Origin of the sequence: Halorubrum sp. F4, from assembly GCF_027257195.1 — an archaeon.
Lineage (GTDB): Archaea > Halobacteriota > Halobacteria > Halobacteriales > Haloferacaceae > Halorubrum.
In genome coordinates this window covers 1-98,529 of sequence record NZ_JAPDFS010000007.1, presented here as the reverse complement: position 1 = coordinate 98,529, position 98,529 = coordinate 1, and the positions used below count along the sequence as shown (strand labels likewise).

Annotated in this window: 102 protein-coding genes and 3 pseudogenes; 74 read left to right on the top strand and 31 right to left on the bottom strand. The window is 59.1% G+C overall.

The features are described from left to right. Positions 1-69: 69 nt before the first annotated feature. From OKW78_RS14225 to OKW78_RS14210, 4 genes and pseudogenes are all read left to right on the top strand, one after another. Positions 70-273: pseudogene (locus OKW78_RS14225) on the top strand (DUF411 domain-containing protein); the annotation flags it as partial. Positions 274-612: 339 nt separating this feature from the next. Next, a complete protein-coding gene (locus OKW78_RS14220) occupies positions 613-1,344 on the top strand; it encodes an ABC transporter ATP-binding protein (RefSeq protein WP_049909257.1) in 732 nt (243 codons plus the stop codon). Further along, positions 1,337-2,074, top strand: a complete 738-nt coding sequence (locus OKW78_RS14215; protein ID WP_094529644.1) for an ABC transporter permease — start codon at positions 1,337-1,339, stop codon at positions 2,072-2,074. The genes OKW78_RS14220 and OKW78_RS14215 overlap by 8 nt, the downstream gene beginning before the upstream one ends. Further along, positions 2,071-2,823, top strand: a complete 753-nt coding sequence (locus OKW78_RS14210; RefSeq protein ID WP_049909288.1) for an ABC transporter permease — start codon at positions 2,071-2,073, stop codon at positions 2,821-2,823. The genes OKW78_RS14215 and OKW78_RS14210 overlap by 4 nt, the downstream gene beginning before the upstream one ends. Before the next feature lie 135 nt (positions 2,824-2,958). Here OKW78_RS14210 and OKW78_RS14205 read toward each other — a convergent pair whose 3' ends face one another. The 8 genes from OKW78_RS14205 to OKW78_RS14170 form a co-directional block, all read right to left on the bottom strand. Then, positions 2,959-3,807, bottom strand: coding sequence for a plastocyanin/azurin family copper-binding protein (locus OKW78_RS14205; RefSeq protein ID WP_227262414.1), 849 nt, complete (start codon positions 3,805-3,807; stop codon positions 2,959-2,961). A gap of 134 nt (positions 3,808-3,941) precedes the next feature. Then, positions 3,942-4,295: an SHOCT domain-containing protein gene (locus OKW78_RS14200; protein ID WP_049983674.1), complete on the bottom strand. Its 354-nt coding sequence runs from the start codon at positions 4,293-4,295 to the stop codon at positions 3,942-3,944. Between the two features lie 6 nt (positions 4,296-4,301). Beyond that, positions 4,302-4,718, bottom strand: a complete 417-nt coding sequence (locus OKW78_RS14195) for a DUF302 domain-containing protein (protein WP_004048654.1) — start codon at positions 4,716-4,718, stop codon at positions 4,302-4,304. Positions 4,719-4,823: 105 nt separating this feature from the next. Continuing rightward, positions 4,824-5,171, bottom strand: a complete 348-nt coding sequence (locus OKW78_RS14190) for an SHOCT domain-containing protein (protein WP_049986201.1) — start codon at positions 5,169-5,171, stop codon at positions 4,824-4,826. Between the two features lie 63 nt (positions 5,172-5,234). After that, positions 5,235-5,552 (bottom strand): hypothetical protein, encoded by a 318-nt coding sequence (locus tag OKW78_RS14185; RefSeq protein WP_004048656.1) that lies wholly within the window; start codon positions 5,550-5,552, stop codon positions 5,235-5,237. Between the two features lie 272 nt (positions 5,553-5,824). Beyond that, on the bottom strand, positions 5,825-6,529 hold the full coding sequence (locus OKW78_RS14180; protein WP_123624180.1) for a hypothetical protein: 705 nt from the start codon (positions 6,527-6,529) through the stop codon (positions 5,825-5,827). Positions 6,530-6,562: 33 nt separating this feature from the next. Further along, positions 6,563-7,144, bottom strand: a complete 582-nt coding sequence (locus OKW78_RS14175) for a MarR family transcriptional regulator (protein WP_004048657.1) — start codon at positions 7,142-7,144, stop codon at positions 6,563-6,565. A 125-nt stretch (positions 7,145-7,269) separates the two neighbouring features. Then, the gene (locus OKW78_RS14170) at positions 7,270-8,658 is read right to left on the bottom strand and encodes a permease (protein WP_049986199.1); all 1,389 of its coding nucleotides are present in this window, start codon (positions 8,656-8,658) and stop codon (positions 7,270-7,272) included. A gap of 328 nt (positions 8,659-8,986) precedes the next feature. Between OKW78_RS14170 and OKW78_RS14165 the strand changes: the two genes are divergently transcribed. Continuing rightward, entirely contained in the window at positions 8,987-10,453 is a 1,467-nt protein-coding gene (locus OKW78_RS14165) for an amidohydrolase family protein (protein WP_050051507.1), read from the top strand. A gap of 29 nt (positions 10,454-10,482) precedes the next feature. Here the strand turns inward: OKW78_RS14165 and OKW78_RS14160 are convergent, their stop codons facing one another. Beyond that, positions 10,483-11,007 carry a helix-turn-helix domain-containing protein gene (locus OKW78_RS14160; RefSeq protein WP_004048660.1) on the bottom strand — a complete coding sequence of 175 codons (525 nt, stop codon included), beginning with the start codon at positions 11,005-11,007 and terminating at the stop codon, positions 10,483-10,485. 201 nt (positions 11,008-11,208) lie between these two features. Here OKW78_RS14160 and OKW78_RS14155 point away from each other — a divergent pair, with 201 nt between their 5' ends. From OKW78_RS14155 to OKW78_RS14145, 3 genes are read left to right on the top strand one after another with little or no spacing between them, the layout of a single operon-like run. Continuing rightward, the gene (locus OKW78_RS14155; RefSeq protein ID WP_004594622.1) at positions 11,209-11,424 is read left to right on the top strand and encodes a heavy-metal-associated domain-containing protein; all 216 of its coding nucleotides are present in this window, start codon (positions 11,209-11,211) and stop codon (positions 11,422-11,424) included. 4 nt (positions 11,425-11,428) lie between these two features. Further along, positions 11,429-13,348, top strand: a complete 1,920-nt coding sequence (locus OKW78_RS14150) for a cation-translocating P-type ATPase (RefSeq protein WP_004594624.1) — start codon at positions 11,429-11,431, stop codon at positions 13,346-13,348. A gap of 28 nt (positions 13,349-13,376) precedes the next feature. Then, on the top strand, positions 13,377-14,030 hold the full coding sequence (locus tag OKW78_RS14145) for a hypothetical protein (protein ID WP_004594625.1): 654 nt from the start codon (positions 13,377-13,379) through the stop codon (positions 14,028-14,030). Between the two features lie 33 nt (positions 14,031-14,063). Here OKW78_RS14145 and OKW78_RS14140 read toward each other — a convergent pair whose 3' ends face one another. The 3 genes from OKW78_RS14140 to OKW78_RS14130 all read right to left on the bottom strand — a co-directional run bounded on the left by OKW78_RS14140 (position 14,064) and on the right by OKW78_RS14130 (position 17,028). Further along, positions 14,064-15,296: a phage integrase SAM-like domain-containing protein gene (locus OKW78_RS14140; protein ID WP_049987695.1), complete on the bottom strand. Its 1,233-nt coding sequence runs from the start codon at positions 15,294-15,296 to the stop codon at positions 14,064-14,066. 381 nt (positions 15,297-15,677) lie between these two features. Continuing rightward, positions 15,678-16,163 carry a hypothetical protein gene (locus OKW78_RS14135; RefSeq protein WP_121513335.1) on the bottom strand — a complete coding sequence of 162 codons (486 nt, stop codon included), beginning with the start codon at positions 16,161-16,163 and terminating at the stop codon, positions 15,678-15,680. After that, complete coding sequence (locus OKW78_RS14130) at positions 16,156-17,028, bottom strand: ParA family protein (protein ID WP_128904668.1); 873 nt, start codon at positions 17,026-17,028, stop codon at positions 16,156-16,158. The genes OKW78_RS14135 and OKW78_RS14130 overlap by 8 nt, the downstream gene beginning before the upstream one ends. Before the next feature lie 493 nt (positions 17,029-17,521). Between OKW78_RS14130 and OKW78_RS14125 the strand changes: the two genes are divergently transcribed. Together OKW78_RS14125 and OKW78_RS14120 are read left to right on the top strand one after the other, a co-directional pair. Further along, the gene (locus OKW78_RS14125; RefSeq protein ID WP_136689351.1) at positions 17,522-18,196 is read left to right on the top strand and encodes a helix-turn-helix domain-containing protein; all 675 of its coding nucleotides are present in this window, start codon (positions 17,522-17,524) and stop codon (positions 18,194-18,196) included. Then, positions 18,193-18,888 carry a nucleotidyltransferase family protein gene (locus OKW78_RS14120; RefSeq protein WP_210113941.1) on the top strand — a complete coding sequence of 232 codons (696 nt, stop codon included), beginning with the start codon at positions 18,193-18,195 and terminating at the stop codon, positions 18,886-18,888. Before OKW78_RS14125 ends, OKW78_RS14120 begins: the two co-directional genes overlap by 4 nt. An 84-nt stretch (positions 18,889-18,972) precedes the next feature. Here OKW78_RS14120 and OKW78_RS14115 read toward each other — a convergent pair whose 3' ends face one another. The 6 genes from OKW78_RS14115 to OKW78_RS14085 all read right to left on the bottom strand — a co-directional run bounded on the left by OKW78_RS14115 (position 18,973) and on the right by OKW78_RS14085 (position 26,391). Then, positions 18,973-19,326, bottom strand: coding sequence for a hypothetical protein (locus OKW78_RS14115; protein WP_210113942.1), 354 nt, complete (start codon positions 19,324-19,326; stop codon positions 18,973-18,975). A gap of 223 nt (positions 19,327-19,549) precedes the next feature. Further along, positions 19,550-19,798 carry a hypothetical protein gene (locus tag OKW78_RS14110; RefSeq protein ID WP_210113943.1) on the bottom strand — a complete coding sequence of 83 codons (249 nt, stop codon included), beginning with the start codon at positions 19,796-19,798 and terminating at the stop codon, positions 19,550-19,552. A gap of 131 nt (positions 19,799-19,929) precedes the next feature. After that, on the bottom strand, positions 19,930-21,204 hold the full coding sequence (locus tag OKW78_RS14105) for an IS4 family transposase (RefSeq protein ID WP_281195724.1): 1,275 nt from the start codon (positions 21,202-21,204) through the stop codon (positions 19,930-19,932). A gap of 655 nt (positions 21,205-21,859) precedes the next feature. Further along, the gene (locus OKW78_RS14095) at positions 21,860-22,861 is read right to left on the bottom strand and encodes a DUF63 family protein (protein ID WP_004048647.1); all 1,002 of its coding nucleotides are present in this window, start codon (positions 22,859-22,861) and stop codon (positions 21,860-21,862) included. A gap of 238 nt (positions 22,862-23,099) precedes the next feature. Continuing rightward, positions 23,100-25,706, bottom strand: coding sequence for a heavy metal translocating P-type ATPase (locus OKW78_RS14090; RefSeq protein ID WP_004048645.1), 2,607 nt, complete (start codon positions 25,704-25,706; stop codon positions 23,100-23,102). Positions 25,707-25,800: 94 nt separating this feature from the next. Next, the gene (locus tag OKW78_RS14085; RefSeq protein WP_080505591.1) at positions 25,801-26,391 is read right to left on the bottom strand and encodes an AsnC family transcriptional regulator; all 591 of its coding nucleotides are present in this window, start codon (positions 26,389-26,391) and stop codon (positions 25,801-25,803) included. Positions 26,392-26,525: 134 nt separating this feature from the next. Between OKW78_RS14085 and OKW78_RS14080 the strand changes: the two genes are divergently transcribed. Further along, complete coding sequence (locus OKW78_RS14080; RefSeq protein ID WP_080505595.1) at positions 26,526-26,723, top strand: heavy-metal-associated domain-containing protein; 198 nt, start codon at positions 26,526-26,528, stop codon at positions 26,721-26,723. Positions 26,724-26,777: 54 nt separating this feature from the next. Here OKW78_RS14080 and OKW78_RS14075 read toward each other — a convergent pair whose 3' ends face one another. Then, positions 26,778-27,293 (bottom strand): S16 family serine protease, encoded by a 516-nt coding sequence (locus tag OKW78_RS14075; protein WP_160163143.1) that lies wholly within the window; start codon positions 27,291-27,293, stop codon positions 26,778-26,780. Positions 27,294-27,692: 399 nt separating this feature from the next. Between OKW78_RS14075 and OKW78_RS14070 the strand changes: the two genes are divergently transcribed. Then, the gene (locus tag OKW78_RS14070) at positions 27,693-28,226 is read left to right on the top strand and encodes a hypothetical protein (protein WP_123624173.1); all 534 of its coding nucleotides are present in this window, start codon (positions 27,693-27,695) and stop codon (positions 28,224-28,226) included. A 56-nt stretch (positions 28,227-28,282) separates the two neighbouring features. On the opposite strand, the gene OKW78_RS14065 is transcribed toward OKW78_RS14070, so the two are convergent. Beyond that, positions 28,283-28,951, bottom strand: a complete 669-nt coding sequence (locus OKW78_RS14065; protein ID WP_080505589.1) for a plastocyanin/azurin family copper-binding protein — start codon at positions 28,949-28,951, stop codon at positions 28,283-28,285. A 131-nt stretch (positions 28,952-29,082) separates the two neighbouring features. On the opposite strand from OKW78_RS14065, the gene OKW78_RS14060 reads away from it, so the two are divergent. From OKW78_RS14060 to OKW78_RS14040, 5 genes are all read left to right on the top strand, one after another. Then, a complete protein-coding gene (locus OKW78_RS14060) occupies positions 29,083-29,433 on the top strand; it encodes a winged helix-turn-helix domain-containing protein (RefSeq protein ID WP_004048640.1) in 351 nt (116 codons plus the stop codon). Positions 29,434-29,435: 2 nt separating this feature from the next. After that, positions 29,436-29,729: a hypothetical protein gene (locus OKW78_RS14055; RefSeq protein ID WP_049909250.1), complete on the top strand. Its 294-nt coding sequence runs from the start codon at positions 29,436-29,438 to the stop codon at positions 29,727-29,729. Positions 29,730-30,104: 375 nt separating this feature from the next. Continuing rightward, positions 30,105-32,885 carry an aconitate hydratase AcnA gene (acnA, locus tag OKW78_RS14050; RefSeq protein WP_004048637.1) on the top strand — a complete coding sequence of 927 codons (2,781 nt, stop codon included), beginning with the start codon at positions 30,105-30,107 and terminating at the stop codon, positions 32,883-32,885. A 119-nt stretch (positions 32,886-33,004) separates the two neighbouring features. Then, positions 33,005-33,400, top strand: a complete 396-nt coding sequence (locus OKW78_RS14045; RefSeq protein ID WP_080505588.1) for a hypothetical protein — start codon at positions 33,005-33,007, stop codon at positions 33,398-33,400. Between the two features lie 218 nt (positions 33,401-33,618). Continuing rightward, a complete protein-coding gene (locus OKW78_RS14040) occupies positions 33,619-35,634 on the top strand; it encodes a copper-translocating P-type ATPase (RefSeq protein ID WP_210113944.1) in 2,016 nt (671 codons plus the stop codon). 321 nt (positions 35,635-35,955) lie between these two features. On the opposite strand, the gene OKW78_RS14035 is transcribed toward OKW78_RS14040, so the two are convergent. Next, entirely contained in the window at positions 35,956-36,843 is an 888-nt protein-coding gene (locus tag OKW78_RS14035) for a hypothetical protein (protein WP_210113940.1), read from the bottom strand. 53 nt (positions 36,844-36,896) lie between these two features. Then, complete coding sequence (locus OKW78_RS14030) at positions 36,897-37,193, bottom strand: PadR family transcriptional regulator (protein WP_210113939.1); 297 nt, start codon at positions 37,191-37,193, stop codon at positions 36,897-36,899. Between the two features lie 136 nt (positions 37,194-37,329). Between OKW78_RS14030 and OKW78_RS14025 the strand changes: the two genes are divergently transcribed. From OKW78_RS14025 to OKW78_RS13845, 38 genes and pseudogenes are all read left to right on the top strand, one after another. Further along, positions 37,330-37,497: a DNA-binding protein gene (locus OKW78_RS14025; RefSeq protein ID WP_004048632.1), complete on the top strand. Its 168-nt coding sequence runs from the start codon at positions 37,330-37,332 to the stop codon at positions 37,495-37,497. 71 nt (positions 37,498-37,568) lie between these two features. Beyond that, positions 37,569-38,129 (top strand): TATA-box-binding protein, encoded by a 561-nt coding sequence (locus OKW78_RS14020; protein ID WP_049987858.1) that lies wholly within the window; start codon positions 37,569-37,571, stop codon positions 38,127-38,129. An 85-nt stretch (positions 38,130-38,214) separates the two neighbouring features. Next, entirely contained in the window at positions 38,215-39,258 is a 1,044-nt protein-coding gene (gene xseA, locus OKW78_RS14015; protein WP_210113938.1) for an exodeoxyribonuclease VII large subunit, read from the top strand. Positions 39,259-39,260: 2 nt separating this feature from the next. After that, positions 39,261-39,443 (top strand): exodeoxyribonuclease VII small subunit, encoded by a 183-nt coding sequence (gene xseB / locus OKW78_RS14010; protein WP_049987856.1) that lies wholly within the window; start codon positions 39,261-39,263, stop codon positions 39,441-39,443. 202 nt (positions 39,444-39,645) lie between these two features. After that, positions 39,646-39,894, top strand: coding sequence for a hypothetical protein (locus tag OKW78_RS14005; RefSeq protein WP_049987855.1), 249 nt, complete (start codon positions 39,646-39,648; stop codon positions 39,892-39,894). A 6-nt stretch (positions 39,895-39,900) separates the two neighbouring features. Further along, positions 39,901-40,323 (top strand): hypothetical protein, encoded by a 423-nt coding sequence (locus tag OKW78_RS14000; RefSeq protein WP_049987854.1) that lies wholly within the window; start codon positions 39,901-39,903, stop codon positions 40,321-40,323. Between the two features lie 28 nt (positions 40,324-40,351). Continuing rightward, positions 40,352-42,088 (top strand): hypothetical protein, encoded by a 1,737-nt coding sequence (locus tag OKW78_RS13995; RefSeq protein ID WP_210113937.1) that lies wholly within the window; start codon positions 40,352-40,354, stop codon positions 42,086-42,088. Between the two features lie 2 nt (positions 42,089-42,090). Beyond that, complete coding sequence (locus OKW78_RS13990) at positions 42,091-42,927, top strand: hypothetical protein (protein WP_049987853.1); 837 nt, start codon at positions 42,091-42,093, stop codon at positions 42,925-42,927. Positions 42,928-42,929: 2 nt separating this feature from the next. Continuing rightward, positions 42,930-44,045 carry a hypothetical protein gene (locus OKW78_RS13985; protein WP_092893807.1) on the top strand — a complete coding sequence of 372 codons (1,116 nt, stop codon included), beginning with the start codon at positions 42,930-42,932 and terminating at the stop codon, positions 44,043-44,045. 2 nt (positions 44,046-44,047) lie between these two features. Then, positions 44,048-45,169, top strand: a complete 1,122-nt coding sequence (locus tag OKW78_RS13980) for a hypothetical protein (RefSeq protein WP_049987851.1) — start codon at positions 44,048-44,050, stop codon at positions 45,167-45,169. Then, on the top strand, positions 45,162-47,369 hold the full coding sequence (locus OKW78_RS13975; RefSeq protein ID WP_049987850.1) for a VirB4 family type IV secretion system protein: 2,208 nt from the start codon (positions 45,162-45,164) through the stop codon (positions 47,367-47,369). Before OKW78_RS13980 ends, OKW78_RS13975 begins: the two co-directional genes overlap by 8 nt. Further along, a complete protein-coding gene (locus tag OKW78_RS13970; protein WP_245203387.1) occupies positions 47,335-51,672 on the top strand; it encodes a primase-like DNA-binding domain-containing protein in 4,338 nt (1,445 codons plus the stop codon). The genes OKW78_RS13975 and OKW78_RS13970 overlap by 35 nt, the downstream gene beginning before the upstream one ends. A gap of 351 nt (positions 51,673-52,023) precedes the next feature. Beyond that, complete coding sequence (locus OKW78_RS13965) at positions 52,024-53,286, top strand: hypothetical protein (RefSeq protein ID WP_210113843.1); 1,263 nt, start codon at positions 52,024-52,026, stop codon at positions 53,284-53,286. Between the two features lie 211 nt (positions 53,287-53,497). Further along, complete coding sequence (locus OKW78_RS13960) at positions 53,498-54,031, top strand: sugar-specific transcriptional regulator TrmB (protein ID WP_210113842.1); 534 nt, start codon at positions 53,498-53,500, stop codon at positions 54,029-54,031. Between the two features lie 8 nt (positions 54,032-54,039). Continuing rightward, the gene (locus OKW78_RS17005; protein WP_343771684.1) at positions 54,040-54,474 is read left to right on the top strand and encodes a hypothetical protein; all 435 of its coding nucleotides are present in this window, start codon (positions 54,040-54,042) and stop codon (positions 54,472-54,474) included. Positions 54,475-54,797: 323 nt separating this feature from the next. Further along, positions 54,798-55,091, top strand: coding sequence for a hypothetical protein (locus tag OKW78_RS13955; RefSeq protein WP_281195721.1), 294 nt, complete (start codon positions 54,798-54,800; stop codon positions 55,089-55,091). A 231-nt stretch (positions 55,092-55,322) separates the two neighbouring features. Beyond that, entirely contained in the window at positions 55,323-55,607 is a 285-nt protein-coding gene (locus OKW78_RS13950) for a hypothetical protein (RefSeq protein ID WP_122106709.1), read from the top strand. Continuing rightward, entirely contained in the window at positions 55,607-55,933 is a 327-nt protein-coding gene (locus OKW78_RS13945; RefSeq protein WP_122106710.1) for a hypothetical protein, read from the top strand. The genes OKW78_RS13950 and OKW78_RS13945 overlap by 1 nt, the downstream gene beginning before the upstream one ends. Before the next feature lie 71 nt (positions 55,934-56,004). Beyond that, positions 56,005-56,307: a hypothetical protein gene (locus tag OKW78_RS13940; RefSeq protein WP_210113840.1), complete on the top strand. Its 303-nt coding sequence runs from the start codon at positions 56,005-56,007 to the stop codon at positions 56,305-56,307. Beyond that, positions 56,308-56,820 (top strand): hypothetical protein, encoded by a 513-nt coding sequence (locus OKW78_RS13935; protein WP_079235407.1) that lies wholly within the window; start codon positions 56,308-56,310, stop codon positions 56,818-56,820. 31 nt (positions 56,821-56,851) lie between these two features. Continuing rightward, positions 56,852-57,181: a hypothetical protein gene (locus tag OKW78_RS13930; protein ID WP_210113839.1), complete on the top strand. Its 330-nt coding sequence runs from the start codon at positions 56,852-56,854 to the stop codon at positions 57,179-57,181. A gap of 674 nt (positions 57,182-57,855) precedes the next feature. Beyond that, on the top strand, positions 57,856-58,722 hold the full coding sequence (locus OKW78_RS13925) for a DNA-binding protein (protein WP_210113838.1): 867 nt from the start codon (positions 57,856-57,858) through the stop codon (positions 58,720-58,722). A gap of 221 nt (positions 58,723-58,943) precedes the next feature. Next, complete coding sequence (locus OKW78_RS13920; RefSeq protein ID WP_280921425.1) at positions 58,944-59,915, top strand: homing endonuclease associated repeat-containing protein; 972 nt, start codon at positions 58,944-58,946, stop codon at positions 59,913-59,915. A 454-nt stretch (positions 59,916-60,369) separates the two neighbouring features. Then, complete coding sequence (locus OKW78_RS13915; protein ID WP_210113836.1) at positions 60,370-60,534, top strand: hypothetical protein; 165 nt, start codon at positions 60,370-60,372, stop codon at positions 60,532-60,534. A 348-nt stretch (positions 60,535-60,882) separates the two neighbouring features. Next, the gene (locus OKW78_RS13910) at positions 60,883-61,809 is read left to right on the top strand and encodes a transcription initiation factor IIB family protein (protein WP_210113835.1); all 927 of its coding nucleotides are present in this window, start codon (positions 60,883-60,885) and stop codon (positions 61,807-61,809) included. Positions 61,810-61,909: 100 nt separating this feature from the next. Further along, positions 61,910-62,797 (top strand): hypothetical protein, encoded by an 888-nt coding sequence (locus tag OKW78_RS13905; RefSeq protein ID WP_210113834.1) that lies wholly within the window; start codon positions 61,910-61,912, stop codon positions 62,795-62,797. Between the two features lie 142 nt (positions 62,798-62,939). Continuing rightward, positions 62,940-63,128: a hypothetical protein gene (locus OKW78_RS13900; RefSeq protein ID WP_233340876.1), complete on the top strand. Its 189-nt coding sequence runs from the start codon at positions 62,940-62,942 to the stop codon at positions 63,126-63,128. Between the two features lie 107 nt (positions 63,129-63,235). Then, entirely contained in the window at positions 63,236-63,616 is a 381-nt protein-coding gene (locus OKW78_RS13895; RefSeq protein ID WP_210113833.1) for a hypothetical protein, read from the top strand. Positions 63,617-63,684: 68 nt separating this feature from the next. After that, positions 63,685-64,347 (top strand): DUF6735 family protein, encoded by a 663-nt coding sequence (locus OKW78_RS13890; RefSeq protein ID WP_210113832.1) that lies wholly within the window; start codon positions 63,685-63,687, stop codon positions 64,345-64,347. A gap of 37 nt (positions 64,348-64,384) precedes the next feature. Continuing rightward, positions 64,385-64,669, top strand: a complete 285-nt coding sequence (locus tag OKW78_RS13885; RefSeq protein ID WP_004594503.1) for a hypothetical protein — start codon at positions 64,385-64,387, stop codon at positions 64,667-64,669. Between the two features lie 61 nt (positions 64,670-64,730). Further along, a complete protein-coding gene (locus OKW78_RS13880) occupies positions 64,731-65,480 on the top strand; it encodes a helix-turn-helix domain-containing protein (protein ID WP_004594502.1) in 750 nt (249 codons plus the stop codon). Between the two features lie 59 nt (positions 65,481-65,539). Continuing rightward, positions 65,540-67,903 carry a cation-translocating P-type ATPase gene (locus tag OKW78_RS13875; protein WP_011222451.1) on the top strand — a complete coding sequence of 788 codons (2,364 nt, stop codon included), beginning with the start codon at positions 65,540-65,542 and terminating at the stop codon, positions 67,901-67,903. Between the two features lie 120 nt (positions 67,904-68,023). Continuing rightward, positions 68,024-68,446 (top strand): hypothetical protein, encoded by a 423-nt coding sequence (locus OKW78_RS13870; RefSeq protein ID WP_011222452.1) that lies wholly within the window; start codon positions 68,024-68,026, stop codon positions 68,444-68,446. A gap of 109 nt (positions 68,447-68,555) precedes the next feature. Then, complete coding sequence (locus OKW78_RS13865) at positions 68,556-69,056, top strand: hypothetical protein (RefSeq protein ID WP_210113831.1); 501 nt, start codon at positions 68,556-68,558, stop codon at positions 69,054-69,056. 6 nt (positions 69,057-69,062) lie between these two features. Beyond that, the gene (locus OKW78_RS13860; RefSeq protein WP_210113830.1) at positions 69,063-69,428 is read left to right on the top strand and encodes a hypothetical protein; all 366 of its coding nucleotides are present in this window, start codon (positions 69,063-69,065) and stop codon (positions 69,426-69,428) included. Positions 69,429-69,500: 72 nt separating this feature from the next. After that, positions 69,501-69,897, top strand: a pseudogene (locus OKW78_RS13855) (hypothetical protein). Between the two features lie 82 nt (positions 69,898-69,979). Continuing rightward, positions 69,980-70,564, top strand: coding sequence for a hypothetical protein (locus OKW78_RS13850; RefSeq protein ID WP_210113829.1), 585 nt, complete (start codon positions 69,980-69,982; stop codon positions 70,562-70,564). Positions 70,565-70,608: 44 nt separating this feature from the next. Then, positions 70,609-71,559, top strand: coding sequence for a helix-turn-helix transcriptional regulator (locus OKW78_RS13845; RefSeq protein WP_210113828.1), 951 nt, complete (start codon positions 70,609-70,611; stop codon positions 71,557-71,559). A 36-nt stretch (positions 71,560-71,595) separates the two neighbouring features. Here the strand turns inward: OKW78_RS13845 and OKW78_RS13840 are convergent, their stop codons facing one another. Further along, positions 71,596-72,960, bottom strand: a complete 1,365-nt coding sequence (locus OKW78_RS13840) for a restriction endonuclease (RefSeq protein WP_210113827.1) — start codon at positions 72,958-72,960, stop codon at positions 71,596-71,598. 122 nt (positions 72,961-73,082) lie between these two features. Between OKW78_RS13840 and OKW78_RS13835 the strand changes: the two genes are divergently transcribed. The 9 genes from OKW78_RS13835 to OKW78_RS13795 all read left to right on the top strand — a co-directional run bounded on the left by OKW78_RS13835 (position 73,083) and on the right by OKW78_RS13795 (position 78,006). Then, positions 73,083-73,487 carry a DUF6166 domain-containing protein gene (locus OKW78_RS13835; RefSeq protein ID WP_210113826.1) on the top strand — a complete coding sequence of 135 codons (405 nt, stop codon included), beginning with the start codon at positions 73,083-73,085 and terminating at the stop codon, positions 73,485-73,487. 19 nt (positions 73,488-73,506) lie between these two features. Beyond that, on the top strand, positions 73,507-73,785 hold the full coding sequence (locus OKW78_RS13830; RefSeq protein ID WP_128904649.1) for a hypothetical protein: 279 nt from the start codon (positions 73,507-73,509) through the stop codon (positions 73,783-73,785). Positions 73,786-73,824: 39 nt separating this feature from the next. Continuing rightward, on the top strand, positions 73,825-74,496 hold the full coding sequence (locus tag OKW78_RS13825) for an RNA polymerase subunit sigma-70 (protein WP_128904650.1): 672 nt from the start codon (positions 73,825-73,827) through the stop codon (positions 74,494-74,496). A gap of 73 nt (positions 74,497-74,569) precedes the next feature. Then, positions 74,570-74,791, top strand: coding sequence for a hypothetical protein (locus OKW78_RS13820; protein ID WP_128904651.1), 222 nt, complete (start codon positions 74,570-74,572; stop codon positions 74,789-74,791). A gap of 53 nt (positions 74,792-74,844) precedes the next feature. After that, positions 74,845-75,144 (top strand): hypothetical protein, encoded by a 300-nt coding sequence (locus tag OKW78_RS13815; RefSeq protein WP_128904652.1) that lies wholly within the window; start codon positions 74,845-74,847, stop codon positions 75,142-75,144. Positions 75,145-75,299: 155 nt separating this feature from the next. Next, on the top strand, positions 75,300-75,986 hold the full coding sequence (locus OKW78_RS13810) for a DUF6166 domain-containing protein (RefSeq protein ID WP_128904728.1): 687 nt from the start codon (positions 75,300-75,302) through the stop codon (positions 75,984-75,986). Then, on the top strand, positions 75,986-76,141 hold the full coding sequence (locus OKW78_RS13805) for a hypothetical protein (protein ID WP_198530094.1): 156 nt from the start codon (positions 75,986-75,988) through the stop codon (positions 76,139-76,141). Before OKW78_RS13810 ends, OKW78_RS13805 begins: the two co-directional genes overlap by 1 nt. Next, on the top strand, positions 76,138-76,674 hold the full coding sequence (locus OKW78_RS13800) for a hypothetical protein (RefSeq protein ID WP_128904653.1): 537 nt from the start codon (positions 76,138-76,140) through the stop codon (positions 76,672-76,674). The genes OKW78_RS13805 and OKW78_RS13800 overlap by 4 nt, the downstream gene beginning before the upstream one ends. 171 nt (positions 76,675-76,845) lie before the next feature. Then, positions 76,846-78,006 (top strand): hypothetical protein, encoded by a 1,161-nt coding sequence (locus tag OKW78_RS13795; protein WP_128904654.1) that lies wholly within the window; start codon positions 76,846-76,848, stop codon positions 78,004-78,006. A gap of 42 nt (positions 78,007-78,048) precedes the next feature. Here OKW78_RS13795 and OKW78_RS13790 read toward each other — a convergent pair whose 3' ends face one another. Together OKW78_RS13790 and OKW78_RS13785 are read right to left on the bottom strand one after the other, a co-directional pair. After that, on the bottom strand, positions 78,049-78,603 hold the full coding sequence (locus OKW78_RS13790) for a peroxiredoxin (protein WP_128904655.1): 555 nt from the start codon (positions 78,601-78,603) through the stop codon (positions 78,049-78,051). A 101-nt stretch (positions 78,604-78,704) separates the two neighbouring features. After that, a complete protein-coding gene (locus tag OKW78_RS13785) occupies positions 78,705-79,049 on the bottom strand; it encodes a helix-turn-helix domain-containing protein (RefSeq protein ID WP_128904656.1) in 345 nt (114 codons plus the stop codon). A 78-nt stretch (positions 79,050-79,127) separates the two neighbouring features. On the opposite strand from OKW78_RS13785, the gene merA reads away from it, so the two are divergent. Next, the gene (gene merA / locus OKW78_RS13780; RefSeq protein ID WP_210113825.1) at positions 79,128-80,582 is read left to right on the top strand and encodes a mercury(II) reductase; all 1,455 of its coding nucleotides are present in this window, start codon (positions 79,128-79,130) and stop codon (positions 80,580-80,582) included. Between the two features lie 2 nt (positions 80,583-80,584). Here the strand turns inward: merA and OKW78_RS13775 are convergent, their stop codons facing one another. Continuing rightward, positions 80,585-81,139, bottom strand: a complete 555-nt coding sequence (locus tag OKW78_RS13775; protein WP_128904658.1) for a winged helix-turn-helix domain-containing protein — start codon at positions 81,137-81,139, stop codon at positions 80,585-80,587. A gap of 131 nt (positions 81,140-81,270) precedes the next feature. Between OKW78_RS13775 and OKW78_RS13770 the strand changes: the two genes are divergently transcribed. After that, positions 81,271-83,547 carry a cation-translocating P-type ATPase gene (locus tag OKW78_RS13770; protein WP_128904659.1) on the top strand — a complete coding sequence of 759 codons (2,277 nt, stop codon included), beginning with the start codon at positions 81,271-81,273 and terminating at the stop codon, positions 83,545-83,547. Here OKW78_RS13770 and OKW78_RS13765 read toward each other — a convergent pair. After that, on the bottom strand, positions 83,544-83,750 hold the full coding sequence (locus OKW78_RS13765; RefSeq protein ID WP_128904660.1) for a heavy-metal-associated domain-containing protein: 207 nt from the start codon (positions 83,748-83,750) through the stop codon (positions 83,544-83,546). The genes OKW78_RS13770 and OKW78_RS13765 overlap by 4 nt on opposite strands. 285 nt (positions 83,751-84,035) lie before the next feature. Between OKW78_RS13765 and OKW78_RS13760 the strand changes: the two genes are divergently transcribed. The 3 genes from OKW78_RS13760 to OKW78_RS13750 all read left to right on the top strand — a co-directional run bounded on the left by OKW78_RS13760 (position 84,036) and on the right by OKW78_RS13750 (position 86,502). After that, positions 84,036-85,037: a DUF6610 family protein gene (locus OKW78_RS13760; protein ID WP_128904729.1), complete on the top strand. Its 1,002-nt coding sequence runs from the start codon at positions 84,036-84,038 to the stop codon at positions 85,035-85,037. A gap of 75 nt (positions 85,038-85,112) precedes the next feature. Next, positions 85,113-85,460, top strand: a complete 348-nt coding sequence (locus OKW78_RS13755; protein WP_210113824.1) for a hypothetical protein — start codon at positions 85,113-85,115, stop codon at positions 85,458-85,460. Positions 85,461-85,572: 112 nt separating this feature from the next. After that, positions 85,573-86,502, top strand: coding sequence for an ArdC-like ssDNA-binding domain-containing protein (locus OKW78_RS13750; RefSeq protein ID WP_128904662.1), 930 nt, complete (start codon positions 85,573-85,575; stop codon positions 86,500-86,502). Between the two features lie 124 nt (positions 86,503-86,626). Here OKW78_RS13750 and OKW78_RS13745 read toward each other — a convergent pair whose 3' ends face one another. Both OKW78_RS13745 and OKW78_RS13740 read right to left on the bottom strand, forming a co-directional pair. Then, a complete protein-coding gene (locus OKW78_RS13745; RefSeq protein WP_092893729.1) occupies positions 86,627-87,322 on the bottom strand; it encodes a hypothetical protein in 696 nt (231 codons plus the stop codon). Then, positions 87,319-87,990 (bottom strand): helix-turn-helix domain-containing protein, encoded by a 672-nt coding sequence (locus OKW78_RS13740; protein WP_210113823.1) that lies wholly within the window; start codon positions 87,988-87,990, stop codon positions 87,319-87,321. Before OKW78_RS13740 ends, OKW78_RS13745 begins: the two co-directional genes overlap by 4 nt. A 228-nt stretch (positions 87,991-88,218) precedes the next feature. Here OKW78_RS13740 and OKW78_RS13735 point away from each other — a divergent pair, with 228 nt between their 5' ends. The 3 genes and pseudogenes from OKW78_RS13735 (at position 88,219) to OKW78_RS13725 (ending at position 90,224) form a co-directional block, all read left to right on the top strand. After that, positions 88,219-89,037 (top strand): hypothetical protein, encoded by an 819-nt coding sequence (locus tag OKW78_RS13735; protein WP_103992931.1) that lies wholly within the window; start codon positions 88,219-88,221, stop codon positions 89,035-89,037. Positions 89,038-89,209: 172 nt separating this feature from the next. Continuing rightward, entirely contained in the window at positions 89,210-89,533 is a 324-nt protein-coding gene (locus tag OKW78_RS13730) for a hypothetical protein (protein WP_004594473.1), read from the top strand. 93 nt (positions 89,534-89,626) lie between these two features. Continuing rightward, positions 89,627-90,224, top strand: a pseudogene (locus OKW78_RS13725) (hypothetical protein). A 454-nt stretch (positions 90,225-90,678) separates the two neighbouring features. Here OKW78_RS13725 and OKW78_RS13720 read toward each other — a convergent pair. Together OKW78_RS13720 and OKW78_RS13715 are read right to left on the bottom strand one after the other, a co-directional pair. Beyond that, complete coding sequence (locus OKW78_RS13720; RefSeq protein ID WP_004594472.1) at positions 90,679-91,935, bottom strand: orc1/cdc6 family replication initiation protein; 1,257 nt, start codon at positions 91,933-91,935, stop codon at positions 90,679-90,681. 638 nt (positions 91,936-92,573) lie between these two features. Continuing rightward, positions 92,574-93,602, bottom strand: coding sequence for a Cdc6/Cdc18 family protein (locus tag OKW78_RS13715; RefSeq protein ID WP_210113822.1), 1,029 nt, complete (start codon positions 93,600-93,602; stop codon positions 92,574-92,576). 447 nt (positions 93,603-94,049) lie between these two features. Here OKW78_RS13715 and OKW78_RS16935 point away from each other — a divergent pair, with 447 nt between their 5' ends. After that, complete coding sequence (locus OKW78_RS16935; protein ID WP_210114060.1) at positions 94,050-97,334, top strand: N-6 DNA methylase; 3,285 nt, start codon at positions 94,050-94,052, stop codon at positions 97,332-97,334. Between the two features lie 320 nt (positions 97,335-97,654). Further along, complete coding sequence (locus OKW78_RS13705) at positions 97,655-98,431, top strand: hypothetical protein (RefSeq protein ID WP_210114059.1); 777 nt, start codon at positions 97,655-97,657, stop codon at positions 98,429-98,431. The last annotated feature ends 98 nt before the right edge of the window (positions 98,432-98,529 follow it).

Here is a 98,529-nt window from a genome sequence, read left to right as displayed (position 1 = left end):
CAAGAGACGCTCGCTACCGCTACACAACCGAGGTGTGAGGCTTAACTAAAGACGGATGGCTGTCACACACTCGTCCTCACAGATTACGTCGTAGAAGGACACGTCCCGGTCGAAGTAATCGCCCGGCTTCTCGATGAAAACCCACCGATAGATGGAGTTGCACTCCCTGGTATGCCATCTGGGACACCGGGGATGGGTGGAGAGAAAGATGGCTCGTTAAGCATATACGCTATTGACGGCGATAAAGCCGGAGCTGAGTACACTGAGGTATAGATTCAGAGATACAGTAGATCTGCAACTGATGTTCAGACGGCTTCTCTATGGGTTCGGATACACCTTCGCGCGTCTCATCTTTTTCAACGCGAAACTTCAACAGCTGTCTTGAAGCGGGTTTGTATCGCGTTCTGGCTTGTTGGTGATCCAATTCAGAAGCTTTCCCGTGTAAACTGTGAAACAGCTTATAGGAGACAGTATTCAGAAAATCAAGAGGTATCTAACACGTTGAGTCCAGCGTCAGCTCTGTATGCAATCTCTGATTATTCACGGGGTTGCTACTGATAGTTTAGATTTGAAACAGTAATCGCAGTAAATGAGGAGCGTGTGTATTCATCTATGGAAGCGCCCACAACCTCCACGACAGAGGCTACCACCAGCGAGGTACTCGTCCGTGCTGATGAGATTGAAAAAACGTACGGGTCAAACCTCCCATTTACACGATCGGTTCCCGTCCTCACCGGTGCCAATCTGGAAATCCGAGCAGGAGAAATCGTCGGAATCGTCGGGGGGAACGGTTCGGGGAAATCCACGCTTATGAACATCCTCGTCGGCGTCCTCAAGCAGGATTCCGGAGCAGTTGAACGAACAGGGACGGTTGGCTGGTGTCCACAAGAACCACTGCTTTACGACCGCCTGACGGTCACAGAGACGTTCCGCCTGTTCGGTTCCGGATACGGAATGACCGCCGAAGAAATCGACGAGGCCAAACGCCGATTCGCATCGAAACTCGATTTCGAGCAGTACCTTGACTATCGAATCGACCAACTCAGCGGTGGAAACCGACAAAAAATCAATCTCAGTATCGCCCTAATGCATGATCCGGACGTCCTCATGCTAGACGAGCCCTACACCGGGTTCGACTGGGAGACATATCTCATCTTCTGGGACCTCGCCGACGAACTTGCTGCCGACGGAACAGCTGTCGTAATGATTTCACACTTGATCGAGGAGCAGAGCCGTCTCGACCGTATCTACGAGGTTCGTGATGGACACGTCTACGACGTGACTGAGCGGGAAAGTGAGACCGAAGCGACGACCGGTGAACGGAGGAGAAAGGCCGATGAATAGAATTCAAACGGGGATCCGGACGAACGTCTCCACCTTCCTCAGGACCCCCCTGAATGTCGTCTTAGCACTCCTCCTTCCGGTTGTCGTTATCGAAGGCTGGGGACAAGCGATGGCGGGGTTGCCAACTATGCCGACAGTTGAGGCGATTCCGATCGATCTGGGTCGCCTCCTCGGAGCGATATTCGGTGTCGCCATCATCGCCGGCCTGATGGGACTCGCCCAGATGATTAGTGCGCGTGCAGCCGATCGACGACTCGTTCAGACAGGCTATCCACCCCGAACACTGCTTGCGACTCGATTAGCGACGCTCGGAGGGGTCACGGTCGTCGTGGCTGCCGTGAACTACGGCGTGCTCTGGCTGACGATTTCACCGGAAGCCCCTGTCCTGACGTTCGTATTCCTCGTCCTCGCCGGCCTCGTCTATGCGTTTCTTGGCGCGCTCGTCGGTGCACTCCTTCCGCGACTGTTCGAAGGCTCGCTCGTCGTGGTGTTCCTCGCGATGATGGACGCGTTCCTCAGTGGCGACAGCCCGCTGGCTGCTGACATTCCTGAGTTCGTGGAATACTTCCCGCTCTATCATCCGAAGGAACTCCTTCAGGAGGCGATGTTCCAAGGTACATATACGACGGGCGACCTCGGCTTCGTTGCCGGATACCTGCTCGTCTTGCTCGTGCTCGTCACCGTAGTGTTCGGAGTGACGATGCGCACCAGTGGTGGGTGGTCCGCATGAACCGTACGACAACGGCGTTCTCGATCGGCATCAAAGAACAGGCGCGTAACTACGTCCTCGTCGCTCTACTGGTCGTCCTACCGGTCTCGTTCATCACGTTGGCGTTCGCAGTCACCCAGGACGTCGAGATGCCGGTTCGGACGCTCGTCGACGGTGAGACGGCGACGGTCATGCGGGGGATGCCTGAGGTCCACGGCGTGATCATGACGCCGATTACGAGTGCTCTCATCGCCGGACTCGCCGGGTTGTTCCTGATGCGAGAAGCCAAAGACACGGACGGTCGTCTGGCAGTCGCTGGCTATCGTGCATGGCAGGTAATCGCTGCCCGGTTTGGGGTTCTCGCAGCAATTACTCTCATCGTCACCGGTGTCTCAGTTGGTGTGATGCTCGTCGATTTCCAGCCCGAGTATCTCTGGTGGTTCGTCGCAGCGATGCTCGTCGTCTCGGTCACGTATGGTCTCATCGGGATGCTCGTCGGGGCCGTCTTCAACCGCCTAGCCGGGATGTGGCTGATGCTGATTCTCCCGATGCTCGATATCGGACTGTTTCAGGATCCGCTGTTTATTCAATCTGAACCTGATTGGTGGATGAAACTCTTTCCGGGCTATTGGCCAGTCCGTGTAATGGTCGATACCGGACTCACAACCGACGTAGATACGGCTCTCTCGTTGGTGTGGGCTACTGGATATCTTCTCCTCGTAGCCGTGCTCGCAATTGGTGTTTACTACCGAGCCACACAGGCGAGTTGATCACAAGAGAAATCAGTCATAAATGGAACAAAACAGGTCACGGGATCGTTCTGAAATCAAAGGTATCGGTGAGGGCGGTATTCTCTAATCCCCGAATCACTTGACCCCGGTGAGTTCACCCTCTCACGGTGGCAATCAGTTGGAGATGTCCTCATCAGTAGCATCTAATCGCTCACGGCGACGTCTATACTCCTCCTCGTCAATTTCGCCCCTGGCATAGCGGTTCTGGAGCGTTTTTCTGGCTGAGTCGTCGGTAGTCGATTGAGGAGATTTTTGGTTTCCAAGCCAGTAGAGCCCGCCACCGAGAACGCCCAGCATTCCGAGTACGCCACCAACAGCTGGTAGCCCTCCAACTCCACCTCCGTTGCGGCCACTCATCATTCCAGAACCACCTCGTCCCATCATTCCACCACCAGTATTCCCGCTTCCATCGCTGCTTGAGCCGTAGGCGACTGTACCCTGGTCAACAATCGCCTCACTCGATGGGACCTCTCCATCCGGGATTGAATCCTCCTCTGCCGGTCCGCCAGGACTGCCAACTACGATCCGTCCGACCATCCCAATCGACTTGTGCGGGATGCAGTAGTAATCATACGTCCCTGGCGTTTCGAACGTATATTCGAAGCTCCCGTCTGAGATCGTCCCACTATCGAAGGCGGAAGCGCCCTCCGGAATACGATCTGCGTACGCCGTAGCGGAATGTGCCCCCGCTGCGAGTTCAAATTGAACGGTTGTCCCGGGATCAACACGTAGGCCGATTGGGTCGAAGTAATTGTTTCCCATCTCCACGATGGGCGTCTCCTGTGCGTTCGCTGACTGAGCAAAGCCGGTGCTGGCGACTGCGCTGGCACCGACAATGCCTAAGAATTGACGTCGGCTGTGATGTGTCATGTTGTCTGGATCATTCTTCGGTGGGTAGCTACGCGCGATACTGGTGCGAAGACTTCGGACGTGACTCACTCCGAACTTGTCGTTTGTTCCCATTACTACTCATAACCATATGCTGAATCGAGCACACCATTTCGATGTAACGGAACGATGCTGCCGAACGGTTGGTTTCGATACCCTCGAGTCGATCCGCAGGTGTTCAAACGGGTGAAACGCGGTTTGGGTAGTGGTCACTCTGATTGTTCGAGCTTTTCTCGTCGGGCTTCGAACTCTTCGTCCGTGAGATCGCCACGAGCGTACGCCAGACGTAACTCTTCCATCGCGGGATTATGAGACGTCTGTGTCTCGCTCATCCGCCGGAAGATGAGATATCCACCGCCCAGAAGCGCAAGGAGGAAGATGACCGGGACGAGCATCCCGATGAGGGGCCACCAACCACCTGTGGTACCGTACTGGCCCATCATTCCTCCGTATCCCATCATCCCACCGAACCCCATACCCATTGTGAGCAAGGGAAGGAGGATGAACGCTCCGAGGACGATGAGCAGTATCGTCGTCGTATCCAGTTGATCCGATGATGCCATCAGAGATCAGGCCTCCGATGCGGATCCGAACTCGTCAGTTACGGCTGCCAGTACGCGGTCGAATCGTTCGCTGACCTCGGTCGCGACGGAGTCAAGCGCGTCGTTATCAGCGATCCCGACTAACTGTTCCGGGTCGACCGCACTCACCACGATGACGCCGTCATCGTTCTCGTAGACGATGACGTTACAGGGCAAGAGCGCACCGAGTTCAGTTTCTACACTCAACCCTTCGTATGCCAGCGGAGGATTGCACGCACCGAGGATGCGATACTGGCGGAACTCCTCACCGAGTTTCTCCTTGAGCGTCGCCTGAATGTCGATGTCACAGAGAACACCGAATCCCTCGTCTTTGAGCGCGGCATTCGTTGCGTCGACGACATCGTCGAACTCTCCATCAATCTTGGTTTGTATTGTGTAACTCATGTAATACTGTATCCTGTTTACGCACTTAAGCGTTCGGTCCCGTCGCCCCAACTGGCAGACGAGAATTTTTTCTCGACGATGCTCCTTCTATTTCGGTCATGGGCACTACTCGAGTTGCTTTCGTCGACGTTCGAACTCTTCATCGGAGAGTTCACCGCGAGCGTAACGCTCACGAAGAACCGAAAGCGGCCGACTATCACTCCTCTCAGAATCTCTGTTGAGGAGTGAGTAGACGAGATAGAGCGGGACGACGATTAGGAGCCCCATCCAAAGGAAGCTCCAGAGGCCCATTCCACCGCTGAAGACCCCCCAACCGCCGCTACCCATCATACCGCCGCCGTAGCCTCCACCACCGTGAGCCGCTGCGGTGCCCGTTGCTACAATCAACAGCGGAACCGCTAGTATTGCGATTCGACGAGTCGTCCGCCCGAGAGTGTTGGTGTAGTGTGTCATTGTGATCGTTGAGTCAGTAAGTCGAATATCTATCGTGTCAGACGAGGATCCGAACAGGGATCGTTAGCAGCCGTACCCCTGTCCGTTCATCCCCGTCGCGGTGTGATTGTCGTCCGCCATATCTTGGGCCATCTCGTCGACGGTCACGCCCATGTGCGCTTCCATCTCGTCAACGGCATTCGGGCCCATGTAGTCGGTCATGTGACCTTCCATCCAGGCCGCCCAGTCTGCTGCACTACCATCGGCTGGCGTCCCTTCAGCTGCCGTCTCGTTCCCCTGGATCGGTTCGTCACCGTGTGCGCTAACTACCGGGGCGGCAAACGCGAGTCCGACAATCGCGAGCACCACGAGCAGCCATCGTCCGAGGTTTCGGTTGGTCATTGTTTTTCGCCTCAAGTAGTCATACGGTGGGTTCGGAGTTATCTTCGTGGGAGTGAACTCAAACAGGAGAGCGTTCAAGAACGTCTATAACGCCATCTAAACGTTTTCTACTGACGGGATCGTTCATACCTGCCGAATTCGAAAGGATCAGAGGAATGGTGAGAGCAAAGGGGATCCGTCGAGACTGTTCACCTCATTGCGGCGATCCAGACAATAACCACGGTTCAGGCGGCGAGGGAGGCTCGGGTATTGCTGACCACGAACGAGATGGATCAGTTCCCTCGGAACTGGTGATACTGCCTCGTGAGTGCCTGACGATGGTAGAGGATTCCAATTGTCATGAGGAACAGAACGGTCGCAATTTCGTAGCCATACGCACCAAGCAATAACATCGTTGAAGAACCACTCAGTCCGCCTGCAAGTAGTACGGCAAACAACGGGCTAACGCAGGCAGGGCACGCCACAATCCCGACTATTCCTCCGACTGCCGACTGCGAGAAATCAAGCAATGCATCATAGACGAGATACGCCAGCGCGAACAGGCCAACCGCTTGGTAAGGAATGAGCGAGACCGTGATCAGGTCACCTGTATAGACGAAGACCGGACTCCATCCCAAAGATCGACCCCACGTTATTCCGAAGCCGCTTGGTCCAGTGAGCTGCCCGAAATGAGAGGTGCTCGGTCCAAGTAATCCTGAAAAATAAAACATCACGATGAGATATAGAGCAACGACAAGTGCGGCACCAATACGATACACTCGACGTTTCGTTACAGGTCGAGTGTGCCAGATCACCCAGACTGAGGCGGTGAACCAAATAAATGGAAGGACGAAATGGGTCCACCGGCTCCCCATATCTCCTGTGAAATATGCGTACACCAACCCGGCGATCAACTGTGCGGCGAGGAGGAGATTGAGCCACGTGCTTGACTTGAGAACCCGGCTAATGCGATCAGTTTCGAGTGTTGCTTGTGACATGATGGGTAGTGTTAGTATGAATTTCTACGTCTGTTAGTTCTGCAGGTCATCACTCGGATACACGCGGTAGGTTCGACCCTGTCGTTCCCGATACAGCAGCCCGCGCTCCTCGAGTGAACTCACGGTCTGGCTCACTTTACTCTTTGAGAACTCAGATCGATCCCGAAGTTCGATCTGCGTGATTCCAGGCGAGTTCAGGACGGGTTCAAGGACGCGTCGTTCATCATCCGGTAAGAGATCGAGAACGCGCGCTTGCGGATCCGATTCAGGATTGATAGGCGTCGCCGGCGAGGCGTCATCGTCTATCGATGTAGGCGTTGCCTCCGATACCTGATCGGGGTCGATGTGATCCGCTGAGTCGGTTGTCGAATCGATGAGATTCCCTCGAACCACGTAATAGATGCCACCGATACTGCCTGCGACCAGAAGGGTTCCAACCACGTACCAGAGAGGATCTGGACCGTGAATCGCCCCCATAGACGAGTCCATCATCGGCCCCATCGACTGCTCGATAGCGCGACGCTGTTGATAGGCCCGCCAACTGAGTAGTCCGCCAGCCAAGAGGACGAACCCAAGGAGCACACCAACGACGGTATCCGCTGGACGTTGGTTCATATGACATCCCCTTGTTTCGATATCTGACTGCTCATACAATCAATTTTGGCGCGACAGGTGTGACAATTGCGGATTGAAGGTGCGATGATGAAGTGCTTCACAGCGGATGAACCACAGTACATCTATCAGTGATCGTGATCGTGGTTTGTTATCTGCGGGCTTTGATCAGCAAATTCCGTGGGCTCTTCCTCGAATGCCCGCTTACAGGTCTTCGAGCAAAAATAGTACGTCATCCCATCATTGGACGCACTCGGCCCCTCATCGTCGGTCCGCATGCCACACACCGGATCACGATACTGACCTGGTGCGCCGATTCCACGTCGGTAGACATACAGGAGGAACCCGGAGAGCGCGAAGGCGATAATATTGAGGTAGAACGTGTAGTTGAGCTCGAAGTACGTCTGTTCGGTCGCCGTCTCGCCACCGGCCAGATCTGGTACGATGCCGAGGGCGTCGAACAGCAACTCCATGAGGAAGCCAGTGAACGCCATCGTCACGAAGAAGACGCCAAGGATGTACAGCATGATCTTCCAGCCGTAGTACTTCCGGTAGACGTTCAGCACGGGCACGGTGATGAGGTCGGCGTAGACGAACGCGATGATCCCGGCGAAGCTGACGCCACCGCCCCACAGCGCGACGGCGAACGGGACGTTGCCCATACTGCCGACGAAACTGAGGACGGCGATGATGACGCCCATGACGGCGTTCTCGGCAGTCACGAGCAGGCCGTCGCCCTGAATGAACAGCGTGTTCCACACCCACTGCGGGACGAAGACGATGACGAACCCAGAAATAAGGAAGCCGGCGACGATGTCTTTCCAGATCATCGACCACTCCTTGCGGTACTGATTCCCGACCTTGTACCAGCCACCCCACGACAGCAACTCGTCACGCCACCCGCCGCTACTCGACGTCTCCTGGCGATAGGTCTCCATACAGCCCTCCGAGCAGAATTTGAGCGTCTCACCGCCGTCGGTCGTGAGCGTGTACTCGTCTTTCCCCTCCATCCCGCAGGTGGGATCTTCCGTGACGCCCGCCTGGCGGTCGCGCTCGTTGAGCTTCTCGCGGACTTCGTTAAACAGGTTTTCGGGAAGCGTAAGGTGGACGATGGCGGCCATGACGGCGATGAGAATCAGGCCGCCGAGCAGTTCCGCGACGAGGAACTCCCAGCCAAGCAGGATGAGAATCATCAGCCCTAGTTCGACGATGAGGTTCGTCGACGCGAACATGAACGCGAGGAAGTTCACCGCGTGCGCCCCCTTCTTGAACAGGCCCTTCCCGATGGCGACGGCGCCGAAGCTACAGCCACTGCTTGCTGCTCCGAACACAGTCGCCTTGGTAAGTCCAGTTAGATCGCCCTCACCCAGCACCTGTGCCATCCGCTCCTTCGAGACGTAGACCTGGACCAGACTCGTAATCGTGAGGCCCATGATGATCGCCCACGCCGCCGTCCAGAGAAATCCGACACCGATACGAAGGGATTCAAGAACTCCGTCGATTATCGTCGCCTGCATAGGTGTATCATTGTAGGGATCATCTATTGCGGTTTTGATTAGAATATACTGCCTATGAGGGTATCAGTACTATGGCATCGTAACCGTCGGCCATAGATGATCTATCGTAAAGAGGGGAAAACATTGCAAACCTCCACAAGCTCCACGGAATCCGACTTCAGATTCAAAAGGGGAATCTGATTAAATCACGCCGACGTATTAGAGGCTAATGGGACCAGTAGAGACCGATGATATCCCAAATGAGGGGAACACCACCTGGAAGAACAGCCTTCGCCGGCCTGCTCGGTTGTCCAGTACGGTAACTGTCACATCCACTTCCTAATTTACGATGGCTGTCGATCTGGCAATCCATGATGCACTCGTTCTCACAGCCGACGAGCGGAACCGCCTGTACGAGCGCGGCACAGTATGCATCACCGATGGCTGTATCGAAGAAGTCCGACCATCACGTGCAGGAGACGGAGAATTAGAAGCGTCCACCGTTATCGACGGGAACGGGAAACTGGTGATGCCGGGGTTGGTGAACGCCCACACGCACTTGGAGATGACACCGCTCATCGGTGCGTTTAGCGAACTCGAGCTGACGGAGATGCTTGGGAGTGGGACGGCCTTGTTTAACAGATTAGGGAACGGCGAATTCGAGTACCTCGTCGAGGCAGGCGTCGAGCTCGCAGCGCTCAATTTCCTCTTGGGCGGTGTCACGACCGTGAACTCGATGGACGCACGGCCTGCCGCAGGTGCAGAGGCGTTCGGGGAAGCAGGGCTCCGCGGATTTTTCGGCCCGGCGATCTCGGACCTCTTCTGGGACCAACCAGTCGATCAGCAGTTCTCCCGTGCTCGCGAGTTCGTCGAAACGTACCACGACACGTACGAGGGCCGAATCAGGGCGACGATCTGCCCGCACGACGACTGGTCGTGTACCAGGCAGCTGTGGGAACGGACCGCGTCCCTCGCCGCAGAGTACCCGGACCTGCTCGTCCACACGCACTTGCTCGAACTCGAGGAGAGTAACACGATGGCACGAGCGAACGGTGGCGAGGACTCGGTGGGATTGCTCGACGACGTTGGACTCCTGGACGACCGACTGGTCGCTGCTCACTTCCGCCTCGCCGACGAAGAGGACATCCAGCGAACCGCCGAGGCGGACGCGGCTGTTGCGCACTGCCCGTCCGTCTTCTGTTACTGGAATCCGGACGGGGAGACGCAGTGGACGCCCGTTCCCGAGCTTCGAGCCGCCGGCGTCGACGTCGGAGTAGGGATTGACGACCACTACTGGCACGACTCGTACAGCATGTTCGGTGAAGCGCGGCAAGCTCGGCTGGCGGCAAATCTCAAGCGTTCAGCCGGGCAGTTCGACTCGATGGAACTGATACGAATGCTCACTATTGAAGGCGCACGCGCGCTGGGGATGGGCGACGAGATCGGCAGTATTGAAGCGGGAAAGCGCGCGGATATTATCCTCCTCGACGTCGACAAACCGAAGTTCACGCCACGGACCAATATTCCTGCACAGGTCGTGAACAACGCGGTGCCGGCCGACGTCGAGACAGTGATCGTTGACGGCGACGTCGTCCTCCGGAATGGTGTGCCCGAGACAATGGACTCGGACGACGTGCGACAGCGAGTAAATCAGGCTGTCGAACGCTTCATGGACGAGACAGGCTGGGAGTTAGACATTGGTGGTAGTGAACCGCCGACCAGCATCGAGACTGTACGGGACCTCCCAAAGCGTGGCCCTGCGCGACTCCTGACTCGCCTCGCGATGCAATCCGCGCGTGATCGGTTCTCCTTCTAAGACCCTGCCAGCGTAGGGGTGGTTCCCCCTCAGGAATTTCTGTGGGCGCGAACGAACGCACGTCGCAGGACGGTCAGAAGAACGTACGTCTCGTACTTCTGGGTCTGGCAGTGCTCGCAGGGCTGCATATCCTCGACGATCTCCTCAATAGCGTCGTCGTACTCGTCGGTGAGCGTAGTGAGCGCGTCCGTGATCTGGGGCTGGGCAGCGTCGATCATCTCCTCGACGGCGGCGTCGGCCGAATCTGGTAGTGAGTACGAGAGGACGATCGTGTTCGCGTGGTAGTACTTCGTCGTCCCACCACGCCCCTCCTCGAAGCGAACGACGTCGACGAGGCCCGCATCCCGGAGCTCGTTGATGTGATGGCGGACCGTGTTCTCCGTCCGGTCGATGCCGCGATCGTCGAGGCGTTCGTGGACCTCGGTCGCAGTTAGGGCTTCCTCGGACAGAATGTCGAGGACCATCGCCCGCATCGGCTCGTCGATGGCGTCCGAAATCCGAGTGTCTCGCACCGCGATGTCGTCGAGACGGTGGTCGGTATCGGAATCACTCATACGAGGACTGAGCGCGAGCACGCGGGAAAAGGTAGCGGGGCAGGAGTCGGGTAGGTGTCTGTCGAGGTATCCAGTACAGGATGGACCCGCGATAGCGAAAGCCCTAGACGACCCGTTTGACTGTTCCAACGACTCGTATCCGAATTCAAACATATCATATAAAAAATACTTATTGAGGTACGGGCACTATCTCAAACTGTAATGAGCGACACAACCCAATTCCGCGTCCTCGACTTCGACTGCCCGACCTGCGCGAGTACCGTCGAACGCGCCCTGTCGAACGTCGACGGCGTCCAGCACGTCGAAGTCCACTACGCGACCGGCCGCGTCGAGATCGAGTACGACGACAGCGTCGCTGACCCCGACGCCTTCGCAGAGACCATCGAAAACCAGGGGTACACTCCCCAGCCCGCCTAACACTATGAACAAACAATCGATCACGCAGTACTACCGGAACCACCGGAAGGCCATCGTCACGGCGACAAGCGGCCTGCTGTACGGCGGTGGCTGGAGTCTCGGCTACCTCACGAGTTTCGAGATGGCAAGCGCCGCCATCCTCGTCCTCGCGACAGTCGTGGGTGGCTACGACATCGCCAAGACCGCTTACCACGAGGTCACCAACCGGACGCTCGGCATCAAGACGCTGGTGACGCTGGCCGCCATCGGTGCTATCGTCATCGGGGAGTACTGGGAAGCCGCCGCCGTCGTCTTCCTGTTCAGCCTTGGCAGCTACCTCGAAGGCCGGACGATGCGGAAGACCCGGACGGCACTTCAGGAGCTACTGGAGATGACGCCCGACACGGCGACCGTCCGTCGCGACGGGACACTCCAAAAGGTCTCCGCCCGCGATGTCGAAGAGGGCGAAGTCGTCGTCGTAAAGCCGGGCGGGAAGATCCCGGTCGACGGAACCGTCGTCGACGGCGAGAGCGCAGTCAACCAGGCGCCGGTCACCGGCGAGAGCGCGCCCGTCCACAAGGCCGACAGCGACGAGGTGTACGCCGGGACGGTCAACCAGGAGGGCGCGCTAGAAATCCGGACGACGGGAGCGGGATCGGATACGACTCTCGAACGGATCATCCGTCGCGTCGAGGAGGCCCAGGAGGCTCAGTCGCCCACGGAGAGTCTCATCGACCGGTTCGCGAAGTACTACACGCCGGCCGTCATTGCCCTGGCTATCGGCGCGTACGCGGTCACGCAGAACGCGATCCTGTCGCTGACGCTGCTGGTCATCGGCTGTCCGGGCGCGCTGGTCATCGGGCCACCGGTCAGCATCGTCTCGGCCATCGGTAACGCCGCCCGGTCGGGCGTGCTGATGAAGGGCGGCGAACACCTCGAACGCGCCGGCAAGATCGATCTCGTCGCCTTCGACAAGACGGGGACGCTCACGAAGGGCGAGACCACCGTCTCCGGTATCGAGGGGTTCGGCGTCGCCGCCGCCGACGTCCTCTCGCTCGCAGCGACCGCCGAGAAGAAGAGCGAACACCACCTCGCGGACGCCATCGTCGACATGGCCCGCGAACGCCAGACGGCTGCGACGGACGGTGGAGCGACGGTCGCCCAAGCGGACGATACGGACGTGGGGCGCAGGTCGGTCCCCGATCCCGACGACTTCGACGTGGTCGCCGGCAAGGGCGTCATCGCCCATGCCGATGGCCAGGAAGTCGTCGTCGGCAACCGCGCGCTGCTGGACGACCGCGACGTCGATGTCCCCGATCGGGTCGCCGACTACGTCCGCGAGCGTGAGGGGCGCGGCGAGACAGTCGTCCACGTCGTTCGGGACGGGGACATCATCGGCGCGATTGCGATGCGGGACGAGCTCCGGGAGGCCGCTCCTGGGGTCGTCGCGGCGCTCCAAGACGCTGGCATCGAGACGGTGATGCTCACCGGCGACAACGAGCGGACGGCCGCTGCCGTTGCCGAGGAGGTCGGTATCGACGAGTACCGTGCCGAACTCCTCCCCGAGGACAAGCAGTCCGTCATCGAGGGCTACCAGGCCGACGGCCACGTCGTCGCGATGGTCGGCGACGGCATCAACGACGCGCCATCGCTGGCCACTGCCGATGTCGGCATCGCGATGGGTGCTGCGGGAACGGACACCGCTATCGAAACGGCTGACATGGCGTTGATGGCCGACGACCTCGAACGCATCCCGTACGCGGTCAAACTCAGCAAGGCGACGCGCTGGAACGTCCTCGAGAACGTCGGGCTCGCGGTGCTGACCGTGACCGTCCTCCTCGCGGGCGTGCTCACCAGCTACGTCACCCTCGCGTCGGGAATGCTGGTCCACGAGGCCAGCGTCCTCCTCGTCATCCTCAACGGGATGCGACTGCTCCGCTACTGACCACGAGACACGATCACAACCACAACTCATGACATCGAATTCGACTGCGACTGACACGACCCAGACGAGAACCAATTGGCAGGTCGACTACGACGCCGACCCGATCGAAATCCGCGACCCCGTCGCGGAGGCCCTCGGCGTCCTCGAACCGGGCGAGCCGTTCGTCGTCACCTACCGGGACGCGGTGAAAGAAGCCGGACACTCCTGTCCGACAGCCTCGGGTGCCTATCGGATCGTCCAGCTCGGGCTCGACGCCCTGTATCCCGACGACTATCCAGTCCGGAGCGAAATCGAGGTCCAGACGGCCGGCCCGCAGGACGATGCCGCGTACGGCGTGATGAGCCGCATCATCTCGTACGTGACTGGCGCGACCGGCGATGACGGATTCAGCGGGCTCGCCGGCGGCTATGGCGGCCGCCGCGACCTCCTGCGCTTCGACGCGTTCGACCCGGACACGGCGGACCCGACGTTCCGGTTCCGGCGAACCGACACGGACGAGACCGTCGAAGTGACCTACCACGTCAGCGACGTTCCTGACGGTGGACCCGCAATCGGGAACCTCCAAGGGATTCTCGACGAATCGGCAACTGACCAGCAACGAGAGGCTTTCGCTGACGCCTGGCACCGCCGGGTACAGGTCGTCCTCAGCGACGACTCGCTGTTCACCGTCGACGCGGTGTGAACGCGACGGTCTACCCCTCTCACTCGAAATAAGTTACTGCGGTACACTATCGATCTCCTCAAGGGCCTCAGTAGCGACATCACCTAACTCACCAGCCTCGATATGCGAGTACCGCTCACGAACCATCTCCTCAGAATTATCGAGATATCGGGCCGCCACAGTATATCCGAATGCCCGGACCAGAACCTCGCCCATGCCACGACGGCCACCGTGCGGAGCAAGATAATCGTGTTTCGGATGGTCGATGTCGATCTCCGCGGCCTCCGAGAGTCGTTGGAGAATCGACCGTGCGCCGTCCGTCGTGATCGACGGCGGCCGAATGTCCACATCGAGCGCCAGCAGCAGGTCGCGAGCGTACTCCGCACGGCGTTCAATGATTGCTTCTGGGCGTTCCCCTCGTTCGGCGAGGTTTTCCCGGACGAGCCCTGCGAGCGTCCGTTGGTCGAACGTCGGAAACACCGGCCAGCGCTCCGTTGGTGGGTCCATCAACTGGCGATAGCTTCGCAACGGCGAGATCACCGGATCGGGAAGGCTCGCGGCATCCCATTGCTGTTTCTTCCGGTAGACGTCCATACTCCCGTCGTCGACGGAGAGGTCCTCCCAGCGGACGCCGCGCCGGCGCGGGTCGTTCGGATCGCGGAGGAGTTCGCCAACGCGGACGGCGGTGTACGCGAGGACAAACACCAGCGCCCGGTCACGAGCCGCCTTCAACGCCGCGTAGCGTGCTCGCTGCTTGTCGAGGGGATCAGTATCCTCCGGGAGTGTCGTGTACGCCTCGACGGCGTCGCGGGCCCGTTCGTCGACGTGACGGGTGAGGGCGTGGCGCTGTTCGGACGTCCAGGCCTGCTGGTCGCCGGGCTTGCGACCGTCGTCCTCCGGCAGCGGCGCCATCGCACTCGCTCGCTGCGCGTAGTGGGCCTCAAGATATCCCTCGTTGACGCACCAGCCACACCACGCAGAGATATAGCGGTAATAGGTTTGTACTGTGTTCTGCTTGAGTCCCCGATCTCCACCGAGATGTCGGGCGTACTCCCGGAACACGCGTTCGTCGAGATCGTCGAAGGTCGGCTCGCGGCCGACGTCGTCGGCGATCCCGGTCCAGTCGTCGGCGCCGCGGTCGCCGGCGGCCCACTCGGCGAACCGTTCGAGCTCGCGTGCAGCGTTACGTCGATAGTTCCCACCGCCGCCGCCCCGGCCTTTCCCCTTGTCTTGGAGGTAGCGCTCGAAGCTGTCGTCGAGCGGCGTCGAAAGCGCTCGGTCAGGCATTCACCGGCCCTCCACCGTCCTGCAGCCCCGGTCTCGGGTCCTCTACCCTGGGGGAAGCGTCGTCGTGAGGCGGTTGCAGCATTCGTGCTTCACCGACGGCGCCGGGGTACTTCAAAGTGGTCGTGATTACCGGCGTAATCAGGACCATCGAGTACAGAAATCTCATAACCATTTTTCCGATGATAGAAGGGTTCTATCCCCTGAAATTCGGATTTGACCAACGGTATAAACCATATACCGATATACTAAAACCGCGACCGCCGTTCGGACCCGGTTCTGAGAATAATCGCAAGACTGCAAGCAGATAGCTTGCTACACAATCTGCATAATGTACAATGCGCACAAAATTTGAATGGTGAGGAAAATCAGCCAAATCCAATGTTAGTCGTTCGTAGCTTGCTCGCTCAGCATCTCAACAACTTCCTGAACACGTTCCTCATCGGCTTCGATACCACGCTCCCGGAGGATCTGGAGGGCAACCTCATCACCGTGGTCCGCAATTACCCGGAGACACGCATCTTGAAACTCTCTTCCCTCAAACTCGGGAACATCAAACATAGAACACGCAGCAGTTACCGATGATCGCATCCGGGTGACGCCATCCCACGTGTCCTCCCGGACATAGAAGCCGTGCATATCGGTCTCATCAAAGGAGAAGGCCGGTCCACCGGTGGATTCGTCCACATCCTCCTCATCCTGCTCAGGAATGGACTCAGTCTCCGACTCTGTGTCCTCAGTAGTTATCTCTTCATCCGGTTGCGGTTCATCCTGGGCGTCAGTACGTTCGTCGTCATCCGATTCGGCTCCTTCCTCCGTTTGTTTGAGCTGTTCAGCGACGTCCCCGAAACGGTCGTCCTCATTAGGCATGGCTGTGTTCCTCCACGAGGTCCGCTAAGTGATCGAAATTCGGGATCTGGTCGCAATCTTCGTCGAACTCCGAGACCGGCATTCCTTGCTTGAACGCGCGAGAAATCGCGGTCCGTTCGCGAATCCCTGGCTTCGGAATACTATCGATGGTGCGTTCCGAATCATCGAGGGCATCGAAGATCTCCGGGTCCACACGAGCGTACTCGGGGACGAATGAACCGAACTCCCGGTTGAGATTTTCAACGAGAGTCCGATGCTCGTTGCGTTGTCCCATTGTTTCGCGAATCATATTCGGAGTGACTGCGAGGATATCCAACCCGATATTCTGCCGGATTGGGGAGATCTGGCGTTCAATCATCTTATTGAGGCCGTTGATCGAGCCAGCACGCGGGATTAGCGGGATTATGACGCGCTGGACGGCGATGAGGGCATTGTCGGAGAGTTTCCCACGGCCGCCTGCGGCATCAATTATCACGTAGTCGTATCCGTTTTGAATGAGCGGATCGACGACGTTCCGTCGAAGCTTCACGTCTGCGAACCGTTCGTCCTTCAGCCTCGTCTCGACGTTCTCGAGCTCGTTACTCGACGGGAGTAGGTGAACGCCGAAGTCCGTCTCGATAAGCAGGTCTTCGGGGTCCTCACCATCGATAAGGGCGTCACCGAGGTTCGCATCTCGGTCGTACGCATCGTCGTATCCCAACTGGGTCGTCATGTGCCCGTCCTTATCCAGATCCAATAGTACCGTCTCATGGCCACGAGCAGCGAGTCGATCAGCGATGTTGAGCGCGATCGTGGATTTCCCTACCCCTCCCTTGAGCAACGAGACAGCTGCTCCGGGGAGCCCTTCAAACTCGTCAGCACTCATAGCTCAGCACCCCGTAAGAAGCGGATTTTGTACATTTTGTAGGTAATGTACATTGGGTAGATGTTGAAGGTTGCGCGAGTTTTGTCGATAATGTACGTTTTGCACTGGTCATACGCGGTCAATGATGCTCGTCCATCTTAATTCTGTGCCAGACAGATTGCGTACGCCATCTACACAATCTACATTTTGTACATTACGTAGATTGTTGGCACAATCTCAATTGGCATAATCACCGTCGACCCTACGCAATCTACATAATTTAGATAATCAGCATTTCATACGCATTCATCACAATCTTTGCCACCCACACGAACCAATTGAAGAAGCCCAATTTACATTATCTACATTATCCACATTATGCAGATTGGCTATGAGATCTACATTCTTCAGTCATTCAATGGGAGAGTCCCGAGTGATAGAACTCAGACAGAGCCGTTCTACCCCGTCTTCTAGTAAGACCTTTAGCTGTTACCGGATTATTGGTAACTACCAGATGTATGAGGTTCTCGACGACACGGCGGCACAGACTATCCTCGCCATCGAGAGTGGTGACTCCATCCGCCGTGTCGCCCAACACCTCCACACGCCCTACGAGACAGTGAGACAGGCCGTCAATCGGCTGGAAGAGGCAGGCTACGTTTCCTATGATGACGGCCTCACTGTAGTCGACGAGCGCGTACGCGACGCAGCGCTCGAGCTCGTCGCTGCCAGCGCTGGCGTCAGTCCACCCTCCATCGAGGAAACATACGTCATCCCACAATTCGGTGACTGGCCGTTCGCGTTCACGCGGATCGACGCCGTCTACGTGTGGACTCAGGGCGGCTACCAAGTCGGTCGCGAGCCCAACGACTATCCACTGTTCCTGGCTGTTCGTGAGCAGGACGTCGACGCCTGGGAGGGGTTCTTCGAGTCCTTCGACCTCCCGACCGCATTCGAACGACAGCCCCGAGACGAGCTTAGCGGACCGCTACAAATGGTCCTCGAGCCACGCGCGTCACTCGATATCGAGCACGTCGAAGGGTACCCGGTGATACCGAGAGCAGAGACGATCGAGTACATGCGCGAGAACTACGCCCAGTTCCAGTCGGCGCTGGCGATGCTCGACCGGATGTACGAGGACCTTGACCTCGGCGTCACGTATCGAGAGACCGAACGGGCGCAGCCATGAGCTTCAACAACCGAAGTGACGCGCTCATCGAACTGCTCGAGGAGCTCACCAAAGAGGGCCACGAGTACGTTCTTGTTGGCGGCTACGCTGTCTCAGCATTCAATGCTCGCTTCTCCACGGACCTCGATATCGTCGTCGCGCCGGATTCCAAAGCTGACTTCGTCGAGTTCCTCGAACAGCGGGGATTCGAGAAAACGGACAGCCACGCCAAAGAATGGTTCTACGACACCGAAGTAATCGAGTACGAGAAGCGGCTCACGCCGCAGCAGCCGATCGGCTTCGATCTCCTGGTGAACGGACTCGCGTGTCGCCAGACGGAGGCACAGTGGTCGTTCGACTACCTGTACGACCACAGCCACCAACAGGAGGTGAGCGGAGGCACAGTGACGACGACAGCCAGAGTGATCGATGGGGCCGTCCTCGTGGCGGCAAAGCTCCACAGCGGCAGAGAAACGGACCTTCGGGACGTCCTGGCGGTCGCAGAAGAGAGCGACCTCAACGCTGTCACACCCCACCTGCGGCGAGGGGACGACGATGAGCTCCGGGAGCAACTTGAGCGTGGTCTGGAGATCTTGGAGAGTGACGAACTCAAACACGGATTTCGGAGTGACTTCGGGGCCTCAGCTGTCTCAGAAGAAACGGTCACCGCTCTCCAAGAGTATCTGTCTGCACAGATTGACTACCTGAGCTGAAGCGGTCGGGACCCCCTTGCTCGGAAGTGAAGATAGGGCCCTTCAGCGGTGCTTGCAGTCAGTCGAAAAATTGGAGGGGCGGTGTCAGTCGACCGTCGCTAACACGCGGACATCCGTAGCTGAGTGTCGTTCCCGTTCAGTACGAGCACCGTGCTCGCGGAGGAACTCATCAATACGGTCGGCAAGGGACTCCGCATCCTCCCTATCGACGTGGACGATCAGCGTCGGACGCTCCTCGTCGCTGTTCTCGATCACGAGCGAGACATCCTTGAATTCGTCCGGCTGTCTATACGCCTCGAACTCATCGGCGACCTGGTCGGCCAGGTCGTCGAGTACCTCAATCGGTTCCTTTGTCATAGATTGTATTTCGGCTTTGGAAGGTTGTGCCATCGTGAACGAACGGAGCGGGCGTAACGTGACTTTCAGAACCACCTCCATCAGACAAACTCGAACGGATCCTTCTCACACCGATGGTTTACCGAGAAGAAGACAGATCCACGAAGGGACAAGGGGTTAGAGTGCTCGCGGATCGCTATCGACGATGCTCGCAACACTGACTTCTGGTGGCCGTACGGAAGATGGTGAGATGCCCGAGAACGCGGGAGTTAGATGTGGAGCAGTAGCTCACAGGGCCTCACGAACGCTTGAGATCCTGGTTAGATTACCAGCCACTGGTTAGCGACGATATGAACCCGACGACGGCCAACACGTCAATCACACCCAACAACGCACCGATAGCAACCCATCCCATCACGAGACTATTCGCTGCACCAGAGAACGGCCCGGAGAAAATGTCTGCCGGGGCAACACCGATTATCATCGATAGAATGAGGGTGAATAACAGGTACGCAAAATTTCCGACGACAAGCCCAATAACCAATCCAACGGGGTCACCTCCACCTCTACTCATTACTTCACGTGATTCTATCCGCTAGTACAAAGCTATCGCTTAGTCGGGCTTTGAAATACGAGCGGCGTCAAAACAACGTTCGCTGCCCCTCTAAACTCGACCGTCATTGTGGATGACTCATCCGTCTTTAGTTAAGCCTCACACCTCGGTTGTGTAGCGGTAGCGAGCGTCTCTTGTAAGATTGGTCGTTGCTGGTGGATCTTTTGAGCGTCTTCGATCAGCCGGTCGAGCAGCGGCGGCGGTGAGTAGCCGAGGAACTCACCGAGTTCGTGGAGAATGAGCTGGGCGTGCGACCGGAAGGTCGCCGCCCAGCGCTCTGTCGGAAACACAAGCTCATCATCCGCCTGCTCAGTGACTAGATCCAACAGATCGCGGCTTACAAGCAGCGACAGCAGCGCTGCGTACAATAAGATCCTCACCACGTGTTCGTCACTCGTGTCGAACTCGTCCAATTCGTACTGCGTCTTCAGCTCCCGGAACAGCAACTCAACTTCCCACCGACAGCGGTAGATCTCCGCTAAATCCGCCGGAAAGAACTCCTCCCTAGCTAAATTCGTCATGTACAGGTGGTAGTCGTCGGCGTCCTCGTTGCGGACGCCGACGACGCGAAATCGCTTCGTATCCAGCGACTGTGTCCCATTGTACGGCCCCCGTTTGAATTCGACTTCGACCTCCACATCGATGTATTTCCGGTCAAGGTCATCGAGAACAGCTCGGAGCTGCTTGCCCTCTAAGGGAATGGCGCGGCCGCGCCATTCCCGTAATTCTGCCGTAATCACCGGGTTTGCGTTCTGCTTCAGCCGACTCACGAAGTAGCCGTCGTTCTCGTCGATCAGCGCAAACCGGCGGTACTTGAAGTAGGCAAGATCGAACAACACGAGGCGATTCTCAAGCCACGGCCCTGTTTTGAACAAGGTGCTGTCGTGCGTTTTCTCGTTAGCAGTATCGAGCCGTTCAATCGTCTGCTCTGTGGCATTGTGGAGCAGGTGGAGCTTCGCTCCAGCCTGCTCCTCGTGGCGGGCTTCGAATTGGTCTGAGAGAAATTCGTGTAACCGCAACACCGTTCCATCAGCGATCATCACGTCTCTAAATCGGTCGATATCAGCGTCAACAGCGTTAGGAACAGCGACCTCGTCGAGACCGCGCTCGACGAGGTCGCGGAGATACTCTGCAAGCGTCGGTGTCAACCGCTGATAGAATCCACCCGGAGAGATCGTCTCATCGGCAGTAGAGTTGTAACAGCGTCTAAACCCGGCGAGTGTTCGGCTTTCGCCTGCGGCGAAGCCGAACACGAATGTCCAGACGAAGGCAGGGATCTGGAGCTTGCGGTCACGTTCGACCACGCCGAGTTCCTCGGCGTGCTCTTCGAGGAACTCAGAGGGAAACAGTGTAGTGAGTCGACGCATAATTCGAGATGAGGAGTCCTTGTCGTGCACAGACTGGACTTCCTCATTCCTTCCGAAAGATGCCTCGATAAGCCGCCGCTATCTCGCGGTTTCTCGCTTAACTAAAGACAGATGGTGTGACAGCTCTGGAGGTCTTCGGGGATCCCATATTCCTGCTTTACTGCTTGGATATCATCCGGTACGGTCTCTGAGAGGTCACCAGTGATATTCTCACGAAGATATGATGCATACTGCTCGCAACAGCTACATCCTGGTGAGTTAAATTGTTGTGCTGATGCCACTGCTACTGGGTCATCAATATCCCATGAGTTCGTGCTTGAGCCACCTAGACAGCCTGTAAGACCTAGTATTCCGATTGTACCACTATGTTGAAGCACCCGACGACGATTCCACGGTTGCGGCATTATTAGACGATACAACAGTAGTTCCCATACGCTTTACCCCTGTTACTAATAACCCGGAATGTGATCACAGTCGCCTTCGGTAGGATTGTCTATTCTAGGACACGCCGGTCCCACACTCCACTCTGTTTTCTTTCGAAACGGGAGTGATCCAGCAAGGCTACGCGCGGTGAACGCCTCAATCCACCATCCCAGATACCGTTCGGCCGGTTTCGATTCTTAACAGAAAGCGCGGTACATCGCCGAGGCCGTTGTTAGGCCCCCAGTAGCATCCGAAGTGACCCGCGAACGCCCATCGGGAGCCCGATCGCTCCGATGAAGAACGTCATAAGCCACCACCATGTGTGGTTCATCTCCTCTTTCGCATCAGCGAGATACCACACGATGCCGACAGTCACGACGAGTTTCAGCACGAACGTCGATCCGGCAAATCCAGTCGCCTGGTATACGAGATTCGTGACGACCAGCTTGGGGGAGTAGCCGAGAAACGTCACACCGATGAGGTTCTGTGCAGCGTCCCACAGCTGGCCAAAGACGGCCAGCAGAATCAGCGGGTGTCGAAGGTGTGTGACATTGACGAAACTCGCTCCCCAGTAGTAGAGCGCGGTCGCCCCGAGAGCAATCCCCGTCGTTGCGACAGGAACCCACAGACGGAGCGGGGTCGACGTCGAGAGGCCGTACCAAAGCACCCACCCGACAGCACCGACAGCCCACACCGACCCGATAAGCCCGACCGTTGACGGAATGGAACCGGTATTCCGATCACGCGCAAGTGCGCCGATGCCGAGCGCGAGGACGGTGACAGCGGTAACGACAAAGTAGATTGACGGCGTGATGAACCACACCGCGTAGTCCCCGAGTAGGCCGATGTCCTCGAGGGCGCGCATCGCTCCGCCGGCGATAATGATCGGGGCGAACCCGTAGGCCAGTCGTGCGTCAAACGTGACGTCGAGTTGATCGAGATACACTCGTAGTCCGGGGAGGCTGTACACGACCGCCGCGAGGTAGGTTACGGTGTTCACCGCGTTGTAGCCCCGAACAGCACGAATCCCCTCATGCATGACTGGCTCACTGGCAGCGTCAGCGACGACTGGTCCCCAGAGGTACTGCCAAATGAACTGGTCGAAGACGAGGCCCGGGAACGCAAGGATTCCCGCACCGATGAGGACGGGCGGAGCAAGTAGGTACAGCGCCCACCACTCGCGTGAGCCTGTTTCCGGAAGGGCGGTTTCGACGCGTCGCGTGACAGTACTCACGACTCGTTCACCTCCAAGCGCCACGTCGTGCTCTTAGAGCGCCCCCACTGTTCGAGTGAGACGAGTGAGAGGTCGTCCTGAAGTTGGCTGAGGTATTGCGCGACAGCCCTCGGAGAGCCGTCAAGATCACCGGCGATCTCGTGAGCCCGGAGGTACGTCGGTTCGCTACTGGCTGTCTCGACGAGGTACCTCCGAACCGTTTGGCGGGAAATATTCGACATTGAGATAGAGGCGACGGTTAGCGAAGGAACCCGAAGAGCTTGTAGTCGTGATCGGGGGTGTACCGCCGGAACAACAGGCTGTTCGTCAGCACCGACACCGACGAGAACGCCATTGCTGCTGCAGCGAGCACCGGCTGGAGCAGCCCGAGCGACGCGAGGGGAATCATCGCGGTATTGTATCCGAGCGCCCACACGAGGTTCTGCTTGATCTTCTGGAGTGTCGCGTCCGAGATTCGGATCGCCTTCACCACGTCGAGCGGGTCGTCGCGCATCAGCGTAAGGTCTGCAGCCTCGATGGCCACGTCCGTGCCGGAGCCGATGGCTGTCCCCACGTGCGCGACCGCGAGCGCGGGGGCGTCGTTGACGCCGTCTCCGACCATCATCGCCTGACGGCCCTCGTCTTGAATACTGTCGACCGCGTTAGACTTGTCTTCGGGAAGGACCCCTGCTCGGACATTCTCCGGGTCGATACCCACCTGTTTGGCGACCGCACGAGCAGTTCGCTCGTTGTCGCCCGTAATCATCATTACGTCGACGCCCCGCTCTTGGAGGGCTGTAACGGCCTGCTTGGAGCTCTCTTTGATTGTGTCGGCGTCAGCCACTACACCAACCAGTTTGCCCTCGGAAGCGACAAGCATCGCCGTCTTCCCCTCGTTTTCGAGGCGTTCCATCGTCTCCTCGGCGGGTGACGGGTCGATGTCGTTGTCTCGCAGCAACTTGCGGTTGCCGACCAGTACCTCGTTGTCACCAACAACCGCTTTGATCCCGTGACCAGGAACGTTCTCGAAGTCGTCGGGCTCAGTCACGTCCAGCCCGCGTTCTTCAGCCCCGTCGACGATTGCCCGCGCGAGCGGGTGTTCGCTTCCGCTTTCTGCTATCGCCGCCAGCCGCAGCACGTTGTCCTCGGAGAGGCGCTCACGAGTGCTGATCTGTCCACCATCTGGCGTCGGCTCGCCACCGTCAGTCACTGCATTTCCATCGCTATCGAAGACGACCACATCGGTCAATTCCATTTCACCCTCCGTGAGGGTGCCCGTCTTGTCGAAGACGACCGTGTCGACGTCTTTTGCGCGTTCGAGGATGTCACCGCCCTTGAACAGGACGCCGTTCTGGGCACCAATCGTCGTCCCGACCATCGTGGCTGCGGGCGTCGCCAGCCCCAGCGCACAGGGACAGGCGATGAGGATCGAGGACGCGAAGACAATAATCGCGAACTCGAAGACGGAAACGGTCCCACCGACCGGGGCCGGGCCGCCAGCGACCTGACCCCACAGCGGGAGCCAGTCGACGAAGCCAGCCAGTACCTCCGGGAACAGGAACCAAACAATGCCCCAGAGGAGAGCGTTCGCGATGACCGCAGGCACGAAGTACGCGGAGATACGGTCCGCGAGGTTCTGGATGTCGGGCTGGCGCGACTGCGCCTCCTTGACAGTCTGAACGATCTGTTGAAGAGCCGTATCTTCTCCGACCTTTGTCGCCTCCACGACAAGGACGCCGTTCTCGTTAATCGTCGAGCCGACGACCTCATCGCCCTCTTCCTTCTCTACAGGGACGGATTCACCAGTGACCATCGACTCGTCGACGGCGGACTGACCGTCGACAACGACGCCGTCTGTGGGAACCTTTTCACCCGGACGGATTTTCATCCGGTCACCCGTTGTGACTTCTTCGAGCGGAACTTCTTCTTCACTGCCGTCCTCGCGGATAATGGTCGCCGTCTCGGCTTCCATTTCGAGGAGCTTCCGGAGGGCCTCGCCCGCTTGCCCCTTCGACCGAGCTTCGAGGTAGTTACCGAGCGTAATGAACACGAGGATGAGCGCTGCCGTGTCGAAGTAGAGCCCACCTGCAATGAGTTCAGACAGGACTGCCACGGAGTAGAGATAGGCGGTTGTTGAACCGATTGCGATTAACACGTCCATATTGGCGCGGCCGTTTTTCACGATCGCCTTGTACGAGTTCTTATAGAACGGCCAGCCGAGGATCGCCTGCACCGGTGTGGCGAGGAGGAACTCGAGCCACCCGATTTCAACGCCGAAGACGGCATCAGGGACGATCGCGCCACCGAGCAGAAATTTGTCGATGAGGAAGAAGAGCAACGGAGCCGACAACACTGCCCCAAAGAGGGTCAGTCTGAGTTGCTTTTGGGTCTCAGCCTGTCGTGCGGCATCTCGTGCGTCTTGGCCCGACTCGTCGTCATCACCATCTTCGCGGACGGGCGAGTAGCCAGCGTCCTCAATAGCATCATACAGCGTATTGAGAGACACCTCTGCCGGATTGTAGGTGACCTGCGCTTCGTCAGTCGCGTAGTTGACTTCGGCGGTGACGACACCCGGTGTATTCTCGAGAGCAGTTTTGTTGGTCTCGGCGCAATTGGCACACGTCATATCGGAGATGGCAATAGACACCGTCTCCGAGACTATGCCGTAGCCCGCCTCATCGATCGCTTCATAGATTTCCTGGAGTGATACCTCATCGGGATCGTAGGTCACGGATCCCTCGTCGGTGGCGAAGTTCGCATCCGCCTTCGATACCCCGTCAAGGGATTCAAGGGTGTCCTGGATCGTTCCTGAACAGTTGGCACAGGACATCCCCGTAATATCGAGATGGGTTGTTCGGCTTGTCATGCTCATCTTACTATACGGGGTCTATGTTTAGGCGGTTTACTGTTTCGAGAAGGTGGTTATTGACACCAAGAAAATTTGGAATCCAAAGAGCGTACTATACACCCTCTTCGAGCCGCTGATAGCGGTCTTCAAACCGTGCGAGACAAGATGGGCAACAGAAGTGATAGATCTCGCCATCGATGCGCGTCGTCTCACCTTCATTGTCGACGGTATTGTTACATTCAGTGCAGGTGAGAGCAAATTCGACGCCGTCGATCGAAGGCGTCCATTCAGCTTCGTCGATCAAGGTGACTGAATATCCAGACATCCCAAGCCCATCAAACAGACTGTCTACCCACTGACGGACGTTCTGTGCCTCAACGCGGGCATAGAACCAGAGATCGCCTTCTGAGGTCGTGAAGACGTGTTCGATGCCGTCCGATTCCCGGACTCGCGTACGGGCCTCCTCGAGTGATTCCGGTTCGATTTCTGTTTGAATGAATACTGGAACACCGGCCCGAAGGTGCGCCCGGTTTACATCGATCGTGAAATTGTTGATAATATCTGCTTCCTGTAATCGTTGGACTCGATCGGAAACAGCTGGCCCGGACAAATCAACTTCTTCGCCGATGGCGCTAAATGGACGACGGGCGTTTTCGGCTAGTAACGAGAGAATCTCCAGATCTGTTTCGTCTAGGTTGCGCATACAATAGCGTCGCACCGCAGGATACATTATTGTTTCTCAAAATAAACCTTTGAGAGTGCGATTTTGAACTCAGAATGACTTTGGATTCTAAGCAGAAAAGCACATAGAATAGGGGGCCCTAATTATGTATGGATATGAGTCAGACCATCTCGGTCGAAGGAATGACCTGTGAACACTGTGAGCAAACTGTAGAGGAAGCACTCAAAGAAGTCGACGGAGTCACATCGGCGACTGCGGATCGGGACTCGGAATCCGCGACAGTCGAAGGAACAGCTGAATCAGATGACCTCGTGACTGTGGTCGAAGACGCCGGGTACGACGCCTCTACGTAAGCTATCACGTCACGACAGAAGGCGAGCGACGCCCCATCGTAGCGTATCTCGCCTTCACTGCTCCGAACGTTGAGTTTGTGCCAAGTGGCTAAGTGCGTCTGAGATCGATTCAACGGGTGTCACGCGTAATCCCTCGATAGTTACATCTGAATCGGTATCGCTGGGAACAATCAATTCGGTCGCTCCGAACGCCCGGGCACTCCGGGCCTTTGCTTTGATTCCGCCAACCGGGAGCAGCTTGCCATCGTCGGCAACGATTCCAGTGATGAGGGTTTCAGACGACAGCGACTGCTGGCGAAGACTGGCAATAAAAGCAACCGTAAGGCCGGCTTCCCAGCTTTTTCCACGGAGTGTAAGAGTGCCCGTCTCAGGTGAGACGAATGATACGTGCGTAGCCGTATCTCCAAGTGAACGACCAGTAAGACGGGTAGCAGTTTGTCTCGCCTCATCCAGTGCACGCTGGAGGTCGTGGCGGATCTCGATACCGTTCAGATTGACAAACAGCTCACCGTTGCCATCAGAAAACTCGAAATTGGTCGCGATAATGAGACCCGAGTTAGCTGCATCCACTGCCGGAAGATGGAACTGTGTGTCCGGGAGAGAGGCCGCCCCGCCTGCCAGTGTCGCTAGTGACTGGAAATCGGTATCTGACCGCGTGAGAGCGACTGCTCCACCGGCACCGCCTATCGATCCGAGACCCAGTCCGGCAAGAAATTCTCTCCGCGAAAGGAGGTCTCGCTCGATGCGAGAGACGATGTCGTCACTTGAGTCAGACGTGGATGCGGACGTTGTCTCTCGTTCGGTAGGTGGCATACTCTGGGAGTGTTTCGTGGGTAGTGATGGTACTATGTTACTTGGTAACGATTGTGAATCTATAAGAATGGTGTCGGTCAGAAATTCGGCGCAAAAACGAGTATTCCCGTGTTAGATTCCACACGACTATCTTGACGCATCCCCAATTAGTCAGCCGTGTCCACCAGGTACCGCTCTCTCTTCGCACTTGTGGCGATCAGTGCTGTAGTGACAGGTGTCGGTGTCTGGATCGCGTATCAGGTTGAGCTTGTACTCCTACCGGCTACGACCTCTCGCACCGGAATACTTCTTGTCGGTTTTATCGAGGAAACGTTCGTCCGACTGCTTCCGTTGATCGTAGTCTTCTATTTCTGGAGCTACTGGCGAAGCCAACTACTCTCGAAAACGGAGGGGATCTTGGCGACCGCCGCATCCGGGATCACTGTTGGGGGGCTGGAACTAATCTTCAAACTCGAATACTTGTCCCGGCTTGAAGCCACCGCCAGATTCGATGCGATGGTTGTCCCGATACTACTCGTGTATCTTCCATTCGCATTGGTAGCCGGTCGGTTCGTGTATGCCCTCGGTGAGCGTATTCACGGATCCGACACGATTGGCCTGCCATCACTGCCTCGAAGAACTCTTCTCTTCCTTTTGGGAGGGTATCTTACCCTCGCAATAGCACACGCTATGTATAACCTACTGGTATGACTCCTTAAACCGCGTCCGGCAGCGATAGAAAAGATGCCGGGAGCGTTCGTCAGCAATTAGTGGTCATCGCCAAGTGCACTCGAAACCATTCCGTTCAGTTCGGTGAGCTTCTCTCGGACAGTATCTGGTTTCTCCTCGGGTGGCTCTTCGAGCGCGATCTGTTCATGTGGATCTGGGTCGCCGACGATGACGCTCCCGAGCATACCGACCGTCTCGTGGGGCGTACAGTAGTAGTGGTAGACGCCCTCGGTCTCGAAAGTGTGCTCGAACGTCGCTCCTTCCTCCGAGCGGAGACCACTATCCCATGCTGCAGCACCATCGGGAACGAGCTGGGGTTGGTCGTTGTCTGGATGGTAGGCCGTCGCGGAGTGACTGCCGCTCTCGTTAGTCCACGTTACCGTCCCACCGACATTGACGCGGACGACGTGCGGTTCGAAGTGATATCCTCCGTCTTCGGTGACCATCGCCACCTCAGCTGTATCGCTCGGTTCCTCGACGGCTTCATCGTGACCTTCCTCGTCGTCATGCCCCGATTCTCCTTCGCTACTGTTCTCTCCTTCGTCATGCCCCGACCCGCCTCCGTCTTCGGTAGATCCCGCAGTGCTTTCGGCCCCACTATCACTGCCGTCTGATTCCGATCCAGTACATCCTGCGAGTCCAATAACCGCTGTACCACCAGTTAACTGGAGCACTCGCCGCCGGGTGAGTCCTGAATTGGTTGTCATAGCGTAGGTCACCTCACAGGTGAGAATACGAGGGGTGGGAAAATAGACGGGTGAGCTGTTTTGCGTGCGACGCAAAACTGGTCGTTACATACGTTTCGGCAGGGCATTAACTTGTATTGCGAGGAACAGCTGTGTCCACGGACCATCGCGCTGACGAGCTATTAGACCTCCTCGGGGAGGAACGGGTTCGTCAGATTCTGGCCGCGACGAGCCGGGACCCCCTCTCAGCGAAGGAACTGAGCGAGGAATGCGACGTTGCCCTCTCAACGATTTACCGCCGGGTCGAAGATATGGTCGCTAATGATCTGCTCGTCGAACAAACACAGATTGAGACTGACGGGAGCCATCATAGCGTGTACGAAGCAAACGTTGACCACGTCGATGTCGACATCGAAGATGGAACGATCGACATCAAGATGGACGTTCGTGAGGACGCCGCGCAGCGGTTCTCGCGTATCTGGGGCGACATCCGAGACACCTAACCATGCACACCGCACTCGTCATTGCAAAGCTCATCGCAGTCGGACTAGGGCTGTCGATAACGTATCAAGCGTATCGTGGATACAGGGTCTACGGTAGCGAACCAATGCTGTACGTCGCTATCGGATTCCTATTCATCAGCGTCGGGTCCGTAATCGAAGGCATTCTCTTCGACGTGGTTGGGTTGTCCATCTTCGTTGCTGGGACCATCCAGACTACACTTGTCGCGGCAGGTATGCTCATTATCCTTTATTCGCTACACGGACAAATGTCCCAGCCAACACAGGGGGGGCGATGAATCGTGACTACTGGATGGGAAGTCACGCTAATTGGAGTCCGTGTCTTTCTCCTCTTCTTGGGTATGGCGACGACAGCGATCAGCTTTCGCGCGTATCGTCAGGAACGGACTCGATACCTACGTGACGCAACGATCGGCTTCGGGTTCATGACGCTCGGTGTCCTCATAGAAGGTTTTCTCTACCAGCTCACAGCATTAACGCTCACGCAGGTGCATGTTGCCGAATCCGCTGCGTTGGCGTGTGGGTTTGCCGTCCTCCTCTGGTCTTTCATTCGGTGAGTTCTGAAACGCCGTCACAGTATTCAGGATCCCGATTCCCATCGGAATGAATTCGGAGGGAGATTAATATCGCTCCCGAGCACATATTCAGATACTATGACTGACACACTCCCGTTCGATGCCGTCCGCGAACTTGACGTCGACGGGACGACGTACAAGATGGCTGACCTTCGAGCACTCGAAGAACATGGACTCTGTGAACTCGACACGCTCCCGGTGAGTATCCGTATCCTCCTCGAATCGGTGCTCCGAAACGTCGACGGCGAAACCATCACCGCGTCAGACGTCAGAAATGCTGCTGGCTGGGAGCCGGACGTTCCGGACGCAGAGGTGCCGTTCTCTCCGTCACGGGTGGTCCTACAGGACCTTACCGGCGTGCCCGCAGTGGTCGACCTAGCAGCCCTCCGCTCCGAAGTCGATCGCAAAGACCGCGACCCCACTCTGGTCCAACCGGAGATCCCTATTGATCTCGTGATCGACCACAGCGTCCAAGTCGACTACTTCGACTCCGAGGACGCCTACGAGAAGAACGTCGAACTGGAGTACGAGCGCAACGCCGAGCGGTATCGCGCGATCAAGTGGGCGCAAAACGCCTTCGAGGACTTCAACGTCGTCCCGCCGGGAACCGGGATCGTTCATCAGGTAAATCTCGAACATCTCGGCCGTGTCGTTCACGCCCGCGAACAAGATGACGAGAACTGGCTTCTGCCGGACACACTCGTCGGCACGGACAGCCACACCCCGATGATCGGCGGTATCGGTGTCGTCGGCTGGGGCGTCGGGGGTATCGAAGCGGAAGCAGCGATGCTCGGCCAACCGATTACGATGAAACTCCCCGAGGTGGTCGGCGTTCGTCTCGAAGGCGAGTTACCCGAAGGCGCGACGGCAACGGATCTCGTGCTTCACATCACCGAACAACTCCGCGAGGTCGGCGTCGTCGACCGGTTCGTCGAATTCTTCGGGCCCGGTGTACAGAACCTTACTGTCCCGGACCGGGCAACGATCGCTAATATGGCACCCGAACAGGGGTCGACGATCAGTATGTTCCCGGTCGACGATCAGACGCTCGAGTATCTCGAACTCACCGGGCGCGACCCTGAACACATCGACCTCGTCCGCGAGTACCTCGAATCCCAAGGCCTGTTCGGGAAACAGGAACCGGAGTACACCGAGGTCGTCGAGTTCGATCTCTCAACTGTCGAACCGAGTCTGGCCGGACACAAGCGACCACAGGACCGAATCCCGATGGGGGACGTAAAACAGAGCTTCCGAGGACTTCTCCACGGGGAGTTCAAGCACGACCTCAACGATGTCGATGAAGAGGCCTTGCAGCGGTGGCTCGGTGAGGGGGGTGTAGCCGACGCAGAGACTGATGGCGGCGCTCAAGTCGAGGCCGAGTCCGAACTGCACCCGTTAACCAAACGCGTTGAGGTCGACCTCGACGGTGAAACGGTCGAAATCGGTCACGGTGATGTCCTGGTTAGTGCCATCACGAGCTGTACGAACACCTCAAACCCGTCGGTGATGATCGCCGCTGGTCTGCTCGCCCAGAACGCCGTCGAAAAAGGCCTGGACGTCCCGCCGTACGTCAAGACGAGCCTCGCACCGGGCAGCCGCGTCGTCACGCAGTATCTCGAAGAATCAGGGCTGCTTCCGTATCTCGAAGAGCTCGGGTATGCCGTCGTTGGCTACGGTTGTACCACCTGTATCGGTAACGCCGGACCACTTCCGGACTCCATCGAGCAGGCGATCGACGACCACGACCTCTGGACGACGAGTGTCCTCTCGGGGAACCGCAATTTCGAGGCGCGTATTCACCCGAAAGTCCGAGCGAACTACCTCGCGAGCCCACCGCTTGTGGTCGCCTACGGGCTCGCAGGGCGGATGGACATCGACCTCGAGAACGAGCCGCTGGGCACTGACGCTGAGGGTGACCCAGTCTATCTGGCGGACATCTGGCCGGACGCAGCCGACGTGCAGGCAGCAATCCACGAGAACGTCTCCCCGGAGATGTTCGAGGAGAAGTATGCCTCCGTGTACGAGGGTGACGAGCGGTGGGCTGCTCTCGACGCGCCAAGTGGTGACGTCTACGAGTGGGACGACGACTCGACGTACATCCGAGAGCCGCCGTTCTTCCAAGACTTTCCCCTCAAGAAACCCGGCGTCGCCGATATCGAGGACGCACGCTGCCTGCTGACGCTCGGCGATACCGTTACGACCGACCACATCAGCCCTGCTGGCCCATTCGGATCTGACCTCCCTGCCGGCCAGTGGCTGCTCAATCACGGCGTCGAGCCCCACGAGTTCAACACGTACGGCGCGCGCCGGGGCAACCACGAGGTGATGATGCGAGGGACGTTCGCCAACGTCCGCATCGAGAATGAGATGCTCGACAATATCGAGGGTGGCTATACGATCCACCACCCAACCGACGAGCAGACGACCGTGTTCGAAGCCAGCCAGCGCTACCGCGAGGAGGGCACCCCACTCATCGTGATGGCGGGCGAGGAGCTCGGAACCGGGTCGAGTCGTGACTGGGCAGCGAAAGGAACGGACCTACTCGGTGTCCGCGCAACCATCGGCGAGAGTTACGAGCGCATCTACCGCGACAACCTCGTCGGGATGGGTGTTCTCCCCTTACAGTTCGATGACGGCGACTCATGGGAATCTCTCGGACTGGACGGGTCGGAGGTCTTCACAATTCACGGTCTCGATGACGGTCTCGACGTGGTAGATGAATTGACAGTTATCGCCGAGCGCGAGGACGGTTCGACTGTCGAGTTCCCGGTCACGGCACAGGTCGGTACGCCGGCCGCCGTGACCTATATCGAACACGGCGGCATCCTCCACTACGTCCTTAGACAGCTACTCACGTAGTAACTCTGCATCTTCGTCTATTCTGTATAATTGGACTTCTGAATACTGCGTTCCGGCTCCGTTCTCGGACGTGTAGATTTGTGGAGAATATTAAATCCGAATAGGTCGTACCGTAGCGTATGATACGGATACTTATCGGCGTCCTCGGAGCTGTTACTACATTGTTCCCGGACAAGATAGTTGCGCTCTTTGAGAAACATGCGATCACTAATCCCAGTGAAGGCACCCTAAGGAAATGGGTAAACCCAGCTATACGATCAGAAGGAATTCTGATAGTCGTGATCTCCCTACTTGGTAGCCGATTGTATGCGTGGATGATGAATCTCACCGGGGCGTTCGGTGCAGCTGTCCTCATGTTTCCCGACCTGTATCGCAAGTTTGCTTCCACGGTCCTCTATGAGCGCCCAGATGCTATCGAATGGAACGAGCAATTCACGACAGGTGTACGAGTTATCGGCGCAGTATACGTTTTTCTGGGGGCAAAAACTTACAGAGACCGCCACAAGGAGACGTAGGATCATCCCCGACCACATCAGTCTCGCGAATGTTCGGTAGATGCCAGCCTGTTCAGAGGGCGTGTCAACTCACAGTAGCCCCCACGTTGAAGCATCCTCGGTTCAATTGCTCGGTAATGGACGATAAATCCCAAAGGGAGGCCGACGAAGCAGACCACGGCCCACACAGTCAGCATGATGGGCACGACGGACACGACGGACACGACGACCACGGTGGGATGCACGAAGGCCACGAGCAAATGTTCCGGCGGCGCTTCTTCGTCTCGACGCTCCTGTCGATTCCGGTCCTCCTGTACAGCGAAATGCTGCAGGAGTGGCTCGGGTTCTCCGTTCCCGCGTTCCCGGGTAGCGAGTGGATTAACCCCGCCTTCGCGGTCATCGTCTTCGCGTACGGTGGGGTGCCGTTCCTCCAGATGGCGGTCCCGGAGCTGAAAGACCGGTCGCCGGGAATGATGACGCTCATCTCGATGGCGATCACGGTCGCATTTGTCTACAGCCTCGCGAGCGTGGTCTTCCCGACACAGTCGGCGTTCTTCTGGGAGCTCGTGACGCTGATCGACATCATGCTGCTGGGCCACTGGATCGAAATGCGGTCCGTACGACGTGCCTCGAGCGCGGTCGACGAGCTGGCGAAGCTGATGCCCGATACCGCCGAGCGGATCAGCGACGACGGTGACACCGAGGAAGTCCCGGTGAGTGAACTCTCCGAGGGCGACCTCGTACTCGTTCGACCGGGCGCGAGTGTTCCTGCTGACGGCATCGTTGAAGAGGGTGATTCGGACGTCGAGGAGTCGATGATCACGGGCGAGTCGAAACCAGTTTCTAAGAAACCCGGGGATGAGGTCATCGGCGGGACGATCAACGGCGACGGCAGTCTCCGCATACGTGTCGGTGCAACGGGCGAGGAGACGACACTCGCAGGTATCATGCGACTCGTCGAGGAAGCCCAACAGAGCAAGTCCAAAACGCAGGTGCTGGCTGACAGAGCGGCTGGCTGGCTGTTCTACGTTGCCCTCGGGGCAGCAGTCGTGACAGCAATCGCGTGGACCATCGCGGTCTCGTTCAACGCGACTGTCATCGAGCGTGTCGTCACGGTACTCGTCATCGCCTGCCCGCACGCGCTCGGGCTTGCCATCCCGCTGGTTGTCGCCATCAATACGTCACTCGCGGCTCGCAACGGAATGCTCGTCCGCGACCGGATTGCGATGGAAGAGGCACGAAATCTGGACGCCATCATTTTCGACAAGACGGGGACGCTCACCGAAGGCGAACACGGCGTCGTCGATATGGCGACCGTCGACGGCGTCGACGAGGACGACGCACTCACGCTGGCGGCGGGTGTCGAGAGCGACTCCGAACACATGATCGCTCGAGCTATCCGCGAGGCCGCCAACGATCAGGACCTCACCGCGCCTGACGCGACCGACTTCGAGGCGATCAAAGGCCGGGGCGTCCGCGCGAACGTCGACGGAAATGAGGTGTACGTCGGTGGACCGAACCTGTTGACCCAGCTCGATAGCGAGATCCCCGACCATCTCCAGCGCTTCGCTGACGAGGCCGGACAGAACGCCCAGACAGTGGTGTATCTCGTTCGTGACGGAGAGCTAATCGCCGCCTTCGCGATGGCCGACGTGATCCGCGAGGAGAGTTTCCGCGTCGTCGACGCGCTCCACGATCTGGGTATCGAGGTGGCGATGCTGACAGGGGACTCCCAGGACGTCGCCAACGCCGTCGCCGACGAACTGGGCATCGACACGGTGTTCGCGGAAGTCCTCCCCGAAGACAAGGACGAGAAAGTCCAGGAACTCCAGGACCAGGGCAAGCTCGTGGGGATGGTCGGCGACGGTGTGAACGACGCGCCGGCGCTGACCCGGGCCGACGTCGGTATCGCGATCGGGAGCGGCACCGACGTCGCCGTCCAGTCGGCCGACGTCATCCTCGTCCAGAACAACCCGATGGACGTCGTTCGGCTCGTGAAACTCAGTAAGGCGAGCTACCGGAAGATGCAGGAGAACATCGTCTGGGCGGCCGGCTACAACGTGTTCGCGATTCCGCTCGCAGCGGGCGTCTTGGCACCGATCGGGATTCTGCTGTCGCCCGCTGTGGGTGCGCTCCTGATGTCGTTGAGTACAGTCATCGTTGCCATCAACGCTCAGCTGCTCCGCCGCGTGGACCTGTCCATCCCCGAGCTTCCAAGCGGGACACCAGCGACTGACGCACAACCTGCAGACTGAAACGCTCCCGATCGCTTCGGAGCTTCTTTCAATTGAGTTCGGTTGATGGACAGCAAATGGCGATACTGCGTGATTTCGGTGGGTATCGCTATGCAGTCACCGATTCCACAGTTTTCCCGAGGGATACGTAGTTTGGTATACACAGACGCTTCCTCTGATGGGCTACATTGTTGCACCAGCACTAGGTTTATACCGCTTGACGGACTTCTTTCTAACATGAGCCTCGAAGAGACGGTTGACTACCTCGCCGAGGAACTCGACCTCGAGCGAAGTGAACACGTTCGCGAGGTCGGACAGTCGGTCGCCGAGCTTCGCGACTGATCAGAACATTTCTCTGAAGTCCCGTTCGACCAGTCCGTTCTCCAGATACGTGAGGAACTCTTGTTTCGTTGGTCCTTGACGGTCAAGTAGATCGTCCCGTCCTGCTCGTTCGAGAACTGCCTGCGCGAAGTCCGTACAGTGAGATTCGTGCTGCCCAGCATACTCTGTGAGGGCTTCTCGCCAGTGCATATCCAGCTCGAACTCGGCTAATCGGATTTGGATCCCGTCTTTCCGTTCGACGACGTCGACGTCCAAGTCTTCGAGTTGCTTGAAACGGAGGTTGTTCCGGCGGACAGTAATGAGCCGTTTGGAATCGACGATATAGGGATCGACCCACTCTCGCCAGGAATCGTCGTCGACGTGCGTTCGTGGCATCTCAAAATCCGGGTCCACACTCTCAATACAGAACTGCAGCATCGCAATGCCAGTTCGATGGTTCGCATTCGGGAGGGAATGTCGGAGGATCAAATTCGACATCACCTCTCCAGCGACGGTCGGAAGCGGTGCTCCCCAGGAGACGTGATCGAGTGCCTGCTGGATCTTTTGCGGTTCGAACTCCTTGTAGAGCCGGAACTCATCCTCATCTCGAACATCGACCGCGGCTTCGAGCAACTCCACTAATCGGAATGCGACAACCTGCCCAGCACGGGGGAGGTCACGAATACGGTCGCTCAGCCATTCCTGATCGAAGTCGACCTCTCGGGCTGATTCGATCTCTGAATCGCCTTCGTAGAGCACATAGACCGGTGTTTCAAAGGGGTACCCGATGAGCTTTGTCGACTCGTCGGATTGCTCTCGCTGAGACAGGATTTCTGCCACCGATGCCGAGCTATATTTGAGTGAGAAATTCTCGGCCTGGGGGTGGTGATAGAAGACGAGCCGAGCCATCTTACTGTGGATTCGTGGGAAGTGGGTAAAGCAGTCCCGTTTTTATAATGACTCTACGACGGAGTGGGTGCGTTCACATCTTCTAAATACTGACTTTCCCACTCACGTCGCGCCTCGATTTCCCGCAATCCGCGTTGCGTGACCGTGTACACGTTCGTCCGCTTGTCGAGTTCACCCTTCTCCAGCAGTCCTTTGTTGACGAGATCGTCGAGATTCGGATAGAGGCGGCCATGATTGATCTCATGCTCGTAATAGTCGTCGAGTTCGTCCTTGATTGCGAGCCCATGTGGTTCCTCGAGCCCGGTGGTTACGTACAAGATATCCCGCTGGAACCCAGTTAGATCGTGCATCTGCCTGTTCTCTATTTTTGAGGGGTGGCATATGTTCTCTCTGGTACTCAGATGCCAATATTCGATACGACGAGGCGAGAACCCTGCGTGAGAACTTCGAACCTTTATATGGTGGACAAGAGAAGTCCGCGATGGAATGTCTGACCTAATCGTCAAAGCAGCCGTGAAGGACGCGCTCTCGGACCACAACGTCTCGGCAGATTTCTACGACGCCCTCAACGAAGAGGTCGCCGAACTGCTCGACGACGCCGCCGAGCGTGCCGAGGCCAACGACCGGAAGACGGTCCAGCCCCGCGACCTCTAATTCGGAAGGTACCACACCGACGCTCGAAGTCACTCCCCGTTTTAAGGGGGTTGTGACTGGAAGGTACTCCTATGAGTGTCACAGCCGAATCAATTCAAGTCGAGAATGTGGTCGCGTCGTCCGATATCGGTCAAGAACTCGATCTGGAAACGCTTTCTGAGGATTTAGGAGCCACCGACTACGATCCCGATAACTTCCCTGGACTCGTATATCGGATGCACGATCCTAAAGCCGCAGCGCTCATTTTCCGCTCGGGGAAAGTCGTCTGTACGGGTGCAAAAAGCGTCGACGATGTGACGACTGCGTTGGAATACGTCTTCGACGAGCTCCGTGAATTGGGTGTCGATGTCGCTACCTCTCCAGATATCGAAATCCAGAATATTGTCTCAAGTGGGGACCTCGACCACACACTCAATTTGAATGCGATTGCGATCGGCCTCGGTCTCGAACACATCGAATACGAACCAGAGCAGTTCCCGGGGCTCGTCTACCGGCTTGACGACCCGGACGTCGTCGCACTCCTCTTCGGGAGTGGAAAGCTCGTCATCACGGGCGGAAAACAGCTTGACGATGCTGAACAAGCGCTTACAGTGATCGAAAACCGGCTCACTGACCTCGGGTTACTGGAGTAATTCAACGACACAGAACAGTTGGCAGGGTACACTGGCACTGGTGAGTACATTTTTGAATCTGCTCTCCCCGTGTTAAGTTAGTGCGATGGCTGATGCCGAACGGGAGGTAGATGATGTCCTGTCCGGGAATGTTCTTTCAGTCCAAGAGCTGAACGACCGAATTGCATCGGTCGTCCAGGACACGCCTGCCCTCAACGGCGTCCGCTGTATTGGCGAGGTCACGGATCTCCATCAGAACAGTACCGCCCTCTATTTCACCCTGACTGACGGCGACGCCGAGCTCCCCTGTATGATCTGGGCGAACCGTTACCGGGAGATGAATGTCGGCCTCGAGGACGGGACCGAGGTCATCCTCGAAGGCGATATCGACTACTGGACAGAGGGCGGGAAAATCGACCTCAAGCCGTGGGAGGTGATCGTCGTCGGCGACGGCGATCAAGCAGCTGCCGTCGAGCGACTACGAAGCGAACTCGAAGAGCGTGGCTGGTTCGACGACGAGCAGAAACAGCGCCCGCCGGCGTTCCCAGAGCGGGTTGGGGTCGTAACCTCCCTCCGTGGCGATGCCCGTTATGACATCCAGAACGCGATCCACGAACAGGACCCTACCGTCGACATCCTGGTGAAGGACGCCACCGTCCAAGGGTCGGAGTCGCCCACATCCATCGCGAACGGCATCCACCATCTGGACCGCTCCGAGGACGTCGACGCGATTATCGTCGGTCGCGGTGGCGGGAGCGATTCGAACCTCCAGGCGTTCAACACCGAGCGGGTCTCGGAAGCTATCTTCACCGCAAACACCCCGATCGTCACGGCGATCGGGCATACTGACGACCGGTTAATCGCCGATCAGGTCGCGGATGTGGCAACGATCACGCCGACGGCCGCCGGTGAGTATATCGTGAATTCCCGCGAGGAGTTCTTGGCGGGCGAAGTCAAGCCGCTGGCACAGCAACTCGACGCCGCGTACGAGACCTTCCAGCAAGAGCACGAACATGAACGGGAGCTTGCCGAAGCAGTCGACGAGGCGGCCGTACCCGAGGGCCTCCCGCCGGTCTATTACAAGGCCGCAATCGCTGTGCTGTTGTTGCTGTTGTTGGCTATCACTGGGCTTTGGTTGGGGGTGATCTGAGCGTGGCAAACGACCAAGAGATTCACGACCGGCTGACCCGTGTCGAAGAAATCATTGAGCAGCTCGATGCGGATGAGTGTGATCTCGATGAAGGGACAAGGCTCCACGAGGAGGGTCAGGAACGCTTGGCCGAGGTGCGAGAAATCCTTGACAACGGGCGTGGAGAGGTCGTGGAACTCGAGTAGAGGCCATCCTAACCTTAACCAACAGACAACGGAATCTAGCCCCATTGTTGGTTAACCGTACCCTTGCGAGGTGAACGAGCTATCCGGTTATAATTTACTTTAGATTTTTGCGCCAGTTGGTGGCCAGAAAGCATATACCGATCTTCTAGCTATCGCACCACCATGGACCGGGGCTCAACCGGTGCATACCCACCCCGCACATATGATCACACGGGCAGTCACCATCGAAGACATCGATGACCTGTACCTGACGTGGAACAGCCATATCAACGGGTCCGCCCTCTACCGCCGCGCCCTCCGAGATGAGATGGAGCTTCGCGACGTTGACCCTGACGAGCTTCGAGATCTCTTCGAACGGGCTCGCGAACAGGGCTACACGAAAGACGAGATCGTCGACGAGACCAACCGCTACGCTGATCTGAAAGCACTCGTCGACGACGCAGAGGAGTAACCCGCTATGTCACAGGACAATACGCCCTCCGAGACGGCTTCGAATCGCCCCGACAGCCAGTCCACGGCATCGAGTAGGCTTCCCAGGCAAGCTATGTTCATCGTCGTCGCCCTGAGCCTGTTCGCTGTGGGACCCGCCGCCGCACAGACGAATGCCGTCTGTAGTGCGGACAACCTTCCCGGCATGATCGAGGGTTTCTTCCAGCTTACCACGGCGCTAGGCATTGTCGGCCTCGCAGTCGTGTGGCAGGCTGACTCCCTTATCGAGATGTTCACGATCACGCCCGAGCAGAAGAAGGGCCTCAAGCGGCACAAACGGTCGGCGATGAAGTCCGCGGTCGTCCTCGTCGCCCTCGGCCCACTCTACACCGTCGCTGGGTCGATGATGAACCTCCCGCTGGCGCAGTGCGTCGACCTCGCCCCCTGGTAGGCGACTACCACCCCCGTCGCGAGCCCCCATGACACAACGAGAGCTCTCCGTGCTAATGGCCGCCCTGTTCGTGACGAGCCTAGTCACAGGTCTCGTCACTGCAAGCCCGCCACGGCCAGGCACGGAGGGGAATGGCCTCACAGAAAATGAATCAGCGACGCTGTGGTCTCGCGACGCGGACAACTACATCACCCAAGAGGAGTACCAGCAGCGCTACGGCGAGAGCCGGACCGCGATGCACCAGCTCGCAAACGGGACGGACATCACGTTCACGCGCCCGCCGGCGACAGCTGCAACGTGGACGCGAAACGACTTCGCTGATCTCGAAGCCGGTGGGTCGGATACGTCCGTGCATCCGCGCCACGCGTCGCTCGAAGATGGCGTGTTTATCGAGGACGCCCACGCCACGGTATTCGCAGTGCAGCCGTCGACGCGAGGTCACTTGGAGTCGGGTGATACGCCGCTCTATATCGCGCCGAACGGCACGATGCGGGGGCTCGTCGACTATCGCGTTCGCGTCCCGAACGGCAGCTCTTCGGGGAACACGACGATCGAGTGGTCGCTCGCGAGCAACGAGGTCGAGGAGGTTCGATTGCAGAAGGACGGCGAAACCATCGTCGAGCGTGACGGCTCGCACACGCCGGCCCTCGACTACCAGATCGAGGATGACTGGAGTGCAAACCTCACGCTTGAAGCCGAGATCAGCGTCCGGCTGAAGAAGACCACGCGAATCGACCGAGGCGACGAGACCGATGTCGAGGTCACGTACCGAACCGAATCGCTCAACGTCTCGGATTCGATCGCCGTCGAGATCTACGACCTCTCAGCGTACCCCTACTACGCCGAGTATCCCAATGGTGACGCCGGTGTGGCCATTTTCCAGTCTCGACCGTGGCAGGGGTACACGCTGACGGAGAATGGAAGCGCACGAGTGCGTGGCGTCTGGCGGTTCTACACCGCTCGGAACTCCAATTGGGATACCCTCGTCAGGTCGAACCGGACCGACAGCGCCACCGTCGAGTCTGACGCAATTCCCGTGTACGTCCATGCATATCCATCGCGGATCGGCCCGAGGGCTGAACCAGTTCGCGATGGCCCAGAGATCATCGACACCTGGGGCATTGACCGACCGTCTCCGGTCGGCACGCTCGGTGAGAACATCAACATCGACATCGTCAACCAGTCGTACACGACGACGTACGGTGTTGCGGTTCGCGCGGAGAACGTCGACCGCAACGCCCTCCAAGTAGCGGGGATCGTACGGGGCGTGAACGCCTCGATTGTGGCACCTGACGCTAGCTCAGAGCGGCAGCTCCGGCGCAGTAATCTGACTGTTGAGGTGCTCCAGCAGAACGAAAGCCAGGCCACACTCCGCATCGAGCTCCGGGATAACGAGACCGGCGCACCAATCGTGCTCAGCGATCCCGACCGACGATATCCAATCGGCGGGAACACTCGCAACGGGTACATCACCATCGCGGAGCAACGTGTTGAGACCAACGCCTCCGGGGTAGCGATTGTGACGATCGACAAGCCGGGTATCTACACGGCTCGGTACCATCCGGGTTCGTGGCTCGGGCACGACCCCGCATACGTGAGTGCGATGGCAACTGCTCGCTGGCACCCGCTTGGCACCATCGACGGTTGGTTCGCGTTCATTTTCGAGGTCGGCTGGCAGCTCATCCCGTTTGTTGTGATGTTCTACGCTGGCAAGCGACTTCTCCGAATGCTCGGTCCAGAAGACATCTTCCAACGGAACCCGTAGTCATGACTAGAAACCACCCACACATCAGTCGGCGAACCGCCCTCCGAACAGTCGCAGGTGCTGCCCTCATGAGCGTCGCTGGCTGTCTGAACGACAATGGCGGTTCTGGGACGCCTGGTGACGGAACGACCTCTCCAGATGGCAAAGGTCCACTCACGCGTATCACTATTGAGGGAACAGCACTCGTCGTCGAACTCTCCGAAGAGGCCGACGTCGACCAGGTCAACCTCATCCAACCGAACGGCGAGTTATTCGGGAAACGTGACGTAGCCGCGGGTGCTCAGCAGGTCTCGTTCGAGATCGGCACCGCGTATGCGCCCGGTGAGTACCGCGTACTCGCGTTGAAAGGCGAGGAGACAGTAGTTGAGACCACGACTGAACTCCGTCCAGAGATCCAGATACAGGATGTCGGACTCTATCGGAATAACCCAGATAAGCCGTGGGACGAAGTCTATGGTGAGAGCGAGACAGACCGGATCAAGAATGGCGAGGCATTCGTTACGGTAGAGAACACAGGAAGCGGTCCGGAAGCGATAACTGAACTAATCTTCTCCGGGGACGTTCCCAATCCAATTGAGAACCCCAGAGGCAGTGGAATGCACGAAACCGACCGGGTAGTAGTTTCCCCCGGCGAGACGGCCGACCTGTTCAGTAGTTCGTTTCCGTTCGGTACAGAAACTGAGGACGGGATGGGATGCTCCCCAGACGGGAATAGTGGCCAGTTTACTGTTATCGTTGAGACACGGGTCGGTGGAAATCAGGTCTCAAGCACCTACAACGTTCAATACACTGGTTCCGACGATATGACTGATTGTGAGGTCACGATCACTGAGGTATAACGATGGTCGATCTCATTGATGTCGTCCTTGAGGGTATCAAGGGCGTCGTTGAGTGGTTCATTGGGCTGTTCATGGACGGTCTCAGATCAGGGTATGAAACTCTGACTGAGGGAATGTTCGGGACACCTACTCCAGAGACGAACGGAGCTTTTGTCTTCGGTGAACCGACCAATGCACCCTGGCCAGCGATTCACGATGCTCTCATCGGCGGCGAAATCATGCTAGTTGCCCTCTTGCTCCTTGTGATGAGCGTTCAGGGCCGTCACACGGTTCGGATCTTCAATATTGGAAGTACCTACGAAGCCCGAAAAACGAAGAAAACGGCCTGGGTCGGTGCTTTTCTAATCATTACGTGGTACTGGATTGGGACTCTCGCGCTCTACCTCGTTGACGGATTCACTATCGCCCTGATGCCGGAGCTTTCCTCGGTTACGGAGGCGATGATTGGATTCTTGGAAGTATCTATCACAAACCCAGGGCTGGGATTATTGTTTGCCGTGATTGGTGGAATCTCGATGTGGGCGTTGGAGGCGCTGTTCTACATCCGGATGATTCTGCTGTATGTCTACCTGTACGGAATGCCGATTGCATTTGCACTGGCCTACGGAAATATTCCGGTCGTATCCGATATCGCGATGGGGTTTTGCAAACGGTTTGTCCCGTTGGCTGTCCTCCCGCTCCCGGCAGCGATGGTCCTCAAGGGGTACGACTTGATCTACGGCGGTGGGACGCTCACGCCAGGAACAGCGTTCCTCAAATATCTCGTCGCTGCGTCCCTCCCGCTGGTCGCCCTCTACATCACGTGGAAGACGTTCAAATACGCGACTCCGCTGACGGCCAAAGTCGTCGGCGGTGCAACGAAAGGCGCAGCACTCGTTGGCGGTGTCGCCGCTGGAGCCTACGTCGGTGGCGCCGGCGTCGCGACGACCGCCGCTCGATGGGGGCCGAAAGCCGCCGCTGGCCACGCCGTCGCCCAAAAAGCGGCTGCCCGCGGTGGGCATGGAGGAGACGATGGCGGGACGCCATCGTACCGTCGAACAGAGAATGACCCTGGTGGAGCGACAGCGGAATCGGCGAGTGACGACCGTGGGATGGAGTTTGATCGAGGAATCCACTAACAATGTCAGCAGATCAAGACGCGGCCGCACGGCGCATCATGGATCAGTTCGGCGAGGAGAGCCGCATCCCGTATCTCAATATCGAGGAAGGGGACGTCGGCATGCTCATCGCCTTCCCCATTATTGGGCTGTTTATCGCGGGCCTCACCGGGATCGAATCACTGGCTCTCCCGTTCGTTGCTGGCGGGCTTGGCTTTGGCGTTGCCGTCATCTACGTCTCACCAACCCACCAGAACGCCTGGACGTGGACCAAAGACGTCTATCGGTACCTCAAACGGCCTCAGGTCACGTTCAGTGCGCCCGCCAACGCCGACACGGGTACCAACGAGTCAGAGCGCAACGAGGGCGGACTCGCGAACTACACGCCGTTCAAGCCGGACGAGCGAACGCAGGATCTCACCAACATCAAGCGAGCGTGGCCGGGCGCTGGTGCTATCCAGCGTGAAGACGGCTCGATGGAGGCATTCATCGAGATCGATCCGGCCAACATGGACTTCGCAATGTCCGACGACTGGGCACAGCTGCAAGACGCCGGAGAAGAGTTCGCCAACAAAGAGCTGGACTCGAAGCTCAAACTCCACGCCACAACCCGTTCCTTCCCGGTCGAGCAGATCACCGAGACCATCGAGGAGCGCCTCACTGACGAAGACGTTACGGAGAACCCGATCTTCCGGGAACTCCTCGAAGAATATCGGGAAACACGGCCGAAGGAGATGCGTGACCGGGGCATTCAGCAGGTCCGGTACTACATCGGCGTTGAAGTCAGCCCGATAGAAGTGTACGACCGCTTCCGCGACGAGGGCACCCCCGCCGAGAAGCTGACCCAGTTCCCCGTCATCGGGTTCCTGTTCAACCCGTTCGTCACTCGCCGCGAGGACCTCACCGACGTCGAACGTCGTGCGCAGATGTTCGAGAAGCTCGACAGTCGCGTGAACGACGTTCGCTCCGAGTTCATCCAGCAGGCGTCGGGGTGGTCCGCACGTCGACTCAGCACGGTCGAGCTGTTCGTTCTGAATATGGACTTTTGGAACGGCCGCGAACATGACTACGACGAGGCGGAACGTGTCGTTCGCGACCAATCGATCATCGGCCACTCGCGCCGGGAGGACCCACACGATGCGTAATGTGATCCTCCAGACTGATGGTGGCGCGCTTGGCTCCGTCACCGGGTGGCTCCAGAACCTGACACCAGCAGAGAGTGCAGTACTAGCCCTTGCAGTAGGTCTCGGCCTTGGCGTCGGCGGTAAGTACCTCTGGGACCGCTTCACTGCGGATGATGAACCAGACGTGGACTTCACCGATATCCTCGACGAGGAGACACTCGAAGAAGGCGAGGCCGAACGCAAGCTCCTCGACGACATCTCCGAGTCGCACAAGACCGTCACCGCGCCCGGAGCTGTCGAGTGGGAAACGCGAGCCGCACGGGTCGGCGAGCAGTGGACGACGACACTGTACATCGCTAACTATGCCGACTATCCCAACGACGGGTATCTGAGCGACCTCTTCGAGATGACCGACGTGCAGTTCGATCTGACGGCCCACATCACGCCGAAGAACCAGGAGCGGGCCCGGAACGAACTGCAGGACATCGCGGACGACCTCCAGGTCGATGCTGACCTCGAACAGAGTATCCGGAGCGCGTATCTCCAAGAGCGCGCCAACGAGGCCGCAGCGACGTACAAGGCTGTCGAGAACGGCGCGAACGTCTTCGACCAAGGGATGTTCATCACGGTCCGGGCCGACGAGAAAGACGAGCTCAGAGATGCCGTCCAGAAGGTCAAGAGCGCGCTCCGCGACGATCCGGCGAACCTCACGCCGAAGACCGCAATCTGTCGGCAGGATCTCGCTCTCCAGTCCGCCGCACCCATCGGCGACAACGAGTTCGGGCGGACATCGATTGCGCTCGGCGGCGCCGTCGGCGCGTTACTCTCCTCGCCGCACAACGCGACGATTCTCGAGGAGGGCGGCGTCGAGTTCGGGATTCACAAAGACAATCAAAGCCCCGTGGTCATCGACCCGTTCGCCCGGGACAACGGGTACGCGATGTTCACCGTGGGCGATACCGGCTCGGGGAAGTCGTTCAGTTCGAAGCAGAACTTCATCCGTTCCATCGAGCAGAGCAAGGACCGCATCGGCATCATCCTCGAGCCGTTGAACAACTGGGCAGGAGTCGCCGAAGCGCTCGATGCCAAACGCATCACGGTCGGCGGGACACTCGGGCTGAATCCCTTGGAGATCCGCGAGACACCCGAGCACGTCCAGCGGGCGATGGGTGAGGACGCGAGCCCGTTCAACGAGAAGCTCGACGACGCGATGAGCTTCCTTACCAACTTCTTCGCGCTCCGCGGGATCTCGCTGGGTGACCGCCGGACGACACTGGAACTGGGTCTCAAGCGAGCGTACAAGCGTAACGACATCACCGACGACATCTCGACGCACGGCAACCCGAGTCCGACCATCCGGGACATGATGGACGTCTTCGAGGACATGGTCAACGATCCCGAGGAGTTCGTTGTCCGATCCGACGAGGAGGCCGGGAAGATCAAGGAGGATGCGACGTGGCTCCTCGACCAGCTCCGCCCCTTCGAGGACGACGGTCGCCACGCCAACCTCGGCCAGGAATCCGACTTCGACATCCGGGACGAGAAGGTCATCTATCTCGACCTCGCCCAGCAGGAGGGGAGCGTCGACAGCAGTACGGCGCTGACCATGCAGCTGCTCATCTCGCTGGTCTACGAGCGAGCGAAGGTCTCGGAGAAGGAGGTCGTGTTCTACATCGACGAGGCCCGCTACATCATGCAGGACGCCGCGAGTCTGGCGTTCCTCGAAACGGTGTTCCGGCACCACCGCCACCACGACCTCTCGATCCGACTGGTCACGCAGACCGTCGACGAGTTCTTCGAGCACGCCGAATCTGAGGCCATCCTGGACCAGTGTGCGGTCAAGCAGTTCCACCGCCTCGACGGGATGGACAAGGAGTGGGCCGACGAGTTCGGGCTGAACTACGCGCAGATGCGGTTCGTTCAGGACGCCGTTCCTGGCAACGAGGACGCCGGTTTCTCCGAGGCCCTCGTGGGCGTCGACGGCGAGTGGCGCGGCATTCAGGTCAAAGCGATGCCCAAGGAGAAGCAGGTCATCGACTTCGAGCCAACCGAGCAACGGCGAGACTCACTCCCGGGGACTGGTGAGAATGCTGTGGACGCGGAGGTGCAGGCGTTCCAAGACGATATTGAAAGCCGAGCGACCGACAACGGACAACGCCCACCTGAGCAGACGCCAGCAGAGACTGATGGTGGCGCAGCGGGAGGTGACGGCGATGCGTGAGTACCTTCGCGTGACGCCAACCTCCGAACGGCTCAATCCGGAGCGTCTGCCGCAGGCACTGGAGAGCCTCCACAAACTGACCTCCACGGACTCGACAGGGCTAGCTGACAAACTCAATCCGCTACATAGCGACACACCGCTACGCTTCGAATTCCTCGCGCTCAGCGAGGGGAAAGATGACCTCGTCGAATTCTACTACGGTGCCGACGACCATCTGGATACCCTTGAGAAGCGGCTCCGGTCGGTCTATCCCGAGACGTTCGACATCGAGCGTACCGAGGTCGACATCGCATCCCGACTCGTACAGCCTGTCGAATTCGACCGCGAGACATTCGTCGAGCACTATGAGGCGGGCGACCTCCAGTACGAATTCGACCCTGACGAGCAATACGAACGTGGCACTGACGACAACAAACAATCGGGGCCAGGGGACGCCGAATCGGTCGCGGATGGAGGAACGGTCGGTGACCAGTCTGCCGACCACATCATCGAGATCGGCGATACTGCCCTCGAACTCGCCCCACCAGATGCGATTCCCGAGGATGAGCCACTCACGACGCTTGCCAAACCAACGGTAACATCGGAGGGGACGATACTCGCGCGGCCAGCGACCGAATCCGTCTCCCCACTCGGCGTGCGGTGGCAAGGGTCGGCAACTCGGAAGCAAGACTGGATGACCTCACTCTCGCCATTTACTGCAGACGACGAAGCGGAACTCCCAGCCGTCGATCAGCCAGGAGGTGCGCTCGCGTCGCTCGTCGACCACCTAATGGAGGCGACAGCACCAGTAGCATTCCAAGTCGTCTTCCAGCGACGCGAGAGCTGGCAGTCCGATGCCGACCTTCGCAAGGAGGACGTCATCGACGGCCGAGACACACTCGCTCAGGAGATTATTGGCTCCCTCTTCGAACTTGACGATCAGCCGGAGAACCGGGACAGAAACCAGCTGAGCGACGCGGTTGCAAAACGTGTCGCAGCAATCGAGGCGAAAAATCCGAAGCGGTCGTTCACCGCGAACATCCGAGCAGTCGGGATTCCATCCGGTGGTAACGGTCGCGATGATCTCGATGAGCGGATACAGTCACTTGTCCCAGTATTCGACCCGCTTGACGGGCCGTACTACCAGGTTGCAGCCGAACGAATACGTGACAGCGGCTTGCGGGCAGCCACAAAAGAACGGAACGCACGAGCGGCGCTGCAGCGGCTCTTGGATCGTGAGATCACGACCGGTCGTGGGACGACCCGACCGGAGTTCGTCCTGAGTGGTCGAGAACTCGCGCACTTCGTACTCGTCCCCTCCTCGGAGCAGCTTACTGTCGAGGGGGCACGTGGGACGCGTGCGGAACAGCAGAGTCGGAATCCGTTGCCCCGTCCGCACCAGGACCTTATGGGTGAGTTCCGAGACGGGATGGCAATCGGGTATGCCCTCGACGACACCGGCGAGGCCGAAGACGTGCCGACACACATTCCACCCGGACTGTTGCCCACTCATTACGGCCGGTTCGGAACAACCGGCTCTGGGAAATCGAAAGCCCTCATCAACGATATGCTGTCGCTGTACGACAACACCGAGGGGCCGACGATCCTCATCATCCCGAAGAACGACGATATGGCCCAGAATTATATGCGAGCTCACGCGCGTCGGTTCGGAATGACCGACCTCGAAGAGAACGTCGTCCACTTCCCAATCCCGGACGTCCTCCCCGGGTTCTCGTTTTTCGATCTCGAACCGTCGATGGAGAGCGGACGGCGCCGCGAAGACGCCGTCCAACGGAAGGCCGACCACTACGAAGAGATTTTGAAGCTCGTGATGGGAACCGACCGCTACGAGCGGGCGACTGTGGCCCCGACTCTCATCAAGACACTCATCAAGGCCCTGTTCGACGAGGAATACGGCCGTGAAAACGGGCTGTACCGAGCGTCGACGGACTATTTCGCCCACCGACAGCTCGAACACGTCGTCGACCAGCTCTGGGAGGCCGGGCCACCGAACGAAAACATCGGCAACGCCCCACGGTCGAGCGACGAGGAGGTCACGCGGACGATTCGACGGCAACTCCAGTTAGATCCGAACACCTTCGCGAACGTGATGGGTGGTGTCGGAAACCGCCTTGCGTACATTTCACAGGATACGCACCTGCGGCAGATCTTCAACAATACCGAGAACCAGTTCGACTTTCGGGATGTCCTCGATGAGGATACGGTCATCCTCTTCGACCTCGGCGACCTGCGCGACGACGCCGCCCGGATTATGACCGGTGTGATCCTGACGAATCTCGATGCGGCCCTCAAAGATCGCAAACAGGCGCTCTCCCAGCACCCGGACGACTACGTCGTGAACTTGCTCGTCGACGAGGCAGCGTCGGTCGTGGTCTCCGACATCATGAACGATCTCCTCGAGAAAGGGCGGGGCTTTCGCCTCTCTGTTGGTCTGTCGATGCAGTTCCCCGAACAGATGGAGGCTGAAGGTGGGCGGAAGATCTACCTGAATGCCCTGAACAACATCGGCAGTTCGCTCATCGGGAAAATCAACGTCGACCGGGAACTGGCACGAGCGATGGCCCACGAAGAAATGGACCCTGCGGATTTCGCCAATCGGATTCGTTCGTTGCCGCGCGGAGAGTGGATCGCCAGCCTGCCAAGCCCGACGTTCGGTGAAACGGGGCCGTATCCGTTCAGTCTCGAACCCCTCCCGATCCCACCGGGCCACCCCGAAAGCGAAACCCCGCTCACTGAGCGTGAAGAGGAGCAGTTCACTGAGACGCTCTCCTCGATGCACGAGCACATCAGTGACGAACACGGCGTGCCGGCCGCAACAGACGCCTCAACAACGAGAACACCGACCAACGAACACGAGGTGCTCGATATCGCGAGCGACGACCTGGACGTCGCGATTGCGACGGTGGTCCGGAGTCTCCAGCTTCGAGAAGGATGCCGTGAGGAGAACGGCTGGGTGGCCGTCGAAGCAGTCGACGACGAACTCAGACGACTCTTCGACGACGTTGACGCCGAGCCGCCGTCGTATGATGCACTCGCGGACATCCGAGAACGATCACGATACCTCGATACGACCGTCGATATCGACGCCGACGAGCTCCGCATCCGGCTCACTGACGCCGGAGAGGATGTCTCGACACCCGATACTGGTAGCGTGCAGGCCGCTGGTGGGAGTGCCCACGACGCAGCACTCCTCCAGATCGAAGAAGAACTCACCGCACTCGGTTTCACCGTCTCGATCCTCGCACAGGATGGCAGCGAGAAACCTGACGCGAGGGCGAGCCACCCCGACGTTGCCGACCGATTCGCCATCGAAGTCGAAACGACGACGCCCGACAATCCCGCGAAGGTACTCACGAATCTCCGGAAGGCCCAAGCAGCAGGGGATATCCCACTGTTTGTCGTTCGACCAGGAAACGACGAAACTGAGTGGGCCAAGCGTGTCGACGGCATTCTCACGCCACCCATCCGCACCCTTCAGAATGACGAGACGCGGTTCTACACAACTGACTCGAATCTCACGTTCAACGGCGGGGCAACCGAAGAAGGTGGAGTGACGGCCGTGCGACCGGCGACCGACGACGAGAACGGGACCCAGAATATCTGGCAGCGTGATGGCGCCGAGATCGTCCTTCGTGATGCCAGCGGGACGGAACACATCCGCCTCCCGTCGCTTGAAAAACTCTCGAAGGACCGTGTTCCAGCCATCTACAGCTACGACCACGCTGCCGACGAGTACGTGGTATACGAGCACGGTGAGCAACACATCTACGAGACGAAATCGAAGTTCGAGGACGACTGGGTGCGTGTCAAGAAGCCATTCGTCCCCGAAGCCGAACTCCCCGTCCCAGATTACACACGTTCGACGTACGGCATCGTTATCCTTCACGATGAAGCGGAATCGGTTGTGTATGAAGACGGTGAGAAGCGGCCACTCTCGACAATCACTGACGAGTCGCTCCGTCCGGTATCGCCCGAATCAGCGGCCGCTGACGAACCACCCAGTCAGACCGACCAGGCCGATGAGAAAGTCGAGGAAGACCAATCGCCACCGTCGTTCGAAGCGTTTGTCGACGAATATCTCGTCGAAGACGCGGATGAAGCCGTGCCGAAAGACGATGTATTCGGTCTCTACAACGACTGGGCAGAGGCACACGGCATCGACGATCCGCTGAATAAGAGTTGGTTCACCCGGAAGCTCAACACCCACATCAAGGTGGACTCCACGAAGAAGCGAATCGACGGAGAACCCGTCCCGCATTACACTGGTGTCCGCATCCGATCTGAAGAGGACTTTCAGCCATGAAACGGACGTACACGCTCCAATTCCCGATATCATCGGGACTTCTTGAGACCTGTTCCACCCAAGCTGAATCATGACCTCATCCAATCAAACTCGAAGGTCGGAAATCACCCGACGGCGGCATGTTCCACCCAAATCCTCAATGGGTGGAACACCAACGAACCGAGCGAAATGGGTGGAACACGCTCACGTCCAGCGATTTTTAACCTGCTATAGCGGGTGTTCCACCCAACAACCAACTAAGATAGAACGGGGGGTCCCCGTTGGGACCAAGGGATTGGATCGCGACGTACAGCAGAGAGCGTTCTGTGCTGGCTCAGAACCAGTGAGAGCCATGCGAGGTGCTACGTGAGGATGAGTGACCCTATCGTCAACGAGCCGGAGGCGATTCCGGAGACGTTACGCGAACGCGACCAGTGGGTGTGCTGGCGCGAGGAGGAGCGAGACGGCAAACCGACGAAGATTCCGGTGACGCCAGGGGCTGGGGGGTTCGCGTCAGCAACAGAGTCGGAGACCTGGGCGAGTTTCGAGGCAGCACTCGACTACAGCGAGACAGAGCACGCCGATGGTATTGGGTTCGTGTTTACTGACGACGATCCCATCGTCGGCGTCGATCTGGACGACTGCCGCGACCCGGAAACCGGCGACGTCGACGACGCAGCGCTGGACATCATTGAGCGACTCGACTCCTACACCGAGGTGTCACCGTCCGGTACCGGCTATCACGTTCTCCTCAGGGGTGAACTCCCGAAGGGCCGGAATCGGCGAGGGAGCATCGAACTATACGACACAGCACGCTTTTTCACCGTCACTGGCGACCACGTCGAGTGGACACCAACGCGCGTTGCACGCCGGCAGGACGCGCTCACAGCGATTCACCGCGAGTACGTCCAGGACACAGAGCGTGACACAGCCTCCGAGTCCGAACAGCGTGATGGCACTGACGCCCGGTCACCGACGACCGACGCAGCCGACGTCGACGTCGACCTCGAAGACGAGGACCTCCTCGAAAAAGCGCGAAACGCATCGAACGGCGAGAAGTTCGAGCGGCTCTGGAACGGGAATACGGTCGGCTACGACAGTCAGTCCGAGGCCGACATGGCTCTGTGCTGTTTGCTTGCATTCTGGACCGGCGGCGACCAGACGCAGATGGATCACCTGTTCCGCCAGTCGGGACTCCACCGCGAGAAATGGGACGAGGTTCACTACGCTGACGGGTCGACCTACGGCGAGAAGACCATCGAGCGAGCGATTGCGACCACATCGGAGTTCTACAACCCGGACGCCGGCGACGACGCCGCAGATCCCCACGGCACACCTGACGAGGTCACAGCTGGCGGGACACCTGACGAGGCAGACCGGAGTCGTGCATACCTGACGGAGAAAAACCGACTGTTGAGCGAGCGCGTCGACGAGCTCGAAGCAACACTCGAACAGAAGACGGAGCGGATCAAGACTCTCGAAGCAGAGGTCGAGCGGCTCACCGGCGAACTCGCAACCCGTGACCGGGAGACTGCGCAGTCTCACGAGGAAGACTCCGGTACTGCGAGAGAGACCGATGACGATTCAGAATCACCCTCTATGTTGAGTCGATTCTTCGGTGGCCAGTCCGAGTAGTAGCGCCGCATCACCTTCATCCGAGAAGCCCTCCCTCGAGAGTTCTGGTTCCGCGAGATAGAAGTATTAACCAACGTTCTCGCTATATTGCGCTGTTTGTTGGTTAACTACGCTCAATCTCGCCGCAAAATGGGAGCTATCGCAGGATACTGTTGTTCGGGAAACTATTCCTTGAAGTAAGAACTATATCCTTAGACCTGCAATTCTGAGTATGTCCGAGACAGACGCCGCCGATGGGCCACCTCCCTTTGAGGATGCGTTCGCCAGCGACGACGTCGAACAACGCATCTACGGCACCATCCTGCAGACCCGCGAGCCGACGACGGCAAGCGCGATCGCCGACAGCGCCGACTGTGACCCCAAGACCGCCCGAAAGTATCTGGGCTGGTTCGACGATCTCGGCATCGTTACCCGGCACGACGGCCACCCAGCCACCTACGAGCGTAATGACGCGTACTTCGAGTGGCGACGCATCAACCAGCTCGCAGCCGACCATTCTGTCGAGGAACTCCAGGACCGCGTTCGTGAGCTGACGACGCGCATCACCGAGTATGAGGAGGCGTACGACGCCGCGTCACCGGCCGTCGTCGACGCCGTCGCCGCCGCGGAAGCCAGCGACGAACGGACCATCGACGACGTGTACAGCGACCTCGCCGACTGGGCGACCGCCCGCGAGGAGCGTGACCGCTACGAACGCGCACGCCAGCAACGCACGGGTGGCGAGCGCGAACAGGCATCCGGGTAACCCGCTCGATGGTGCCACCGACAGGCGATGGCGGGAGCCCCGCCCCCATCGATCGCCCCATCCTCGAGTTCCTTCAGACACGGCTCCAAGCCACCGGACAAGTCTCCCGAGCGGCCATCACGGATGCAAGTGGCCATCTCGAGCTTCAGGTCGTCTTTGCATCATCGTACTACCCAGCGCCCGTTGACGAAGCAACCCTGACTATTCGCTGGTACACGAACGACGACTTCAAGATCCACTATCGAGAGACTCATTCGGAGCACACCTGGGAATGCCGATGGGATCGGCATCCGAACCCCCACAATACGCGCGATCACTTCCATCCCCCGCCCACCGCCCCGACGCCCGGTGACGATGACTCCTGGCCGACCGATCATCGTGATGTCCTGCGACTCGTCCTCGACGAGATTGAAGACCGGATCGCAGTACTGTGGAACGAATAAGCGACTGCCCCCGCAGTGGCGTTTATCGCGCCGACCAAGGGTGACGGCGCTCAGCGCGATGGGCACCACCAGGAGAGTCGTCGTGGTGTCCAGCCTGGAGTCAGCTGAGTGCAGTCACAGGTGAATCCATGTCTACGTTTAGTAACTCCGAGACAGCGAGTGCATCGCCGTCAGAAAACCACACGAGCCCACCCCGAGAGACCGAGGACACAGAGCCACAGAGATCCTGGCCAGACGATACGAGCAGCGAGGATGGAACACCAACGCTCAGGATGGACCAATGTCCGGAGTGTGGGAACCGTCGCTTCGTCTCAAAACTCCTCGTGTACGAGATCACAGGCTACGACGAGGGCGGCGAGCAAGAGTTCCGCCGCCAGCACGTCCGGGCAGAGTTCGAATACACCTGCAGCGAGTGCCAGACGACACTCCGGACGCTTCCCGCAGATCGCCGCGATTACTACGACGAAGTCGCGGTCCTCGAAACGGAACGGCGGGCAGCCCTCCGTGATCAACTCCGCCAGCTGGGGCAGCAGTGCTGGCGGCGTCTCGCAGCGCGAACGACGTGGCTGGCACTCGGACTCGTAATACTCGTGACCGGCCTCGTGATCGCACTCTAACAGTCCGAAAGAAGAGAGCCTCCCCGCTATCGACTCTTGCAATCCGCCGAAATACGCAGTGTGCCATCGACGGTGGAGAGCTAGCCCATCAGCAGCAGGAGAGGAACGGGTTCGGCGTACGTGCCCGGGAAGAGCAGGGCGCAAACGGCCGGGCGAGCTGGCCGCACGTGATCGTCGTTCGCGCCCGCAAAGGGGCGAGGCGCGCTCGAAGCGCGTCCAGTGAGAGCTTCCATGACTGGACCTGATATCCTCGACGATACGACAGACGACTACGAACGACTCGAAACCGAACTCGTTGCCCAGGACCGGGATGGGGCCCGGGTCTCGACGGCGGACGTCGACGAGCGGAGTGCCCGCCGTCTCGTGGGTGATCTCATTGAAGACGATGTGGTGACGCCGGTCCCCGACCAGCGGGTCCTCGTTCACGGGCCGAGTGGCGAGGCCTTCGACTCGATCACCCAGCTCGCCGTGTTCCATCGCGGATGGAGAGCCGCCAGAGACGCGGAGGACAACTGATGCAACAGACGCTTTCCGGGTGTGCGTTCTGCGAGACGCTGCCAGGGTCAGAAATGGGCGAGGCGCATACGTGGGGGCAGGACGAACGGGTCACCCACCCAATCTGTGTCGACTGTGCCGTCCAAGAACGGCCGGATCCCGAGGAGCACGATCACCACGCCTGCGACGGGTGTGGGCTCGTCGTTGACACGCTCGCAGCGCTCACCCGGTTCCGTGTGGAACTGGGGCACCTCGAAGGCCCGTTGCAACTGTGCGAGCACTGTAGTCCAGGGGGGCTCGCAACGTACTGGACGCGTGATCTCGAAGAGCATCTCGTAGCCGAGTGACGCTCGACCGAGTGACGCTCACATCGTACACACGAAAACGGCTAAGTGCGTTGGCTCACAATGTACACATTATGAGCACCGATAAGAAGCGCGTGCAGTTTCGGGCCCCCGATCGGCTCATCGACCGGGCCGACGCACTGGCCGCAGTCCTCGGGGAAGACCGAACAGACGTCCTCGTGACCGCGCTTCGGGAGTACCTCCAAGACGCCGCTCACGACGACGCACTCACCCAGGAGATCGCTGCCGCCTATTACGACGATGAGATCACCTTCGAGCAACTCAAAGCGCTCGTCGGCGCCGAGGAGGCGGCAAACCTCCGAGTGTTGAAACAGCAACTGGACGAGGACTTCGTCGACGAGGTCGCCGACGCTTAGATGTCGCGGCTTATCGCAGACGCCTCCGCCCTCGTGAGTCTCGGGATCGTTACTGACGACGATCCTGATCCACTCGCACTCTGTCTCTCCCGGTACGAGGTCGTCGTCCCAACGGCGGTCATCGATGAACTCCGAGAGATCGCCTCCTACGATGACGTCCATGGCCACGCCGCGTCCGCCGTCCTCGACCAAACGGAGTCATTCACGACACAGTCGGTGGACCTCGATGCCGAGTTTCCGCTCGATGACGGTGAGAACGCGGCGGTCACGCTCGCGAACGATCTCGATGCTGCACTCTTCCTCTGTGACGAGTTCAACCAACTTGGCTTGATTCACGCCTCACTCGCTGATACCCGACTCGTCACGACACCGACGCTACTCTCGGTTCTCGTTCGAACTGAACACCTATCAGCTGCCGATGCCCGGTTGCTCCTCGATGCGATCAGTGACGCCCGTAGCTGGGGCGCGAACAGTTACGTGCAGCGAGCTCGCTCATTGCTCGAAGAGCCCTGACACCATGGAGGATCCTTCGAAGTGATTTGGAATGTCCGATAACGACGCTCTCTACGACGTTTGTGAACGAACGAAGAATCCCGAGCACGCATCAGTTGATGACGTGGTCGAACTCATCCTCGAACGCGCACAGCATCCCCGGACGGAGCACCGGGACGCGCATCTTGACGAGATGATGGCTACTGTCGTCGATAGGTACGGGACCGGCCCCGTCCGAACCGTTATCCATCGCATCCTCGTCGACCACCACCCCTTTCGGACTGCTACGCATGACCTCGAGATGCGTAACGTCGACGGTGTTCGTATCGGGACAGCAGCCGGCCAGTTCCTTACAGAATTGAACGCGCAGCACGACGATTGAAATACAGTTTCTGAAAGCCCTCGGCCGCTCGGCATCCCGCGACCACCGCTGCGCTCCTCGTGCCTGTGGTGCTTGCGGGGTCGGGGGACGACCGAGACGGCCTCGCCCTTTCTGAGTCCGCCAGGACGGTAGCTGGATCGCCGAGTGTCGCGGCCAGCTGGACAGGTGTGTACGTGACGGCCCGCCCCGCTCGCCGCTGCCGCCCTCCGCGTCGCTCGCGACCGACCATTCCGGGCGTGCGGGCGCTCTCCGCACCGCCCGCGCCCGTTCCGGGCTAAAATGCATGTGCCCTCGGCGCCAGCGGGTATCCCCGTCGGTTGCGCCCCTTGCGGGCTTTCGCGTTCCAGCGCTTGGTGCCGCCTGCGCTGTCGCGCGCCACACCGCGGCGCGCGTTCTCGACGACAGTCGCTCTGGACACGAACCCGCACATCGGGCCGGACACGAGCGGGCATATCCCGCTGGCCGCTCGCTCCGGGCGGGTCGGCGCGCGGTGCTGGATGGTCGTCCGCCTCGGGCGCGCTCTCGCTCGCGCCCACAGGGCGCTCGCGAAGGCGCGAGCGAGAGCGCGCAGACGAGTCTGTCGGTCGTTGTCGTCGAGGAAATCCGCGATGTTGTAGCATCGCGGTGTCGGGCGCGTGAGCGCCTTCGTCGGAAATCACCTGTGAGTGATTCCAATGTCAAGTAAGAACGTCACCACGGATGTAGTTTCGGTCGATGAACAGGCTTTCGAGAAACACGATGACGTCGAGGTCGACGAGGACGGTTTCGAGGTCGTCGACGAGACGCCGGAGTTCCGGGCGACGGTCGACATGGAAGTGCAGGCGAAAGTCGATTCCAACCATCCGGACGCGCGGGTCGAGGAAGGTCCGGATCACCTGTTCGGGAAGACCCTCGAACAGGAAGAGCGCATCGAGGCCCGGGAAGCCGAGCTGGAGCACATCAGTGCCCAGGCGGAACTCAGTAAGCAGGAGGGACGCGCGAAGCGGACGCGGGAGGTCGTCGTCGAGCAGTGTGGCCGGGACGAGCCCGAACCGGTGGAGCGCACGGATCCCCGAGAGAAGCTGACGCAGGAGGAACTCGCGGCGGTGAACAAGCAGGCGATGCGGATCAGCGACGAAGTACAGGGCGGCTGGTCGAGAGCGGTCGTCGCGAAGCAACTGGCCGAGAAGGTGCAGCGCGGGCGGGACGTCACGAAGGCGGTGCTGGAGACCCTCGAGGAACTAAAGGCGGCGCCGGGGGCGATCGTGCCCATCGCGGACGTGCCGGACGTCCCGGTCGGTGAGGTGACGGTCGAAGGCGAGATAATCGAACTCTGGTCTCCCAGCAGTAGCGCCATTCAGCAAGTCGGGCTGATAGCGGATGATAGCGGGAAAATCAAGTTCACCTGCTGGGAGAAATCACAGCAGACAGTGGTGCGTGAAGGTCAGACAGTGCGGTTTCGGGCAGCAGCCAAGAACTGGTACGAAGGTCGGTGCTCAATCGCGCTGACTGGCTGGTCGGATATCCACTTCCCGGAGCGCGGCCGCTGGTGGGAAGCATAGCCTGCTGACGTAGTCTTCTTTTTTCTTACGCGCCGGACCGACCCAGACCCCACCGCCCCACCCTCCGCTCCGTGCTCGCGTCGCTGCGCGCGCAGCCACGACCTTGAGCTGACATTCCACGAACTGTGGCTGGGGTCGAGAGATCCAGCGAGTGGTTCGGCACGGTCTATCTTGCGCCCGGAGGGGTACGGGCGCGACAGTATCGCGTCCTTGAACCAGCTATGTCCGAGGATACGAACGAGTACGTATGTGAATTCTGCGGGGAAGACTTCGAAACGGGCAGCAAGAAAGCCGGACACATCTCGTGGTATCACCGCGATGATCGCCAAGAAGAGGACTTGATAACTGAACTCCAACGGCTTGCCACCGAGAAAGGCCACCCGCCGGAGATGAGCGAGATGAACACCGGGGGAGAATACTCGCGAAGTACGTATCTGAGCCACTTTGGAACGTGGAATGACGCTCTACGGGCAGCAGATCTCGAGGTCAAACGCCCCACGAACGTCCCAAAAGACCAGATTATCGAAGCTATTCAGGCGCTTGCCGATCGACTCGGCCATCCACCAACGGTCGACGAGATGAACAACCACGGGAAATACTCGCGGAAAACTGCCAGCAAGCGGTTTGGAAGCTGGAACGACGCCCTACGGAGTGCTGGGTTCGAACCACATAATGAGGAAATCCCACGAGAGGACCTTCTTGCAGAGATTCATCGACTCACTGAGGAACTCGGTCACGTCCCAGCAATTGCTGATTTAGACGAACACGGACAGTACTCGATCAAGGGCTATCTTCGAGAGTTTGGTGGGTGGGATGCAGCAATCACGACCGCAGGCTACGAGCCACATACCCCGTATTGTGGCTCTGATCATCCGCGGTGGGTCGGTGGAAAAGAGCGGGATCGCTTGTGGTATGGTCCGAAATGGAGTCAGCAGCGTGAAAGAGCGGTACAACGAGATGGATTCGAGTGCCAGCGCCCGAACTGTGACCACACACGGGCAAGCCACCGAAACCAGTACGGACGCGACCTCCACGTACACCATATTGTCCCGCTGCGGTCATTCAGAGACGAAACCGGTGAGATTGACTACGAACAAGCGAATGCACTCGATAATCTAGTCACCCTCTGCATCGAGCATCACGCTCGATGGGAGCAAATTTCACCACTACAACCCGATGTTCGCCATTCATAGCCAGCCATTCACGTCAGCACTTTCCTTATCCGCTAATCCACCACCAACGGTTGATTAGGACGAATTCGTAGTCCGTGGTGTTTTTTGAGCCCTCAGAAGGGCGGAGGGCGATACAATTTGTCCTCCAAAAATCAGTTATGAGTGATCAGCAGACAACGACAAGCCGTGAGCGACTGCGAATGCATCTCGTGCAGGCCCTGACCCGTACTGAATCAGACGAGGTTGAGCACCATCTCAGGGCTGCGCTGGAGGAATGGGAGAACCAACCACCAACACCGCTGCAAGAGTGCCCCGTCTGTGAGAAATTCGGTTTGCCAGAGCGGATTCGACAGCACTCATGCGACATATAATAGTACCAGATTTGATCAATCCAGTAGAACCGTCTAGCTGGTGCTGGGGCGAAAACTGCATCGAGTACGAAAGAATCAATTGAGTATCTAACTAACCCCCAAACATGGGTCCCGAAGTTTGGTTCATCCTCCTCCTGTTCCTGCTAGTTTCAGTACCCGTGTTTGTCGGTGTAGTCGCATTTATCAATCGCGCTACTGGCGGCGGGAAGGAAAATGAGATAGAGGAACTAAAACAGCGGGTAGAAGAACTTGAATCTAAGCAGGACTAACTATCGGACTCGATAGTATTTCTGCACTGGCAAGAGTAGTCGAAACTAAACAGAAAGAGGCCAATTATTCATCTATTGAATTCTCCCTCGAATTCCCAGAATGCGGCCGCTGGTGGGAATAGCCGGGGCGACGCCCCCTTTTTTTGCTGGTGTGTACGCAGTCACCGCCACCTCCCACCACCTCCACGGTCCGGGCTGCTCACGGCGCTACGCGCCGTTGCGCGGCCGGGCTTTCGCCACCGCAGTCCATCGGTGTCAGCGCCGTCCTCCGTGGTGTGTATTTGCCCCCCTGATGGGTGAGGGGCATTCCGAGAGGCGCGATTTGCGTGTATCCCCTCGTGTGTATTCATGGCAACCAGAGACATCTACGAGACGGCGTTCGACGAAGACGTCCAGACGGAATCGAGTGCGAACCAGTGTCCCGAGTGCGACGGCCGGGTCACCACCAATGCGATTGAAACCATCTGCGAGGACTGTGGGCTGGTCATCGACGAGCAGCGGATCGACCACGGGCCAGAGTGGCGAGGGTTCGACGAAGACGAACGGGAGCGAACGGGCGCTCCGTTGACGGCGGCACGACACGATCGAGGGTTGTCGACGGAGATCGGCCGCGGGACCGATGCGAACGGGAACGAACTCTCAGGACAGAAGCGACGGCGGCTCGCTCGGATGCGGCGTGAACAGACCCGTGGGCGGTTTCAGTCGAAAGCTGAACGCAACCTCGCACACGGGCTTAGTGAAGTCCGCCGGATCAGTAGTGCGCTCGAACTATCCGAGACGATCCGTGACCAGGCCTGCCAGCTATTCCGCAGCGCTCAGAACGAGGATCTCCTGCAGGGCCGCTCAATCGAGGCGATGGCCGCCGCGAGTGTCTACGGAGCGTGTCGGTGCAACGGGCGGCCGCGAACGCTCGACGACATCACCGAGTCGGCGCGCGTCGAGCAATCGCGGGTGACGAACGCATACACGACGCTGAATACGGAACTCGGCCTGCCAGCCCAGCCCGTGACGCCGAGTGCGTTCGTTCCGCAGTTGGCCTCGGAGCTCGACGTCTCCGATCAGATCCGGCAGCGGGCTCGGCAGTTGGCGGAAGCATCCGAATCGACCGGAGCAACAACGGGGGTTCGGCCATCCGGATTCGCTGCAGCCTGTCTGTACAAGGCCGGACGCGAAGACGGAATGTGGCTCACCCAGTCAGACGTCGCTGACGTTGCGAACGTCTCGGTGGTCACCGTGCGGACCCACCGCGATGCGCTGGACGAACTGGCTGTCTAACGCCCACACTGCTGATTTTCGGTTGTATGTCTGTAGGCTGATTGATGTGAGAGCCATTATTTAAACCCGAAGACGAAGCATGATACGGCCAGATCACTCTATGACCGACCAGTACGCCGACTACGAAGCCCTCCGACCGCTCGGCGAAGCGACCCACGTTCCCGACGACCAACTCGCCAGTAGTAGTGGTGAGCTCCGGCGGCAACGCTCTGGTGGCGTCGACGCAGGCTATCCAGACGACCCGACAGCAGCTGCGACCGAGTGCGATTCCTGTGGAGCGTCGATCCCCGCTGGCCAGTCGAAGTGCCGGTTCTGTCTCACGAACCATCTCGAAGCAGCCGACGAGCAGGGCACGTCGAATGCCGAACGGACTCTCCTCCACGTCATCCAGCTGCTCGTTGAGGCGTCGACGTTCTACGGCGCCGTCGCGAAGGGATCTGCTGCGGCCACCCTCCTCGCGAGGGCAGATGATGACCCAGTAGTCGATGACTGCAAGCTAATCTATGATCTCGACGAAGAACCGGCCCCACAGCTTGTCGATCAGTGGCCCTCGCTCCCCTCGGCGACACGGGTCACGTCTGAATGTGGTAATCAGCTGCTCGCGGCTGCTCGTGAGCGGACGGCGTGGACAGAGACGACGCAGTCCTGTCACGACGGCGAGCACACGACGTTCCTCTACGAGGAAACCGGGAGTGGGGTTCACTCCGAAGATCGTCTTGCAAGCCTACGTGAGGACGCAGACGACGACCTCTGGCTGGTGCCGGCGATTGCGCTCCAGGAATCCGTTGGCAAGACCGATACCGAACAGCCACGACGCGAGCGCCCAAACAGAACTCACCTCGAGTGTCGGGAGTGTGATCGGGAGACTAAGCATCGATTTCGCGAATTCGAGGCTATCCCCGACGACGAGTGGACCGGGCAGCCCATGTGGGAGTGTCAGCGGTGCGGGACACCTCGCTATGGGCCCGAACCCGAAGCCGGTCAATAGAGACGGTGACAGTTTAACCAACTAATCCCGATATCGATTCGTCCTGTTGGTTAATTGGAGACTAGTTCGAGATCACTCCCGGACCGCCCCGCTGACTGCCCGCCGGTGTTTTTTCGCGCCGTAAATTGGCGGAGGCGCACACATGGACCCACGAGACACCCCAGGCTATCGACTCCACCGCGCGCTTAGCAGCCTCTCCAGTATCGACGCCGACCAATTGGGGCCCGCTGATCGAGAGCGAATTAGCACCGCGACGACGCTCCTCGAGCAGGTGGATGTTCTCACCCAACCGAATACGACGAGGGACGGTGACGCTAAAGAAGAATCCTGACAGCACGACGCGTCGGCAACGCAGTATCCTGTGGCCGTCACAGCGTGAGCGGTTGTTCGCCCCCTTGAAGGGGTGCGGGGGCGCGAGACCGCTCCCGAGAACAACCCATGGCAACACTCCAAGCCGCAACGACATCGACCGGCGCGCTCGTATCGGATCCACAGGCAGTCCGCGAACTCTGTGAGAACCACTGCTTCGGGACGCTCAACTGGGAGGTGGACGACGACGGCGAACTGATCATCTGGGGCTACGACAGCTTCGACGTGTACGAGGCTCGTGAGAACGGGCTTCCTGACTACGACGGTGGCATCGTCACCCACGAGTTCCTCCGGTCGCTCGCAGAATATCTCGAACCGGACGAAGAATTCGACATCCAGACAGCCGGATTTACCAAGTGCCGCTTTCCCGTGCTGGCCAAACGGTACATCATCCGCGACGGTGAGGTCCTGTACGCGGACCTCAGTTTCCCCGACCCGATCGACGAGTAGCGTTGTTCGTCCCCCGGGAGGGGTGCGGGGCGATCCAGTCGTGGGTCGTCCTCCGAGGTGATTGTTCAATGGGCCACCGCGCACTCGTTGCGTACGAACGAACTGACGGACAGTACACGCTCCACTACTCTCATTGGGGTGCAGCGAATCTCAAGCTCAAGCACCGAATATCGGCTGAAACACCGTTCGGTGGCGACGACACCGACTCGAAGTGGGCGAAACAGCTGCTGGCGGAACTGGCCGATGGCCTCGAGGTAGATGCCGTCGATGGCTACCTCGCCGGTGAAGATCGCCCGTCGACGGTCGTCGAGCCGAAGCCCTGCGCCACCGGGCTTACCCTCGACGAGATCGTCGCGGACCATCTCGACTATCTCCACCACGAGGCGTTCTTCGTGGTGTCGACGACATTCGAGGTAGCCGCCTACCGGACACTATGGTTCGGCCTCCAGTACGACTCGGAGACAGTCGAACAGGGAGAGACGGTCGGGAACGGCGCGCTCGCGACGGTGCGCTGGTACGACGGCGAGCCGGTCGGCGACGGCCACCTGCAGGGACAGTTCGCGGCCCTCAAAGACGTCGTCGGCGATATGCTCGACAAGGGTGTGTTCACCCAGTCGACCGCTCGCCAGTACCTCACACAGAAGCTCGGCGAGTGGGTCGGCGAGCGCCAGGAACTGCGCATCCCTGGTGGTGAATCACCGTCGAAAACTGCGTCAGTCGACCGATTATAACGCCAATCCCTTTCTGAGTCCCCACGAACGTCTGGATATGTCAGATCGGGCTGATGACGAGGTGCGAGTATGGCTCGTCGAACGTACCTACTCCGATGATGAACAGAACCTAATCATCCTCACCTACGCGACACCCGACGGCAAACAGTATTATCGGAAAGAGCGGGCACTCACGTCCTTCACCGATATTCGAGATACGACAGCGGCAGTCGATGCGGGGCCCGGCAATCTCGGCACGGTTGATGACCCCGATCTCCAGGACCAATACGCGGCCGAAGCGCAGCGAATGCAGGAGGTCCACGACCCGAACGACGTGATCTGATGCTCACCAGTAGACGTAGTCCCGTGCCATTGGTTATGTCGGAGGAGGCCGTAGACGGGGTATGCGCGAACTCGTCTTCGCCCTCGAATACGAGCCGGGGTGCAATAGGGTGGCGGATGCCCTTGCCGACTACCCCGACGCCCGTGTCCGCTCGCTTTCGTTGCACGCGACTGCCGACCAACTTTGGCGAGTCGACCATGCCACCGGCACTCCGGACGCACTCGACGCCATCGAGGACGCGTTTCGAAACAGCGACTACTACGCCGACTGTCTCGCCACCGAGGACTGCGGCGCCACCCAGACCACCCGCGTCCTTGACCGCACGGACGACACGCTCGTCCTCTACTCCGACTGGGAGCGAACCCCCACCTGCGCCTCGGTTCCCCACATCGCCCGCGACCATCTCGGGGACGGCGTGCTGTTCGAGACCCGTCATGAGGGCCGCCACTACACGTGGCGACTCATCCACTCGGGCGACGGCGACGTGGCGGCATTCTTCGACTCCCTCGAGGTTGCCGTCGAAGAATGCGCTCAGATGGAGATGCTCCGCACCGCGGACACGACGACAGCAGCTGGAGGAAGCGACGAAACACCGAGCGGATTACCCCCGGCGCAGGAAGCCGCCCTCCAAGCCGCCGTCGAACACGGCTACTACGAGTCGCCCCGCGAGGTCGATGTCGGCGAGTTGGCCGAGCATCTCGACGTGCCTCGGTCAACACTTACCTACCGGCTCCGTCGGGCGGAAGAACATTTGGCGAAGCAACACGTCGCCGGCGAGCGGGTAGCGGAAGAACGGCTGGCATCGCACTGACACCGCGGTTGGAATATTCCAACAAAGACATATCGAACTCCCGCTCCTACCGTGAGGTGATGACAGAGAATTCCGATGTGGATACAGCGGGACCACCGAACGGCGGCGGGCAGCGGGAGTTGACTGCCCGTCTCACGGTCCCCGAGATGGACTGTCCGTCGTGTGCGCAAAAAGTCGACAAGAGCCTCCAGCGCGTCGACGGCGTCGTTGAGGCCACGCTCCAGCCGACCACCGGGACAGCTACCATCAAGTACGATCCGGACCGGACTACCAAAGCCGACGTCGTCGCGGCGATCGAAGCCGCCGGCTATGACGTGATCGGCGGAGCAGACGACGAAACCGACGAGTCTGCCGACGGCGTCGATATCGCGCCACCTTCGGAGGTCTGGACGAGTTCTCGCGCGAAGAAGACGTGGCTCGGCGCAGCGTTCGTCATCCTTGGTCTAGTCTTCGAGTTCCTTCTCACCGGCCAGAACGTCGCGATAGCGAGCATCCTCGACTACCCGCTACACATCGCAGATGTCCTGTTCCTCGGTGCCGTCGCGGCCAGTGGCATCCCGGTCGTCCGCAGCGGGTACTACTCCGCGAAGAACCGAAGCCTCGACATCGACCTCCTGATGGGGACAGCGATCATCGCCGCAACCGGCATCGGCTACTTCGTCGAGGCCGCGACGCTGGCCGTCCTGTTCAGCATCGCCGAACTGCTCGAGGACTATGCGATGGACAGGGCACGGGATTCTCTGCGCGAGCTGATGGAACTCTCGCCCGACGAGGCGACCGTCCGTCGCGATGGTGAGGAAGTGACCGTTTCCGTCGAGGAGGTCGACGTTGGCGAGACCGTCGTCGTCCGCCCTGGCGACAAGATTCCGCTCGACGGGACGGTCATCGAAGGCGAGAGTGCAGTCGACCAGTCGCCGATCACGGGCGAGAGCGTCCCCGTCGACAAGACCACCGGCGACGAGGTGTACGCCGGCGCGATCAACGAAGAGGGGTACCTCGAGGTAGAGGTCACCTCGACCGCTGGCGATTCGACGCTCTCGCGTATTATCGAAATGGTACAGGGCGCACAGGCGAAGAAGACCGAGTCTGAGCAGTTCGTCGACAGCTTCTCCGGCTACTACACACCCCTCGTCGTCGTGCTGGCAATCCTGACCGCCGCTATCCCGCCGCTGGTTATCGCTGATCCGGTGGCGGTGGACCTAGCCGGTTACGGGTTCACCTTCGCGGGCGACTGGCAGACGTGGTTCATCCGTGGGCTCACGCTGCTGGTGATCGCCTGCCCGTGTGCGTTCGTCATCTCCACACCCGTCTCGGTGGTGTCGGGCATCACGAGCGCCGCGAAGAACGGCGTCCTGATCAAGGGCGGAAATTACCTGGAAGCGATGGGCGAGGTCGACGCCGTCGCCGTCGACAAGACCGGGACGCTCACCAAGGGCGAACTCGCCGTCACCGACGTCGTTCCGGTGGGTGACACTACGGAGGACGATCTGCTCCGTCGCGCCGCTGGGCTGGAGCAGCGCAGTGAGCATCCCATTGCTACGGCGATTCTCGCCCGTGCTGAGGAGGCGGGCGTGGGCAACCTGCCCGACCCGACGGGTTTCGAGAGCCTCACTGGGAAGGGCATCCGCGGCGAGATCGGCGGCGAGACGTACTATGCGGGCAAGCCCGCGCTCTTCGAGGAACTGGGCTTCGACCTCGCTCGGGCACGCCGCGAGACGGACGGCGGCGTTATGACGGAAGAGGCGACCGAGGGCGAGAACGGGGCGTTCGCCGAGGATGCCCTCTCCGCGCTGGAGCGGGAGGGCAAGACTGTCGTTATCGTCGGGACGGAGTCGAAACTGCTGGGTGCGATCGCCATCGCCGACGAGGTTCGCCCGGCCTCGAAGCGGGCCGTCGAACGCCTGCACGAGCTGGGCGTCGAGCGCGTGGTGATGCTCACCGGCGACAACGAGGGCACCGCCCGCGCAATCGCCGAGCAGGTCGGGGTCGACGAGTATCGCGCAGAACTCCTGCCCGACGAGAAGGTCGACGCTGTCGAGGAGTTACAGGCAGAGTACGGTGATGTCGCGATGGTCGGTGACGGCATCAACGACGCGCCCGCGCTCGCCACCGCGGAGGTCGGCATCGCGATGGGCGCGGCCGGCACCGACACCGCTCTCGAGACGGCCGATATTGCGTTGATGGGCGACGACGTCGGGAAACTCCCGTACCTGTACGACCTGTCGCATACGGCCAACGGGGTGATCCGGCAGAACATCTGGGCGAGTCTCGGCGTGAAGTTCCTGCTCGCGCTGGGCGTGCCACTGGGGCTGGTCAGCGTTGCGTTGGCGGTCGTTGTCGGTGATATGGGGATGAGCCTCGGTGTCACCGGGAACGCGATGCGGTTGTCGCGAATCGAGCCCGATCGGTTCTCCGACACCTGACTCTGCGGCGGGAAGTGCGGGCAGGACGCTCCTCTTTCGCGACTTTCCTGCGCTCTATCGAGACAATTTGCAGTTTGTCTGGGGCAGTAGAGACTGAGCCCCACCGCAGGCTCTGATTTGATGCCCGAGAATCCAGACGACGATCCACTCCACGATTGCGAGTTAAGTCCCGACGCAGTCCTCGGGACGCGCACCTTCCACGATGTCCTGTTCACTGACGATACCGAGACGCCGGTAAACGTGCTCACCGGCGAGACACCCGCACATTCGCAGGCGACCGTCGAGGAAGCGAAGGCGTTCGCTACGAGTATCGATACGGACACACCACAAATCGCGCTCCCGGCCTCTGTCGAGACGCAGATCGAAACCCAGAGCCAACCCTACACGGCGGCCGCGTTCTTCCACTTCAAGGCGACCGGGTCGCTCGAACTGCACCGTGCCTACCACGCCGCCTACGACTCCGACGCGTTCAGCACCGACTTCGAGGCCGACTACGAGTCGGGCGACCTGACGATCACCGTCGAGCAGACTGCCGATTCCTGAACGCGGTCTCCCGAAGCGAGGTTTTTCGAGCGCCGGCGATGGGTGCCGGCGCACCGAGCAGACAAAGCCGAGCAGCGCCCGGTGAGTCGGCGCTCCGAGGTGAACAAAGATGCATATGGTCATCTACGCGTTAGTCGAGGCACCGACACGGCACGACGCTCTGGTCGAAGGGAAAGCAGTCTTCGACCGTCTCGTCGGGGCGAATCCCCACGGCTGCGCCGTGTTTGATTACTACTGTACTTTCGACGAGGAGGATACGACGGTCGCCGGGAAGGCTCGCTGGGGAGATCTGCCGACGGCAGCACCGATAAACTCAGAGGAGGGTGGTGAACTGATCGACCGGGCTTGGAAGGCCACGAAAGAGGAGTTTCAGCGGAATCTCGACCGGGTGAAGGAGGCGCTCGACGAGCTCAGCGACGAGGCGATCATGCGCGACGAGGATCTCGCCCGACATGCGTTCCATCAGGTCGGCGCCTACGAGGGACCATCAGTCCCGATGTACGACCAGCACGCGATGGGGATTCGCCACCGCGATCAGCTCGATCGTGTCCTCGAGGAAGACGAGGACAGCCAGACGCTCTGGATCGTCCCCGCAGACGTTCACTTCTGACTGACAATGCCCAGAATCACCAATTGGTCCCGGGAGAGTCGTACACCAACACTCGCGTATCGGAACACCGAGACCGGAGCACGCGCCGTCCTACACCGGACGCCGGACTCATACCGGTACAAGTGGCGCGGGGCGATCCTCGTCGACGGCTACCCGGTCTGGTCGCGAGGCTTCGAGACGAAGGAGGCGACGACGTTCCGAGATGCACTTCGGGAGCGGCCAGCGCCCGAACTGAGCTGTCCGGAGTGTCCGAACGATGACGTTCTCGTCGGCGAGAAGACAGCTGATGGAGCGACGGTACAGCGTTGGTACGACTGCCCGGACTGTGGGTACGAAGCCCCATCGCGCATCGTCTACGGCCCTGAACGCTGAGAACGTACACACGCAGGGTGTTTTTCGGCCGGGGCGGAGAGAGTGACCCGGTCGAACCGGGTCGGTCCAACAATGAGTCTCGAAGTACTCGACCGACACAGCGAGGCACTGTTCGAGTTCCTCTGGTGCCCCGTCTGCGGGCAGGAAGTGTTCACCCACATTCCCTTCGAGGGAGTGTTCTGCAAGAACTGTAACACGCAAGTCGTCCTCCGAGAGTCCCGAGAAAAACCGTGGCTACGAGGAGGCTGTGCTCGCGTGCTTCGATACCGACTCGACGTGGAACCTTCACGTCGACGAGAAGCTCCGTCGCGACCTGCCTGACGGCTCGGCACGGGTGAAAATCCTCGGGGCACCGGGGGCCTACAAAGTCGACTGGTGGAGTCCAGCACCTGGGGAGGATTGGGAGCCGGTCGAGCGTGGTGAATTCGACGACGTGGAGGAACCAGACGAGGTGTCACATCTCGCGTAACGGATTGCAATCCCGCTACGACTGTGTGGTGTTGTTTCAGCGCCGGCGATGGGTGCCGGCGCACACGCGCCGGCGAGTACCGATGTCGACACGGAGCCAACTCCGATTCGTCCAACGAGTCGAACAGACCGATGAGACAGATGGCAGCGCCGACCGCGTCGCGCAGGTGTACCGGCATTCGGACGGCTACCCGGGGAGCGTCCTCCGAGATCTCGCACAGCTGAAAGAGCTGCTCGATGCGACCCGCGCCGAACGCGGACCGGGCTACACGGCGGCGACCTTCGTGTTCCTCGACAAGCTCTCGACGGTCGACCTCTATCTGGATGGCGACCCAGAGCGAACGATCGACGCGGCTCAGCCAGCGGATCTCCTTGAGCCATCCAATATGGAGCATCTCGACCAGCCGCTGTTCCTGCTGGGCCACGGCGTCGAGAATCCGGCCGACGGCATCCACGGCGACGAGGAGTACCTCTACGTCGTCGAACTCCCGACGGAGAACCCGTTCGACGAGCCGACCGAGTGGACCGTCAAAGTGAGCGGTCACTCCGCGTTCCCCCGCTGGGACGGCCCGACCGACGAGGCCTTCGAGCAGGCGAGCTGGCAGTTCCACGGGTCGCTCGAGGACGCGCTCGCAGAACTGGTTCGGGACGAAGCTATCGTCAAGTAAAATCCCAAATCGTATTTATATATTTAGGATTTAGAAAGACCCAGATGATTTCGAAGGCCGGACTCGCTGTGCTTGACGCGCTGAGGACCGGCCGTGAAGCAACACCGGAGGAACTCGCGACCGAAACCGGATATTCACGAGAACATCTGTACGACGTACTCGACGAATTGCTCGCAGGGGGAATGCTCACAGAAACCCGTGGGTCCAGCAATCAGCGTCGTGTCCGCATCGCGGAACATCCCGTCGCCGAAGCGTATCGAACGCTGCAGTCGGAGTTCAGCCACGTGGACTGGACGGAACTGCTCTCCCCAGCCACACTCCGCGTGTGTTGGTATCTCGATAGACCACGTTACATCGCTGATATCGCAGACCGGCTCGGAATCACTCGACAAGGCGTCCACAGCGCGTTATCGCCGCTCAAGCACCGAGCACTACTCTCCAGATCCGATCCGAAGTACGCCCTTCATGACGAGGTCTCGCCGCTGTTGGCGTTCGCTCAGGCCGCCGTAGAACACGAACATCGAGCACGAGTCCGGGAAATCGCCCCCAGTGCCACGATCGCGTGGTGCGATCCGAAGCGAGCACTCGTTCGCCTGCAGACCGACGAGGATACGGACGCACTCCAAGCAGCTCCGGACTGGGAGATGACCGGACTGGGCCGGTTTGCAGCGTATGGTCTACAGTTTTTCCTCGCCGGCGAGCCTCCGTTCTGGTATGCTCCGGACGAGGAGCTAACGCCTGCTGAAGTCGTATGCCATACGCTCCTTCTGGATAGCGGATCCCGGCGCGTCAGCTATTCGATGCTACTGATCGAGGCGGAGGACATCGATCAGGAGACACTCGTCGAGACCGCACGGTGGTACGACCTGGAATCCACTATGAAAGCGTTGTATCGGCCACTTCGGGGCGACTTCGACAGGACAGATGATCTGCCAGTCATCCTCCCAAAGAAGGACGAATATATGGCACTCAAAGAGCAGTACGGAGTCTCCTAACAGTAACCCCGCAGCCTAGCGGAAAATTGCGACGGGTTAGATGATGCCGCCGATCACGAGTAGTCCGACGACGAGCAGCAGCGTCGCAACCACGCTCCCGCCAGCCAGCAGCTTGTTCTCCATCGCCTTCTCGTGGATCGGCATCTCGGCGTACTCCTCGCGGAACGCCTCGAGATTCTGTTCGTCGTAGAAGTACTTCGTCTTCAGCGCGAACCGTTCGGTCACCGCACAGCCGGTACAGACCGGCTCCCCTTCGAGCCGTTCGGTCTTGCTGTGGGTGTCGCAGGCGATCGCCCCGCAGTTCGGACAGTAGGTGTACGTCTCGTCGACGCCACTCGTCTCGCAGTGGACGCACCGATGGATGCCGTCCTCTTCGGTCACTCTGGACGGCCCTGCCGCGTAGTACTCGTAGGGATAGGTGTACTCTCCGAGGTCGGTCGTCTGTCGAACCTCAGGTAGATACACCGGCTCAATCGATTGCACTGAGATGTCCGAGAGATTCGGCTCACACGTCTTGTTGTACGTGACGTTATTGTCGCCGGTGTAGGTCACTGTCGTCGTGTGGTAGTCCTGGAGGCGGTCAACAGCCCACTCCTTGTACTCCGTTTGGGTCTGGCCGAACCGGCGCTCATCGACGTCGTCGAATACCTCGGTAAACTGCCCGCTATCGAGGGGAACCGTCGCGTGGAAGTTCTCGGTGACCAGCGTCGCGACATCGTCGTTGGCCACCTTCGGATGGCCGCGTTCAGCGTGGACAACGAACTGTGTGCGGTCGTTGATCCGGTGGATGACACCGACGGAGGTCTCGAATACAGCGTTCGTGTCGGCGGTGATCGCAACCACCGGTCGGAACGTCACTTGCGAGTGCGGCACCGGCAGATCCGCAGCCTCGATGTTCTCGATGTCGCGGAACGCCTCCTGGACAGGTGCGTCGACATCCGCCGCCGGGTCGTACGGCCGGAGCGTCTCGTCACAGAGGATCTCGATGCGGCCGTTGTAGAGATCGAGACCGATCTCGTCGGCGATCTCCCGGAGGTCCTCGCCGTCGATCAGCTCGATGGGAAAGGGATCATCGTTCCGCTGGAGCCGATCTGCGTACTCCTCGGCAGGGTTCGTAAATCGACCTGTGGTGGCGACCATCCCTCGCTTCGGGCCGTCGAAGTCGAACGTCGCGATGGCCGAGTGCAGCTTCTGGACGACCGGCCGGCCGACCGTCCCGGTGTGCTTGCACTCGACGATGATCGCCCGTCGCGTGCCGTCGACGATCTCCTCCATGATGACGTCGCGCCCCTCGTCGGCCGTCCGCTCGGCCTGGCGGACGTTTTCGTAGCCGAGGTTCCGGAAGACGTCCTCCATCAAGTCCTCGAACTCGAATCCCGAGAGGTCGTCCAGTACAGCCATTCCGATATACCTGGACAGTACGTTGCAACTGTCAAATACGTTGCCGAACGCTTCGCCGTCCTGTTTATGAACCCCCGAGAGGGGTGCGGGGGTGATCAAACGAGCCTCCCGCGAACCAACCTATGAGTGGAATCAGCGACCCACGCTCACACGTACAGTCACGGACCACGGCTGATCCCGACGTCATCTACGTCGGTTACCGTCGTCGAGGCCGCGCCATCGTCGAGAAGCAATCAGACCAACAACAGCTCACGCCAGAGCGGAGTCTCGAGCTGGCGAATCACAGTCCTTCGGGCTTCGAATGGGGATATGGTGGCAGCGGGCCGGCCCAACTCGCACTCGCCCTCCTGCTCGATTACACCGACGATGAGGAGGTAGCGCTTGCGGAGTACAAGGCGTTCAAGACCGAAGTAGTGAGCCAGCTAGAGTGTACAGGACCCGACGGCTGCTGGCGACTCACCGGACGCGAGATAGATGCTACCCTTCATGAGATAGTCGACGACCCAGTCGCACCGTCCGTCAACTAACGATCACAGAGCGCAATCAATGTCAGAACACACTCAGCAGCCTCGTGTGGACTCAGAATCGCAACAGAACCGTGAGCGTCAGGTGCCAACCGAGTACGTCGAGCGAAGCGATGTCGGCGTCTCACTCACCGTCAAACTCACTCGCGGTACTGGCACCCGCGATCAAGACAAGATCACGGCCAAAGTGAAGGGTAAGACGCTCGAAGACGCCCGCGAGGATATGGAAACCCTCCGCGAGTATATCCACGACCTCGCTGAGGACACTCGCCAGATCCAGCCAGCCGACCCACACGAATAGTACTTTTTTGACTATTGCACAGAATTGTGTAGCCGCAGGATGTACGAAGTGTGCGGTGAGAAGGAACTCAAGGTTATCCTCGCGCTTGATCCAGGCGATTCCATCTCAGGCGTCGCGCGGAAGATCGACGAGAACCGGGAGACGATCCGTCGCGTCGTGAATAGCCTCGAGGAGGCGGGATACGTCGCGTACGACGATGGGCTTCATCTCATCGATCAGACGCTCCGAGACGCCGGTCTCGAGTTCCTGACAGCGTCAGCGGACATCTCGCCGCCGTCGATCTCAGAAGCCTATGTCCTCCCGCAGTTCACGGGGATGGAGTATGCATACACTGGCATCGATGCGGTCTACGTCTGGACTCGCGGTGGCTACCAGGTCGCTCGCGACCCAGAGGACTATCCGCTGTTCATCGCCGTCCACGAGTCTGACCTCGATGCCTGGACGGCGTTCTTCGATCGGTTCGAAATCCCGACTGCGGAAGAACGCCTGCCTGCTGCCGACCTCGATGGTTCGATACAGGTGGTACTCAAGCCGCGGCCACAGATCGAGGCCGAGATGGTCGACGGACGGCCTGTCATCCCACTCGAAGAAACTGTGGCGTTCGCAAACGAGCACTACGCGCACTTCCAGTCAGCGCTCGACATGCTCGGCCGTATGTACGACAGCGTCGACACTGACGCGAACTACCGCCAAACTGACGTGGAGTTCTGACAGGAGATTTCTTCGACTGGGAGGGGCCTGGCCGCTGTTTGTTGCCGCCTTGAGAGAGCGGAGGCGAACAAAAATGAGCGATTCGTCAGATCTATCCGTCGAATCAGACGCTCTCACACCGAAACAGCGTCTCGAACCGCCAAATACCCGTCTCATCAATGCTGGTATCGCGACGATTCATGACATGGAGACGCTGCGAGCCTGCGTCGCCTACGAGAATGCGAATCAGCAACGGATCCCGATTCTTCGCCGGCTCAAAGATCGGGCCAGCGAAATTCGCGCAGAAGACAATTGACGCAGCACTCGGGGATGTCTGTCGGAGCCTCGGTGGGTGGAGGCTCGAATGAGATGAGCGATCAAGCCGAGATCGAAATTCAACGACAGACCGCATTCGGCGACGATGGCCAACTCGAAGTAACTGAAACGAGCGTCGAGACCTCACTCGAGGACTTCGGTGCTGACGTGGATCATCGCGACCGGGATTCACGTCTTGATCGGCCCGAGGCCAGTGTGTTCGGCGTCGACGATCGACCCGCAGTTGAGCAATCAACCGAAGGAGATCAGTCAACACTCTTCGCTGATACGGACGAGGATCAGCAGACCCTCGCTGGCGACGATGCAGCCGCTCGCTGTCTATTCGAAGAATAAACAGTCCCTATTGATTAGTTATCTGTAGAAATGTTATAGTTTGAACTATAATAGTCTGAGTTCTAACTTTGAAGCGACGCTGAGGGGTTAATAGCCGGTGGTAGTTTTTCGACCCCCAGCAGGGTGCGGGGAATCCGAACGCCCGCATGCAACCGATGGAGATGAATTCGACTACCGACCCACGAGCAGTCGTACAGGATGCGAGTGAGCGATGGCAGGCGAGTGCAGACTGCGTTGAGTACGTCGGAATGCGTGTCGACGGAACGCCAGTGGTCCTGAACCTCACCGCACACGAACGCCTCTCCCCAAATCGAAGTCTCGGTCTCGTGCGGCATAGCCCGGCGGAATTCGACTGGGGCTATACGGGAAGCGGACCGGCACAGCTCGCCTGTGTGCTCCTCCTCGATTACACCGACAACGAAACTGTCGCCCAGCAACACTACATCCAGTTCCGCAACGACGTGGTCAGTCAGCTGGTGTGTGATGGCCCGGCCGACTGCTGGCACCTCACCGGGGAGGATATCGAGGCGGCACTCGCCGAATTCGAAGAGTACCGAGCACTCACGCCAGATGGTGGGGCGCCGTCATCGTCACTGCCGGCGAATTGGAGTGCGGTGAGCCGGACAGATCGGACAGTCTTCCAACGTCGAGATATCGACCACTACGTCGTCCGCGCCAAAGGGAGCGAAGAGTGGTTGATCATACTTTGTGCGCAGGGGGACCGGGCGTATCCCGCCCCGCTTGACCATCGAACACTTCCGGTCGAGAACGACCCTGTCTCTGCCGTTCAGGCACTCGTCGCTGAGAGTAACGACCTCGTCGAGCCAGAGGAGGCCAACTGATGGAGAAATTCCGACTTTCGCGAGCAACGTACCAGCTCATCGAACGCGCTGTCACGGCGCTGGAGTGCATCGGCCGAGAACTCAAGCGATACAACGACCGGCACGAGCGAACAGCTGGGAAAGACACAGACGAGACGAATCCCGGCGAATCATGACTGGCGAAGCGACGCTTGATGACTTCGAGAGCGAGACATCATCCGGAGAGTCCGGCTCGCTCTCACTGGAAGAGCGACTCCTCACCCCGATCTCGCCGTCAGTGGGACTTCGGCTGATTCCCGGTCGTGGTGATCCGCTCTATCTCCAGAACCGGGGCACTGAGCGGTATCTGTTCCGCGACGAGCACAACCGATGGTTCATCCTTCAACCCTCGGCGAAGGACTCAGAAGAGGCGTTCGTCCGCTGGGTGTATCTCCCAGCAGACCGGCCCGAACGGCTGGCACAGTCGGCGCTTCGTCGACGGACAGTGATCGGCTATGATTACGTTCAGCGGTCGGCCGCACCAGATCCAGTCAGATCGACGGTGACGGCGATGTTCGTCACGGAACCGTGGTCCGACACCGCCTACGAGTGTGGGTCGTGTGAGGCGCTGTTCGACACGGCACAAGAGCACGCCCTGCACTGCTGGGACGCACATCCGTGGGTGCCGAATCCTGAACAGGTGCGCCGTCGACGCCACGCCGACGAGTGAATTGAAGAGCCGAAGCCAGGTGTCGAGACCGTCCAGATGTTTAACCAACAGTACTGGATTCGTGGGCGGGGCGTTGGTTAAGAGTGGTTGTTTTTGCGCCCGTGAGAGGGGCGCAGGGCGCGTGATGAGAGCGCCGTCGCGAGCGACGAATTCGATTTCGAGGTGACTGCAATGAAAGACCCAGAATCCAGAACCGTGTTCGCTGGCGTCGACGGACGAACCGATACAGAACTACCCGACTGGTACCGCCGGAAGAAAACGGTCGACGAACCGAAGTCCTTCGCCGAGACGATTCGTGACCTCCCGCAGGCCGTCGAGACGACAGTCGCATACCGGAATCCCTACTCCGACGAGTGGGTCGAAACGGAGCGCTTCAACGCCCTGGTCGAGCCGACAAGAGCGCGCGACCACGCGACAGACGGCGAGCCCGACGCAGACCCACTATTTCACGTCCCCACGGACAGTTACGCGATCATCAACCCGGTGGATGTGTACAGGCCCTTGGAAGAGGTCCTTCGCGAGGAGACCATCGACGGGTCGCCGCTCGGGAACGTGATGTTCGGCGAGATCCGGCGCTACCGGGGCGGCGGCGAGGTCCATATGGACGTGATGTTCGACGGCCTCGAAGTCCGGCTGCCCGGGCGGTCAGACCCGATCACGATGGGCGTGACCTCCGGCTACGACTTCTTCGGTGAGCACGCCGTCTACGTCGAGGGATTCGCTCAGGACGGGTACTGCTCGAATTCGATGCGCTCGCTCACCGACAAGGAAGTCATCAAGCACGTCGGGGACGTTCGGGACTTCCGGACCTGGTGGGAGGAGATTCTCGCCCAGGTCGAACTCGTCGCCGACGACCTCTTCGAATTCATCCGAGATGCGCAGGAGATCGATCTCGAGTTCTCCGAGCTCCCGTTCACCGTCACCGAGTTTTACAGCCTGCTGGGATTCCCGGACTATCTCGCAGAGCGTGCTGCCGAGGATGCCGAGGCGAACGCTGCGTCGCCGTTCGAGATCGATATGTGGACGCTGCACTCCGGCGCGACGTACGCGCTCACTCACTTCTTCCAGGGCAAGGAGGGTGCGTCGCTGGACGGCTACGTCCGCACGGCCAACGACATCCTGTTCAACCCCGAGGGTACCATCGAGCGCGTCGAGCGAGCCTACGAGGAGCAGCTCGAGGCGGACGGCGACGACGGGTCGCAGGCGTCGCTCGCCGGCGAGCGTGCGCTCGCGAGCATCGAGCGCGTCAGCGATGATCTACAGGAGAAGGTCGACCAGTTCGAGGAGCGTGAAGATGCGCTGCGTGAGCGGTTCCAAGAGGCGATGGGCTGATTGTCGGAGCGGCGTTCACTGAAACTGTCCTCAAACAGCCGTTTACGTGAGCGGTTCCGGTTCCTCGTTATATTCGACGACTAATTCGACATCATCAGGACCGAATTCATCGCGTTCCGCTTCCAGCGTATCAAGAGCGTCTTTAACCGGGAAGAAATCCGGCTTCTCGAGTGCATCTTCTGTGGCCCAAGCGTATCGAATCGTTTGCTCCGAATCGATGAGGAACACGGCACGCTGTGGAACGCGCTCGTGGTTCTCCCATTCGTCATAACAGACATCATATGACTCGGCAACCCGCCCGGAACTATCACTAAGTAACGGGAAATTGATGCCGTATTCCTCGGCGAATGCTCGGTGGGCGTAGACGCTGTCCCCAGAAATTGCCCAGACATCGAGCGCCGGCGTCAGCTGAAACCACTCTGCATCGCGGATCGCACACAGTTCGTTTGTACAAACAGGACTGAAATCAAATGGGTAAAAAACTAGCAACGCAGCCCGATCATCCGCAGTTGTCTCATCCAAGCTGTACTCGGTTTGTTCTCCGTCACGGAGACCTGGAAGAGTGAATGACGGTGCAGACGCTCCCTCGTTTATCATGCGTCACAGTAGCACACGAAGAAAGGATAGTCTTGGGGCTAACACCCCCACCTGAATGGAGTAGCCTCAAATGTGGGATGAAATTCACTGGAATCCGTACGTCAGGAGTTCGCCGTCGCCCACTCAAGAAGGGGTTCTAATCTCGAACGAATCTCATCCCCTTCGTCAGTTAGCGCGTATTCGACGCGTGGCGGAATTTCGTTGTACTGCGTCCGTGAGACGATCCCTGCCTCCTCGAATTCGTCGAGGCGTTTCGAGATTGTCGACGTGCTCGCTGTAGGGAGGTGCGCCTCGATCTCCGCGAACCGCAGCGAATCGTGTGCGCCGATGATACTGACGAGTTGCATCGCGTATTTTCGGCTCAACGTGTCGATAACTCCTGTGAGCGGACAATAGCACGTCCCCTCAACATCGCACGTTGGCGCCGGTGAAGTAGTATCTGCCATAGCTTCGTGGCCTCCAACCTACTCTATAGCTTCGGACTCTGGAGTATAAGAACTTCCCGTCGTAAAGTTTCGGTATAGATGACTCACACATCCGACTATGATCTCGTGATTCTCGGCGGTGGCGCCGCAGCTTTCGCCGCGATCACTGAAGCGAGCCGACGGGACCTCTCGACGGCGATGGTGAACACCGGCTTGCCCATCGGCGGAACCTGCGTGAACGTCGGCTGTGTCCCGAGTAAGCATCTGCTTGCCGTCGCCGAGAGCGGCGCTGCAGCGTCGGAGAATCCCTTCGACGCCGTTCGAGACCCTGAGGAACCGACTGTCGACTGGGCCGACGCACTCGACGGGACCGACGACCTCGTCGAGGGATTCCGGCGGGAGAATTACGTCGATGTCGCCGAGCACTTCGAGACCGACATCTACGAGGGGTACGGCCAGCTGGTCGACGACACAACCATCGAGGTCGTCGACGGCGCCGACGAGGGCGCGCGCATTACTGGAGAGAAGGCGCTCGTCGCGACTGGCAGTTCACCGTGGGCGCCGCCCATCGACGGCCTCGAGGAGGTCGATTACTACACGAGCGAAACCATCCTCGAGGAGCGCGACCTCCCCGAGAGTATCCTAATGCTCGGTGGTGGGTACATCGCGCTGGAGTGGGGCCAGATCCTCCACCGTGTCGGCGTCGACGTGACGATTCTCCAGCGCTCCGAGCGCGTCCTCTCGGACATGGAAGGCCAACTTGGTCGCGAGATGCAGCGTGCATTCGATGAGGAAGGCATCGAGATACTCACCGATAACGACTTCCGGCGCGTCCGCAGGCCAGCAGCTGACGGCGGCGCCGAAGCGATCCAGTCGGGCGTCGCCGTCGAAACAACCGTCGACGGCACTGAGCGAACGGTCACCGGCGACGCGCTGTTCGTCGCGACCGGGGTCCAGCCCAACAGCGAGGAGATCAGTCTCGAAACGGTAGGGGTCGAAACGAACCCCGATGGAACGATTCGTGTCGACGAGTACTTCCAGACGACGAATCCCGACATCTACGCGGCGGGCGACGTGATCGGCGAGCCCGAACTGGAGACGGTCGCCGCCAAGGAGGGCAATCACGCCGTCAAGAATGCCTTCGGCAACGAGGGCGTCAGCATCGACTACGATGCAGTCCCCGCAGTCGTGTTCACCAGCCCCGAAGTCGCCGCCGTCGGGACGACCGAACTCGAGTATATGGACGAGCACGGCACCTGTTCGTGCCGGACCGTCCAGATGGCGGACGTGCCGCGGGCGAAAGCCGTGAAGAATACTGACGGCCTCGTCCAGGTCGTCAAACACCACGAGACCGACGAAATCGTCGGTGTCCACATGGTCGGGCCGCGTGCCGCCGACATGATTATGGAAGCCACGCTGGCTGTGAGGTTCGGACTGACCGTCGACGACATCATCGATACTGTCCACCCGTTCCCGACGTTCTCCGAGGCGTTCAAGCAGGCCTGTCAGGCGTTCCGTCGGGATACGTCCAAAATGAGCTGCTGTATCGAGTGAGGTCAGTCGTCGGTCGAGAACACGTCCTCGAGCGTGCCGCTCTCGCCCAGTTCGATGAGGGCACGGTTCAAAAGTTCGCGAACGATGAACTCCTCGTAGTGCTGGGTATCGCAGTATTCACAGGGTTTCATCTCGCGGGCGACCGCCTCGATCTCAGTACCGTGGTCCGCGTACAACGTCTCGATGAGGGATGTCAGCTCCTCGGATGCGGTGGACTGCGCCCCTGCAAGGGTTTCGTCGGCACCCTCCGGGAGCTCGTACGAGAAGACTCGCGTGTTCGACTTGTAGTACTTCCGCGTCCCCCCACCAGCTTCCTCGAGACGGGCGATCTCAACCATCCCCGCGTCCTTCAGGACATTCACGTGGTGGCGGACCGTTGTTTCCGCCTTCTCCTCGCCGCGACGATGCAGTTCGTCGTGAATCTCCTCGATCGTCAGTTCATCGGTCGCGAGCATATCGAGGATCTTCGCCCGGACGTCGTTCTCCAGCGCCTTCGCTTTTTCCGGGTCTGTCGTCACGACTTCGCGGATCGGCACATCAGATTCGAGGAGCGCCATTCTTGTGAGGAGATAGGCGAACAACGACAGTAAGAGTAACGCCACTCTCCCGACATCGGTATTAGGACTTTGATACCGCTATAATTATTGTCGTAATGATTTTCCGCGTCGCGCGATAACCACCACTCACGATGGGAACGACACACGAACAATTCAACGTCGGGGGAATGTCCTGCTCGTTCTGTGCCGAGAGCATCGAGAAGGCCTACGCCCGGACCGACGGCGTCGAGGACGTCGACGTGAGTCTCGCCCACGAGGAGGTACTCGTCCAGTACGACGATGACCGCCTGAGCGAGGTGGCGGTGAAGGACACACTCCGGGACCTCGGCTACACCATCCGAGATCCGGACAAGGCAAAACGATACGAGCAGCAGCAGGCCGAACTCACCGACGGGAAGCGGCGTCTCCTCATCGCTGGCGGCGCATCTCTCGTTGTCGCAGCCCTGATGGGGTGGATGATTCTCGTAATGGGACGCTTCGAGTCGGCATCGCTCGCGATGGACCTGGTGACGCTGGGGCTAGCGCTCGGGACGATGTTCGGTCCCGGGCGCTACATCAAACAGAAGGCGTTCCAGAGCCTTCGTCGGAGGATCTTCAACCAGCACGTCCTCCTAGAAGCGGGCGCCTTCGCCGGGCTCCTCGGGGGGTTACTCGGCCTGTTTGTCTTCCCGAGCTTCCCGACCGTCCACTTCTTCGCCGTCGCCGTGTTCATCACCACCTACCACATCCTCTCGGAGTACACCAGCCTCATCGTCCGCACGCGGGCTTCCCAAGCCGTCCAAGGCCTTCTCGACCTCCAGCCCGACACGGCACGCCGCGTCAGTGATGACGGTGACGTCGAGGAAGTCCCCCTCGACGACCTCAACGTCGGCGACTACGTCCGGGTCAAGCCTGGCGAGAACATCCCCGTCGATGGGATGGTCGTCGAGGGAGAGTCCACGGTCGACGAGTCGGTTGCCACCGGTGAGTCCATCCCCGAGGAGAAAACGGTCGGCGACACGGTGATCGGTGGCAGCGTCAACGAGACCGGGACGCTGCTTATCGAGGTGACTGCAACCGGGGAGGACGCGTTCCTGAATCAGGTGGCACGCGAGATCGAGGAGGCGCGGGCGATGAAACCCGGCATTATCCAGCTCGCCGACCGCGTCCTCAAGTACTTCGTCCCAGGCGTCTTGACGATTGCCGCGCTCTCGTTCCTCTTCTGGGTGGTCGCACCGCTCGCGTGGGGGGCAGACCCCAATGTCCAGCGAGGGGCGTTCGCAGCGCTGGCGGTCCTCGTCCTCGGCTATCCGTGTGCGCTTGGGATGGCAACACCGCTCGCCCTGATTCGGGGTGGCGGGAAGGCAGCGAACCGTGGCATCTTGATGCGCTCCGGCGACGCCTTCCAGATTTTCCCCGACGTCGACCACATCGTGCTGGACAAGACCGGCACGATCACCGTCGGCGAACCCGCCGTCAGTGCGGTCGTCGGGTTCAACGCCGACGAGGAAGACGTACTCGCGACGGCGGCCAGCGCGGAGGCCTTCTCCGAACACCCGCTCGCCGATGCGATCCTCGAGTTCGCTGACGAGCGAGATGTCGAGTACGCGGATCCCGACGTCTTTGACTCGGTGACCGGCAAGGGCGTCCGAGCGATCGTCGGCAGCGACGACGTGTTGGTCGGGAAACCCGGATGGCTCAGCGATGAGGGGATTGACCTTTCGAAGAGGAGCGACGATATTGAGCGACTTCAGGGCCGCGGCCTCACCGTTGCCGGAGTTGTTCGTCACGGTGACCTACTCGGCCTGATCGGCATCGGTGACGAAATCAAAGCAGACGCCGCCGAGACCATCCGGCGGATTCGCGACGCCGGCATTACGCCCGTGATGATCACCGGGGACAACGAGCGCACCGCGAACGCGGTCGCCGAGGAGGTCAGTATCGACCGCGTCATGGCCGACGTGTTGCCCGACGAGAAACGCGAGGAGATCGGTCGCCTGCAGGAAGCCGGCCACCGCGTGGCGATGGTCGGCGACGGCATCAACGACGCGCCGGCACTCACACAGGCGGACATCGGCATCGCCATCGGCGCCGGGACCGACATCGCCATCGAATCGGCGGACATCGTCCTGATGGGTGACCGGCTCGGCGGCGTGATGGACGCCTATGAGATCGGGAACGAGAGCTATCGAAAGACTCGCCAGAATCTCGTGACGGCCTTTGCGTTCAACGGCATCGGCGTCGCCGCCGCGACCACGGGGCTCGTTCACCCGGTGTTCGCGATGCTTGCGATGGTGTTGTCCGTCTCGGCCGTCCTCGCCAACAGCTTCGCTGGTCAGCTCCTCTCCGGTGAGGGTGTCAACACCGAATTCGCTCTCAAAGAACGCACCGACGGCGAGCGTGGAGACGGCCGAGTGACAGCCGATTAAGCCTTTACGTCATAGCCAGCCTGTTCGATTGCCGCGTTCACGTCGTCGTCTGAGACTCCATCCTTGAGGACGACGTCGACCGTGTCAGCGTCGTGGTCGGCCTCGACCCGATTTACACCATCGAGGTTTCGCAGGGCGGTCTCCACGTTCTGTTCGCACCCGTTGCACGACATCCCGATGACGGCGATCGTCTTTCGCTCCATACGGGCCTGTAAACACTCGCGGGGGATGACCATTACGGTAACTGTTGTATCGGTTTTATCTCTATTAGAGGCGGGGCGTCATCGTCCGGAGAGTTGTTTGTGTCGGCCCCAAAGGGGTGGAGGCTCTTCGAGAGGAGGGGACCACTGACGACGAAGAGTAAGTCCTGTCCTTAACCAACAATCCCCGCATAAGTTTCCCTGTTGTTGGTTAACAGACTGTACCTCGGTTTGTCAGGCCCCCAGAAGGGGCGCGGGGCGGCCAACAGCGGCCTCGTAACTCCAATCATGTCCCTCGAGCTGAGCTCCAGCGCCAGCACGGCGAGCGACATCGCTGCCGCCAGACAAGCCGACATCGTGGCGTTCCTCCATCGAGCGCCGTTCACTCTGGATGCCTATGAGCTCGGTTTCCTTCCCGGCTTTCGGGAGGACTGCGGGTATCAGGAGACCCAATATCAGAATCTCACCCTCCCCGTCGGGATGCTCGACAACGACTTCCAGAACCCCGATCTGGATCGATTCGTCGAGCGGTTCTTCGAGTACGAGCCACAGGTCGGTGTCATCGGCGACATCTACGAACCTACTGACGTTGACGCCCACATCGCTGCTGCTCGTGAGATTCAGGACAGCTTTCCCGATGCCGAGGTCATCATCGTCCCGAAATCCCAAGCGGTGATTGACACGATCCCAGATGATATCATCCTCGGCTATTCGCGAGGGTACGCCGATCGCCTGGCGCACGAGTTCTCCGACCCAACCGATTGGAGAGGGCGGCGCGTCCACATCCTCGGTGGGAGTCCGCCCAAGCAGCTCGACGCCATTCGACAGCTGACCAGGCCGACACTCACCGACGAGCCACCAGCCGACATCGTCGGCCTCGATTGGAACGGGCTGCATCGCGGCGCGCAGTTCGGGGAGTTCTGGACGGCTGACGGCTGGGATGATAGCGGTCGTGACGCCTCCCACGTCACAGTTCGGAAGACGGTGCGACACAGTCTCGCCCGCATCAAGGCCTTCTGGCAGTCCCACGGCGTCTGGCCTGACTCAGCGCCACATAGCGACATCCTCGAAATCGAGTACGAGGGGCCGTCACCAACCGACCTCGATAGTGCTGCGTGTACCGAATGTGAAGCGAACGTCTGGACGACTCGGCGCGGTCCCTTCATCGCGGAGTATGATACCGGCGTGCTCTGTGGCTACTGCAGCTACGAGTGCTACTTCTCGCATCGCCATCGGAACAACCTCGAGGAGATCGCCGGCGAGCAGAGCGTGTACATTCCACCGGCGTGACGCTACGAGTGGTTTTTCGCGCCCCGGAGGGGGCGAGGGCTCGATCCAAAAAGTCCTCCGAGAAGGTGATTTTCCGTGAGTCAACAACAGCGTCCGAACGATGTCTCGATCGACGATATTCCAGTCGACGTATCGAACACCCAATCAGGCGAGGTCGACCCCGCTGAGGTACCCGAGGAAATCCGATCGATCACTCGTGGACTCGCAAGCGAGCAACCGCCGACGAATCCGCTCGTCGTCCTGAAGGCCGCCCGCTGGTGGTATATACATGGCAAGGGCGGAACCGATCCCGCGTTCCAGTGGGCGATCGAGTGGGTTCGACACCTCGCGACGGACACGCCGAGCGATGTCGACCAGTTCGACGCGTTCCTCGAGTACCTCGTCACGGTCGGCTTCGCTGACGAGAAAGTAGCGCTCCGATAGCAGCCCCGATCTAAATCCCCCGAAGTCGCGCCGACGTTTATTGTGCGCCCCCGAGGGGTGCGGCGCGTCCTGACTTCTCGGAGACGTCGTCGTACTCGATGTGATGCAATCCATGATGACAGCCAGTGAGTCGGGAGTCTCGTTCGAGGAGACCGACACCCGACACGACGAGATGCACAGTACCATCGAAGACTGGATCGACGAGCTCGTCGCAGACGTCGACGAGGCAAAAGCCAGCCAACAGTTCCAGGAGTGGCTCGATGTCCAGTCCCGATTCCACGACTACTCCCATCGCAACACCCTCTTGATCAAGCTCCAGTGTCCCGAGGCAACCCGCGTAGCGGGCTACAATACGTGGCGATCGGAGTTCGACCGGCACGTCCAAGAAGGCGAACAGGCGATCTGGATCTGGGCACCCATTATTACGAAGCAGTGCCCCGAGTGCGAGAACTCACCGAGCTACCACGAGCAAAGCGACTGTGACTACGACGAGACACCGGCCGAGGAGTGGTCCAAAGGACTGGTTGGATTCAAACCAACTGCAGTCTTCGATGTGTCTCAAACCGAGGGCGAACCGCTCCCCGAGCTGGAAACCGAGGCCACTGGTAACGCCGACGACCTGGTGCCAGCGCTCCTTGATGCGGCAGCTACTCTCGATGTCGACGTCCGTGTCGTCGACGCTGCTGAGTGGGAGCATGACGACGCGAAAGGCGTCTGCAAACACCGGAATCTCGACGAGTGCCAACCCGTCGTCGAAGCGAAAGATAGAGCGAATCAGGCCGACCTCGCGGTGACGCTGATTCACGAGTACGCCCACGCACTGCTCCATTTCGATGTCAACGACGAACCCGAGCGCGCAAAACGCGAGGTCGAAGCCGAAGCCGTTGCGTACATCGTCGGGCGGTATTTCAACCTGGATACGAGCGGGTCAGCGTTCTATCTTGCCGCGTGGCAGGACGACGATGCGGAGAGCATTCAGGAGCGTCTCGGCCGGATCAGTTCCACCGCGCAAGAGATAATCGGGACGGTCGCCGAGGACTGAACACGCCTTCTCCAGCTGTTAACCAACGGCTTGGGGTACTATCCCACTCTGTTGGTTAATTCGTTCGGCGTCCGACCCTGCGCGTTTCGATCGATTCCAAGACAAACCCCACCGACAGTCGATGTTATCGTTCAGAATCGATTCGGCGCTGCTGGTCACGAAGGAACTCAACGACGGCATCGATATCCTGTTCGGGAACCGTTTGCTGTTCGAAGACTCCTTTGAATGCATCTGCGAAATCCTCCGACGTGAGGCGGTTGAGGACAGTCTCGATGCGACCAGCGAGCTTCTCGGACTCTCCGCGATGCAGATGGGTCGCGATCCGGTCGAAATCCGCGCCAGCAGCCAGCACCACCAGATCCCGAGAGTCTGCCTTGCGGCCACTGTGGAGTTTCACCGCGAACAGCAACTCCCGTTCCGGAATCCTGGCTGTTACCGGGCGCCCGGTTCGCAGTTCCTCGGTGACAGAGTGCTGGGCCAGATAGCGATACGACCATTCAGCTTCCGTCTGGCGACAGCCCAGCGCGTCCACCATCGCGTCGAACTGAACCGGATTCCCGATATCTTTCGTAAACCGGATAGTCCGGCCCTCGTAGAGTTCGTTTCGCTCGACATCGGCCGTTTTCTCGTAGCCGCGGTCGGTGAGAAGGTCCGTGTAGTCGTCGACCGCTTGGGCCGGAATGACGACGTCGACGTCCGTGGTGAAGCGTTGATTGAACGCCGCGATCGCCCACCCACCGACGAGCACGTACGGCAGGTCAGCGTCGATGACTGCCTCCAGCGTATCCAGTAGTTCGTCTTCGCGTTCACCGAGGCTCATGCATTGAGACGCGGATCCTCGTGGGACGCGTCGATATCGCGGTCGTACTCGTCGGCGATCATCTCCAACGCCGGCTCGTAGTTCACCCGGTACTCCAACATGTGCTCGATCGTCTCGTCCAACGGAATAACCGGATTGCCGTCGACCCACTCGCGAGTGATGCCCCCACTCGTCGGGAACAACACGTACGAGACGGTCGCGTCGGAGTCGGTCGCGTCCGGCCGCTCTTCGATCCGGCTCGGAATCCCGAACTCATCGAAGAACGCCGTCCACCGTTCGATATCACGGTCGGCAACCTGGATGAAGATCGGATAGTCGTCGTGGCCGCGGGCGATCTGATAACCGCCATGGGTCCAGACGTAGACGCCGTCGATTTTCGTGTACGCAAAGGGCATCCCGGCGAAGTGCGGAATGACGTAGCCGTCGTCGATCGAGGGGGGAACAGCGCGAGAGATGGCCGCGACGAGATCGTAGTAGCGATCCCTGACAGCGTAATTCTCGATGTAGACGCCGCCCTCACGCCGGATGAAGCCTGCGTCCTCCAACCGCTCGATCCAGTCGTAGACCCACGAGTAGGAGCCGTCGATCTTCTGGGCGATTCGACGAATCGAGTCGCCCGGCCGGGCCGCGACCATGATTTTCGCCGCGGTCACGTCGACGTACTCCATCATCGCTAGTTATCGGTATCGCATCTAACGGTATTAGTCTTGTCCCCCGTATTCCCTATGACGTTATCGCTATACAGATATACCATTCTTGGCTCCGGTAATCCGATCCGGCTCAGAATTTGAGCGGAGATGAATTAACCAACAGAGGATACGATGGATCGCTATTCGTTGGTTAAGTTTTTCAGCGCCCGCCGAAGGGCGGAGGCGCACTCCTGTCTCCACCGACCTATGACCGACCGATATCTAACGACCGTTCTCGACGAGGCAGAGCGAGTCGCAGAGCACCATGAGCAGGTCGCCCAATCTTCGGACCATCCGGAACACGAGTATCTCAGGTACGCCGTCCTTCGGCTGCTCGAAGGAGAGGCTGACGACACATCGGTGGAAGTACCGCAGGTTGACGGCGTGACTGTCGGCTACGGAGAGGACGACGCGATGTGCAACAGTTGGGACGACGACGTCGAGTGGTGGGAGACGGTTCCGCCGCAGGAGGAGTGTACTCGGTTCCGGGTGTTCTACCCCGACGAGTACGACGCTGTTCCGCGAGTCATCGTCGACGTGATGGCAGCACTCGGGGCGTGGCGTGTCTGGACTGGGAGCGCTGCCGCCTGTGGCTCCTACGACCATCGCGAGCGGCGGGAAGTCCACTATCTGTGGCCGGAGGGCCATCCAGTTGAGGCCCTGCTTGCGGATCGTCTCCAGGATCCCAAGGCTGCGGTTGCTCCAGACGGCGGCCGCACCGGCGACGTACGCGATCGGATGGTCGTCACGGAGCACTCAACCCAGCACGACGACCTCGAGCCGCGAACCAGACGTGCCGTCGACGAATCGATGGCCGTCTCGCTGCTCGAAAAGGGTGGCCGCTATGAGGTCCGATCGGCGTCCGGAAACTGGTATGAAGTCGACGTGATCAGCGAGTCGTGTACGTGTCCAGACTGGCGGAAGCGTACGCCCGAGGGCGGCTGTAAACACCTCCGGCGAGTCGATCAGGAGATCAAGCAGGGGCGGGTCCCACGACCTGATGGGCGTCTCCCCTCGAACTCGTAGGATCGCCCAGCGTTCGAGATCTCCCGAGGCTACTGTAACATCAGACGAAACTCCTTGATGGAGAGTTTCGAGTATTGATACAGCTGCTGGAGAACCGGTGAGAGCCGTTGGTAGCGGCTTAACCAACAAAACTATGCGGTTTGCGCCTTTGTTGGTTAACACAGATCGGCCCATGTCCTACGAGCCACCGACGCCCCCAGCGGACCTCCCCACCGACGTCATCGACACACTCAACGACTATTCACCCGAGCTGCTCCGAGACGTTGCCCACTATGCCGAGGACCTCGCCGAGCATCGCGAGCGCCAGGCCCGCCTTGCCGAAGCGGAGGAGGAAGACGAGATCGACGAGCGACCCGATGACCTCCCCGATGATGTCCCGACGAAGGCGACGATCACGATCAAGGAGATCAACGATAACCGCTACTACTACTGGCAGTGGCGGGAAGGAGATCGCGTCAAATCAAAGTACAAATCCCCAGTAAATCCGGACGAGTAGACGGACTAGTACCTCAGTCGGATGGCCAGTTGTTCGGGGAGACACCCCGTCTGCGAAGTGAAAGACGCAGGGTACGAGAGAAGTCCCGAGTTGATGAGTGAGGATCCGGTCACTGTCGACGAACTCGTCGAGAAAGCCGACGAGTATCTGCACGAAGCCTCACCCACACCGGAAGAATACGAAGCGCTGAAACAGAGTGTTGCGGAGCTCACGCCGATCTTCTCAGCTGAGAATTCGTACTTTGTCCTCGGCAGCTACGGGAAACCCGAAATCCGTCCTCTCCAGCTCGTAAAAGATCGCCTCAACCGACAGCCCGGTGCGTACGCGTTCCTGATGATCGACATTCGAAGCGAGTGGACGAATACCTACCTCAAGTTCCGGCTGCTCGCCGATCATACAGACGTCATCCTGGGCGTCACCGAACACGCCCAGGGCTGCTTCCTCGTCGAGCAGGGCTACTTCACAGCCCTTGAGGAGTACTTCGCGAAGACGCACGTGTTCAAACACGACGTACAATACGATAGATGTGGACGCGATCGACACAAACGTAGCCGTCGAGAGTCCCTACAGTGGAATGCAGACCGCGATCTTCGAGATGCTCAACGATGCTAGGCGTCTCTGCCGGTGGACGACTGAGGACGACCTCGTCGAGTGTACCGAGGCTCTCGTGAGTGATCAGGAATACCCGTAGACAGAGACGAATCGGTTACTCCCACCCCCGACGTTTCTGTCGTTTCTCCACGAAATCCTGTTCACCGATGGCCCAGACAACGAATGAACTCGAACAGGAAGACATCCCCCGTTTTCGAGTAGTAAGTGCGGGGTGAATCCGTGCAAGATTGGGTCTTCGAACCACGAACCCTTACGCGATAAGTAGCCCACTGAAGAGCGATTGCAAATGCTCGTAAATGAAATTTCGTTTAAATGCTGTCAGACACTCCACTATTGCCAGTAAAATCGGAGGACAAGACGCTATTTGATGAAATTGGCAACGGTGGTCCTGATAGTAACTAGTCGGATTGATTAGAACAAGGAAGTTACTGGCAACACCGGAGAGGGTACTGGAGAAACTGGCACTGACGGTTGCGCGGTTACTGGCAAAAGTGGAGAGGGTATTGGCAGTACTGGTGTTGGCGGTTGAGAAGTCACTCCAGAACCCGATGCCGCTTGGCAGTTTCACGAATGTCGTTGAGCTCACCTAGTTCGCTCTCGAGTGCGTCGAGGGCCGACGACAGAGAGACATCAAGCTCGTATTCGTTGTAGTTCCCGCGTCCACTCGACGAGTCGACCAACCGTAAGATCCCGTGGAGGCTCAAATCCGACAGGTGGTCGTGTACTCGCCTGCGTTTCAGTGGTTCACTGCCGTGATTACGAAGAACCTCTCGATAGCGCTCATAGATCAGTTTCGTCCGTTCGGGTGTTTCTCCCTCTGCCGCTAGCTGACAGACAGTCAGCAATACATATTGCCCCTGCCGGGTCAACGAATGCATCCCTTCGACAACCTGTTGTCGTTGGATCTGATGCTCGGCCTCCCGAACGTGGTCTTCGGTGATTTTCGCCTCTCCACCCGCCATCGCGTCGTTCTCGGCGATATCAGCTGCTTTCCGGAGTAACCGTAATGCCTGCCGAGCAGATCCCGAGTCCTGTGCAGAGAATGCTGCGCACAATGGGATTACATCTGATTCGAGGACATCGTCGTAGAGCGCGATATCGGCTCGGTGCTTGAGAATATTCTGCAGTTCAGTCGCGTCGTACGGAGGGAACAAGATTTCCTCTTCGCAGAGAGTGTCCTTGACTTTCGGAGAGAGGTTTTCTCGGAACTTGAAGTCGTTCGAGATGCCGACCACACCGATTTTCACATCGAGATCCAATTGCGAGCGTGCTCGTGGAAGCTCGTACAGAATATCGTCATCCGAGCCGATGTTATCGATCTCGTCCAGAACCACGAGAATAGTCCCACCGATCGACTCAAGGTCGTTGTAGAGTTCGTTGAAGATGCGTTTTTGTTGATACCCGGTTTCGCTCATCGGTTCGCGCGAAGACGAGACTGTGGTGAGAGGGTGAGAAGGAGAGCGAATCTCGTTCACGAGATTGACCGCTACCTGATAGGATGTGGTGCAGCCAGTACAGTTGAGTTCAATAACGTTGAGATCGACGTCGTCGTACTCTCCGGCGGATTCTTGCAGCTCCTCAAGAAGATCGTGCGTAGCAGCTGTCTTCCCGACGCCGGTAACGCCATAGAGAAAGACGTTGTTCGGTTGCCAGCCCTGAATGACGGGACGGAGAGCGGCCGCATATTCGTCGAGTTCTTCGTCCCGCTCCTCGAGTGTCTCTGGCTGGTAATCATCCCGGAGGACGTCTTTGTCTTGGATGATGAACGATTCTCGATTGAATCGGCCCATAGGCGGACTCAAGACGAAGAACCATCATAAAACCATGGGTTCCAGTATCACCACTAACCCACCACTCGAACCAATTATGCCAGTGTCGCATCCACTTATAAAACACACACACTCCACTATTGCCAGTAAACCTTTGCAACAACTGGAGGGGGGTCAACGACCCCCTCTCTAATTAGCGATACTCTTAATACATTGTACGTTAAACCATACCCGCACTAACGAAAACTCCACTAGTTGTAGTAGGTTTAGATAACAGTAACTAGACTAGAGACGTGACAGTTTCTGCCCTCCCGTCCATTCTCCCCTCGTTACTGGCAATGGTGGAGTGAGAGAGGTACTTAAACGACGGTATTATTGGCAATACTGGCAACTCTGGTCGCCCTCTCCCTGCTACCATCGTTGCCTGGCCGATATTCCAGTCGAAATCTACCCTTCCCGACACCAGTCGATGATGACCGTGGACCTCTTTCGGTTAACCAACAAATCGTATGTATTAACCGTCTGTTGGTTAACTGCTCATGGCTTATGCTCGATTCGCAGTCGGCACTCAGTACTAGTATCCCGTGATTTCGGCGTTTCGCGATTCCGCAAGGGTTCGCTTGATTGCCGCTCGATCTCACCCAATCGGAGACAGGATATTACTGCATCGGCGACGCAGCTTCCGAACCGACGAGTGAGTACTCCCGGTCCCGGCTCGTGCCTTCCGCATCGACGAGGTTGTACTGGACCATCTTGGAGAGATACGTCCGCACTGTCCGTTTTGTCCGAGGATCGTCGACCTTCTCGGTATAGTGGTCGTGAATCTCGCTCGGCCCGAGTGGCTCGTGATCGCGAACAATGTTGTAAACGACGCGCTGGTGTGGCGTGAGTGAATCGATGCTCTTCTGCTTAATCTGGGCCCGGGCATCCTCGGCGGCGTCCAGGAGGATGTCGTTGGTGATCCGCTCCTGGTTCTCGCGGTCAGCCTTGCCGGCGGCTGTTCGAAGGATGCCGATAGCGAGGCGGGCATCGCCGGCGGCCGCGTCGGCGATCCGGTAGAGCTGGTCGTCGGTGATGACGTCCTCATCGAGGCCCCACTTCGCCCGCGCACTCAGAATGTCGTACAGCTGCTCGTCGTGGTACTTGTCCATCCGGACGTGTTCGCTGGAGCGCAGGCGGCTCACAAGGCGGTCGTCGACGCGGCTGAACAGCTCCTCTTCCTTGTTCGCGATGCAGATGATCGCGAACTGCGGGAGGCTGTGGAGGTCGTAGATGACGCTGGGGTCCTCCAGTTGGTCGACCTCGTCGAGGATGACGACGGTTCGCGGGCCGTCATGCTGCTGGAGGCGATCGACGAGTTCGTTGTGGGGCGTCGACTGCCGGTGGATGTCGATGGTCGCGCCGAGATCGTCGAGGATCTGGTAGAGCGTACGAAATCGGGTGTAGTTGCGCCAGCAATTGACGTAGGTGGCCTTGACGTCGAGGACCTCTTCCCGGAGTCGTTCGGTAACGAACTTCGAGATGCAGGTCTTGCCGGCGCCGCTGGGTCCAGTGACGATGGCCGTGTCGGCGGGTTCCCCGTTCGTGATGGGCTCAAGAACGCTGGAGAGGTGGTTGACTTCGGCGTCGCGATGCTCAACTTCCCGAGGGACGAACCCGGCGCGGAGAACGCGAGCATCGCGAATCATCTTTGCTTGATAGACTGGTTTTCTGGCTAGTACTAAAAACGTGATCGGGTTGCTTCCGGAAAGAACCCAATTAACCCCATCTCAATCCCTTTCGCCCTCGATGTGATGCGGTTCGTTATGCGGAAACCGACCGTTTCCGGAAACCCTTGAGGTCGAACATAACGTGGTGTTTCTCCGGGAATCCTCCGGCAATCCCCGCTCTTCGGCGCTTCAAAAAACGGGATGTCATAGTCTCTGCTGTTGTACGTGCCAAGTATCCGGGCGCCGGAGTCGCACTTATCAGCCATCTCCGGCAATCGAACCAATACGAACAAATCATAGTAATGACCAGGAGGACGACGGCGCACGACGCGACGACTGGTTAAGGGATAGAACAAAGTATCCCGTATAAGAAAAAACTCAATATCCTTGCCGACAAATCAGCACTCTCTCTTCGACCCGGACTTAGTGGACGAGTACTTACAGCAACAAGAGGTTGAACGGCCGGCTGACACCGACGACATCATCGAGGCAGTCGAAGGATGGACGGGTACCAGCACGTCGCTCACCGAGCGCAACCTGCAGCAGTCGTTCGTGAGCGACATCTTTTCAGATGTACTCGGATACACACGACCGCGCGGCAGCGCCGGTGAATTCCAGCTCCTTCCCGAATCACTCTCCGAAGGTGGTGAAGGGTTCCCTGACGTACTACTCGGGCACTTCGAACAGGACGATGGCGAACTTACTGAGGACGTTCGGAAGGTCGTCGGTGAGCTGAAAGATCCGGGGACAGATCTCGATAAGGTCGATCCGTCACGCCTCAAATCCCCGGTCGAACAGGCCTTCGAGTACGCAATTACGAACGGCCTGTCCGTTCGGTGGGTTGTCGCGTCGAACATGGAAGTTGTCAGACTGTACCACCACGGCAGCATCGACCACTACGAAGAGTGGGAGATCGACGAGTTCCTTGACGCCGATGGTGAGCCTACCGAGACGTTCTGGGAGTTCTATTTCATTATGCACCGACGGTTCCTAATCGGTGAGGACGCCGATTCGGACATCGAGGACCTCATGGCGCAGAACCTCTCCGAACGGTTGGAACTTACTGAGGACTTCTACCAGTTCTACCGCGAGGCAGTTGAGGACGTGTACGAGGTAATTATCGACGAGGACCCGGAACTCGCCGAATCCAGCGACGGGCAACTCGCCGCTATTCAAGCCGCACAGACGTTCATTCACCGTGGTCTCGTGATTTGCTTCTTCAGCGATCACCCGTCTGGCCTACTCCCCGACGATTTGCTGAAGGACGTCATCGAGACCGGCAGGGACCTACCGACGCTTGACGACCAGAAAATCTACCCGCTCATACAGGACCTGTTCCGCGTAATCGACACTGGTAGCCCCGACGAGTACCCGTACGATATCTTCGGGTACGATGGCGGGTTGTTTGAGGAGGACGATGTGCTGCAGTCCGTAACACTGCCGGACGAGTTGTTCACAGATACTTACGAAATCGGTGATTCTGAAATTGAAGGCGTGTACGGGTTCTACGAGTACGACTTCCATTCCGATTTGAACGAGCACGTGCTTGGTCGTATCTTTGAGGAGAGTGTGGGTGACATCGAGCAGGTGCGAGCGAACCTCGCAGAAGGCGAGAGTAACCCGTTCAGTGGTGACCGCGGCGACTACGGCCTTTACTTCACGCGGGAGGGCCTCACCGAGTACGTCGCCGAGAAATCGATACAGGATCTTCTACAGGACAAGCGCGCGAAGATTCGAGATGAGTTAGACCTTGATAACGGGGAAATGGAGATGGAGAACCCGGACAAGGAATTCCTTGAAGCCTACCTGAAGGAAATTGTTAACATCCGAATCGCGGACATCGCTTGCGGATCTGGCGCGTTCCTAGTGTCCTGTTTTAACCACCTTAGCCGTGAAGCGCGCCGAGTACACGAGAAGCTTCGCTCCGCGAAAGTTGCGGCAGCTGGTTCGGACGGACCGGTACAGGTACCACTCGAATCCTTCGAGAAGCGGGAAATCGAGATTCTCGACAAGTGCCTGCACGGGAACGATTTGCTGCAGGAAGCGATTGAAATCTCGAAACTCTCCGTGTGGCTACGGTCGGCGCGGAAGAACACATCGTTGGGAATGCTCACCGGGAATTTCGCGTCGCAGGACGCACTCGCCGGTGAAATCCAGTTCGAAGACATCGATGAAACGGCTGGGTTCGGCGAGTTCGATCTGATTATCGGGAATCCGCCGTGGGGTGGGCAAGTAAGCCCCGAAGCGACCGAATGGGTGGACCGTGAGCTCGGTGACGGGTTCGATGTCGAGAACATGGACACCTACGAATTGTTCATCCTCACCGCATGCAAGTATCTGGACGACGGTGGCCGGTTAGCGTACGTCCTCCCGAAAACCCTGCTTCGATCCGAGAAGGCAGAAATCCGACAGTATCTTCTCGACAACTACGAGTTTGAACGGTTCCACATCATGGGTGCAGACTGGTTCGGAAGCGACATTCGCATGTCTACGGTGACGATGCAGCTGAAAAACACGGAGCCAAGCGCCGAGAACACGTTCCGGTCGATGACCCTCGTCGATGAAGACCGCCGGAAAGCGATTGAAGGTGAGTTGAGCCTCTCACAGCTTGAATCGGCGTATGCGTTCGATATCCCGCAGAGCCGTTGCATTGAGTCCGGGGAGATCGAACCATTCCGATACGTCGAAGATGACGAACTCCTCGATACGATGGAGGATAACTCGATACCGGTCGGTGCGTTCTGCGAATCTCACCGTGGCGTCGAGCTGAACAAGGCCGGGCACGTCATCAAGTGCCCGGCGTGCGGGAAGTGGATTGCCCCGCCGCGGAAGAAGGAACCGGACGAAGAGAAGGAATGCAATTACTGTGAGGTTGAGTTCAAGTATCAGAACAGAGTCGGTGAAGAGTACCTAATTAGCGACGACCCGGCGGACGGTGACGTGCTGTACATGGACGGTGATTCGTTCGATGCACGGTATGATGAGTTAGAGTTGAAGGGTCTCGACTTAGGGTACGACGGTGTCAATTACAAAGACCAGTCCGTGTACGACGGTGATAAGCTGTTCATCAGGGAAGCCGGGGTCGGGTTGTCAGTTGCGTACCACGGGGACACGGTCTATTGCCCGCGGTCGGTGTACGTGTACAAGATCCGTGACGACCAGCAGGATATGCTGGATTGGTACGTGGACGTCGATCTTGCCGACGAGGACGAAGAGTACGAGGGCAAGTGGGCCAACCCGGAGAACGTCCCGAGCGGCCTCGACACGACAACGTACCACAAGTTCCTACTCGGATTGATGAACTCTCGCGTGCTGCATTACTACATGTTCAAACGGTCCGGGGAGATCGACGCCGCGGAAGCGTTCGCCAATATGCGGCAGACGGACATCAGGGAACTCCCGGTTCCGGTGGCGAAACTCTCTGAAGAGGATGGCCGTGAGACGGCGGAGGAGATTGCTGATTGCGTCGATACGATGCTTGATGACGGTGAGCTTGGTGACAGTACGGATTGGAAGATCGACCGGTTGCTGATGGGGTTGTACGGTTTGGACCCGGGTAAGCTCGTGTACATCAACTCGCAGATGGGGCTTGGTGCGTACCACAAGAAGATGCAGGAGCTGTACCCTGATGGGAAGCCGCCGGCACCGGAGCGGAAGCAGGATGTGAAGTTGAACGTGGACGCCGCGGAAGCCGCCGAAGCAGACGACTAACAGGACCTCTCACTACTCCTCGGGGATAAGGTCCGAGTGCCGGAATTGGACCGGGAGTACGTCACCGTCCACGCGCCTCACGCGGTACGAGTATCGGTCTAAGTCGCGCCCGGTCTCTCGGTCTAAGTCGTCATCAAACCGGTCTACGACGACGCATGTGACACCGTGGAAGCGACTGTCTGGATCATCTGGGTCAAGGTATACGCGCACGTTCTCGCCTGGGTCATACGGGTTCGGTGAGGGTTGCGGAATATCTTCCATTCCCTATCGTCGAGTACCACGACCTCCCCTTTATTATCAACGAGTGTACGGTAACCAGTATGTTCGACCGTCTACGCGCCTATATCCCTCAAATTAGTTTAACAGCGTTACAAGTCACTCTCATCGAGAAACTCGTTTTCTGGGAATCGAACACGGAAGTACAGACCGACGACCTACAGGACACCATCGAGCGGCAAAGCCAACCTGTCGTGAAAAGCCGTGGGAAGGAAATACAGTCGAAAAGTGGACGCGGTACCACGTTCGACATCCTCACCATCCAGCTGGAAAACCTCGGTGAAGGAGTCGCACAGAATCTGTATATCCGCCCTACACTCGTCGTGAGTTACCATCCAGACCCTGGAGAAAGAACGCCTATCGACATTGAGGATGCGTGTTTCCTCACCCCGGACGGTGATGGGTTCGAGATTCTCCCGAGGTTCTTTGCGTTGAACAGGACCGAGGGTGATGATTTTGAGAACGATTCAAGGGATGGAGGCGTGTTAAGTCCGAACGAAGGCCGGGTCGAGTTCAGCACACAAGTTGAATTTGAGGAAGTGTTTCACGGTGAGGAGGGGCGAGCGGAATACATCCGTTCTCCTGTGTTCGAGACGACGCAACGACTATCCCACGCCGGTATTCGGTACATTTCGTTTCAGTTGCACGTCCTATACACCGACGTGAACGGCAATGTACACGCGGAGCAGGTAATGGGGAAGACAGGGGGAATCACGAGCGGTGTGACGCTTGAGGACATCTGTGAGTTCCGTTTCTCGTCGGAGTCTTCAGATCACAAGTTGCACCGACGGGTCGAAGAGACGTTCAAGTACCCGCCGTGAATCATGGCGACGTTAGTGAGGGTAGGCCCCTATAGTCATCCACCATCTGTCTTTAGTTAAGCGAGAAACCGCGAGATAGCGGCGGCTTATCGAGGCAT

What these genes read in the sequence shown, in the direction of transcription:
- OKW78_RS13770 (WP_128904659.1), top strand. Translation starts at nt 81,271, where the DNA reads ATGGGAACGACACACGAACAATTCAACGTCGGGGGAATGTCCTGCTCG.
- OKW78_RS14055 (WP_049909250.1), top strand. Translation starts at nt 29,436, where the DNA reads ATGCACACCGCACTCGTCATTGCAAAGCTCATCGCAGTCGGACTAGGG.
- OKW78_RS13910 (WP_210113835.1), top strand. Translation starts at nt 60,883, where the DNA reads ATGGCAACCAGAGACATCTACGAGACGGCGTTCGACGAAGACGTCCAG.
- OKW78_RS13970 (WP_245203387.1), top strand. Translation starts at nt 47,335, where the DNA reads ATGGTGGCGCAGCGGGAGGTGACGGCGATGCGTGAGTACCTTCGCGTG.
- OKW78_RS13745 (WP_092893729.1), bottom strand. Translation starts at nt 87,322, where the DNA reads ATGAGCCTCGGTGAACGCGAAGACGAACTACTGGATACGCTGGAGGCA.
- OKW78_RS13810 (WP_128904728.1), top strand. Translation starts at nt 75,300, where the DNA reads ATGGAGATGAATTCGACTACCGACCCACGAGCAGTCGTACAGGATGCG.
- OKW78_RS13950 (WP_122106709.1), top strand. Translation starts at nt 55,323, where the DNA reads ATGACTGGACCTGATATCCTCGACGATACGACAGACGACTACGAACGA.
- OKW78_RS13790 (WP_128904655.1), bottom strand. Translation starts at nt 78,603, where the DNA reads ATGATAAACGAGGGAGCGTCTGCACCGTCATTCACTCTTCCAGGTCTC.
- OKW78_RS13765 (WP_128904660.1), bottom strand. Translation starts at nt 83,750, where the DNA reads ATGGAGCGAAAGACGATCGCCGTCATCGGGATGTCGTGCAACGGGTGC.
- OKW78_RS17005 (WP_343771684.1), top strand. Translation starts at nt 54,040, where the DNA reads ATGGTGCCACCGACAGGCGATGGCGGGAGCCCCGCCCCCATCGATCGC.
- OKW78_RS14220 (WP_049909257.1), top strand. Translation starts at nt 613, where the DNA reads ATGGAAGCGCCCACAACCTCCACGACAGAGGCTACCACCAGCGAGGTA.
- OKW78_RS14045 (WP_080505588.1), top strand. Translation starts at nt 33,005, where the DNA reads ATGATACGGATACTTATCGGCGTCCTCGGAGCTGTTACTACATTGTTC.
- OKW78_RS14215 (WP_094529644.1), top strand. Translation starts at nt 1,337, where the DNA reads ATGAATAGAATTCAAACGGGGATCCGGACGAACGTCTCCACCTTCCTC.
- OKW78_RS13895 (WP_210113833.1), top strand. Translation starts at nt 63,236, where the DNA reads ATGGCAACACTCCAAGCCGCAACGACATCGACCGGCGCGCTCGTATCG.
- OKW78_RS14020 (WP_049987858.1), top strand. Translation starts at nt 37,569, where the DNA reads ATGAGTGTCACAGCCGAATCAATTCAAGTCGAGAATGTGGTCGCGTCG.
- OKW78_RS13785 (WP_128904656.1), bottom strand. Translation starts at nt 79,049, where the DNA reads ATGGCAGATACTACTTCACCGGCGCCAACGTGCGATGTTGAGGGGACG.
- xseA (WP_210113938.1), top strand. Translation starts at nt 38,215, where the DNA reads ATGGCTGATGCCGAACGGGAGGTAGATGATGTCCTGTCCGGGAATGTT.
- OKW78_RS13905 (WP_210113834.1), top strand. Translation starts at nt 61,910, where the DNA reads ATGACCGACCAGTACGCCGACTACGAAGCCCTCCGACCGCTCGGCGAA.
- OKW78_RS13980 (WP_049987851.1), top strand. Translation starts at nt 44,048, where the DNA reads ATGTCAGCAGATCAAGACGCGGCCGCACGGCGCATCATGGATCAGTTC.
- OKW78_RS13735 (WP_103992931.1), top strand. Translation starts at nt 88,219, where the DNA reads ATGACCGACCGATATCTAACGACCGTTCTCGACGAGGCAGAGCGAGTC.
- OKW78_RS13890 (WP_210113832.1), top strand. Translation starts at nt 63,685, where the DNA reads ATGGGCCACCGCGCACTCGTTGCGTACGAACGAACTGACGGACAGTAC.
- OKW78_RS14105 (WP_281195724.1), bottom strand. Translation starts at nt 21,204, where the DNA reads ATGCGTCGACTCACTACACTGTTTCCCTCTGAGTTCCTCGAAGAGCAC.
- OKW78_RS14135 (WP_121513335.1), bottom strand. Translation starts at nt 16,163, where the DNA reads ATGCCTAATGAGGACGACCGTTTCGGGGACGTCGCTGAACAGCTCAAA.
- OKW78_RS13925 (WP_210113838.1), top strand. Translation starts at nt 57,856, where the DNA reads ATGTCAAGTAAGAACGTCACCACGGATGTAGTTTCGGTCGATGAACAG.
- OKW78_RS13945 (WP_122106710.1), top strand. Translation starts at nt 55,607, where the DNA reads ATGCAACAGACGCTTTCCGGGTGTGCGTTCTGCGAGACGCTGCCAGGG.
- OKW78_RS13940 (WP_210113840.1), top strand. Translation starts at nt 56,005, where the DNA reads ATGAGCACCGATAAGAAGCGCGTGCAGTTTCGGGCCCCCGATCGGCTC.
- OKW78_RS13835 (WP_210113826.1), top strand. Translation starts at nt 73,083, where the DNA reads ATGAGTGGAATCAGCGACCCACGCTCACACGTACAGTCACGGACCACG.
- OKW78_RS14115 (WP_210113942.1), bottom strand. Translation starts at nt 19,326, where the DNA reads ATGGAGGTGGTTCTGAAAGTCACGTTACGCCCGCTCCGTTCGTTCACG.
- OKW78_RS14150 (WP_004594624.1), top strand. Translation starts at nt 11,429, where the DNA reads ATGAACAAACAATCGATCACGCAGTACTACCGGAACCACCGGAAGGCC.
- OKW78_RS13985 (WP_092893807.1), top strand. Translation starts at nt 42,930, where the DNA reads ATGGTCGATCTCATTGATGTCGTCCTTGAGGGTATCAAGGGCGTCGTT.
- OKW78_RS14145 (WP_004594625.1), top strand. Translation starts at nt 13,377, where the DNA reads ATGACATCGAATTCGACTGCGACTGACACGACCCAGACGAGAACCAAT.
- acnA (WP_004048637.1), top strand. Translation starts at nt 30,105, where the DNA reads ATGACTGACACACTCCCGTTCGATGCCGTCCGCGAACTTGACGTCGAC.
- OKW78_RS14035 (WP_210113940.1), bottom strand. Translation starts at nt 36,843, where the DNA reads ATGGCTCGGCTCGTCTTCTATCACCACCCCCAGGCCGAGAATTTCTCA.
- OKW78_RS14140 (WP_049987695.1), bottom strand. Translation starts at nt 15,296, where the DNA reads ATGCCTGACCGAGCGCTTTCGACGCCGCTCGACGACAGCTTCGAGCGC.
- OKW78_RS13975 (WP_049987850.1), top strand. Translation starts at nt 45,162, where the DNA reads ATGCGTAATGTGATCCTCCAGACTGATGGTGGCGCGCTTGGCTCCGTC.
- OKW78_RS13730 (WP_004594473.1), top strand. Translation starts at nt 89,210, where the DNA reads ATGTCCTACGAGCCACCGACGCCCCCAGCGGACCTCCCCACCGACGTC.
- OKW78_RS14000 (WP_049987854.1), top strand. Translation starts at nt 39,901, where the DNA reads ATGTCACAGGACAATACGCCCTCCGAGACGGCTTCGAATCGCCCCGAC.
- OKW78_RS13760 (WP_128904729.1), top strand. Translation starts at nt 84,036, where the DNA reads ATGTCCCTCGAGCTGAGCTCCAGCGCCAGCACGGCGAGCGACATCGCT.
- OKW78_RS14005 (WP_049987855.1), top strand. Translation starts at nt 39,646, where the DNA reads ATGATCACACGGGCAGTCACCATCGAAGACATCGATGACCTGTACCTG.
- OKW78_RS13865 (WP_210113831.1), top strand. Translation starts at nt 68,556, where the DNA reads ATGCATATGGTCATCTACGCGTTAGTCGAGGCACCGACACGGCACGAC.
- OKW78_RS14090 (WP_004048645.1), bottom strand. Translation starts at nt 25,706, where the DNA reads ATGACAAGCCGAACAACCCATCTCGATATTACGGGGATGTCCTGTGCC.
- OKW78_RS13830 (WP_128904649.1), top strand. Translation starts at nt 73,507, where the DNA reads ATGTCAGAACACACTCAGCAGCCTCGTGTGGACTCAGAATCGCAACAG.
- OKW78_RS13995 (WP_210113937.1), top strand. Translation starts at nt 40,352, where the DNA reads ATGACACAACGAGAGCTCTCCGTGCTAATGGCCGCCCTGTTCGTGACG.
- OKW78_RS14175 (WP_004048657.1), bottom strand. Translation starts at nt 7,144, where the DNA reads ATGAACCAACGTCCAGCGGATACCGTCGTTGGTGTGCTCCTTGGGTTC.
- OKW78_RS14125 (WP_136689351.1), top strand. Translation starts at nt 17,522, where the DNA reads ATGTATGAGGTTCTCGACGACACGGCGGCACAGACTATCCTCGCCATC.
- OKW78_RS14030 (WP_210113939.1), bottom strand. Translation starts at nt 37,193, where the DNA reads ATGCACGATCTAACTGGGTTCCAGCGGGATATCTTGTACGTAACCACC.
- OKW78_RS13920 (WP_280921425.1), top strand. Translation starts at nt 58,944, where the DNA reads ATGTCCGAGGATACGAACGAGTACGTATGTGAATTCTGCGGGGAAGAC.
- OKW78_RS14190 (WP_049986201.1), bottom strand. Translation starts at nt 5,171, where the DNA reads ATGACACACTACACCAACACTCTCGGGCGGACGACTCGTCGAATCGCA.
- OKW78_RS13840 (WP_210113827.1), bottom strand. Translation starts at nt 72,960, where the DNA reads ATGGCTGTACTGGACGACCTCTCGGGATTCGAGTTCGAGGACTTGATG.
- OKW78_RS13750 (WP_128904662.1), top strand. Translation starts at nt 85,573, where the DNA reads ATGATGACAGCCAGTGAGTCGGGAGTCTCGTTCGAGGAGACCGACACC.
- OKW78_RS14080 (WP_080505595.1), top strand. Translation starts at nt 26,526, where the DNA reads ATGAGTCAGACCATCTCGGTCGAAGGAATGACCTGTGAACACTGTGAG.
- OKW78_RS13805 (WP_198530094.1), top strand. Translation starts at nt 75,986, where the DNA reads ATGGAGAAATTCCGACTTTCGCGAGCAACGTACCAGCTCATCGAACGC.
- OKW78_RS14155 (WP_004594622.1), top strand. Translation starts at nt 11,209, where the DNA reads ATGAGCGACACAACCCAATTCCGCGTCCTCGACTTCGACTGCCCGACC.
- OKW78_RS13850 (WP_210113829.1), top strand. Translation starts at nt 69,980, where the DNA reads ATGTCGACACGGAGCCAACTCCGATTCGTCCAACGAGTCGAACAGACC.
- OKW78_RS14185 (WP_004048656.1), bottom strand. Translation starts at nt 5,552, where the DNA reads ATGACCAACCGAAACCTCGGACGATGGCTGCTCGTGGTGCTCGCGATT.
- OKW78_RS14065 (WP_080505589.1), bottom strand. Translation starts at nt 28,951, where the DNA reads ATGACAACCAATTCAGGACTCACCCGGCGGCGAGTGCTCCAGTTAACT.
- OKW78_RS13965 (WP_210113843.1), top strand. Translation starts at nt 52,024, where the DNA reads ATGAGTGACCCTATCGTCAACGAGCCGGAGGCGATTCCGGAGACGTTA.
- OKW78_RS13705 (WP_210114059.1), top strand. Translation starts at nt 97,655, where the DNA reads ATGTTCGACCGTCTACGCGCCTATATCCCTCAAATTAGTTTAACAGCG.
- OKW78_RS14120 (WP_210113941.1), top strand. Translation starts at nt 18,193, where the DNA reads ATGAGCTTCAACAACCGAAGTGACGCGCTCATCGAACTGCTCGAGGAG.
- OKW78_RS13815 (WP_128904652.1), top strand. Translation starts at nt 74,845, where the DNA reads ATGAGCGATCAAGCCGAGATCGAAATTCAACGACAGACCGCATTCGGC.
- OKW78_RS13885 (WP_004594503.1), top strand. Translation starts at nt 64,385, where the DNA reads ATGTCAGATCGGGCTGATGACGAGGTGCGAGTATGGCTCGTCGAACGT.
- OKW78_RS13930 (WP_210113839.1), top strand. Translation starts at nt 56,852, where the DNA reads ATGTCCGATAACGACGCTCTCTACGACGTTTGTGAACGAACGAAGAAT.
- OKW78_RS14130 (WP_128904668.1), bottom strand. Translation starts at nt 17,028, where the DNA reads ATGAGTGCTGACGAGTTTGAAGGGCTCCCCGGAGCAGCTGTCTCGTTG.
- OKW78_RS13740 (WP_210113823.1), bottom strand. Translation starts at nt 87,990, where the DNA reads ATGGAGTACGTCGACGTGACCGCGGCGAAAATCATGGTCGCGGCCCGG.
- merA (WP_210113825.1), top strand. Translation starts at nt 79,128, where the DNA reads ATGACTCACACATCCGACTATGATCTCGTGATTCTCGGCGGTGGCGCC.
- OKW78_RS14110 (WP_210113943.1), bottom strand. Translation starts at nt 19,798, where the DNA reads ATGAGTAGAGGTGGAGGTGACCCCGTTGGATTGGTTATTGGGCTTGTC.
- OKW78_RS14205 (WP_227262414.1), bottom strand. Translation starts at nt 3,807, where the DNA reads ATGGGAACAAACGACAAGTTCGGAGTGAGTCACGTCCGAAGTCTTCGC.
- OKW78_RS14025 (WP_004048632.1), top strand. Translation starts at nt 37,330, where the DNA reads ATGTCTGACCTAATCGTCAAAGCAGCCGTGAAGGACGCGCTCTCGGAC.
- OKW78_RS13875 (WP_011222451.1), top strand. Translation starts at nt 65,540, where the DNA reads ATGACAGAGAATTCCGATGTGGATACAGCGGGACCACCGAACGGCGGC.
- OKW78_RS14180 (WP_123624180.1), bottom strand. Translation starts at nt 6,529, where the DNA reads ATGTCACAAGCAACACTCGAAACTGATCGCATTAGCCGGGTTCTCAAG.
- OKW78_RS14200 (WP_049983674.1), bottom strand. Translation starts at nt 4,295, where the DNA reads ATGGCATCATCGGATCAACTGGATACGACGACGATACTGCTCATCGTC.
- OKW78_RS13795 (WP_128904654.1), top strand. Translation starts at nt 76,846, where the DNA reads ATGAAAGACCCAGAATCCAGAACCGTGTTCGCTGGCGTCGACGGACGA.
- OKW78_RS13825 (WP_128904650.1), top strand. Translation starts at nt 73,825, where the DNA reads ATGTACGAAGTGTGCGGTGAGAAGGAACTCAAGGTTATCCTCGCGCTT.
- OKW78_RS13845 (WP_210113828.1), top strand. Translation starts at nt 70,609, where the DNA reads ATGATTTCGAAGGCCGGACTCGCTGTGCTTGACGCGCTGAGGACCGGC.
- OKW78_RS13900 (WP_233340876.1), top strand. Translation starts at nt 62,940, where the DNA reads ATGGACCCACGAGACACCCCAGGCTATCGACTCCACCGCGCGCTTAGC.
- OKW78_RS14160 (WP_004048660.1), bottom strand. Translation starts at nt 11,007, where the DNA reads ATGAGTGATTCCGATACCGACCACCGTCTCGACGACATCGCGGTGCGA.
- OKW78_RS14170 (WP_049986199.1), bottom strand. Translation starts at nt 8,658, where the DNA reads ATGCAGGCGACGATAATCGACGGAGTTCTTGAATCCCTTCGTATCGGT.
- OKW78_RS13880 (WP_004594502.1), top strand. Translation starts at nt 64,731, where the DNA reads ATGCGCGAACTCGTCTTCGCCCTCGAATACGAGCCGGGGTGCAATAGG.
- OKW78_RS14085 (WP_080505591.1), bottom strand. Translation starts at nt 26,391, where the DNA reads ATGCGCAACCTAGACGAAACAGATCTGGAGATTCTCTCGTTACTAGCC.
- OKW78_RS14210 (WP_049909288.1), top strand. Translation starts at nt 2,071, where the DNA reads ATGAACCGTACGACAACGGCGTTCTCGATCGGCATCAAAGAACAGGCG.
- OKW78_RS13715 (WP_210113822.1), bottom strand. Translation starts at nt 93,602, where the DNA reads ATGATTCGCGATGCTCGCGTTCTCCGCGCCGGGTTCGTCCCTCGGGAA.
- OKW78_RS13870 (WP_011222452.1), top strand. Translation starts at nt 68,024, where the DNA reads ATGCCCGAGAATCCAGACGACGATCCACTCCACGATTGCGAGTTAAGT.
- OKW78_RS14040 (WP_210113944.1), top strand. Translation starts at nt 33,619, where the DNA reads ATGCACGAAGGCCACGAGCAAATGTTCCGGCGGCGCTTCTTCGTCTCG.
- OKW78_RS13915 (WP_210113836.1), top strand. Translation starts at nt 60,370, where the DNA reads ATGGGTCCCGAAGTTTGGTTCATCCTCCTCCTGTTCCTGCTAGTTTCA.
- OKW78_RS13820 (WP_128904651.1), top strand. Translation starts at nt 74,570, where the DNA reads ATGAGCGATTCGTCAGATCTATCCGTCGAATCAGACGCTCTCACACCG.
- OKW78_RS14195 (WP_004048654.1), bottom strand. Translation starts at nt 4,718, where the DNA reads ATGAGTTACACAATACAAACCAAGATTGATGGAGAGTTCGACGATGTC.
- OKW78_RS13960 (WP_210113842.1), top strand. Translation starts at nt 53,498, where the DNA reads ATGTCCGAGACAGACGCCGCCGATGGGCCACCTCCCTTTGAGGATGCG.
- OKW78_RS13720 (WP_004594472.1), bottom strand. Translation starts at nt 91,935, where the DNA reads ATGGGCCGATTCAATCGAGAATCGTTCATCATCCAAGACAAAGACGTC.
- OKW78_RS13860 (WP_210113830.1), top strand. Translation starts at nt 69,063, where the DNA reads ATGCCCAGAATCACCAATTGGTCCCGGGAGAGTCGTACACCAACACTC.
- OKW78_RS13775 (WP_128904658.1), bottom strand. Translation starts at nt 81,139, where the DNA reads ATGGCGCTCCTCGAATCTGATGTGCCGATCCGCGAAGTCGTGACGACA.
- OKW78_RS13990 (WP_049987853.1), top strand. Translation starts at nt 42,091, where the DNA reads ATGACTAGAAACCACCCACACATCAGTCGGCGAACCGCCCTCCGAACA.
- OKW78_RS13935 (WP_079235407.1), top strand. Translation starts at nt 56,308, where the DNA reads ATGTCGCGGCTTATCGCAGACGCCTCCGCCCTCGTGAGTCTCGGGATC.
- OKW78_RS13800 (WP_128904653.1), top strand. Translation starts at nt 76,138, where the DNA reads ATGACTGGCGAAGCGACGCTTGATGACTTCGAGAGCGAGACATCATCC.
- OKW78_RS14165 (WP_050051507.1), top strand. Translation starts at nt 8,987, where the DNA reads ATGGCTGTCGATCTGGCAATCCATGATGCACTCGTTCTCACAGCCGAC.